At 48.5% G+C, this 112500-nt stretch carries 131 protein-coding genes and 2 riboswitches (2 of these 133 only partly in view); of the genes, 51 read left to right on the top strand and 80 right to left on the bottom strand.

The window, feature by feature from the left end; genetic code table 11:
- Together METTU_RS04965 and METTU_RS04960 are read right to left on the bottom strand one after the other, a co-directional pair.
- Positions 1-212, bottom strand: partial view of a class I SAM-dependent methyltransferase gene (locus METTU_RS04965; protein ID WP_006890220.1) — the start only. Its footprint begins 529 nt before the window's first position; the window shows 212 of its 741 coding nt (coding positions 1-212); it begins with the start codon at positions 210-212; its stop codon lies off the left edge, out of view.
- The gene (locus tag METTU_RS04960) at positions 212-511 is read right to left on the bottom strand and encodes a DUF1244 domain-containing protein (RefSeq protein WP_006890219.1); all 300 of its coding nucleotides are present in this window, start codon (positions 509-511) and stop codon (positions 212-214) included. The genes METTU_RS04965 and METTU_RS04960 overlap by 1 nt, the downstream gene beginning before the upstream one ends.
- Before the next feature lie 117 nt (positions 512-628).
- On the opposite strand from METTU_RS04960, the gene METTU_RS04955 reads away from it, so the two are divergent.
- Genes METTU_RS04955 through METTU_RS04935 form a run of 5 tightly spaced genes read left to right on the top strand, consistent with a single transcriptional unit; the run spans position 629 to position 3135 of the window.
- Positions 629-964 carry a hypothetical protein gene (locus tag METTU_RS04955; RefSeq protein WP_006890218.1) on the top strand — a complete coding sequence of 112 codons (336 nt, stop codon included), beginning with the start codon at positions 629-631 and terminating at the stop codon, positions 962-964.
- Positions 965-985: 21 nt separating this feature from the next.
- On the top strand, positions 986-1522 hold the full coding sequence (locus tag METTU_RS04950) for a septation protein A (RefSeq protein ID WP_006890217.1): 537 nt from the start codon (positions 986-988) through the stop codon (positions 1520-1522).
- A gap of 3 nt (positions 1523-1525) precedes the next feature.
- Complete coding sequence (locus METTU_RS04945) at positions 1526-1828, top strand: YciI family protein (RefSeq protein WP_006890216.1); 303 nt, start codon at positions 1526-1528, stop codon at positions 1826-1828.
- The gene (locus tag METTU_RS04940) at positions 1825-2103 is read left to right on the top strand and encodes a BolA family protein (protein WP_006890215.1); all 279 of its coding nucleotides are present in this window, start codon (positions 1825-1827) and stop codon (positions 2101-2103) included. The genes METTU_RS04945 and METTU_RS04940 overlap by 4 nt, the downstream gene beginning before the upstream one ends.
- Positions 2104-3135 carry a peptidylprolyl isomerase gene (locus METTU_RS04935; protein WP_006890214.1) on the top strand — a complete coding sequence of 344 codons (1032 nt, stop codon included), beginning with the start codon at positions 2104-2106 and terminating at the stop codon, positions 3133-3135.
- A gap of 42 nt (positions 3136-3177) precedes the next feature.
- Here METTU_RS04935 and recJ read toward each other — a convergent pair whose 3' ends face one another.
- The 6 genes from recJ to METTU_RS04905 all read right to left on the bottom strand — a co-directional run bounded on the left by recJ (position 3178) and on the right by METTU_RS04905 (position 9844).
- Positions 3178-4923, bottom strand: coding sequence for a single-stranded-DNA-specific exonuclease RecJ (gene recJ, locus METTU_RS04930; protein ID WP_006890213.1), 1746 nt, complete (start codon positions 4921-4923; stop codon positions 3178-3180).
- 196 nt (positions 4924-5119) lie between these two features.
- Positions 5120-6199: a threonine synthase gene (thrC, locus tag METTU_RS04925; RefSeq protein WP_006890212.1), complete on the bottom strand. Its 1080-nt coding sequence runs from the start codon at positions 6197-6199 to the stop codon at positions 5120-5122.
- Between the two features lie 6 nt (positions 6200-6205).
- Positions 6206-7516, bottom strand: coding sequence for a homoserine dehydrogenase (locus tag METTU_RS04920; RefSeq protein WP_006890211.1), 1311 nt, complete (start codon positions 7514-7516; stop codon positions 6206-6208).
- Between the two features lie 23 nt (positions 7517-7539).
- A complete protein-coding gene (gene alaC / locus METTU_RS04915) occupies positions 7540-8724 on the bottom strand; it encodes an alanine transaminase (protein ID WP_006890210.1) in 1185 nt (394 codons plus the stop codon).
- Between the two features lie 158 nt (positions 8725-8882).
- Positions 8883-9653 (bottom strand): 3-deoxy-manno-octulosonate cytidylyltransferase, encoded by a 771-nt coding sequence (kdsB, locus tag METTU_RS04910; protein WP_006890209.1) that lies wholly within the window; start codon positions 9651-9653, stop codon positions 8883-8885.
- A complete protein-coding gene (locus tag METTU_RS04905) occupies positions 9650-9844 on the bottom strand; it encodes a Trm112 family protein (RefSeq protein ID WP_006890208.1) in 195 nt (64 codons plus the stop codon). The genes kdsB and METTU_RS04905 overlap by 4 nt, the downstream gene beginning before the upstream one ends.
- A 210-nt stretch (positions 9845-10054) precedes the next feature.
- Between METTU_RS04905 and METTU_RS04900 the strand changes: the two genes are divergently transcribed.
- The 4 genes from METTU_RS04900 (at position 10055) to tfpB (ending at position 13993) form a co-directional block, all read left to right on the top strand.
- Complete coding sequence (locus METTU_RS04900; RefSeq protein ID WP_006890207.1) at positions 10055-10558, top strand: CDP-archaeol synthase; 504 nt, start codon at positions 10055-10057, stop codon at positions 10556-10558.
- Between the two features lie 118 nt (positions 10559-10676).
- Positions 10677-11531 (top strand): endonuclease/exonuclease/phosphatase family protein, encoded by an 855-nt coding sequence (locus METTU_RS04895; protein WP_006890206.1) that lies wholly within the window; start codon positions 10677-10679, stop codon positions 11529-11531.
- The gene (locus tag METTU_RS04890; RefSeq protein WP_006890205.1) at positions 11528-12118 is read left to right on the top strand and encodes a CDP-alcohol phosphatidyltransferase family protein; all 591 of its coding nucleotides are present in this window, start codon (positions 11528-11530) and stop codon (positions 12116-12118) included. Before METTU_RS04895 ends, METTU_RS04890 begins: the two co-directional genes overlap by 4 nt.
- Before the next feature lie 57 nt (positions 12119-12175).
- A complete protein-coding gene (gene tfpB / locus METTU_RS04885; RefSeq protein WP_006890204.1) occupies positions 12176-13993 on the top strand; it encodes a type IV pilus assembly ATPase TfpB in 1818 nt (605 codons plus the stop codon).
- Positions 13994-14160: 167 nt separating this feature from the next.
- Here the strand turns inward: tfpB and METTU_RS04880 are convergent, their stop codons facing one another.
- The 4 genes from METTU_RS04880 to METTU_RS04870 form a co-directional block, all read right to left on the bottom strand.
- Complete coding sequence (locus METTU_RS04880) at positions 14161-14520, bottom strand: DUF805 domain-containing protein (protein ID WP_006890203.1); 360 nt, start codon at positions 14518-14520, stop codon at positions 14161-14163.
- Between the two features lie 250 nt (positions 14521-14770).
- Positions 14771-15277 (bottom strand): REP-associated tyrosine transposase, encoded by a 507-nt coding sequence (locus METTU_RS04875; RefSeq protein WP_006890202.1) that lies wholly within the window; start codon positions 15275-15277, stop codon positions 14771-14773.
- A 19-nt stretch (positions 15278-15296) separates the two neighbouring features.
- Positions 15297-15515: a hypothetical protein gene (locus METTU_RS24315; protein ID WP_006890201.1), complete on the bottom strand. Its 219-nt coding sequence runs from the start codon at positions 15513-15515 to the stop codon at positions 15297-15299.
- Positions 15516-15692: 177 nt separating this feature from the next.
- On the bottom strand, positions 15693-15944 hold the full coding sequence (locus METTU_RS04870) for a hypothetical protein (protein ID WP_006890200.1): 252 nt from the start codon (positions 15942-15944) through the stop codon (positions 15693-15695).
- Between the two features lie 178 nt (positions 15945-16122).
- A riboswitch (cobalamin riboswitch) is annotated at positions 16123-16334 on the top strand.
- Positions 16335-16448: 114 nt separating this feature from the next.
- On the opposite strand from METTU_RS04870, the gene METTU_RS04865 reads away from it, so the two are divergent.
- The 3 genes from METTU_RS04865 (at position 16449) to METTU_RS04855 (ending at position 21300) form a co-directional block, all read left to right on the top strand.
- Entirely contained in the window at positions 16449-18515 is a 2067-nt protein-coding gene (locus METTU_RS04865) for a TonB-dependent receptor (protein WP_006890199.1), read from the top strand.
- 48 nt (positions 18516-18563) lie between these two features.
- Positions 18564-18775: riboswitch (cobalamin riboswitch) on the top strand.
- A 114-nt stretch (positions 18776-18889) separates the two neighbouring features.
- Complete coding sequence (locus METTU_RS04860; RefSeq protein WP_006890198.1) at positions 18890-20713, top strand: TonB-dependent receptor domain-containing protein; 1824 nt, start codon at positions 18890-18892, stop codon at positions 20711-20713.
- A gap of 17 nt (positions 20714-20730) precedes the next feature.
- Positions 20731-21300, top strand: a complete 570-nt coding sequence (locus METTU_RS04855; RefSeq protein ID WP_006890197.1) for a hypothetical protein — start codon at positions 20731-20733, stop codon at positions 21298-21300.
- A gap of 220 nt (positions 21301-21520) precedes the next feature.
- On the opposite strand, the gene METTU_RS04850 is transcribed toward METTU_RS04855, so the two are convergent.
- Positions 21521-22879, bottom strand: coding sequence for an IS1182 family transposase (locus METTU_RS04850; RefSeq protein WP_006889238.1), 1359 nt, complete (start codon positions 22877-22879; stop codon positions 21521-21523).
- A gap of 268 nt (positions 22880-23147) precedes the next feature.
- On the opposite strand from METTU_RS04850, the gene METTU_RS04845 reads away from it, so the two are divergent.
- A complete protein-coding gene (locus METTU_RS04845; protein ID WP_006890196.1) occupies positions 23148-23972 on the top strand; it encodes a hypothetical protein in 825 nt (274 codons plus the stop codon).
- A gap of 208 nt (positions 23973-24180) precedes the next feature.
- Here METTU_RS04845 and rsfS read toward each other — a convergent pair whose 3' ends face one another.
- The 9 genes from rsfS to METTU_RS04800 form a co-directional block, all read right to left on the bottom strand.
- Positions 24181-24534: a ribosome silencing factor gene (gene rsfS, locus METTU_RS04840; protein ID WP_006890195.1), complete on the bottom strand. Its 354-nt coding sequence runs from the start codon at positions 24532-24534 to the stop codon at positions 24181-24183.
- 26 nt (positions 24535-24560) lie between these two features.
- The gene (nadD, locus tag METTU_RS04835) at positions 24561-25193 is read right to left on the bottom strand and encodes a nicotinate-nucleotide adenylyltransferase (RefSeq protein ID WP_006890194.1); all 633 of its coding nucleotides are present in this window, start codon (positions 25191-25193) and stop codon (positions 24561-24563) included.
- Positions 25194-26432, bottom strand: coding sequence for a glutamate-5-semialdehyde dehydrogenase (locus tag METTU_RS04830; protein WP_050897768.1), 1239 nt, complete (start codon positions 26430-26432; stop codon positions 25194-25196).
- A gap of 270 nt (positions 26433-26702) precedes the next feature.
- A complete protein-coding gene (gene smbP, locus METTU_RS04825; protein ID WP_006890192.1) occupies positions 26703-27056 on the bottom strand; it encodes a small metal-binding protein SmbP in 354 nt (117 codons plus the stop codon).
- 687 nt (positions 27057-27743) lie between these two features.
- Complete coding sequence (locus tag METTU_RS04820) at positions 27744-28289, bottom strand: ABC-type transport auxiliary lipoprotein family protein (RefSeq protein ID WP_006890190.1); 546 nt, start codon at positions 28287-28289, stop codon at positions 27744-27746.
- Positions 28286-29200 (bottom strand): MlaD family protein, encoded by a 915-nt coding sequence (locus METTU_RS04815; protein WP_006890189.1) that lies wholly within the window; start codon positions 29198-29200, stop codon positions 28286-28288. Before METTU_RS04815 ends, METTU_RS04820 begins: the two co-directional genes overlap by 4 nt.
- The gene (locus tag METTU_RS04810; RefSeq protein ID WP_006890188.1) at positions 29193-29993 is read right to left on the bottom strand and encodes an ABC transporter ATP-binding protein; all 801 of its coding nucleotides are present in this window, start codon (positions 29991-29993) and stop codon (positions 29193-29195) included. Before METTU_RS04810 ends, METTU_RS04815 begins: the two co-directional genes overlap by 8 nt.
- Positions 29990-31129 (bottom strand): MlaE family ABC transporter permease, encoded by a 1140-nt coding sequence (locus tag METTU_RS04805; protein WP_006890187.1) that lies wholly within the window; start codon positions 31127-31129, stop codon positions 29990-29992. Before METTU_RS04805 ends, METTU_RS04810 begins: the two co-directional genes overlap by 4 nt.
- 40 nt (positions 31130-31169) lie before the next feature.
- Positions 31170-31964 carry a ferritin-like domain-containing protein gene (locus tag METTU_RS04800; RefSeq protein ID WP_006890186.1) on the bottom strand — a complete coding sequence of 265 codons (795 nt, stop codon included), beginning with the start codon at positions 31962-31964 and terminating at the stop codon, positions 31170-31172.
- 12 nt (positions 31965-31976) lie between these two features.
- On the opposite strand from METTU_RS04800, the gene METTU_RS04795 reads away from it, so the two are divergent.
- A complete protein-coding gene (locus METTU_RS04795; RefSeq protein WP_006890185.1) occupies positions 31977-32327 on the top strand; it encodes a VanZ family protein in 351 nt (116 codons plus the stop codon).
- 103 nt (positions 32328-32430) lie between these two features.
- Here METTU_RS04795 and METTU_RS04790 read toward each other — a convergent pair whose 3' ends face one another.
- The 7 genes from METTU_RS04790 to METTU_RS04760 form a co-directional block, all read right to left on the bottom strand.
- Positions 32431-33903, bottom strand: coding sequence for a sigma-54-dependent transcriptional regulator (locus METTU_RS04790; RefSeq protein ID WP_006890184.1), 1473 nt, complete (start codon positions 33901-33903; stop codon positions 32431-32433).
- Positions 33900-35351: a sensor histidine kinase gene (locus METTU_RS04785; RefSeq protein WP_006890183.1), complete on the bottom strand. Its 1452-nt coding sequence runs from the start codon at positions 35349-35351 to the stop codon at positions 33900-33902. The genes METTU_RS04790 and METTU_RS04785 overlap by 4 nt, the downstream gene beginning before the upstream one ends.
- Positions 35352-36173: 822 nt before the next feature.
- Positions 36174-36398 (bottom strand): FeoC-like transcriptional regulator, encoded by a 225-nt coding sequence (locus METTU_RS04780; protein WP_006890181.1) that lies wholly within the window; start codon positions 36396-36398, stop codon positions 36174-36176.
- On the bottom strand, positions 36385-38730 hold the full coding sequence (feoB, locus tag METTU_RS04775; RefSeq protein ID WP_006890180.1) for a Fe(2+) transporter permease subunit FeoB: 2346 nt from the start codon (positions 38728-38730) through the stop codon (positions 36385-36387). The genes METTU_RS04780 and feoB overlap by 14 nt, the downstream gene beginning before the upstream one ends.
- Positions 38730-38963, bottom strand: coding sequence for a FeoA family protein (locus tag METTU_RS04770; protein WP_006890179.1), 234 nt, complete (start codon positions 38961-38963; stop codon positions 38730-38732). The genes feoB and METTU_RS04770 overlap by 1 nt, the downstream gene beginning before the upstream one ends.
- Before the next feature lie 393 nt (positions 38964-39356).
- On the bottom strand, positions 39357-39671 hold the full coding sequence (locus METTU_RS04765) for an H-NS histone family protein (protein WP_006890178.1): 315 nt from the start codon (positions 39669-39671) through the stop codon (positions 39357-39359).
- A gap of 82 nt (positions 39672-39753) precedes the next feature.
- Positions 39754-40575 (bottom strand): DUF2914 domain-containing protein, encoded by an 822-nt coding sequence (locus METTU_RS04760; protein WP_006890177.1) that lies wholly within the window; start codon positions 40573-40575, stop codon positions 39754-39756.
- 98 nt (positions 40576-40673) lie between these two features.
- Here METTU_RS04760 and METTU_RS04755 point away from each other — a divergent pair, with 98 nt between their 5' ends.
- The 10 genes from METTU_RS04755 to vapC all read left to right on the top strand — a co-directional run bounded on the left by METTU_RS04755 (position 40674) and on the right by vapC (position 50640).
- Positions 40674-43502 carry a 2-oxoglutarate dehydrogenase E1 component gene (locus tag METTU_RS04755; protein ID WP_006890176.1) on the top strand — a complete coding sequence of 943 codons (2829 nt, stop codon included), beginning with the start codon at positions 40674-40676 and terminating at the stop codon, positions 43500-43502.
- Position 43503: 1 nt separating this feature from the next.
- Positions 43504-44772: a 2-oxoglutarate dehydrogenase complex dihydrolipoyllysine-residue succinyltransferase gene (odhB, locus tag METTU_RS04750; protein WP_006890175.1), complete on the top strand. Its 1269-nt coding sequence runs from the start codon at positions 43504-43506 to the stop codon at positions 44770-44772.
- Between the two features lie 4 nt (positions 44773-44776).
- On the top strand, positions 44777-46204 hold the full coding sequence (lpdA, locus tag METTU_RS04745; protein WP_006890174.1) for a dihydrolipoyl dehydrogenase: 1428 nt from the start codon (positions 44777-44779) through the stop codon (positions 46202-46204).
- Between the two features lie 211 nt (positions 46205-46415).
- Positions 46416-47360 carry a 30S ribosomal protein S6--L-glutamate ligase gene (gene rimK / locus METTU_RS04740; protein ID WP_006890173.1) on the top strand — a complete coding sequence of 315 codons (945 nt, stop codon included), beginning with the start codon at positions 46416-46418 and terminating at the stop codon, positions 47358-47360.
- A 61-nt stretch (positions 47361-47421) separates the two neighbouring features.
- On the top strand, positions 47422-47592 hold the full coding sequence (locus tag METTU_RS04735) for a rubredoxin (protein ID WP_006890172.1): 171 nt from the start codon (positions 47422-47424) through the stop codon (positions 47590-47592).
- Positions 47593-47621: 29 nt separating this feature from the next.
- Positions 47622-48335 carry a hypothetical protein gene (locus METTU_RS04730; protein WP_006890171.1) on the top strand — a complete coding sequence of 238 codons (714 nt, stop codon included), beginning with the start codon at positions 47622-47624 and terminating at the stop codon, positions 48333-48335.
- A gap of 53 nt (positions 48336-48388) precedes the next feature.
- Complete coding sequence (locus METTU_RS04725; protein WP_006890170.1) at positions 48389-49564, top strand: NnrS family protein; 1176 nt, start codon at positions 48389-48391, stop codon at positions 49562-49564.
- The gene (locus tag METTU_RS04720; protein ID WP_006890169.1) at positions 49564-49992 is read left to right on the top strand and encodes a DUF2721 domain-containing protein; all 429 of its coding nucleotides are present in this window, start codon (positions 49564-49566) and stop codon (positions 49990-49992) included. The genes METTU_RS04725 and METTU_RS04720 overlap by 1 nt, the downstream gene beginning before the upstream one ends.
- A gap of 46 nt (positions 49993-50038) precedes the next feature.
- A complete protein-coding gene (locus METTU_RS04715) occupies positions 50039-50236 on the top strand; it encodes a type II toxin-antitoxin system VapB family antitoxin (protein ID WP_006890168.1) in 198 nt (65 codons plus the stop codon).
- A complete protein-coding gene (gene vapC / locus METTU_RS04710) occupies positions 50233-50640 on the top strand; it encodes a type II toxin-antitoxin system VapC family toxin (protein ID WP_006890167.1) in 408 nt (135 codons plus the stop codon). The genes METTU_RS04715 and vapC overlap by 4 nt, the downstream gene beginning before the upstream one ends.
- A gap of 26 nt (positions 50641-50666) precedes the next feature.
- On the opposite strand, the gene METTU_RS04705 is transcribed toward vapC, so the two are convergent.
- The 10 genes from METTU_RS04705 to prmB form a co-directional block, all read right to left on the bottom strand.
- Entirely contained in the window at positions 50667-51077 is a 411-nt protein-coding gene (locus METTU_RS04705; protein ID WP_040579621.1) for a hypothetical protein, read from the bottom strand.
- A gap of 47 nt (positions 51078-51124) precedes the next feature.
- The gene (locus METTU_RS04700) at positions 51125-52180 is read right to left on the bottom strand and encodes an IS701 family transposase (RefSeq protein WP_006889803.1); all 1056 of its coding nucleotides are present in this window, start codon (positions 52178-52180) and stop codon (positions 51125-51127) included.
- A 39-nt stretch (positions 52181-52219) separates the two neighbouring features.
- Positions 52220-52531 (bottom strand): hypothetical protein, encoded by a 312-nt coding sequence (locus METTU_RS04695; protein ID WP_006890166.1) that lies wholly within the window; start codon positions 52529-52531, stop codon positions 52220-52222.
- 330 nt (positions 52532-52861) lie between these two features.
- On the bottom strand, positions 52862-53317 hold the full coding sequence (locus METTU_RS04690) for a hypothetical protein (RefSeq protein WP_006890165.1): 456 nt from the start codon (positions 53315-53317) through the stop codon (positions 52862-52864).
- A gap of 145 nt (positions 53318-53462) precedes the next feature.
- Positions 53463-54464 carry a tetraacyldisaccharide 4'-kinase gene (gene lpxK, locus METTU_RS04685; RefSeq protein ID WP_006890164.1) on the bottom strand — a complete coding sequence of 334 codons (1002 nt, stop codon included), beginning with the start codon at positions 54462-54464 and terminating at the stop codon, positions 53463-53465.
- A gap of 2 nt (positions 54465-54466) precedes the next feature.
- The gene (locus METTU_RS04680; protein WP_006890163.1) at positions 54467-54898 is read right to left on the bottom strand and encodes an ExbD/TolR family protein; all 432 of its coding nucleotides are present in this window, start codon (positions 54896-54898) and stop codon (positions 54467-54469) included.
- Positions 54898-55512, bottom strand: coding sequence for a MotA/TolQ/ExbB proton channel family protein (locus METTU_RS04675; protein WP_006890162.1), 615 nt, complete (start codon positions 55510-55512; stop codon positions 54898-54900). The genes METTU_RS04680 and METTU_RS04675 overlap by 1 nt, the downstream gene beginning before the upstream one ends.
- A gap of 121 nt (positions 55513-55633) precedes the next feature.
- Complete coding sequence (locus METTU_RS04670) at positions 55634-56794, bottom strand: MFS transporter (protein WP_050897718.1); 1161 nt, start codon at positions 56792-56794, stop codon at positions 55634-55636.
- Between the two features lie 468 nt (positions 56795-57262).
- Positions 57263-58351 (bottom strand): chorismate synthase, encoded by a 1089-nt coding sequence (gene aroC / locus METTU_RS04665; RefSeq protein ID WP_006890160.1) that lies wholly within the window; start codon positions 58349-58351, stop codon positions 57263-57265.
- A 2-nt stretch (positions 58352-58353) separates the two neighbouring features.
- Positions 58354-59286 (bottom strand): 50S ribosomal protein L3 N(5)-glutamine methyltransferase, encoded by a 933-nt coding sequence (gene prmB, locus METTU_RS04660; protein ID WP_006890159.1) that lies wholly within the window; start codon positions 59284-59286, stop codon positions 58354-58356.
- A 96-nt stretch (positions 59287-59382) separates the two neighbouring features.
- Between prmB and METTU_RS04655 the strand changes: the two genes are divergently transcribed.
- Positions 59383-60264, top strand: coding sequence for an HDOD domain-containing protein (locus METTU_RS04655; protein ID WP_006890158.1), 882 nt, complete (start codon positions 59383-59385; stop codon positions 60262-60264).
- A 53-nt stretch (positions 60265-60317) separates the two neighbouring features.
- Entirely contained in the window at positions 60318-62015 is a 1698-nt protein-coding gene (gene fliK / locus METTU_RS04650) for a flagellar hook-length control protein FliK (protein ID WP_254257822.1), read from the top strand.
- A 417-nt stretch (positions 62016-62432) separates the two neighbouring features.
- Here fliK and METTU_RS21605 read toward each other — a convergent pair whose 3' ends face one another.
- Positions 62433-64439 carry a PQQ-dependent sugar dehydrogenase gene (locus tag METTU_RS21605; protein ID WP_006890156.1) on the bottom strand — a complete coding sequence of 669 codons (2007 nt, stop codon included), beginning with the start codon at positions 64437-64439 and terminating at the stop codon, positions 62433-62435.
- A 313-nt stretch (positions 64440-64752) separates the two neighbouring features.
- Between METTU_RS21605 and METTU_RS04640 the strand changes: the two genes are divergently transcribed.
- Entirely contained in the window at positions 64753-65214 is a 462-nt protein-coding gene (locus tag METTU_RS04640) for a Rap1a/Tai family immunity protein (protein WP_254257820.1), read from the top strand.
- 220 nt (positions 65215-65434) lie between these two features.
- Here METTU_RS04640 and METTU_RS04635 read toward each other — a convergent pair whose 3' ends face one another.
- The 7 genes from METTU_RS04635 to METTU_RS21600 all read right to left on the bottom strand — a co-directional run bounded on the left by METTU_RS04635 (position 65435) and on the right by METTU_RS21600 (position 71914).
- On the bottom strand, positions 65435-65821 hold the full coding sequence (locus METTU_RS04635; RefSeq protein ID WP_006890154.1) for a type II toxin-antitoxin system VapC family toxin: 387 nt from the start codon (positions 65819-65821) through the stop codon (positions 65435-65437).
- Positions 65818-66075 carry a type II toxin-antitoxin system Phd/YefM family antitoxin gene (locus METTU_RS04630; RefSeq protein WP_254257819.1) on the bottom strand — a complete coding sequence of 86 codons (258 nt, stop codon included), beginning with the start codon at positions 66073-66075 and terminating at the stop codon, positions 65818-65820. The genes METTU_RS04635 and METTU_RS04630 overlap by 4 nt, the downstream gene beginning before the upstream one ends.
- A gap of 83 nt (positions 66076-66158) precedes the next feature.
- Positions 66159-67754, bottom strand: coding sequence for a peptide chain release factor 3 (locus tag METTU_RS04625; protein ID WP_006890152.1), 1596 nt, complete (start codon positions 67752-67754; stop codon positions 66159-66161).
- A gap of 343 nt (positions 67755-68097) precedes the next feature.
- Entirely contained in the window at positions 68098-69072 is a 975-nt protein-coding gene (locus METTU_RS04620) for a contractile injection system protein, VgrG/Pvc8 family (protein ID WP_006890151.1), read from the bottom strand.
- Position 69073: 1 nt separating this feature from the next.
- Positions 69074-69280 (bottom strand): tail protein X, encoded by a 207-nt coding sequence (locus tag METTU_RS04615; protein ID WP_006890150.1) that lies wholly within the window; start codon positions 69278-69280, stop codon positions 69074-69076.
- Positions 69277-69669, bottom strand: a complete 393-nt coding sequence (locus METTU_RS04610) for a phage tail protein (RefSeq protein WP_006890149.1) — start codon at positions 69667-69669, stop codon at positions 69277-69279. The genes METTU_RS04615 and METTU_RS04610 overlap by 4 nt, the downstream gene beginning before the upstream one ends.
- On the bottom strand, positions 69662-71914 hold the full coding sequence (locus METTU_RS21600; protein ID WP_006890148.1) for a phage tail tape measure protein: 2253 nt from the start codon (positions 71912-71914) through the stop codon (positions 69662-69664). Before METTU_RS21600 ends, METTU_RS04610 begins: the two co-directional genes overlap by 8 nt.
- Positions 71915-71966: 52 nt before the next feature.
- Between METTU_RS21600 and METTU_RS04600 the strand changes: the two genes are divergently transcribed.
- Complete coding sequence (locus METTU_RS04600; protein WP_006890147.1) at positions 71967-72245, top strand: hypothetical protein; 279 nt, start codon at positions 71967-71969, stop codon at positions 72243-72245.
- 181 nt (positions 72246-72426) lie between these two features.
- Here the strand turns inward: METTU_RS04600 and METTU_RS04595 are convergent, their stop codons facing one another.
- The 31 genes from METTU_RS04595 to METTU_RS23040 all read right to left on the bottom strand — a co-directional run bounded on the left by METTU_RS04595 (position 72427) and on the right by METTU_RS23040 (position 94542).
- Positions 72427-72726, bottom strand: coding sequence for a phage tail assembly protein (locus METTU_RS04595; protein WP_006890146.1), 300 nt, complete (start codon positions 72724-72726; stop codon positions 72427-72429).
- The gene (locus METTU_RS23565; protein ID WP_006890145.1) at positions 72727-72873 is read right to left on the bottom strand and encodes a hypothetical protein; all 147 of its coding nucleotides are present in this window, start codon (positions 72871-72873) and stop codon (positions 72727-72729) included.
- Between the two features lie 199 nt (positions 72874-73072).
- Complete coding sequence (locus METTU_RS04585) at positions 73073-73576, bottom strand: phage major tail tube protein (protein ID WP_006890144.1); 504 nt, start codon at positions 73574-73576, stop codon at positions 73073-73075.
- A complete protein-coding gene (locus METTU_RS04580; protein WP_006890143.1) occupies positions 73576-75075 on the bottom strand; it encodes a phage tail sheath subtilisin-like domain-containing protein in 1500 nt (499 codons plus the stop codon). Before METTU_RS04580 ends, METTU_RS04585 begins: the two co-directional genes overlap by 1 nt.
- A gap of 128 nt (positions 75076-75203) precedes the next feature.
- Positions 75204-75590 (bottom strand): hypothetical protein, encoded by a 387-nt coding sequence (locus METTU_RS04575; protein ID WP_006890142.1) that lies wholly within the window; start codon positions 75588-75590, stop codon positions 75204-75206.
- The gene (locus METTU_RS21595) at positions 75587-76441 is read right to left on the bottom strand and encodes a hypothetical protein (protein WP_006890141.1); all 855 of its coding nucleotides are present in this window, start codon (positions 76439-76441) and stop codon (positions 75587-75589) included. The genes METTU_RS04575 and METTU_RS21595 overlap by 4 nt, the downstream gene beginning before the upstream one ends.
- Positions 76441-77004, bottom strand: coding sequence for a phage tail protein I (locus METTU_RS21590; RefSeq protein WP_006890140.1), 564 nt, complete (start codon positions 77002-77004; stop codon positions 76441-76443). Before METTU_RS21590 ends, METTU_RS21595 begins: the two co-directional genes overlap by 1 nt.
- Complete coding sequence (locus tag METTU_RS04560) at positions 76997-77953, bottom strand: baseplate assembly protein (RefSeq protein ID WP_006890139.1); 957 nt, start codon at positions 77951-77953, stop codon at positions 76997-76999. Before METTU_RS04560 ends, METTU_RS21590 begins: the two co-directional genes overlap by 8 nt.
- A complete protein-coding gene (locus METTU_RS04555; protein ID WP_006890138.1) occupies positions 77950-78288 on the bottom strand; it encodes a GPW/gp25 family protein in 339 nt (112 codons plus the stop codon). Before METTU_RS04555 ends, METTU_RS04560 begins: the two co-directional genes overlap by 4 nt.
- Complete coding sequence (locus METTU_RS04550; RefSeq protein WP_006890137.1) at positions 78285-78848, bottom strand: phage baseplate assembly protein V; 564 nt, start codon at positions 78846-78848, stop codon at positions 78285-78287. The genes METTU_RS04555 and METTU_RS04550 overlap by 4 nt, the downstream gene beginning before the upstream one ends.
- Positions 78845-79390 (bottom strand): hypothetical protein, encoded by a 546-nt coding sequence (locus tag METTU_RS04545; protein WP_006890136.1) that lies wholly within the window; start codon positions 79388-79390, stop codon positions 78845-78847. Before METTU_RS04545 ends, METTU_RS04550 begins: the two co-directional genes overlap by 4 nt.
- Complete coding sequence (locus METTU_RS04540) at positions 79387-79950, bottom strand: hypothetical protein (RefSeq protein ID WP_006890135.1); 564 nt, start codon at positions 79948-79950, stop codon at positions 79387-79389. Before METTU_RS04540 ends, METTU_RS04545 begins: the two co-directional genes overlap by 4 nt.
- Positions 79951-79954: 4 nt before the next feature.
- Positions 79955-80341 carry a head-tail joining protein gene (locus tag METTU_RS04535; protein ID WP_169624852.1) on the bottom strand — a complete coding sequence of 129 codons (387 nt, stop codon included), beginning with the start codon at positions 80339-80341 and terminating at the stop codon, positions 79955-79957.
- Positions 80310-80513, bottom strand: coding sequence for a TraR/DksA C4-type zinc finger protein (locus METTU_RS04530; protein ID WP_006890133.1), 204 nt, complete (start codon positions 80511-80513; stop codon positions 80310-80312). Before METTU_RS04530 ends, METTU_RS04535 begins: the two co-directional genes overlap by 32 nt.
- Positions 80510-80851, bottom strand: coding sequence for a phage holin family protein (locus tag METTU_RS04525; RefSeq protein WP_254257818.1), 342 nt, complete (start codon positions 80849-80851; stop codon positions 80510-80512). The genes METTU_RS04530 and METTU_RS04525 overlap by 4 nt, the downstream gene beginning before the upstream one ends.
- A 16-nt stretch (positions 80852-80867) precedes the next feature.
- Entirely contained in the window at positions 80868-81362 is a 495-nt protein-coding gene (locus METTU_RS04520; RefSeq protein ID WP_006890131.1) for a hypothetical protein, read from the bottom strand.
- Complete coding sequence (locus METTU_RS04515) at positions 81362-81541, bottom strand: hypothetical protein (RefSeq protein ID WP_040579616.1); 180 nt, start codon at positions 81539-81541, stop codon at positions 81362-81364. Before METTU_RS04515 ends, METTU_RS04520 begins: the two co-directional genes overlap by 1 nt.
- Positions 81542-81543: 2 nt before the next feature.
- Complete coding sequence (locus METTU_RS21585) at positions 81544-82215, bottom strand: DUF2190 family protein (protein WP_006890129.1); 672 nt, start codon at positions 82213-82215, stop codon at positions 81544-81546.
- Between the two features lie 69 nt (positions 82216-82284).
- Positions 82285-84219, bottom strand: a complete 1935-nt coding sequence (locus METTU_RS04505) for a prohead protease/major capsid protein fusion protein (RefSeq protein ID WP_006890128.1) — start codon at positions 84217-84219, stop codon at positions 82285-82287.
- Positions 84188-85588: a phage portal protein gene (locus METTU_RS04500; protein ID WP_006890127.1), complete on the bottom strand. Its 1401-nt coding sequence runs from the start codon at positions 85586-85588 to the stop codon at positions 84188-84190. Before METTU_RS04500 ends, METTU_RS04505 begins: the two co-directional genes overlap by 32 nt.
- Positions 85585-85794, bottom strand: a complete 210-nt coding sequence (locus METTU_RS04495; protein WP_006890126.1) for a phage head-tail joining protein — start codon at positions 85792-85794, stop codon at positions 85585-85587. The genes METTU_RS04500 and METTU_RS04495 overlap by 4 nt, the downstream gene beginning before the upstream one ends.
- Before the next feature lie 702 nt (positions 85795-86496).
- On the bottom strand, positions 86497-86742 hold the full coding sequence (locus METTU_RS04485) for a Mor transcription activator family protein (RefSeq protein WP_006890123.1): 246 nt from the start codon (positions 86740-86742) through the stop codon (positions 86497-86499).
- A complete protein-coding gene (locus tag METTU_RS04480; protein WP_006890122.1) occupies positions 86739-88673 on the bottom strand; it encodes a phage terminase large subunit family protein in 1935 nt (644 codons plus the stop codon). The genes METTU_RS04485 and METTU_RS04480 overlap by 4 nt, the downstream gene beginning before the upstream one ends.
- A 3-nt stretch (positions 88674-88676) precedes the next feature.
- Positions 88677-89537 (bottom strand): adenine nucleotide alpha hydrolase family protein, encoded by an 861-nt coding sequence (locus tag METTU_RS21580; protein ID WP_006890121.1) that lies wholly within the window; start codon positions 89535-89537, stop codon positions 88677-88679.
- Positions 89534-90076, bottom strand: coding sequence for a hypothetical protein (locus METTU_RS21575; RefSeq protein ID WP_006890120.1), 543 nt, complete (start codon positions 90074-90076; stop codon positions 89534-89536). Before METTU_RS21575 ends, METTU_RS21580 begins: the two co-directional genes overlap by 4 nt.
- Positions 90073-90330, bottom strand: a complete 258-nt coding sequence (locus METTU_RS04465) for a hypothetical protein (protein WP_006890119.1) — start codon at positions 90328-90330, stop codon at positions 90073-90075. The genes METTU_RS21575 and METTU_RS04465 overlap by 4 nt, the downstream gene beginning before the upstream one ends.
- A 272-nt stretch (positions 90331-90602) precedes the next feature.
- Positions 90603-93014 (bottom strand): DUF5906 domain-containing protein, encoded by a 2412-nt coding sequence (locus METTU_RS04460; protein ID WP_006890117.1) that lies wholly within the window; start codon positions 93012-93014, stop codon positions 90603-90605.
- A gap of 173 nt (positions 93015-93187) precedes the next feature.
- Positions 93188-93556 carry a hypothetical protein gene (locus METTU_RS04455; RefSeq protein ID WP_006890115.1) on the bottom strand — a complete coding sequence of 123 codons (369 nt, stop codon included), beginning with the start codon at positions 93554-93556 and terminating at the stop codon, positions 93188-93190.
- Complete coding sequence (locus METTU_RS23560) at positions 93556-93717, bottom strand: hypothetical protein (RefSeq protein WP_169624849.1); 162 nt, start codon at positions 93715-93717, stop codon at positions 93556-93558. Before METTU_RS23560 ends, METTU_RS04455 begins: the two co-directional genes overlap by 1 nt.
- On the bottom strand, positions 93710-94108 hold the full coding sequence (locus tag METTU_RS04450; RefSeq protein ID WP_006890114.1) for a response regulator transcription factor: 399 nt from the start codon (positions 94106-94108) through the stop codon (positions 93710-93712). Before METTU_RS04450 ends, METTU_RS23560 begins: the two co-directional genes overlap by 8 nt.
- A gap of 188 nt (positions 94109-94296) precedes the next feature.
- The gene (locus METTU_RS23040; RefSeq protein WP_150107734.1) at positions 94297-94542 is read right to left on the bottom strand and encodes a hypothetical protein; all 246 of its coding nucleotides are present in this window, start codon (positions 94540-94542) and stop codon (positions 94297-94299) included.
- Between the two features lie 155 nt (positions 94543-94697).
- On the opposite strand from METTU_RS23040, the gene METTU_RS04440 reads away from it, so the two are divergent.
- The 19 genes from METTU_RS04440 to METTU_RS21570 all read left to right on the top strand — a co-directional run bounded on the left by METTU_RS04440 (position 94698) and on the right by METTU_RS21570 (position 104798).
- Complete coding sequence (locus tag METTU_RS04440; protein ID WP_006890113.1) at positions 94698-95366, top strand: helix-turn-helix domain-containing protein; 669 nt, start codon at positions 94698-94700, stop codon at positions 95364-95366.
- Positions 95367-95467: 101 nt separating this feature from the next.
- The gene (locus tag METTU_RS04435) at positions 95468-96172 is read left to right on the top strand and encodes a zinc ribbon domain-containing protein (protein ID WP_006890112.1); all 705 of its coding nucleotides are present in this window, start codon (positions 95468-95470) and stop codon (positions 96170-96172) included.
- Positions 96169-96804: a BRCT domain-containing protein gene (locus METTU_RS04430; RefSeq protein WP_006890111.1), complete on the top strand. Its 636-nt coding sequence runs from the start codon at positions 96169-96171 to the stop codon at positions 96802-96804. The genes METTU_RS04435 and METTU_RS04430 overlap by 4 nt, the downstream gene beginning before the upstream one ends.
- Positions 96805-96830: 26 nt before the next feature.
- Positions 96831-97133 carry a hypothetical protein gene (locus METTU_RS04425; RefSeq protein WP_006890110.1) on the top strand — a complete coding sequence of 101 codons (303 nt, stop codon included), beginning with the start codon at positions 96831-96833 and terminating at the stop codon, positions 97131-97133.
- Positions 97134-97321: 188 nt separating this feature from the next.
- Positions 97322-98242 carry an LAPAL motif-containing putative phage structural protein gene (locus tag METTU_RS04420; protein ID WP_006890109.1) on the top strand — a complete coding sequence of 307 codons (921 nt, stop codon included), beginning with the start codon at positions 97322-97324 and terminating at the stop codon, positions 98240-98242.
- A gap of 191 nt (positions 98243-98433) precedes the next feature.
- The gene (locus METTU_RS04415) at positions 98434-98670 is read left to right on the top strand and encodes a hypothetical protein (RefSeq protein ID WP_006890108.1); all 237 of its coding nucleotides are present in this window, start codon (positions 98434-98436) and stop codon (positions 98668-98670) included.
- Positions 98671-99258: 588 nt separating this feature from the next.
- Positions 99259-100197, top strand: a complete 939-nt coding sequence (rdgC, locus tag METTU_RS04410) for a recombination-associated protein RdgC (protein ID WP_006890106.1) — start codon at positions 99259-99261, stop codon at positions 100195-100197.
- Positions 100198-100199: 2 nt separating this feature from the next.
- Positions 100200-100340 carry a hypothetical protein gene (locus tag METTU_RS23555; protein ID WP_006890105.1) on the top strand — a complete coding sequence of 47 codons (141 nt, stop codon included), beginning with the start codon at positions 100200-100202 and terminating at the stop codon, positions 100338-100340.
- Positions 100341-100354: 14 nt separating this feature from the next.
- Entirely contained in the window at positions 100355-100663 is a 309-nt protein-coding gene (locus METTU_RS04405) for a hypothetical protein (RefSeq protein WP_006890104.1), read from the top strand.
- A 10-nt stretch (positions 100664-100673) separates the two neighbouring features.
- Positions 100674-101018: a hypothetical protein gene (locus METTU_RS04400; RefSeq protein ID WP_006890103.1), complete on the top strand. Its 345-nt coding sequence runs from the start codon at positions 100674-100676 to the stop codon at positions 101016-101018.
- Between the two features lie 4 nt (positions 101019-101022).
- A complete protein-coding gene (locus METTU_RS23035) occupies positions 101023-101274 on the top strand; it encodes a hypothetical protein (protein WP_006890102.1) in 252 nt (83 codons plus the stop codon).
- Complete coding sequence (locus METTU_RS04395) at positions 101275-101568, top strand: hypothetical protein (RefSeq protein WP_006890101.1); 294 nt, start codon at positions 101275-101277, stop codon at positions 101566-101568.
- A 3-nt stretch (positions 101569-101571) separates the two neighbouring features.
- Positions 101572-101790 (top strand): hypothetical protein, encoded by a 219-nt coding sequence (locus METTU_RS04390; protein WP_006890100.1) that lies wholly within the window; start codon positions 101572-101574, stop codon positions 101788-101790.
- Between the two features lie 13 nt (positions 101791-101803).
- The gene (locus METTU_RS04385; protein ID WP_040579609.1) at positions 101804-102211 is read left to right on the top strand and encodes a hypothetical protein; all 408 of its coding nucleotides are present in this window, start codon (positions 101804-101806) and stop codon (positions 102209-102211) included.
- On the top strand, positions 102208-102750 hold the full coding sequence (locus METTU_RS04380) for a glycoside hydrolase family 108 protein (RefSeq protein WP_006890099.1): 543 nt from the start codon (positions 102208-102210) through the stop codon (positions 102748-102750). The genes METTU_RS04385 and METTU_RS04380 overlap by 4 nt, the downstream gene beginning before the upstream one ends.
- 204 nt (positions 102751-102954) lie before the next feature.
- On the top strand, positions 102955-103212 hold the full coding sequence (locus METTU_RS22210) for a hypothetical protein (protein WP_217182784.1): 258 nt from the start codon (positions 102955-102957) through the stop codon (positions 103210-103212).
- A 232-nt stretch (positions 103213-103444) separates the two neighbouring features.
- A complete protein-coding gene (locus METTU_RS23550; RefSeq protein WP_006890097.1) occupies positions 103445-103609 on the top strand; it encodes a hypothetical protein in 165 nt (54 codons plus the stop codon).
- 171 nt (positions 103610-103780) lie between these two features.
- Positions 103781-104068 carry a hypothetical protein gene (locus tag METTU_RS23030; RefSeq protein WP_150107733.1) on the top strand — a complete coding sequence of 96 codons (288 nt, stop codon included), beginning with the start codon at positions 103781-103783 and terminating at the stop codon, positions 104066-104068.
- Positions 104061-104798, top strand: a complete 738-nt coding sequence (locus METTU_RS21570) for an ORF6N domain-containing protein (protein WP_006890096.1) — start codon at positions 104061-104063, stop codon at positions 104796-104798. The genes METTU_RS23030 and METTU_RS21570 overlap by 8 nt, the downstream gene beginning before the upstream one ends.
- Before the next feature lie 118 nt (positions 104799-104916).
- On the opposite strand, the gene METTU_RS04370 is transcribed toward METTU_RS21570, so the two are convergent.
- The gene (locus tag METTU_RS04370; RefSeq protein WP_006890095.1) at positions 104917-106131 is read right to left on the bottom strand and encodes a tyrosine-type recombinase/integrase; all 1215 of its coding nucleotides are present in this window, start codon (positions 106129-106131) and stop codon (positions 104917-104919) included.
- Between the two features lie 1242 nt (positions 106132-107373).
- Here METTU_RS04370 and METTU_RS04365 point away from each other — a divergent pair.
- On the top strand, positions 107374-107655 hold the full coding sequence (locus METTU_RS04365; RefSeq protein WP_006890094.1) for a PilZ domain-containing protein: 282 nt from the start codon (positions 107374-107376) through the stop codon (positions 107653-107655).
- Here METTU_RS04365 and METTU_RS04360 read toward each other — a convergent pair.
- Entirely contained in the window at positions 107644-108594 is a 951-nt protein-coding gene (locus METTU_RS04360; protein WP_006890093.1) for a malate dehydrogenase, read from the bottom strand. The two genes, METTU_RS04365 and METTU_RS04360, sit on opposite strands and share 12 nt — an antisense overlap.
- Positions 108595-109095: 501 nt before the next feature.
- On the opposite strand from METTU_RS04360, the gene METTU_RS04355 reads away from it, so the two are divergent.
- From METTU_RS04355 to METTU_RS04345, 3 genes are all read left to right on the top strand, one after another.
- Positions 109096-109932: a winged helix-turn-helix transcriptional regulator gene (locus METTU_RS04355; RefSeq protein WP_006890092.1), complete on the top strand. Its 837-nt coding sequence runs from the start codon at positions 109096-109098 to the stop codon at positions 109930-109932.
- A gap of 91 nt (positions 109933-110023) precedes the next feature.
- Positions 110024-110956 carry a histone deacetylase family protein gene (locus tag METTU_RS04350; RefSeq protein WP_006890091.1) on the top strand — a complete coding sequence of 311 codons (933 nt, stop codon included), beginning with the start codon at positions 110024-110026 and terminating at the stop codon, positions 110954-110956.
- Positions 110957-111163: 207 nt separating this feature from the next.
- On the top strand, positions 111164-112500 hold the 5' portion of the coding sequence (locus tag METTU_RS04345; protein WP_006890090.1) for an HD domain-containing phosphohydrolase. It continues 307 nt past the right edge of the window; only the first 1337 of its 1644 coding nucleotides appear in the window; the start codon lies at positions 111164-111166; its stop codon lies off the right edge, out of view.

Below are 112500 nucleotides of genomic sequence, written 5' to 3'. Positions count from 1 at the left end.
GACGCGGTTAATAGCGATAAGGTGGTAATGCCGGTGCCGCCGCCCAGTTCTACAACAGTCAGGTTATCGCTTGCCTGCGCGGAATACTCTGCGGCTGCAACACCTACCAAGCGGCTCATTTGGGTTGCTAAGGGACAGATTAAGTTGAGCAGTTCATAATCCTGCCCGATCACGCCGGAAAATAGGGCGTCGTATTGTGATTTGTCGGTCATTATAATTTAGCTTGTTGTTTGCGGTCGAAAGCGGCCAATTGTTCGTCCGTCGCTTCGGTTTGGAATTTATCTTTCCACTCTTTATAAGGCATGCCGTAGACCACTTCCCTGGCCTGCTCATAATCCATCGCTATGCCCTGCTCTGCTGCCTCCGCCATATACCATTTAGCCAGGCAGTTTCTGCAAAAATCCGCCAATATCATTAACTCGATGTTTTGAACCTCGGTGTGCTTTTGTAAATGACTGACTAAGCGTCTGAATGCAGCCGCTTCTAATTCTGTTTGTGTGCTTTTATCCACTGATTTACTCCAAAAATAATCGATATTCTAGCAGAAACGACTATTCAAGCATGTACATTCCTCAGTAAAGATTTTACAATGAACTGTGTTAAATTTGTGTAGCAACTCGCTTTAAATATGAGAGTTCATAATTCATCATTAACTTTTTCGCCCATCGGCCATAACCAGAAAGTTGGCAGGACCGATAGTGCGAAAAATAAAGACGAAAATGAACTATCCGCCGCCACAAAAGACACTCAAAACAAAAAATTTAATCAGCCTTCTTCACCTGAAGAGATTAAAAAAACACTGGATAATGTTAGCTTAGCCATTGATTTATCAGGCCAAGATAACATCATTAAACCAACCGACTCACGAACCTTAAGAGCGCTTTCTGCCTATAATCAGGCATTCAATGCACCGCTGCGAGACCAACGTGCTCAATTGATAACAGGAATAGATGCTTACGCCTGATCACCCCTACCTTCAGTTACTATGAAACAGCTTTTCGAATTTTTCCCTATCCTTTTATTTTTTATTGCGTTTAAAATTTACGATATTTATGTCGCCACCGCCGTTGTTATTGTGGCAACCATTATCCAGGTAGCTTATGCCTGGTTTAAACACCGCAAGGTTGAAACCATGCAATGGATTACGCTGGGGTTGATTCTGGTGATGGGTGGCGCAACGCTTTATTTGCAGGATGAGCAATTTATCAAATGGAAACTCTCCATCATAGAATGGCTATTTGGCACTGCCTTTTTGGGTAGCCAGTTTGTCGGTAAAAAAACCTTCATTGAAAAAATGCTGTCGGGCAATTTAACCTTGCCCGCATTGATCTGGAAACGATTAAATACCTTATGGGGCTGCTTTTTTATCAGTGTAGGCTTTATCAATCTTTATGTGATGTACAATTACAATACCGATGATTGGGTTACCTTTAAAACATTTGGCGTACCGGCTTTAATGGTTGTTTTTATTTTGCTGCAAATGGTTTTTTTATATAAACACATCCCCGATACAGAGGAATAAGCAGTGCTATACGCCATTATCAGTGAAGATGTAGCGGATAGTCTTGAGAAAAGGTTATCCGTACGCCCGGCGCACCTTAAGCGACTGCAAGAGCTCCAGGATGCCGGACGTCTGATATTAGCAGGCCCTCATCCCTCAATTGACAGTGACAATCCCGGTGCAGCGGGTTTTACAGGCAGCTTGGTGGTTGCTGAATTTGACAGTCTGACAGATGCCCAACAATGGGCGGACGTTGATCCTTACATCGATGCCGGGGTTTATGCCAAGGTTACCGTTAAACCATTTAAAAAGGTCTTTCCACAATGACATCCGAACTCATTAAACAACTGTTAAATGATGCTTTTAAACCGGAGCTTCTAGAAATTATTGATAACAGTACGGCTCATGCCGGACATGCCGGCGCGCGTAGCGGCGGCGGACACTATCATGTTTCTATTGTCGCTGAAATTTTTGAAGGCAGATCTTTAGTTCAACGACATCAGCTTATTTATAATGCGTTGGGCGACATGATGAAACAACAAATTCATGCCTTAGGCATTAATGCTCTCTCACCCTCTGAAGAAACCAAAGGAAGATTATAAATGAAAAAAAAATTCATCCCTCTACTTGTTGTCGGCACAGCATTGATTGCCGGTTGTAATCAAGAAAAAGCCACTAATGTCGGCAGCGCTCCAGCTGCAACCGCCACACCTGCGGTTGATAAAGCCGATGCTGTTGCTGTTGTTAATGGCCAGTATATCGCCAAATCAACGCTTGAGACCTTGGAAAAAGAAATCGCCGAACGTAGCCACGGACAAACATTTCCTAAAGAAAAACTGGTTGAAGAACTCATTCAACGTGAGTTGCTGGTTCAGGATGCTACGCAAAAACAACTGGACAAGTCACCTGAACTTGTAGCGCAGCTTGAAGCCGCTAAAAAAGCATTACTGACCCAAGCCGATCTGCAAAACTTCATTAAAGCCAATCCGGTAACTGATGCAGAAATCAAAGCCGAATACGACAGCAAAGTTGCCGCTGAAAAGGGCACCGAATATAAAGCGCGTCATATCCTGGTTAAAACCGAAACCGAAGCTAAAAAACTGATTACCGAATTGGATAAGGGGGCGGATTTTGCCAAATTAGCCAACAAGAATTCATTAGACGCTAAAGAATCGCAAAATGGCGGTGATTTAGGCTGGTTTTCTGCCGCACAAATGGTTGCACCTTTCTCTGAAGCAGTGGCCGCACTGGAAAAAGGCAAATACACCAAAGAACCCGTTAAGACCCAGTTTGGCTTTCATGTGATTTTGAAAGAAGATTCCCGCCCGGTAACACCTCCACCCTTGGAAGCGGTTAAAGAGCAATTGACGCCTTTCCTGCAACGCAAAAAAGTTCAAGAGATGATCGAAACATTGCGCAAACAGGCAAAAGTGGAAATATTGGTGCCACTGACTGACGAAACACCAAAAGCGGAAACGGCTCCGGCAGAACCTGCAACGCCAACTGCTGAGGAAGCACCAGCAGCGGCTGAACCTGCCAAGGCTATTGAAAAAGCTCCGGCAGCAGCCGAAGAGAAACCGGCTACTCCTGCGGCAGAACCTGCACCCGCAGCCCCGGCAGAAACAAAAAAATAAGCGTTACGTTATACAAAAAAGGGCGGTTTATCCGCCCTTTTTTTATGTAATTTTTTCCAGATACTGCACTATAAACTGCACGCTGCGATTGCCCCTGAACTCATTGATGTCCAGTTTATAAGCCGCCTTAATGTGCCGCAAACCCAGCCAGCTCTCCGGCTTATCCACATAAAAAGCAATCGCATCGATCAACAAATCGCCGAACGGTTTTCTCAGCACTAATTTAAGATGGCGCTGTCCGACTATGCGCGATTGAATAACATCGAAAACCCCATCAAAAACAGGTTCGGGAAATTCCTGCCCCCAAGTGCCTGCGTTTTGGAGCAAATCGGCAAACTCAATAGTCATCTCCTGTTCGGTCAACTCGCCATCGGAATAGATTTTCTGCTCCAAGTCGATAGTCACCAGACGCTTTCTGACCAAAGCATCAAAAGCCAACGCAAAAGGCGGATAATCGTGCATTTTTAAACTCATGCCTGCGGCCATCGCATGTCCGCCGAACTTACTCAGCAATTTAGGGTGTGCCGCGGCAATATCGCTCAATACATCACGAATGTGAACGCCGGGAATTGAGCGCGCCGAACCTTTTATCTCATCTTTCCCGGCAGGCGCAAAAGCGATAACGGGACGATGCAATTGATCTTTAATCCGCGATGCCAAAATGCCGATAACACCTTGATGCCAGCTTGAGTCGAACAAGCAGACGCCCGCAGGCAAATGGTGCTCATCAAGCTTTTTCATTTCACCTAACAAAGCCATCGCTTCGTTCTTCATTTGACCTTCAACTTCCCGGCGGTCATTGTTCAGCTCGTCGAGTTGCAAGGCCATTTCTTTTGCCAGAAGCGGATCTTCGGTTAGCAGACACTGAATCCCTAATGACATATCATCCATGCGTCCGGCTGCATTAAGCCTTGGCCCCAGCGCAAAGCCCAAATCGGAGGCAAAAATCGATTCAGGCTTTCTGCCCGACACCTCGATAAGCGCATTTATCCCCGGATGCGAGCGCCTCGTGCGTATTCTCAATAAGCCCTGATGCACCAAAACCCGGTTGATCTGATCGAGCGCCACCACGTCGGCGACCGTACCCAGTGCGACATAATCAAGCAACTGCGCGAGATTGGGTTCCTGAAGCTGATTCTTCTCGAACCAGTTCTTTTCTCTTAACCGGCTCCTTAAAGCCATTAATACATAAAAAATAACGCCGACACCGGCCAATGCGCCGCTGGGGAATTTATCATCGACCAGATTGGGATTTACAATGGCATCGGCAATAGGTAATTCATGAGCAGGTAAATGATGATCGGTAATCAGGACTTTTATGCCCAGGTCTTTGGCCACCCTAACCCCCTCCATGCTCGATATGCCGTTATCAACGGTAATAATGACATCAGGGTTTTGCAGCTTAACCAAATCGACAATTTCAGGTGTCAAACCGTAACCGTATTCAAAGCGGTTGGGCACGACAAATGTTACCTCCCCTGCCCCCAGTAACTTCAAGCCCTTGATAGCCACCGCACAGCTGGTTGCGCCATCGGCATCGAAATCGGCCACAATGCAAATCCGTTGTTGCTCATTGATGGCAGTGATCAAATGACCGACCATCTCTTCCATGCCCGATAACAGCCATGGCGACGGAAGTTTCGCCAGCGTCCGGTCCAATTCGGCTGTAGACGTTAAGCCCCTGGCTAAAAAGATACGTTCCAATACGGGATGCATTTCTCCCAGATTGGCGCGTTTTTTAGCGACCGGACGGGGAACGATGGTTTTTTTTACGCCTTGATAATACATGGGTTTCCAATAAAAAAGCCGACTGTTGTCGGCTTTAAATTATTTGATTGTTCGCTGGTTCCCAAGCTCCGGCTTGGGAATTCGGTTTTGGAAGCTCCAGCTTCCCGTCTCGCGAAGCTGGAGCTTCGCTTACTGGGTTCCCAAGCCGGAGCTTGGGAGGAACCAGCGACACATAAAACTTCGCGGTGAAAATTTATTATAAACAATCCAAAATAGCCCGCTTAACCGCATCCAAACTAGCTTCAATCGTCACAGGATGCTCAGCGGCACATTGCGAGATAGCGGTATCGGGATCTTTCAAGCCGTTACCGGTCAAGGTACAGACAATCTTGCTGCCTTCGGGGATTTTACCGGAACCGATGTCATGCAAGGCACCGGCTAATGAAGTTGCCGATGCCGGTTCACAAAAAATGCCTTCATACTGGGACAGCATTTTTTGCGCGGCTAGAATCTGTTCGTCGGTGAATTTGTCGAACCAGCCGCCGGATTCTTTTTGCGCGGCCCAGGCAAAATCCCAGGATTGCGGATGACCGATGCGTATCGCGGTGGCAATGGTTTCCGGCTCATCGATCATGTGACCGGCGACGAACGGTGCAGCTCCTGCCGCCTGATAACCGCACATAACCGGCCGAGTACTGCACACACGATCGGTAGCGTATTCGGTATAACCTTTCCAGTAGGCGGTGATATTTCCGGCATTGCCAACCGGCAGACAGTGATAGTCAGGCGCGAAACCGAGGTCGTCGACGATTTCAAAGGCGGCGGTTTTTTGTCCGTCAATCCTGAACGGGTTGATCGAGTTAACGATAGTGACCGGCGCATGTTCGGCGACTTCTTTAACCAATGCCATGCCTTTATCGAAGTTGCCGTTAATCTGGATGATTTCAGCGCCGTACATCAGGGTTTGCGCCAGCTTGCCTTGGGCAATCTTGCCGTCGGGAATCAACACGAAGGCTTTGATACCGGCGCGCGCCGCATACGCTGCTGCCGCGGCCGAGGTGTTACCGGTCGAGGCGCAGATGATGGCTTGACTGCCTTCTTCCACGGCCTTGGTGACCGCCATGGTCATGCCGCGATCCTTAAATGAACCGGTCGGGTTCAGGCCTTCAAACTTGACGTAAATATCAACCGACTTACCGATCAAGCGGGGGATATTTTGCAGTTGGATCAGCGGCGTATTGCCTTCGTTCAAGCTGATGATGCGGGTGCTTGCGCTGACCGGCAGACGGTCTCTGTAGCGTTCAATCAAGCCGGTGTAGTGTTTTTGCGTAGACATGTTTTTTTATCCCAAAGTTTCCAGACGGATGCGGTTGACTTTACCGGTAACGGTTTTTAACGCTTCAATTTCAGCGATAGCCGCGTTCATTTCTTTTTCAAGCGTGATCTGAGTCAGCATGATAATCGGTACCGACGTTTCATTGTTCAGCGGTACTTTTTGGCTGATAGCTTCAATGCTGATTTGATGATCGGCCAGAATCCGGGTCACTTCAGCCAAAACCCCCGGCTTGTCTTCTGCATTAAGCCGCAAATAATAAGAAGTCCTGAACATATCAGACGACAAAACCGGAATGTCGGCTAAGGCATCGGCTTGGAAGGCTAAATGCGGTACGCGGTTTTCAGGGTCGCTGGTTAAGGCTCTGACCACATCGATCACATCGGCAACAACAGAGGATGCAGTAGGCTCGGCTCCGGCTCCGGCGCCGTAATAAAGCGTAGGGCCGACGGCATCGCCTTTAATCAAAACGGCATTCATCACGCCGTCTACGTTGGCAATCAGACGACGCTCGGGAATCAGCGTCGGATGCACTCTTAACTCGATACCTTCGGGCGTTTTGCGGGCGATGCCCAAATGCTTGATGCGGTAACCCAGCTGCTCCGCGTACTCGACATCGGCGCGGGTGATTTTGGTAATGCCCTCGGTATAGACCTTGTCAAACTGCAACGGGATGCCAAAAGCAATGGAAGCCAGTATGGTTAATTTATGGCCGGCATCGATGCCTTCCACATCAAAGGTAGGATCGGCTTCTGCGTAGCCCAGAGCTTGAGCTTCGGCTAATACGTCGGCAAAATCGCGGCCCTTATCGCGCATTTCGGTCAGAATGAAATTACCGGTGCCGTTGATGATGCCCGCCAGCCACTCGATTTGGTTGCCGCTTAAGCCTTCGCGTATGGCTTTGATAATAGGAATGCCACCGGCGACAGCGGCTTCGAAGGCGACGATGACGCCTTTTTCGCTGGCTTTGGCGAAAATTTCGTTGCCGTGCAACGCAATCAGCGACTTATTGGCGGTAACGACATGCTTGCCGTTTTCGATGGCTTTCAACACCATGTCTTTGACCGGTCCGGCCCCGCCGATTAATTCCAGAATGATTTCAATTTCGGGATCATTGATGATTTCATAGGGATCGGTCGTTAAGGCGATGCCTTGCGTGTCGCAAATACGCGGCTTGTTTAAATCTTTGGCTGAGGCGCGGGTGATAATAATTTCACGACCTGCCCTGCGGGCGATTTCCGCCGCATTCCGCTTCAACACATTGACGGTACCGCCACCGACAGTACCTAATCCTAATACACCTACTTTTACCGGTTTCAAATCAAACTCCAGCTAAAAAATTATTATATGACCTTGTCTTTCTTCATCATATTGCGTATGCCGCGAACCGCCTGACGGGTACGGTGTTCATTCTCAATCAGGCCGAACCTGACATGATCATCGCCATGCTGGCCGAAACCAATGCCCGGCGAAACCGCAACTTTGGCCTCCGCCAGCAGTTTTTTGGAAAACTCAAGCGACCCCATGTGTTGATACGCTTCGGGAATACGCGCCCAAACGAACATCGTGGCTTTGGGTTTTTCAACCGGCCATCCTGCTGCCGCTAAGCCGTCGCACAGCACGTCGCGTCTTTTGCGGTACATCTCGGCAATTTCGGCAACGCATTCCTGCGGGCCTTCAAGCGCTGCAATCGCGGCAATCTGGATCGGCGTAAAGGTGCCGTAATCCAGATAAGATTTAATGCGTGCCAACGCGGAAACCAGCTCCTTGTTGCCGCACATGAAACCAACACGCCAGCCCGGCATGTTGTAGCTTTTCGACAGCGAGAAAAACTCGACTGCGATGTCTTTTGCGCCTTCGACTTGAAGAATCGACGGCGCCTTGTAGCCGTCGAAAACGATGTCCGCATAAGCAATATCCTGTACCACCCAGATGTTATGCTCTTTAGCGACGGCGATAATTTTCTCGAAAAAATCCAACTCCACGCACTGAGTAGTCGGATTGCCCGGAAAATTAAGGATCAGCATTTTCGGCTTGGGCCATGAATCGATAATGGCTTTGTGCAATTCTTCGAAGAAATCGCCGCCAGGAATCATCGGCACATGCCTAAGATCGGCACCGGCAATCACCACGCCGTAAGGATGGATCGGATAAGCGGGGTTCGGCACCAGCACCACATCCCCAGGCCCTAAAGTCGCCAACGCCAAATGCGCCAAACCTTCTTTTGAACCTATGGTAACAATCGCCTCGGTATCCGGGTCCAAATCGACATCAAAGCGGTTTTTATACCAGGTGCAGATGGCTTTTCTTAACCGGGGTATGCCTTTGGAAACCGAATAACGATGCGTGTCGGGACGTTGGGCAGATTCGATCAATTTAGTCACGATATGGTCGGGTGTGGCCTGATCGGGATTACCCATACCGAAATCGATAATATCTTCGCCCGCCGCTCGAGCTTTGGCTTTCAGATCAGTAACAATATTAAAAACGTAGGGAGGTAAACGACTTATTCTTTGAAATTGTTCCATTGACTGCTCTTGAAAAAACCGGTGTTTAAGTTAAAGTTAAAAAATGTTGCCCAAGGTACTGTTATTAATAAGCTATGTCAAACCGAAACAGCCTTGGAGGCCGGAATAAGGCTATCCAAGCGAAACGCCATGCCAAATAAAAACAGTATCCGGACAGGCTAATGATTCAAGCGTAATACTTGCTCCACACGTAGCAAATCTTCTTGGGTGTCGACACCGGCAGCCGGTGTTTGATCTACGATTTCCACCCGAATAGCTTCGCCGTGCCACAGTATTCTCAGCTGCTCCAGGGATTCGACCGACTCCAGCGTCGATGCATCCCATAGACAATACCGATTTAAAAAATCGACCGTGTAAGCGTACATGCCGATATGCCTGAGATGAGGCAGTTTCCCCGAGGGCAACCCACCGGACCGGGTAAACGCATCCCTTTCCCAAGGAATCGGCGCGCGACTAAAATAAAGCGCGTAACCGGCATGGTTCAAAACCACTTTGACGGCGTTGGGATTAAAAATTTCTTCGGGATCGGTGATTTTGGCCGCCAGTGTGGCGATACCCGCCTGCTTTTGACCGGCTAAAGCCGCAGCGACATCACGGATATAGGCAGGCGGAATAAGGGGTTCATCGCCTTGCAGATTCACGATGATTTCATCACCGGCCCAGCCGCAAAGCCTTGCGACCTCGGCAATTCTTTCCGTGCCGCTTTGATGGTCGGCGCGGGTCATGACCGCTTTAATGCCCAAATCAGTGACGGCCTGAAAAATCCGCTCATCATCGGTGGCGACAATGATTTCATCGGCATCGGCTTCCTGCGCGCGTTCGCAGACATGCGCAATCATCGGCTTGCCTGCAATCTTCAGCAGCGGTTTCCCCGGCAATCTTGTCGACCCGTATCTTGCCGGGATGACGACTTTAAAACGCACACTCATTTTTTTAATGCGTCGATTTCGTCGCTGGTTAATTCGCGGGCTTCATCTTCCAACATGACCGGAATATCGTCACGGATAGGGAAAGCAATACGGTCGGCTTTGCAGATAAGTTCCTGCTTGGACTTGTCATAAATCAACGGGCTCTTGCATAAAGGACAGGCCAGAATATCAAGCAGTTTTTTATCTATCATGGTTTTCTCGTAGTTGAAGTAAGTGGCAAAACTCGCCTTTCAGGCATTTTACAGCATTTTACAGCATTTTTAAGCCGCCTGTTTTATGCGCGAACCAGTCCGTCATCAAGCGCGGCAATCGGCGGAGAAATTACCCGTAACCTGAATCGACAGTGTTTGTTAATCTATGGTCAAATAAGATCAGCTTTTCCAGGCAACCGAGGATTCAGCATGACTGCGCTATCGCTGTGTTTATATTGCATGATCCAGGCTATTGCATTGCTCGTTGCGGCGAACGGTGCGCCGGTGCTGATCAACAAAGCACTGGGCAAGCGCTGGGCATGGCCGGTGGATAATAAGTTAAAACTGCGCGACGGCCGGCGCTTGTTTGGCAACACTAAAACCTGGCGCGGCTTATGCTCGGCTGTTTGTTTTGCAACCCTGGTAGCCTTTTTAAGCGGAATAGAACCGTTGACGGGTGTATTATTCGGCGCTTTGACAATGGCCGGCGATTTGCTGGCAAGCTTTATCAAACGCCGAATGGGCTGCAGTGAAAGCAGTCGAGCGCGCGGTCTTGACACGGTGCCCGAGTCATTGTTACCGATCTTACTGTTAAAAGAGCCGCTAGCACTGAGCCTGATCGACATCATATTGATTGTGGCGCTTTTTTTCCTGATTGAGGAATTGATCTCGCCGGTTCTTTACCGGTTACATATCCGCAAGCGGCCTTATTAATTGAATCAGAGCTTTTATTCACCACGAAGACACGAAGTTTTATTTCTTCGTGTCCTTCGTGTCTTCGTGGTGATAAGATTTTAAAGTTTTTAACTGAAACAACATCATCAAAGCGTGCATGAATAAACAAGGATTACGGGTATTAACTTACAACATCCATAAAGGTTTTAATGTCGGCAATCGGCGGTTTGTGCTGCACCAGATTCGGGATGCCTTGATAGCCGCCGATGCCGATTTGATGTTTTTGCAGGAAATGCAGGGTGAGCACCTGCGCCATGAGAAAAAAATCGCCGATTGGCCGGTTTTGTCCCAGCTTGAGTTTCTCGCTGAAAACATCTGGCCTTACCATGCCTACGGCAAGAATGCGATTTACAATGCCGGTCATCACGGCAATGCTATCCTCAGCAAACATCCGTTCGAGCGCTGGGAAAACATTAACGTATCGCCTTTTCCCTGGGCCAGTCGCAGCCTGTTGCATGGCGTTATCCGACTGCCAAGGATGGCGGCCGAGACTGCTCCCGGCAGTCCTCGGCATTCCCTCCCTCCCTGGAAGTCAGAAGTGTCGCAAGCGGTAGGGAACCGATGCGACCGATTGTCGGGAAGCAGTCAGGATGTGCATATTGTGTGCATTCATTTCGGCTTGACGGGCAAAGAGCGCCGCCTTCAGATTAGCAAGCTATGTGCGCGTATCGACAGTCATGTGCCGCATGATGCGCCGCTAATCATAGCCGGTGACTTTAACGACTGGCTGGGACAGGCCGATCGGCTTTTCCATGATCATCTGGGGTTGCAGGAGGTTTTTCGCGAAACCCATGGCCGCTATGCGCGCAGCTTTCCGGCCTGGATGCCTTTTTTACCGATGGACCGCATTTATTATCGCGGCTTAACCCCGGTATCCTGCGAACGCTTAAGCCACGCGCCTTGGCATGTGCTTTCAGACCATGCGCCATTAACCGCCTCATTTACCTTATGAACAACACAACCTCCAAACTGACCTTACCCAATCTGCTGACGGGATTTCGCTTTGTAGCAGCGCCGGTATTGCTGTGGTTAGCATGGCATGGGCACGGCATTGCCTTTATGGAACTGTTAGCGATTACCTTTCTTACCGACTTGCTCGACGGCATGGCGGCCCGGTTGACCGGACAAGTTACCCAGTTTGGCGCTACTCTTGACAGCTGGGCGGATGTCATCACCTATCTGACCATCGCCTTGTGTTGCTGGTGGCTGTGGCCTGATGTCGTGAGTAGAGAATTGCTTTATGTCGGCCTGATTGTCGCGAGTTGCCTGTTGCCTGCCCTTGCCGGCATGCTCAAATTCGGCTGTTTTACCAGCTATCACACCTGGGCAGTCAAAATCGCCGCGGTCGCTATGGGCTTGACCTTGTATGTGCTGTTTCTGGGCGGCCCGGCATGGCCGTTTCGAGCGGCTGCCGTGGTGTGCATACTTGCAGCCGTTGAAGAGATCGCAATCACCCTGCTGTTGCCTGAACCTGAATCCAATCTGCGTTCGGTTTGGGATGTGTTAAAGCGTTCTGTACGGCATGATCGCCAACCATAGCCGCCCCAAATTCCTACAGACGAGTACAATTACCCGCCAATCATCATTTGTCATTTAATGTCTACACAATTGCTAAACCAACGCCCGCCACTCGCTGACCCAAAAGAGCAGCAAGAGGCTAAATTAACGCTTGAGCAGGTATTGCTTTGGTTGCAAGAAGACGGGGTGATTTCGGACGCGGACCTTGAAAAGTGCCGGGTATACGGAAAATCTTCTACCAGCCAAGTCAAACACCCGCTCAATATTCTTATCGAATGCGATGTAACAGACCAAACTCAGCTTGGAAAACCTTTAACGCTTGAGAATTTAACCCAGTGGTTGGCAAAAAAAGTCGACCTGCCCTATTACTACATCGACCCGTTAAAAATCGACATCCCTTCGGTGACTTTAATTTACAGTCACGCTTATGCTGCAAATTACAACATCCTGCCGATCAAAGTGAGTAAAGATGAAGCCGTCATTGCGACCGCGGAACCTTATATTCGGGCTTGGGAGGCGGACCTTAAAAAAATCCAACCGGGCCAAATAACTCGTGTGTTGGCTAATCCGGATGAGATTAAACGTTATTTGGGCGAGTTTTACGCGTTTGCAAAATCATTAAAAGGGGCGACCGATAATTCAGCCAATCAGCCAACCAGCACCCTTTATAATTTTGAACAATTGGTTGAACTGGGGCAAATCAGTAATCTCGATGCGGAAAATCAGCACATTGTTAATTTGGTCAACTGGTTAATGCAATACGCGTTCGATCAGCGTGCCAGCGATATTCATATCGAACCTCGCCGTAATCAAGGCAATGTGCGCTTTAGAATCGACGGCATTTTGCATGATGTGTATCAGTTACCCGCAGCCGTTATGAATCCGGTGATGAGCCGGTTAAAAATTCTGGGTAGGATGAACATTGCTGAAAAAAGATTGCCGCAAGACGGCCGCATTAAAACGCATCTATCCGGAAAAAAAGAAATTGAATTACGACTTTCCACGATGCCCAGCGCTTTCGGCGAAAAAATGGTCATGCGCGTGTTCGACCCCGAAGTACTGACACGCGATTATAAACAACTGGGTTTTAACAACCACGAAAAGGTAACCTGGAATAGATTGATTCAACATTCGCACGGCATCATCCTGGTCACAGGACCTACAGGCTCAGGAAAAACCACCACGCTGTACTCAACCCTGAAACATCTGGCTACCCCCGAAGTCAACCTGTGTACCGTGGAAGACCCGATTGAACAGATCGAACCCAGCTTTAACCAGTTGCAAGTTAAAGCCAATATCGGGCTGACTTTTGCCAGCGGCATTCGCGCTTTAATGCGCCAGGACCCCGATATTATTATGGTCGGCGAAATCCGCGACCTGGAAACAGCGGAAATGGCGATTCAGGCCTCGCTTACCGGGCATTTGGTGTTTTCCACCTTGCATACCAATAATGCGCCCTCGGCAGTGGTTCGTTTGCTGGATATTGGCGTGCCCGCTTACTTGATTCAACTGACTTTATTAGGCGTGATGGCGCAACGCCTGGTACGGGTTTTATGCAGAAACTGTAAAAAACAGGTCGGCATAGACGATGAACAGTGGTCCCGATTAATTACGCCCTATAAAGCGGCAACCCCTTCTTATATATACGAAGCAGTAGGCTGTAAAGAATGCAGATACACAGGATATTCGGGCAGAATCGGCATTTATGAAATATTCAGTAACTCACCGGTGCTGAAAAAATTAATGGTCAGCGGTTGCGACAGTGCCGTGCTGCAAAAACAAGCCATGCTTGAAGGCATGAGACCCTTACGCCTCAGTGCGGCTGAAAAAGTAGCTTCGGGGATAACCAGTGTTGATGAAATGTTAAGAGTTACGCCAGAGAACATCGAGGATTGATGTTCTAGTCAACTTACCCGTCAAACCCCTTTTCGCATTCGCAAAAGTGTCTGCGGGACACCAAAAGATCGTTACTCCGGCATGGGTGGCAAGGCCCAGCGTAGCGCGCCAGAAAAATACGGAGAAGGCCTGCCCTATTCGACCGCCACGCCTTGCGCATTGCCGCCCTACTTTGGGCTAGAACCATATTGATTGTCGCCGGACGTGCTGTCCTGAACCATAAAGATAAAAAGCACGATCCCGCCGATAACCGGGATCAGCGGAATCAACAACCACCAACCGCTACGGTCAGTGTCATGAAGCCTCCGAACCGTTACCGCTATGCCGGGAATCAGGACGGCCACTGAGTAAAGACCACTTAACAGGCCGACGCCGGTTTCAACATTAAAAGAGCCGCCAAAAAAGTCAATGGTTGCAAGAAAGGCGCTGATAAGAATATTGAACAACATAAAGAACCAATACTCTTGTCGGCTGGCTCTCCCGTTGAACTCCGCGTACTTTTTTAAAACTTCCAGATACCAATTCATGATCTATTCCTTCCAGTTTGCCCCGTTGAGTTTGTTAGCTGACTGCCGGGGTGATGCAGTCAGCTAAGATATTGATGTTGTCTCAGCTATGACCAGACGTAGGCCGGAATAAGACCATCCAAGCGCGTAGCGCGAGGTGGCGTTTCCGGCGGGTTTGGCAGGTGTTTGCCGGAAACACCAGTTCTCACTACCGCTCGAACCGGCTTATTCCGGCCTACTCTAACCATCCTACCGCATTTTTCCTGGATTACTACTCGTGTTCATCGGGAGGCGCAACATCGCCCCAACCGCTTGAATACCAACCAAGCGCGATGAAACGTGCAAAAGAGCTATGCGGCCATTCGCCGGGTATGGAAACCAAACCATGCTTGACCGGATTATAATGGATGTAATCCAAATGTTTATGGAAGTCGTTTTCATCGCGGATGCAATGATCATAAAAGCGCGGTTGCCAAACCGTTTTTGCGCCGTTTTTTCGGGTTTTCTCGGGAACATGCCGCGAAAAATCCGCCTTCACCATTTGCCAACGGGTGGAAAAATCGACGTCACCCTCCGGCAAGCGCCATAAGCAATGCAGATGATCCGGTAAAACCACCGCCGCCAACAAATCAAAAGGGCGTTTCGCCTTTACCTCACGAAAAGACCGGCGGAGTTGATCCACCCGTATGCTATCGGCAAAGATCGGTTTGCGGCGATAACTTACCAAGGTAAAGAAATACATCCCGCCGGGAATATATAAGCGTCGATAATCCCTCATAGGCAGGCCCTCAAAACATTTAGGCGTAGGCCGGAATAAGACCATCCAAGCGCGTAGCGCGAGGTGGCGTTTCCGGCGAGTTTGGCAGGTGTTTGCCGGAAACACCAGTTCTCGCTACCGCTCGAACCGGCTTATTCCGGCCTATGGGGTTGTCAGCAAAGATCGGTTTGCGGTGATAACCTACCAAGGTAAAGAAATACATCCCGCCGGGAATATATAAGCGTCGATAATCGCTCATAGGCAGACCCTAAAAATATTAGACGTAGGCCGGAATAAGGCCGTCCAAGCGCGTAGCGCGAGGTGGCGTTTCCGGCGAGTTTGGATGGTGCTTGCCGGAAACACCAGTTCTCGCTACCGCTCGAACCGGCTTATTCCGGCCTACGGGACTAGGCTACGGCCCTACCGTAATTCCCATTTAAAATGGGCAATCTTCATTTTCATATTCGGCAAGCAATAGCTCTCCCTGTGTTTTTTCTGGGTATTTTATATCACCGTTTTTTCTTGACCAGCCAATGCTATATCGGGACGTATAACCATGCTCAGAATACTGAATGCTAAATACGCCGAGTAGAATCCATCCTAATGTAAGATGTCGATTTATCTTGTCATAACTTTCAAATTCAAGAACCGACACTATATCTGTAAACATCACTTCTCGTTCTTTCATGATTTAAATCTCGTTTTCCTAACGTTAAATAGACAGTATATTCAAAGCCTTGAATGGCACATAACCGACTTATTCTTTATTCTTTGCCACGACCTAAGTATAAACACTTAAACCTAGATAAAAAACTAATTACACAAAACCTATCCCAGCAAATTTGCTTTATCCCCCCCACCCCTTATAATCATTTCTGCTTTCAGGTTCCAAAGGGTTTTTCAAACCCAATGGTTAAACGGGAAGTCGGTAAGGTTCACGCCAAATCCGACGCTGCCCCCGCAACGGTATATAAGTAAAAGTTTCATCGAGATGCCACTGTGTTCACGCATGGGAAGGTGATGATTCAGGTTAACGCCACTTATAAGCCCGGAGACCGGCCCGAAAGTTTAATTCGGTACAGCGGAGGGCTGTCTGCGAAAGTGACAGTACAGCTCCGCGTCATCTCTCGTTTTCTTTTGTCCTCTGTTGTGTAAAACAACTTTCCATGCGCGGGCGGCGCGGAGGACACACATGCAAAAACTCATCTTCAGCTCATTAATCATTGCCGGATTTATCCAGACTCAACCCTCGCAAGCCTCATCCACCGATGAAGCAAAAACCGTTACGCTGGACGCGATGGAGGTCAAAGGCCGGGCAACCGATTTGTTGGGCATAGCCGCATCGGCATCGCAAGGCGTAGTCGGACAACGTGAGTTCGCTTACCGACCCTTGGCGCGAGCCGGCGAGTTGGTTGAAGTAGTACCCGGTGCGCTGGCAACGCAGCACAGCGGTTCGGGCAAGGCCAATCAGTTTTATTTGCGCGGCTTTAATCTGGATCACGGCACCGACTTTTCGGTAATGGTCGACGGCGTACCGATGAACATGCCCAGCCATGCTCACGGGCAAGGTTATCTGGACTTGAACAGCGTCATTCCCGAACTGGTTGACCATATTGAATACGGCAAAGGGCCTTATTATGCCGATGCCGGGGATTTTTCTTCCGCCGGTTATTCGCGGATGCACACGATGCGCAGTTTACCCAAAGGTCTATTCAAATTTACCGGCGGCGAGTTTGGCTATTACCGTGCGCTATTGGCGGATTCCAAAAAAATCGGCGCCGGCGATTTGCTGGCTGCGGGCGAATTCAATGCTTATAACGGCGTATGGAAACAGCCGGAAGATTTGGGCAAATACAACGGCATGTTGCGCTACACGCTGGACAACAAGGATTGGGGCTTGTCGGTCAACGCCAAAGCCTACCACTCCAGCTGGAACGCAACTAACCAGATTCCGGAGCGGGCTATCGATAGCGGTATGCTTGACCTGTACGGCAGCATGGACCCTTCCGATGGCGGCGACAGCAGCCGTTACAGCTTGTCGAGCAACGTTTGGAGCAGGGGCGACAGCTACAAAAACGACTTTAATGCCTATCTTGCTTATTACGACCTGAATCTTTATTCCAACCCTACCGGTTTTCTTGACAACCCCAAGCAAGGCGATCAAGTGCATCAAACCGAGCGCCGCGTGGTCACCGGCGGCAACGGCGAACAAACCTGGTTTGCCAAATGGTTCGGGATGGACGTCGACAACAGTGTAGGCATGCAAATCCGCCATGACGAGGTCATCGGAGCGGCGTTAAACCGCACTGAGCAACGCCGGATTTTCCAGACGGTGCGCCAGGATGACATTAGCGAAACCAGCGTAGCGGTTTACCTGAAAAATCAAGTTCAGTGGTTGGAAAAGTTCCGCACTATTTCCGGATTACGTGCCGACTTTTTGGATATGAATGTTAACAGCAGGACACTCGCAGCCAATTCAGGCCAACGAAACGCATCTCTGCTGAGCCCCAAACTCAGCCTGATTTTCGGCCCTTGGGTTGATAACGAAGTGTTTATCAATTTGGGCTACGGTCATCACTCCAATGACGCACGCGGCGCTACCTTGCGGGTTAACCCGGTCAGCGGCGATCCAGCCGATTCCGTATCGCCGTTGGTACGGTCGCGCGGCGGTGAAATCGGCGTGCGTAACCAGTTTATTCCGGGGCTGAATTCCACGGTGGCGCTGTGGTGGATGCAGGTCAATTCCGAACTGATTTTCGTCGGCGATGCGAGCAGCACCGAGCCCAGCGGACGTAGCGAACGTCACGGCGTGGAATGGAGCAACTATTACCAAGTCAACGATACCCTGACCCTGGATGCGGACCTGTCTTTTTCAAAAGCGCGTTATGTCGGCGTGCCGCGCGAGGTTAACCATATTACCAATTCGGTAGGCCGGGTCATCAGCGCCGGAGCGGTGGTACAACTTCCCTTTCATACCTTTACATCGTTACGCCTGCGCCACTTTGGCGACATTCCGCTTAATGACACAGGCAGCCTGACCGCAGGCGATACGACGCTGGTTAACTGGGGATTTGGCTATCAGCATAAGGACTTGAAATTTGAACTCGATCTGTTCAACTTGCTGGGTTCAAAGAGCAACGACACGGCTTATGCCTATACGTCGCGTTTGCCGGGAGAAGCCGCCGAAGGAGTGGATGGCATACTCAAGCATCCGGTGGAACCGCGTATGTTAAGGCTGACGGCTTCGGTAAGGTTTTAATCTTGTTTACGGCAGCCGTAAATTTGCTTTATCGATTTAACTCCCTATAATTGCGCCTTGCTTTCAGGTTCCGGAGGGTTTTTCAAACCCAATGGTTAAACGGGAAGTCGGTAAGGTTAATACCAAATCCGACGCTGCCCCCGCAACGGTATATAAGTAAAAGTTTCATCGAGATGCCACTGTGCTTACGCATGGGAAGGTGATGATTCAGGTTAACGCCACTTATAAGCCCGGAGACCGGCCCGAAAGTGTAATTCGGTACAGCGGAGGGCTGTCAGCGAAAATGACAGTCTAGCTCCGCGTCATCTCTCGTTTTCCATTGTCCTCTGTTGTGTACTCACAACCATTATGCGCGGGCGGCGCAGAGGACAACCATGCAAAAACTCATCTTCGGCTCATTATTAATCACGGGCTTTAATACCCAGCTATATGCGCAGGAAACTCCGCAAAATCTTCCCGATCTGGTTGTCACCGCAACCCGGACAGAAACGGCTAAAAACCAGCTGGCGGCTGCGGCCACCGTCTATACCCGAAAGGATATTGAACGCCTTCAGGCTAAAACCTTACCGGAACTGTTAAGCGGCACGACCGGCATCGACATGGCGCAAAGCGGCGGCTACGGCAAGGACACCAATATTTACATGCGCGGAACCAATTCCGATCATGTACTGGTGTTGATTGACGGCATTAAAGTCGGTTCTGTCACCTCCGGCACCACACCCTTTCAACTAATTCCGCTCGATCAGGTCGAGCGGGTGGAAATTATTCGCGGCCCTCAATCGAGCCTTTACGGTTCGGAAGCAATCGGCGGGGTTATCCAGATTTTTACCCGCAAAGGCGGGCGCGAGGACAAGCCCAGCGTCACCCTGGATGCAGGCGGCGGCTCCTATGACACTTACCGCGCTTCCGGTTCTGTCAGCGGTCAATGGAAAAACAGCTGGTATACCTTGGGTTCATCGCAGTTTGGTTCTCAAGGTTTTAATGCCCGGTCGCCTGTCAGAGGTTTAAACCAACCCGACAAGGACGGTTACCTGAATACGGCGCTGAATGCCCGCATAGGCCACCGTTTTGATAACAATGCCGAAGTTGAGACGTTTTTTATGCGGGCTGAGGGAAAAAACGAATACGATGGTACTGCCCAAAATAAAACCGAATTTGTAGAGCAGACTGTCGGCACGACAGCCGGCATGAACATTGTTGAAAACTGGCGCTCAATACTGCGCTTGGGGCAAAGCCGCGACGACGGCGACAACTTTGCGCCTAATGGGACATTCTCCAGCAGCTTTAACAGCACCCGCTGGAATGCCAGCTGGCTGAATGAAGTTGCCTTGTCTGACGATCACCAGTTGGTTATCGGCTCAGATTACCGCCTGGATCAGGTCGACGGCTCAACCGCCTACAACGAAAGTTCCCGTTATGATGCCGGTATTTTTACCGAGTTGCACAGTCGCATTCTGGACAATCACTTTATCAACGCATCGGTACGCGGGGATAAAAACGCAGCCTTTGGCGAACAGCTGACCGGCAATTTCGGTTGGCGTTATAACGGGGGCTACGGCATCAGCCCGTTTGCCAGTTTCGGTAATGCGTTCAAAGCGCCGACCTTTAACCAGCTTTATTTTCCCGGATTCGGCAATCCCGCTCTGAGAGCCGAACAATCAACATCTTTCGAAACGGGATTGGCCGGTGACCATGATTGGCTGCAATGGGAAGTTCGCGCTTACCATACCAACATCGACAACTTGATCGTGACGGTAACCAATCCAGTAACCTTTCTATCCAGCGCGGAAAACGTCGGCAAAGCACAAATTGACGGCATTGAAGCCGAAATCGGAACTCAGTTGATGGGCTGGAACAGCAAGTTGAACATGAACCTGCTGAGTCCTAAAAACCGGGAGACTAATGCGCGACTGCCGCGCCGTGCGGAAAAAACCTTGTCTTACGATTTATCGCGCTCATTCGGACAGTTTGATCTGGGCGCTAATGTGCTGGCTCAAGCCGACCGTTTTGATGATGCACTGAACAAAACCAAGGTTGCCGGTTACGTAACCGTTGATTTACGTACCGCCTACCATTTAAATAAAAACTGGATGTTGAGCGCAAAGCTGAACAACCTGCTGGATAAACAGTATCAAACCATCAATACCTACAATACCGCAAACCGGAATTTCTTTCTTTCAATCCACTACAACAACTAACCATTTGGAGAAACACCATGAACATAAAACAATGGCTGCAAGTCGAGTATTTACCGATTCCGTTAATCGCGCTGATGACGCTGACGCGCTTTCACCACTTTGGCGACGTCCTGCATCTGCCCGATGCGTCGTTGGCGGTTTTTTTCTTTGCCGGTTTTTACCGCAAAAAGGCTTTGTTTCCCTTCTTGCTGGTTCTGGCTGGATTGATTGACACTATCGCCATATCAAACGGCACCAGCAGCTGGTGCGTGTCGCCCGCCTATGTTTTCCTGATCCCTACTTATGCGGTTATGTGGTTTGCAGGACGCTACTGCTCGGTATTTAAATCATTGAAACCGACTGAACTTTTAATGCAGTTTGGTGTGATAGCGCTGGCGACATCGGCGGCATTTGTCATTTCAAACGGCAGTTTCTATGTGCTTTCAGGCCGTTATCCGGATTTATCCTGGGGTCAGTATTTTTCACGGGTAGCCATGTATTACCCGCCTTATGTCAGTTCCGCCCTGATTTATATGATTTTGGGATATGGAGTTATGAAGCTGGTCAAGTCATTGCCAGCTTTGGCGGCTAGTCATAAAGAAGTTTAAAGAAGTCGCCTCGGGTTAACGGCTGTTGCGTCCCAGAGGGTATTGTCGTTAACCCAACATCAGCCTAAAAAGTTTGCGGAGTCTAGGACCTAGGAGGCTGTCGGATTAATAGAGCGAGCCTCCCCACTTAATCACGATTAAAATTTAAAAAAGTGGTTTATTGGGATTTTTAATGCCCATAGTTCTGTTTTATGGGCAGCTCAATGCTCTTTTTCCTCTCTCACCCTCTTAATACATGCATTCTTTTTAAATTCCAGCCTATACAGACTAAATTCCATTCACTTTGGACGGATTCCAGGCCTCGAAGCTGGAATTGCCTGAATCCCTGGACGTGTTTAATGATGCCAAACACGGTTTCGACAGTAGATTTTCGCTTGCCGTAGAGTGCTTTGCCCGCTTTGGTTGTTAAGCGATGGGTCATGGCCTCAACCGGCGGTAAGGTGCTTTCGCCTATTTCCGGCTGATGCTGAAACCGGGCGTCAAGGGCTTGGTTATGGCTTTGCCGCTTTTGGGCGATGTACGGTTTTATCTTTGCATCAGCACACGCCTTTACATTGGCTTGGCTGAAGTAGCCGGTGTCGGCCAACAGGTTGTCAACACTCCCCAAGCATTCCGGGAGCTGTTCCAGTTTGGCTAAGGCCGGTTCGATTTCTTGTTTGTCGTTGGTGTGTTGGGTGATGTGATGAGCAACGATCAGGTGGGTGGCAATATCAACACTGGCTTGGGCGTTATAGGCTTGTTCAAAACCATTAGGGGTCGGCATGATGCGGGACTCTTCATCGGTCAGGCTGACTTGATCTTTACCTTGAGGCGCATCGGTAGGCGCTTGGGGGGCTTTGCCGCCCATTTTCTTGCCGGTTTCACTCAGGTGTTGTTCACGCTTAGCCTGCTTTTCGTCATACTCGGCCTTTTCTTGCGCGTAACGCGCCTTGGCACGGGCCTGGATTTCCTGTTTGGCTTTGGCAATCACTGCTAAACGGTCTTGGCGGCGTTTGAGTTCCTTGGGTACATCCATGTCTTCTGGAAGCGGGGAATTGTCGGCGGCTTCAGCCAGTTTCATCAAGGTTTCAACTTCCTGTTTGAACTGGGCTTCCAGTTGATTGGCGTAATCCCAGCTCAAGGCTTTATGCTTGCTGGCATTGGCTTTAATCTTGGTGCCGTCCAGGCTCACCGTACCCAGCTTAAGCAGCCCCAAGGTTTGTGCAAGTACCAATATCTCGACAAATAGGCTTTCGATCTCTTTGCCAAAGCGCTTGCGAAAGCTGTTGATGGTGTCGTGATCTGGGTTTTCGTTGGCGCAGATGTATTTAAAGGCCATCGAGTCATGAGTGGCTTTCTCCAGTTTGCGACTGGAAAATACGCCGGTCGCGTAACCGTAGAACAGCAACGCCAACAGCATCGCCGGATGATAGGGGCGCTTTCCTTTGCCCGCATAGACGGCTGATAGCGTCCGTAAATCCAGTTGATCGACAATCTCGACAACAAAACGGGCCATATGATCTTCAGGCAAATAATCCTGAACACACGGGGGCAGAATGTAGGGGGTATCGCGATCAATCAGGATGAATTGGGTAGCCATTTTTGTTTTTTGATTTGGTGTTTCGATAGGGTTATTTTAACACTTTTTGCACTGCTAAATCCGACAGTCTCCTAGGTTATTACCATTGTTTGTTGTGAGTATTCATGATTCAATTACCCGTGCTTTTTTGTTGTACTACCTGAATTTATTTTGGACATACTAAAATTTACGCAATTTAATTTTTTAAATTATCAGGCAAACAAATGACGCAATGTCTTGCATCTATTAAGATGTCTAATATTAGTTAGGCCCATAGGAATTAAGTATCGTGGCAAAAGGAAAACCTAAAAAAGAGTTTCAAGAGTATATTTCTGAGCCAACCAATGCTCATGTGGGGCATGAAGATTATTTATCATCTCCCGGTACGGCCTTTTTGAAATATACAGTTGAAGCAAAAAGCGCTGTTGATCTATGTGCCAGAAAATTTCCCACAAAAGGAAATGGCGATTATCAAAAAGATGCGCATGATAGTTTACAGCACATTGTTTCTGCTTTACTTCCAGCAATAATGGGGCATTTTGAAACATATCAGCGTTACCTATTTGCGGGAATGTTTGATGCTTCTGCTTATTTAGAAAAATTCGATATAGACGCATTTTTTAAAAAGATTTCAAAAACGACTGAAATTGTTATTGATCCAGTGAGGTTATCAGCTCATCGTGGTTTAGGTGCTGAGTCTGTCGGGCTTGTAATGGCTGATTGTTTAACCGGATGGCATAACCCAGATCGAGTTAATCAGTATTTTGATGCCTACGGATTGAAACGTCAGTTATTTTCCTCTGATGACTGTGCTCGCTTAAAGGTGTTATGGCAATTGCGTCATTCCATAGTTCATACTGGTGGGACGCTTACTCTTCCGGATTCACAAAAGGTATCTGAACTAACGCCACATGGAGATAAAAAGGTCGTGTTTGAAAATAACTTCATTTATGAAGTTTCAAGAAAGCTCCATCCGCTGGTTAAGCATTCTACTGAGGGTGTGGGGACACCATTCAAGGCGCGTTTGATACTGGGCGCCCCAGCAGAAATTATGAAAAAGGTAACGGACTTGTTCTCCGTTACATCATCGGTATCGGCGTGGTTAAGGACTTAACAAACGCAATTAAAGCTGTAAGGCGGATTCGCCCTTAAACGCTGTAAGCCTGATTATTTTTGCAACACTGTAGTAAGGCAGGAAAGCTGTAAGGCGGATGATTTGTAGGGTGGATTCGCCGCTAGGCAATCCACCGCAACTGCGAACGACTGTCATCGGCGTTGTGCGTCGATCGGCGGTTTGCTGGCGCGAAACCGCCCTACAGCTATTAACCCGCTTGCTGCTCGCCTTCTTTAGAACCCTCAACCGACCATAATTTCTCAAGCTGATAAAACCCACGCGCCTGGGCGTTCATCGCATGGACAATCACGTCCCCCACGTCCAGCAACACCCAGTCTGAACCCAGATCGCCTTCCATGCCTAAAGGTTTAACGCCGTTTTCTTTTAGCTTTTCCGATACGTACTCACATAACGATTTCAGGTGACGATCCGAAGTACCGGTTACTACGACCATATAGTCGGTAAAACTTGTTTTGCCCCGAACATCGAGTGTCGTTATGTTTTGTCCTTTGCGTTCATCCAAAACTTCCTGGACAATTTTCAATATATCTTCTGCTTGCATTCAAATTCCTAGTGTAAATAATGAGATCAATGTGTCTCGTAAAGCTTGTGTTGCTTGATGTATTCTATGACAGCATCGGGCAATAAAAAACCCGGATTCTGTTTTCTTGCAATTATGTCCCTGATCGCCGTCGCCGAAATATCCAGCTGGGTGACTTGCTGGAAGCATAATTTTCCTGCGGTAGCCTGAGCCAACTCATTTACTCCGGCCAGTCGGGCTTTAAAAAAATCGTCGAGCGTCTGTGTTTCAAAGCCCGGCCTAGTCATCACTACAATATGCGCAAAGTCGAATAACCGCTGCCATTGATGCCAGCCGGTTAAATGTGTAAACGCGTCACTTCCGATAAACAACAATAAGGGTTCGCTTGGAAACTCCTGTCTTAAAGACTCCAGCGTGTCGACCATATACGACGGCACTTGATACAAATCGTACCTGTCCAATTCCCTGGTATCGATCTTTAACCCCGGCTGGTTTTTTATCGCCAGCTCCAGCATCTGCAAGCGCATTTCGGCGGTTACGGCGGGCTGTTCGCGATGAGGCGGATTAGCGCAGGGAATTAACCGGACTTCACCCAGCCCGAAGATGTCCTTAACTTCGAGCGCCGAACGTAAATGTCCGTAATGAACCGGGTCGAAGGTGCCTCCGAAGATGCCGATCATTTATTGCCTGATATGGCCGTCACCCAGAACGATGTATTTCAACGATGTCAGACCCTTTAAACCCACGGGGCCGCGCGCATGCAGCTTGTCGGTGCTGATGCCGATTTCAGCGCCCAGACCGTATTCAAAGCCGTCGGCAAAGCGGGTCGAGGCATTCACCATCACCGAGCTGGAATCCACTTCCCGCAGAAAACGGCGAGCCAAAGTGTAATCCTCGGTCACAATCGCTTCGGTATGCCCGGAACTGTGCCGATTGATATGCTCCATCGCTTGATCGATGCCGTCGACAATCCTGATCGATAAAATCGGCGCCAGATATTCGGTGTCCCAGTCTTCCTCTGTCGCTCTGATACAGCTCGGAATCAGGGAGCAGGTTTTAAGACAGCCGCGTAATTCAACGCCTTTTTCTCTGTATTTTTCAGCCAGCAGCGGCAATACTTTGGCGGCAATGCTTTCGGCAACCAGCAAGGTTTCCATCGCATTGCAAACACCGTAGCGATGGGTTTTGGCGTTGACGGCAATCCTGATCGCCTTGTCTATGTCGGCTGTATCGTCAATATAAACATGGCAGATGCCGTCCAGATGCTTGATGACTGGAATTGTTGCGTCCTTGGAAATACGCTCGATCAAGCTTTTGCCGCCGCGCGGAACGATCACATCGACGTATTGATCCATCGTAATTAATTCGCCAACCGCTGCACGATCCGCCGTTGCCACGATTTGTACGGCTTCCACCGGCAAACCGGCCGCTTCCAGACCTTGAGAAATACAGGCTGCAATCGCCTGATTGGAATGGATGGCTTCCGAGCCGCCCCTTAAAATACAGGCATTGCCGGATTTAAGGCACAGAGCTGCCGCATCGACCGTCACATTGGGGCGGGATTCGTAAATAATGCCGATCACGCCCAACGGTACGCGCATTTGGCCTACCTGTATGCCGCTGGGCCGATAGCTTAAATCGCTGATTTCGCCGACAGGATCAGGTAACGCAGCAACCTGCTTTAAACCTTCAACCATCGTTTGAATACCGACTGGCTTTAATTCCAGCCTGTCCAGCAAAGCCGCATCCAGGCCGTTTTTCTTGCCGGCATCTAAATCCTTACGATTTTCCGCTATTAACAGTTCATGACTGTTCTCAATCGCTTCGGCGATTTTCAGCAAAGCCAGATTTTTTTTGCCCGACTCGGTACGGCTTATTTCCCGTCCCGCTTTCCTGGCCTGCTGACCCAGCGTTTTCATGTATTCTTTAATATCCACTCTATTCTCATTAACTGGATGAATGTTATGCGCAATTATATAGTTTAATGCGGCTTTTTGACAGTCTTTAAGTGTAACAACTATCGGATATTAAACAGTTTTATGAGCTAGCTTGACCGTAACAGGAGCGTTTAGCTTAAGTTGCTGCGAATTAACCGGCGGTATTTTCAGCATTTCGACTATTCAAGAGATAGCAGAATTCAAAGCAAAAAAAAGGGCGGAATACTCCGCCCTTTTCATAATATATTGAAACTATTTGCTGCTGGTGGCGGCTTTTATATGCTCTACTGCTGCCTCAGCATGTGTCGTGGCCACATCGGCGTGCCCCAAATTACCATGATCAATGGTGTCTTGCAGTTCCTTGGCGGCAGCATCCAGATGGCCTTTTGGTATGCTCTTGGCTGTTATGGCGGCGGCTAACGTATGTTCCATTGCCAATTTTGCGTGTTCGACCAAAGTTTCAGACTTACCGGCTTTACCCGCATCTACCGCCGCACTGGCGTGTTCCAGAGCTGCCTTAGTATGATCTTCAGCGAAAACCGCAGTACTTAGAAATGTTCCTAGCAATAACAATAAACCTGCAAATGCAAATATTGATTTTTTCATGATTTTGTCCTCATTAAAGTGTAGGTGATAATCTTTCTAAAAAAGAAACCAACCGACAAAAGCATGGAAGCCCAAACCTCTTGTCAATTGCATGCCAAACCCGTCCAACCAAAAAATTTAGTTGTATGTTTAAAGCAATTACAGGATAGAGGTGACTGGTTTTTTATACAATTAGTAGAATTACCTAATGTTACACAATACCTAAGGCTTTGATAGTGTAAGGTGTTCAGCTCAAAAACGGGTTCATCGGATAGGTAACAAGGTTTATTGATCGAAGAAATTGGATTTTTGATCCTGCAAACATGCACTTGTTTAATTCAAAGAAAATTTCAGCAACTATCAACAAAATAGAAACAATCTATTAATTTACAGCCCTATTGTGAGCATACAGTTACATACGTATAATCTTTAGTCATCGGAGAATAATCCCCATGACTGATTTATAAAGATATTCTCAGGAATATTGATCTTTATTTTTTACGCGATCGTTTTCTTGCTATTTTTTAGCATTGTGCCACGAGATCAAAGCTTAACAGCTTATCTCCAATAGTTTCATATACCTCCTCGTAGTGTGAAAGTTCAGAACTATCCAGTATCTGTACACCTTTCCTCCCTTTGCCTTTGGCACTGGGAGGTTTTTTTTGCCTACAGGCAAGCACACCCTGCTTCCATGCAGTTATAAAGCGCCTATTCCTGATGATCCGGTAATCCTGCAACCCAATCCCGAATATTCTCAACAGCTTCATGGACTAAATCAATAAAGCCACTGATTGCGCCAGCCGCATCCGGCGTTTGAGTGGGCCGTTGCAGATAAAATTCCTGCGTACCGATCTTCTGTTTATTGTTATCAGCATAAGCTTCCACCGAAAAACGCAACACCACACGAGCTCGGTCAGGCGCATCAAATTGCTGTTCAAAATCCTGAAACCGAATTATCAATGCGTAATCCTTAGTCTTGCCGCTTAAATTCAGCAACTGCTCAAACATCTCGGGCGGCGAGGCAATCCAGCGATCCAAACCGTAGAACCTGACTTGCGAGGGAGAGGAAAACAACAATCGATAGCGAATACGATTATCCCAAAGCCAGGTCGGCGCATTGATGCTAACCGATGCTTTACTCTGCTGAGTCGCTGTTGACACAGATACGCCAAAATCATGCAGCACTGGCTGCCTGACAGTAACGCTGCAACCTGCGCTTAAAAAAACCAGCCAGCCGATTAATAAACATCTCATTGCTGTTCCTTATAGCCTGGCTCACCCGGCCCTGCATCTCGTTGAGTTGGCCCCAGCAGTAATTCCTGCGGATTATTTTCCAGCATCGTGGCAACTCTTTTTACCTGTTGAGTTGTCGATTGTAATTCAGTCAGCAGCTTGTTCACTTTCGGTAACGTCGTCTGCGCCAAAGCATCGCCGGTATTTTTTCCGCTATCGACAAGGTTCCCCGCTTTTGCGCTGAGGTTTTTCACTTCCCTGGTTAAGCCCTGTAACTCGTTAGCCAACGCATCGATATTGCTCATGGTTTTGCGAGCGTCAGTGGTCAACTCAGGAACACCGGCAAGCGCCTTATCCACACTTTTTTGCAACTCGGAAAGCTTGTCGGTTAATGTTTTGAGATTACTTAAAATACCGCCGATATTCTTTTCATTTTCATCATTTAATAACGAACTAAGCCGTTGCATTAAATGGTCGGCTTTATGCAAAAGCTCTTCTCCTGAATCCATCAACTTGTCAGTCAACGACGGCACCAAAGGAATACGGGTCATGGGGTTATCGCCCGGCGGCAATTCCTCGGAAATAGTACCGGAATCTTCCAGCTGAATCTGGGTTAATCCGGTGACGCCCTTTAAGCGCAAGGTTGCGTAAACTCCCTTACTCAGCACGATTTTCTTGTCGACTTCAATCGGAACAAGGATGGTGCCGGAATCCAAAGGGTCGAATTGAACATTGAGCACCTTCCCTACCGCAATGCCCCGGTAAAAGACCGTAGATTCAGGATTAAGACCGGAAACTGAGGCTCGAGTTGAAATAGCATAGAGATTGCGTTCCTGATTCATGGTGCCAATCCAGAAAATAATCGCCGTCGATGCCGTCACCAAAGCAATCAGAAACAGCCCGGTAATCAGTGCATGATTTTCTCTACCCATGAGCAGTTTCCTTATATTTAAATACCCGTTCAGCGCGCCTATTGTGAAAAAATTCTTCTACAAAAGGATGCTTGCAGTCTAAAACAGAAGCCAGCGGTCCAAAAGCAACTAGCTTATTATCAGCCAGCACTGCAACCTTGGTACACAAATCTCTCAATATATCCAAATCATGGGTCACCATGACTACGGTAAAATGAAGATCCTTATGCATCTCGGATAACAGTTTGACAAGATCTTCGCTGGAAATTGGATCAAGGCCCGAGGTCGGCTCATCGAGCAACAACAGCGCCGGTTCCAGAACCATAGTGCGGGCAAGCGCTACCCGCTTGATCATACCGCCCGACAAAGCAGCCGGCTTTAACCAGGCATCACTACCAGCTAAGCCCACCATTTCTAGCTTCATGAACACAATGCGTGCAATCAATTCTTCATCTTGGAAACCCAACTCCCGCAGTGGAAAGGCAATGTTATCAAAAACATTTAAAACGCTAAATAACGCGCCTTTCTGAAACAGCACGCCGCAATTGTTACGCAGCCGCTGGTCGTGATCAGAATTAACATTTTTCAAAGACTGTCCCATCACAAAAATCTCGCCTTGGCTGGGCGTTTGCAAACCGATAATTTCGCGCAGTAAAGTCGTCTTGCCGCAACCGGATGCGCCAACCAGCCCCAAAATCTCGCCATGTTCCAGGCAAAGATTAATATCCTGATGAACAACTTTATCGGTACCCTTTTTAGGATCACCAAAGCTTGTCCAGACGTGCTCCAGTCGTATTGCGTAGGGATCGTTCATGGCATCCCCACATTCATAAACAGAATGGCGAATACCGCATCGACCATAATCACCACGGTAATGGCTGCCACCACGGAGTTAGTGGTTTCATTGCCCAGGCTTTCGGTATTGGGCTTGATCCTAAAACCAAAGTGACAGGCAATCAGCGCAATCATCAAGCCGAAAACCGCGCTTTTCCCCAAACCGATAAAAACGTTAGTCAACGGCACCACGTCAGGCAGTTTAAGAAAAAATTGCTGATAACTGATGTCCAGCGTATTTTGCGCCGAAACCATCCCGCCTATCAGCGCCAGCGCGCTGGTCCATACGCCTATCAGCGGCAGGACGATGGTCAATGCCATCACCTTGGGCAGCGTCAGGCGCAAGGAATGGGATATGCCCATTGCCGACAATGCATCGAGTTCCTCAGTCACTCGCATGATGCCGATTTGCGCGGTCATTGCCGAACCGGAGCGCCCCGCAACCAGAATAGCTGCCAGCAAGGGTCCTAACTCTCGAATAACGCTCAAACCCAGAATATCGATGATATAAATCTCCGCCCCGAAAATCTTCAATTGCAAGGCCGACAAATAACTGAGCACGATGCCGATCAAAAAGCCCACCAGCGCCGTAATACCTAAAGCCCGAACGCCCGATTCATAAATCGTAATGGAAATTTCCGACCAGGGAATGTCGCCCGGATGCAGCAACAGATAGCCTATATCCAAAAACAGCTGTCCCAATAAGGTCACCAGTTGCAGCAGTTGTCCCCAAAAATTGGCAAACAATTGATAGCCGTATTTAATAATCAGGCTTGAACTGGATCCGACCGGTTCAGGTTCGGGGATTTTCTGGGCTTGCCAGCGGTCAAATAATCGCTGATGTTCAGGCTTCAACTGCAACGCAACCGGCAGTTTTTTTCCCCAGGCTTTCCAGAGAATCAAGGAGCTGGCGCTGTCGAGCACCTCAATCGAGCTCAAATCCCACTGAATGTTTTTATTAGCTGCGTGCGAGCTGATTTTCCGGTTCAGTTCGGTTGCTGTTACCAGGCTGCGAAGATTCCAGCTGCCTGTCAGTTTGACACAACTCTGCCCGTCGCTCTGTTCAACGACTTCCACTGTAGGCGGTGTATCCTGAATGGTTGAGGTATCAGTCATAGGGATAATTGTATTGCTTTCACCTTGAAGGCTGACGCCATTAGCATTCCAGCCAATCTATCTCGGCATCCGAAAAACCGGCCACTTTGCGCAATTCCCTGTTAAACGGTCCTTTCGGTTTGCCGCCAACATAGTATCGATCGATTAACTCCCGGTATTTGGCTTCGGCTTCAAAACTGCGTTGCTGACACACAAACTTGAACCAGTAAGACCCCAGTTCTACATGCCCTACTTCATCAGTCAAAATACGCGTTAAAATTGCCACGCTTGCATCATCACCCAGTATCTTGAACTTTTCAATCAGAGCAGGCGTTACATCCAATCCCCGCGCTTCCATACAGCGAGGAACCATCGCCAATCTGCCCGGCAAATCATCGGCTGTATCTTTGGCATGGTCCCATAAGCCGCTGTGCGCGGGTAAATCGCCGTAATCAACCTGCATAGCCAGTAAATGCGTCCTGATTAATGCGAAATGCTGCGCTTCTTCATCGGCAACACGTAGCCAATCCTGATAGAATTGCTCGGGCATACCGCGAAAACGATACAAAATATCCCAAGCCAGATAAATAGCGACAAACTCAACATGGGCAATAGCATGAAAAAAAGCCGCAATACCGTCAGGCGTGGTCAGTTTTCGCCGGGGCATCTGGCGGGGCGCCAATAACTCCGGCTTCTCGGGAAACGTTACCCGCTCTATCGGCAATACAGGCCGGTCCGAGGTAAACGTTAATTCCCCGGCAATGCAAGTTTGCCAAGCCTGATGGGTCAGCGCCAACTTTTCATCGACATTGACTTGACCAAAAAATGCCTCGGCAAATTCAAATAAATTTTTCATTATTGTAAAACCATGACCAAGATTTTAGATTTCACGTCGCTGTTCCTCTATTGCCTATTTATTTTCTGGCTTTCCGACCATCCTACCCTGCCGGTTCCGGATTTGTTTCCGGTGCAAGATAAAGTTCTCCACGCCGGAGCCTATTTTATAATGGGCGTGTTGGCATGGCGCAGTTTTAAACACCTGCTCAATCGGCCTATTATACTTGCTTTGCTCAGCATTACCTTTTGCAGCCTGTACGGCCTATCCGATGAATGGCATCAGTCTTTTGTCGAAGGTCGCTGTTCTGACATTGTCGATTGGCTTGCCGATACCGGCGGTGCGAGTCTAGCGGTATTTTTGCTGTATAAGCTGCGTTGGTAGCAACCACGTCACTTTACCCGCATGTCAATCCTATAAAAACATATCGCCACGAAGACACGAAGAACATGAAGGTAAAAACTTCGTGTTCTTCGGGGTGAGTTTATCAATCGGCTATTTTCAGGTTATATTTCCGCACCCGATAGCGTAGCGTTTCGCGGGTAGCTCCCAGCGCCCTGGCTGCTGCTGTCAGGTTATTATCCGCCCGCTCCAGAGCGGTCTTGATAATAAAGCAATCCATGTCATCCAGCGCCATGCTGCCATCCAAGGGCAACCAAATACCTTGTTCGGTTTGTAGTGCCTCGACGGAAGGCTGTCCCGGCAATTGCAGCCATTGTCCGGGGAATGTCGACCCATCGGAGAATAATACGCAGCGTTCAATGACATTACGCAATTCCCTGACGTTGCCCGGCCAATAATGCGCTTTCAGCTTGCTCCATACCGCGTCGGGAATGTCTTTAACCTGGCGTCCGGCTTTGGCGTTGTATTCGGCAACAAATAACGGCACCAGTTCGTCCAGGTCCTCTACCGCCTCGCGCAGCGGCGGCAAGATCAGCTTGAACACGCTTAAACGGTGGTATAAATCGGCGCGAAAGCTGCCGTCCTGGGCCATTTTTTCCAGATCGCGGTTGCTGGCGGCAACGATCTGCACATCGACCTGAATTTCCTTTTCCCCGCCCAAGCGCCTAACTTTATGATCTTCAATCACTTTGAGCAACTTGGCCTGCAAATCCAGCGGCATTTCGCCGATTTCGTCCATAAACAAGGTGCCGCCATCGGCCTGTTCGAGCAGGCCGCGATGTCGTCCTGCCGCGCCGGTAAAGGCGCCGGGTTCATGACCGAATAATTCCGATTCCAGCAATTCCCGGGGTAACGCCGCGCAGTTCACTTCAATCATCGGCTGCTGGGCGCGGGAGCCGCCGTAGTGTAATATGCGTGCAGCCAAGCCTTTGCCGGTGCCGCTCTCGCCGCCGATAATCAGGGCGCTGAACGGTACTTGCGTCAATTTTGCCAATAACTGCCGTATGCCCTGCGCTTGCTGACTATGGCCGACATAAGCATCCGGCGAATAACGCCGGTGCCGGTGCTTGGTTTGATCGGCAACCCGTCGCTGAATGGAGGCGCTACGTGCGGCGCTGGCGACCAACAGATCAAGACGCTCCAAATCGCAGGGTTTTTCCAGGAAATCATAAGCGCCCAGCCGTAATGCCCTGACCGAATCCGGCACATTGCCGTAGCCGGTTAAAAACAGCCATTCGGCATAGGCTCCCGGCATTGTTCTAGGCAACTGTTCCCGGCGCTCTACATTCCTCCCTGAGGTCATGCCTCCTCTATCCTTGGAGTCGTCGGTATAGCTAATATCCTTCCTGACCTTTTCCATGAAATCCAGTGCATTACCGTCGGGCAAATTCATATCCGACAGAATCAGTAACGGCTCTATTTTTTTCTTTAGCAATAACTCCCTGGCCTCACTCAGATTGGTAGCCAGCGCCACTTCCCAACCGGACTGTCGATAATGACGTGATAACTCGGAACCTAACAATTTTTCATCTTCAATGATGAGCAGGGTTTCTATCATAATTTATCTCTAACAATGCAGTCATAGGGCAGCAGTATGGACACGCATGCGCCATGAGTCGGTTGATTGGTGAGGCTGATTGTACCACCGACGTCTTTTACAAAGCGTTGCACCATAGCCAATCCCAAGCCGGTGCCGCGTTGACGGCTGGTGCGAAATGGGCGGATACCATGCTCCAGCATATCCTGGGAAAATCCGATACCGTCATCCTGCACGTCGATGCGCAACCCCTGTTTGTCAGTTCGAGCCCTGATACGGATAGTTCCGGGATTGCCTTCAAGCGCATCGGCCGCATTCAGTATCAGGTTCAACAAAGCTTGCCGTACCCCGCTTTCAGGCAGATGCACCGGCAACGCACAGGGAGCTTCTATTTCCAGATGTATCGATTCGGCAATCTGGTAGCGTGTTAACGCCACCAAGTCCCGAATTAACGTCCGCACATCAAAAGCCGTAGCCACTTCCGGCGAATGACGGCTTTGATCGAGCATATCGTTAAGCAATCTCGCCATCCGTTTCAGTTCGGCATTAATCAAATCCAGTCGCTCCAGCTGGTCTATATCATCAATTTCGCGACGTAAATTATTAAATGCCATTTGGATTCCGGCCAATGGATTACGTATCTCATGCGCTAATTCCGCTGCCACTTCGCCGATTGCCGCCAACCGGTCGGCTCTAGCCAGGCTGTATTGCTGCTCCAGTAAGGCTTGCGTGGCTAACCTGACTTCATGCTGCAATGATTGGGCGTGTAAACGATTGGCATCTTCCAGTTCCGCCAGGTGCTTAACCATCTCGTTGTAACTGTTAAACACCGGCAACAGCAGCGGATCAAGATGATCCGTGGTGATCGGAGTGAAGTTTTCTTCGGTCAAGCGCTGTAACAGTTCCCTCAAATCATTAAGCGGGTGCAGGATTCTGAGGCGTAAAAATAATACCGCCACAACCAATATCGCCGTGAATATTGCCAAGGCCATATACAATTCGGTTTGGGTATCCCGACTAATGTCCTCAAGCAATTCCTCTCGTTGCAGCGCCTCGTTATCCAGCGTTTCGCTCATTAATTTAAGCGCCGTTAACAGACGATTGTACTTTTCTTCTTTTTTCAACAAGGGCAAATCAATCAGCATGCTTTTGACCGTTTCCAGGCTTGTTCGGGTCGCTGCTGACAAATAGCGGTTATCCATCATTAACGCATCCATCTCACCCAGCGTTTTGGTCAGCGCCTCGGGACGCGAACCCGATACCGTTTCGGTCAGATATTCAATCAGCGATTGCTGTAAGCCCACCGATACATTCTGGATTCGATGCGAATAATTCACATAAGAAAAAACCGTTTCAAAGTGATGCACATTTCGCCAGATCATGCCGCCGAGTATGGCGAGAGCGGACAACAACAAACCTAGAAAGGCCAAGCCACGCAGCTGGGCAGGACGGTAAAAAATCGGCTTCATTTAAAATTCATATAGGTAACTTAAAAAGTGCAGGAAACTTTACTGTTTCCAAAATTCTTCCGGGCGGCGCCTTTATATCCTAATGCTATCATCTTCCCGGACGATCAGCTAAGCCCATATTATCTGAAATAAAGCGTTGTTAACACGATCCTATCTTGGCCGCATTCGATTCCAAAAAAAATGCGTTATCTTTCATATTACCGCCGGTGTTAGTTCTTGTTATATATCTTTACGACCAACTCATAAAACCATAACGGACGAAACAATACGACGTAAATTAACAATATCGGGGTGATGGGAATGGGACTGATCTCAAGAACCGAGAGGATCGCAAGGGCAAGAATACAGAGAATACGCATGAGTTATTTCCGTGTTCGATGATTTTAAAGTGAATTAGGGTGACTGGACCATTATAGATTAATTGGCTGTTAACGAATTTAAATAAGCAATAAACCTTTTTCTTGCGAACGTTCCGGAATGGATTATGGCTATTAAGGCACCATCCTGATATTGGCTAACTGAAGAGGTTATACGCACAGCATGGCAGTTTCTCTGATTTTATCGATGGGTGCCGCTCTTGCTAAAGAGACGCGTGATGTCATCAGGCGCTGACACGGTTATCGCCCGCTTGGCGTCGATCATCGTTAGACTTTTAATTAGGATGGAATGGCCGCTTTCTTCCCCTGCGCGAGAATATTGTTGTACCGTTCGTGGCTTGGCAATCATGCCTTTCGCGCTTGAGGTGAAGACGCAAAAAAGACGAGATCACGCGTAACTAATATTTTTAAATAAGCGGCCTTATTAAAACAGTAGGCGAGACATTTACTCATCAACCCATTCATAAATCTCTGTCAAGGTAGTGTCGCACTGGCAACAGCTGGTACCGCAAGAAGCAGTCAAAGGCAGCTTACGCACCTTACCTTTGCTGATCCATTTATCCAGCATACCCCGCAAGGCATCGGCATCCATATCGAAATGAATAATTAAATCCGCCAAGGCAATGCGGTGTTGTTCCTTTAAATAAGCTCTCAAATCAGACAGGATCACTTAAAGACTCTCCGCTTGGTTTTACGCCTGCCGCATCAGTATTTTTGCCGAGCAGCCACAGCCCGAACAATACCGCTAAAAACGCAAAGATTAATGCTGTTATCCAAACCAAAGAATAGTCGGGATGTCGGCTATAGGTCATCGATTGATAAAAAATCGTTGCGGTCATGTAGGCAATGCCGGTTGTCCAGAACACCACAAACAGTGTCCAGTTAAAATTGGTTTCCCGGTAGATTGCGGCGGTTGCCGCGACGCAAGGCGCATACAGCAAAATAAATAACAAATAGGCGAAAGCGCCGGCTTTGCCGTCAAAACTTTGCTGCATGGCGGCAAAGGTACCGGCATTGACTTCCTGCTCGCTGGCTGCTGCGGCCACATCATCGACTGTGCCGATATTCAAACCCAATGGATCTAACAGGTTATCCGCAACGTCCTGCAGATTTTTAGGTACGGTTAAACAGGCGTCAATCAAAGCCTGCTCAAGATTAAACGGCGCTTTTTCGACGCTTGCGTCTGCTGTTGCCATCTGGCTGTATAAAGCATCCAGCGTTCCGACCACCGCTTCTTTGGCTAAAACGCCGGTAAAAATACCTACCGTTGCAGGCCAGTTGTCTTTTTCTATGCCCATCGGTTTAAACGCCGGTGTCAGGCCGCGGCCGATCTCGCTTAATACCGATTTATTGCTGTTTTCCTGTCCGAAGGTGCCATCCGTACCCAGTGCATTAAGAAAGTTCAGCACTAATACCATCGGCACGATGACTTTACCGGCATTGAACAAGAACGATTTGAGCCGGTCCCAGGTTCTGATAAAGACACCCCGCACTGTGGGCATGTGGTAGGCAGGCAGTTCCATAATAAAGGGGGCCGATTCGCCTTTAAACAGGGTGTGGCGCATGATCAAGCCGGTCAATACCGCGATTGCAATACCCAACAAATACAGGCCGAACACCAGATTCTGGCCGCCGACCGGGAAAAATGCGGCGGCAAATAAGGCGTAAACCGGCAATCTGGCGCCGCAGGACATGAACGGATTCATCAGGTTGGTCAATATCCGGTCGCGCTGGCTTTCCAGCGTCCGCGTCGCCATAATCGCCGGGACGTTACAGCCGAAACCGACGATCATCGGCACGAAGGATTTGCCGGGCAAGCCGATCATGCGCATGAACCTATCCATCACGAACGCCGCCCTGGACATGTAGCCGGAGTCTTCCAGCGCCGACAGGAACATGAACAGAAAGCCGACAATGGGGATAAAGGTAGCGACAACCTGAATGCCGCCGCCTACGCCATTGGTGATTAATACAATCAGCCATTGCGGCCAATTCAGGCCGGTAAGTGTCTGCCTCAGGCCGTCGATCAATAAAGCGCCCACGGATTGATCGAAAAAATCGACGAAGGCGCTGCCGATATTGATGGTAAACATGAACATCGCATACATGACTAACAGGAAAACCGGGATGCCCAAAAAACGATTCAAGACGATGTTGTCGATTTTATCGGTAATGTGCCGACCCACTTCGGTGAGTTTGCAGACTGCGCCATGGGTTAATTCATTAACGAAGCCGTAGCGGGCGTCTGCCGCAAGAATGTCTATTTCATCATCCGTTTCCGCTTCTACCCGGCGCTGTAATTGGCTGACTGTCGGTAACAAGCGAGTTCCGGCAAACTGTTGGGCCAGCGTATCGTCTTCCAACAAGCGGACGGCCAGCCAGCGCAGGTCGCACCGATTCTGTTGCGCGCTCTCAAGCAATAACGGTGAAATGTCATTGATAGCTTGCTCCAGCGCAGGTGTATAAGTGATTTTCACCGAAGGTATCGGCTTGACGATAGCGGCGCTATTGATTGCCGACTTTAATGTGCCGATGCCGCCCTTGATGGAGGCGGTAATCGGTATAACCGGGCAGCCTAAAAACTGTTCAAGAAAATCAACATCAATTTTAATGCCGCGTTGCTTGACGGCATCCATCATATTGAGCACTAAAATCATCGGCACCCGCATCTCGATCAGTTGCGCGGTCAAATACAAATTTCGTTCCAAATTGGAGGCGTCGACAATGTTAATGATTAAATCGGCCTGCTTGGAGGCGACATAATCACGGGCGACTTTTTCATCCAAGGAAACCTGGTCGTCCGCGGCTTCTAAAGAATAGGTGCCGGGCAGATCGACTAATTCGATCAGTTTATGATCGAAGCTGTATGCACCGGTTTTTTTCTCGACCGTAACCCCAGGCCAATTACCGACATGCTGCCTTGCGCCGGTGAGCGCATTAAATAATGTCGTCTTGCCACAATTTGGATTACCAACAACGCCAACCGTAAAATCAGTTTTCATTAGAGTTTCTCTATCAACAATATGGCTGCTTCATCCTTGCGCAGGGTTAATGAAAATCCACGCAATTTAATTTCAACCGGATCTCCCATTGGTGCAAAACGGGTAACGCTAAACTCGGTTCCAGGCGTCAAGCCCATGGCCAGCAAGCGTTTTCGATAAGCCTTGCCCGACTGTTCAAAGCCGACTATCTTTCCCGAATCGCCCACAGCCAGGTTTTTTAAGCTTATTGTCATAAATTAACCATTGAAATAAAGTGCATTAAAAATCAACCGCTCCAGAAGTTATCAACAATCATTCTCATTAAAGAAACTATATCACAATAATCCGTGTAATTTCCGTATTTTTAAGCGGGTGTTTTTATGGGTGGGGGAAAAGGGGCGCGTAAACAATTGCCCTTGCTTTGATCTTAAAGACAGAAGGATGATGCATTCATGGAAATCGAAGTCTTTTTATAAATGCAACGTGTAACACGGCGACTTAACAAAGTTTAACGCGGGGCGGGCAAAAGCCCGAAGATGGAGACATGTGTTAAAAATCCAGCGCACCAAAATTGAAAAGCACTGGAATCGTGGAAACGATGAAAGTTCAGCGTTTCCACATACGTATCATTGAATATACACTAATCTTTATACTTCAAATTCAGAACGATTACACCCGGCGTTCAGCAATTCCTGCATCCATTTTGGTGCCACTCCGCGACCTGTCCATGTTTTATTATGATCATCAGGATGACGATATTTAATAGCAACCTTGGCGCCCTTGCGAACAGGCTTCTTCTCAGGCTCATGAATCTCCACAATGACATCAATAGAAGCTGCCAATTCTTTAATTTGCGCTATAACTTCTTTGCGCTTATTAGCCTGTTTATTTTTTAATGCTTTTTCTGCATTTTCAATAACAGCCTGCAATTCACGTTCGGAAAGATTTTGATATTCAGTCATTTTGAGTCCTTAAAATAAGAAAAGTTATATTAACTATATCATCAATCTAATTATAAATATATTAGAGATATGGCGTACAAAGTTATTCAACCTTAAAATTCTTTTCATTTAATAACTGGCCGTGCTCATCAACCAGTCTTACAGACCAGTTACCTTTTGTAGAATCGGTGAATAACTTGCGACTGGATGTGCGCCATGAATCACCCGATATAATCAGCTCTTGCTTGGAAACAAGCACACCATTTTTCACCCACTCATGATAAACCCTTCTACCATTCATTGATTTTAACTCAGTAAAATAATAGATCCATGTCGGATTTTTTCCGCTAACATTCACGGTCCGCGTTATTTCACCTGCGGGTTCTTTATTATTAAGATCGTAAGTTAACACTGCCCTTGACACATTATGATTAACCTTCGAATGCCCGGGATCTTTAATGACTTTTTCATTGGGTGGTTTTTTTACAGTTTTCTTAACCGTAATGTCGGAAGCCGGTTTACTTTTCTTATTGGATTCTTTTGTCGGCTTAATTAGGGAGTTAGTTTTTGCGGCTACCTGTTTGGAACTATCCGATTTTTTTACCTCGACCTCCTTAATCTCAACCTGCGGCACTACCTTTTCTTCTACAGTATTAACTACCACCGTCGCATTATCTGCATCGTTTTTTTGCGTATCTTTATTAATAACATAAAACAACGTTGCTAAAATTAAAACCAGTACACCAGCGGCAAGCAATATCCTTTTAAAATCCCATTCGGTTGTCATTTTAGGCTGAAAATTCTCCGTCGCTTTTCCACGTGCCGGATAGCTAACTTTAATTACAATATTTCTTTTGTCTGTCATAAAATCATATCGACCATACTTATAGGTGAAAACAATGGGTTGTTTTTCTTGGCTCGGCATCGCATATTTTAGTCAGCGAATGCGTTAAACCTTGGTAATATACTACTTAAGAGTTCAGACAAAGACAAAATCCTTACAGAATAAATTGGACATTCATAATGAGTAAGCTGCTTAAACTTTTTCAAGATTCTTCCTCCCTCTATGGCAGCAACGCCGGCTTTGTTGAGAACTTGTATGAACGATTCCTGGAAGACCCCGACTCGGTTGAACCCAGCTGGCAAAAGAAATTCAGCGAAATTCACAACGGCGCTGATTATGAGACGCCTCATAGCCCTGTCGTAGAACGCTTTGCGCAGCTTGCGCTTAAATCCCAAGGCCGATTGGCGAAATTACAAGGCTTTACCGAAGAAAGCGTCAAAAAACAATCGGCTGTTGCCCGCCTTATTAATCATTACCGGGTTCGCGGCCATCAGATTGCCGCCAACAACCCGCTGGGCAGAACCTTGCCGCCGCCTCCCGATATGGACCCCTCTTATTACGGTCTCTCCGAGCCTGATATGGACACCTTATTCGACACGGGCGCGCTTTACGGTATTGACCGGCTGCCTTTACGCGACATCATTGCCAATCTGCAAGAGATTTACTGCGGCAGCATCGGCTCTGAATACATGCACATCGTCGACACCCAAATCAGGCGCTGGATAATAAACCGTCTGGAAAGCGCTAAAGCCAACTTGGAGCTGGAGCCTGAAAAAAAACTCTGGACGCTTAAGCTATTGACCGCCGCTGAAGGCATAGAAAGCCATTTGCATAACCGATTTGTCGGTCAAAAGCGTTTTTCTCTGGAAGGCGGCGAATCGCTGATTCCGATTCTGGATGAATTAACGCAAGGGTTTGGCGAAAAAGGCGTTAATGAGATTGTGATCGGTATGGCCCACCGAGGCCGCTTGAATGTACTGGTCAACATCCTGGGCAAAAGCCCTGCGAGCCTGTTTAACGAATTTGCCGGCACTTCGCCGCTTTCTCCGGGTGTCAGTACCGGCGACGTAAAATATCACATGGGCTTTTCATCGGACATCAGTACGCCCGGCGGCCGCCCGGTTCATATAACGCTGGCATTCAACCCATCGCATTTGGAGATCATCAACCCGGTGGTCGAAGGCTCGGTCAAGGCCCGTCAGGACAGGGCGGGAATAAACGGCAGCAATACGGTAATTCCCATTTTAATCCACGGCGATGCGGCCTTTTCCGGGCAAGGCATCATCATGGAAACCCTGAACATGTCGCAAACCCGCGCTTTTTCCACCGGCGGAACCGTGCATATCGTCATCAACAATCAAATCGGCTTTACTACCAGCAACCCGCTGGATGCGCGCTCCACGCTTTATTGCACCGATGTAGCCAGCATGATCCAGGCGCCGGTTTTTCACGTCAACGGCGATGATCCCGACGCCGTTATCTTTGTAACCCAATTGGCAATGGACTACCGGATGACCTTTAATAAAGATGTGGTCATCGATCTTATTTGCTATCGCCGCCTTGGGCATAATGAAGCCGATGAGCCTTCAACCACCCAGCCCTTGATGTATAAAAAAATCCGCAAGCTCAAGACGACGCGGAAGCTTTACGCCGAAAAACTCATCAAAACCGGGCTCATCACCCATGAACAAGCCACCGAGTTGGAGCAAAATTACCAAAAACTGCTCGAAGCCGGTGAAGTGGTGTCCCGGCCCGTCCTGACCGACGGCCCCTACCCTTACACCAACCAATGGAATAAATTCCTGGGCAGCGACTGGAAATCAGCTTGTAATACAGCCGTTTCCATGGATCGCCTGCGCTTTTGTAACGACAGGATGCAGCGCTTGCCGACCGGTTTTGAAATGCACCCCAGAGTCGCCAAAGTCATGGACAACCGCCGTAAAATGGCGGCGGGAGCCATGCCGCTGGACTGGGGTTTTGCCGAAAACATGGCCTATGCGACGCTGTTAACGGAAAAATACCACGTTCGTCTGACCGGGCAGGATGTCGGTCGCGGCACTTTTGTGCATCGGCATGCTGTTTTGCATAATCAACTGCATAATAAAACCTACACGCCGCTTAAACACCTGGACAAAGATCAAGGCAATGCGCAGATTTTCGACTCGCTGCTTTCCGAAGCGGGCGTGTTGGGTTTCGAATACGGCTACAGCACCACGATGCCGAATACCCTGGTTATTTGGGAAGCGCAGTTCGGCGATTTTGCCAATGGCGCGCAAGTGGTTATCGACCAGTTTATCAGTTCCGGCGAAACCAAATGGGGCCGCATGTGCAATCTGGTGATGCTGCTTCCGCACGGCTTTGAAGGCCAGGGACCGGAACATTCCTCGGCTAGGCTGGAACGCTATCTGCAACTGTGTGCCGAACATAACATGCAGGTTTGCAGCCCGACTACGCCCGCGCAAATATTTCATTTGCTGCGTCGCCAGATGCTGCGACCGTATCGGAAACCCTTAATAATTATGAGCCCCAAGAGTTTGCTGCGTCACAAGCTTGCGGTCTCCACACTGGAAGATTTGACGAACGGTCAATTCCTGCCGGTCATCGGCGAGCAGGACGACATCAATCCCAAAAAGGTAACTCGCCTGGTCATGTGCGCAGGCAAAGTCTATTACGACCTGCTGGAAACACGGCGCCAGGACGACCTTAAGCATGTCGCCATTGCCCGCATAGAACAGCTCTACCCTTTTCCCGATGAGTTATTCAAAGCGGAAGTCGGCAAATACCCGCAGCTTAAAGAGTTCATCTGGTGTCAGGAAGAGCCCCAAAATCAAGGCGCCTGGTATCAATCCCGGCATCACTTTACCGATAATCTCGGCGCCAAAATCAGCATGACTTATGCCGGTCGAGAGGCATCGGCGGCGCCCGCTGTCGGCAATTTCCGCGTCCATATAGAACAACAAAAAGCGGTCGTTCAATCGGCCCTTTACGGCAAACTTTCAGGAAAATAACATGAGCATTGAAGTCCTAGTTCCCAACCTACCCGAATCCGTCTCCGATGCAACGTTGATCACCTGGCATAAGCAACCCGGCGATACCGTTATCAAGAACGAAAACCTCGTTGATCTTGAAACGGACAAGGTGGTGCTTGAAGTTCCTGCGCCGGAATCCGGCATCCTTGGCAAAATACTCAAGGAAGACGGCTCCATTGTGGTCGGCGGCGAAGTACTGGCTTTGCTGGAACCGCAAGCCGTGGAAGAAGGCCAAAAAACAGCGGCGACCGCTCCCGAACCTGAGGACGAGGATGAATCGGACATCCCGCTAAGCCCGTCGGTACGCCGGTTGATTGCTGAAAATGCGCTGGACCCTTCCATTATCAAAGGTTCAGGAAAAGACGGCCGTCTTACTAAAACCGATGTTTTGGATTACCTCCATAAAAAAACCCTGCAGGAAGCTCAACTGATAGTTCCGACCGCCAAGGCCGAAATTCCCCTCAGCCCCCCTTTGACAAAGGAGGAGACAGCTACCGCCATCAGTCACCCTGCGCCTAAAGAGGAAACAGGCCGGGTGATTTCAAATCTGCGTCCGGAGCAGCGTGTCCCTATGACCCGGCTAAGGGCCAAAGTTGCCGAACGCCTGTTACAGGCGCAGCAAAATGCGGCGATGCTGACCACATTTAATGAAGTTAACATGCAAAACGTGATTGATCTTCGCAACCAGTACAAAGAACGCTTTGAAAAAAAGCACCATGTCAAACTGGGCTTTATGTCTTTCTTTGTCAAGGCGTCTATCGAGGCTTTAAAGCGCTTCCCGGCCATCAATGCTTCCATCGACGATAACGATATTATCTATCACGGCTACTATGACATAGGCATTGCGGTCAGCACCGAGCGCGGCTTGATCGTGCCGGTATTGCGCGATGCGGACCAACTCGATTTTGCCGGCATCGAACAAAGCATCGTCGATTTCGGCGCAAAAACCCGGTCCGGCACCTTGACTTACGACGATTTGAAAGGCGGTACCTTCACCATTACCAACGGCGGCATTTTCGGTTCGATGCTGTCCACGCCGATACTCAATCCACCGCAGTGCGCCATCTTGGGCATGCATGCCATCAAAGAGCGCCCCGTGGTTGAAAACGGACAGATTGTTATCAGGCCGATCATGTATCTGGCTTTATCGTACGATCATCGATTGGTTGACGGGCGCGAGGCCGTGCAATTTCTAGTCACCATCAAAGAATGCCTGGAAGCGCCCGCCCACCTATTGCTTAACATATAAGACCATGTCAAAAAAACAAGTAAAGTCGTTTGATGTCATCGTCATCGGCGCAGGACCGGCAGGCTATTCCAGCGCCATCCGATGCGCCCAGCTCGGCTTAAAAACCGCCTGTATCGATAACTGGCATGATGAAGAAGGCCAAAGCAGTCTGGGCGGCACATACCTGAACGCCGGTTGCGTTGCGTCTATCGCCCTGCTGGAATCGGCGAAAATTTATCAATCGATCAACCACAACCTGAAAGAACACGGTATTCAGGCAGAGGCCGTTTCGGTGGATATTGCGCTGATGATGCAGCGCAAAAACAATATTATTGACGCACTCAGCCGACAAATCGCCGACTCGTTCGCCCATTACAAAATCGACTGCATTCAGGCGGAGGCCAAGCTGCTCAATGAGCGGCGGGTGGAAATCACGCCGACCGATCATTCCGCTGTATCGATAATCGAAGCCAAGCATATTGTCCTGGCCACCGGCTCCTCCCCGGTCGATTTATCCTGCGCACCGATTGATAATGAATTTATTATTGACACCGCCATGGCTTTGAATCTCGACGCGGTACCCAAGAGATTGGCCATTATCGGTGCAGGCATCATAGGCCTCGAATTAGCAGGCATCTGGAACAGACTCGGCGCCGAAACCATTCTGCTGGAAGCGCAGGAATCATTTTTAGGCTTGGCCGACCAGCAAATTGCGCGGGAGGCCTATCGTATATACACCGAACAAGGACTGGAACTGCGTCTGGGCGCACGGGTTATTTCAGCCAAAAAAGGCAGTAAAAAAGTCACCGTAGAATACCAGGATAGTGAGGGCACCCATGCCCTGCGCGTCGATAAACTGATTGTTGCATCCGGTCGAAAACCCAATACCGAAAACCTGGCCGCTGCGGAAGCCAATTTACTGCTCGACGAAAACGGCTATGTTCACGTCGATGAAAACTGCCGCACCACCCTGCCCGGCGTTTACGCGATAGGCGACCTGACCTTGCTCGGCCCGATGATTGCCCATAAAGGCATAGAAGAAGGATTATTCGTTGCCGAACAAATCGCCGGTCTCCACAACCCCGTCAACTACGACCTCCTGCCCAGCGTTGTTTTTACCGACCCCGAGATTGCCTGGGTGGGCCAAACCGAACAAGCCTTAAGGGCGATGGGCGAACCCATCAAAATCGGCACCTTTCCGTTAAAAGCCACCGCTCGCGCCCAAGCCATGGGCCAGACTGAGGGTATGGTTAAAATCATCGCACACGCAGAAACCGATGCCCTGCTCGGCATTCATATCATTGGCACGCAAGCCTCCGAAATGATTGCAGAAGCCGTGCTGGCCATGGAGTTCTCCGCCAGCAGCGAAGACCTGGCCAGAACCATACACGCCCACCCTACCCTCGCCAAAGCTCTGCATGGCGCGGCGCTTACGCTTAAAAACAAAAAGTAACAATTCGACCTATTGCCCAAACATGATTTTTAACTCTGTTTAGTCGCACAAACTTGGGCTGGATATACAGCAGTTAAGTGATGGGGCTGCGCTACTTCAATAGTGAAACCGTACACGTTCCTTCTAGTGTCCCATTTCTAAAGCATCCTGCCTTATTTCGTGTCAAAATATGCCTTTACCTTAAATGTATAAATCGAGAACTTAAGTCTTTATGAAAATAGCTATTTTGTCCCGTAACCCCAAACTGTATTCGACCTCTCGATTGGTCAAAGCCGCAGAAGCCAGGGGTCATAAGGTACGGGTTTTGGATGTGTTGCGTTGCTATATGAATATTACCTCGCATAATCCTTCTATCCATTATCGAGGTGAAGACTTAACGGGATTCGATGCCGTTATTCCCCGGATTGGCGCTTCAGTCACTTTCTACGGAACTGCGGTATTAAGGCAGTTTGAAATGATGAATGTTTTTCCTTTGAATGAGTCGGTGGCCATCTCGCGGTCACGCGATAAATTAAGATCGACCCAGTTACTGGCCAGAAAAGGTATCGGCCTGCCGGTAACCGGCTTTGCCAATAATCCCGATGATATTGAGGACTTGATTGCTCAAGTCGGCGGCGCTCCGCTGGTGATTAAACTGCTGGAAGGCACGCAAGGCATTGGTGTGGTCCTGGCGGAAACCCATAACGCCGCAGAGAGCGTTATTCAGGCTTTCATGGGACTCAAAGCCAACATCATGGTGCAGGAGTTTATCAAGGAAGCCGGCGGCAGTGACATTCGCTGCTTTGTGGTGGACGGCAAAGTCGTTGCCGCGATGAAACGCCAAGCAACGGCCGGTGAATTTCGGTCAAATTTACATCGCGGCGGTTCTGCAACTTTAGTGCGATTAACGCCAGAAGAACGTTCTACCGCAGTGCGAGCTGCAAAAATCATGGGGCTGAACGTGTGCGGCGTCGATATGCTGCGTTCCAATCACGGCCCGGTCATTATGGAGGTTAACTCATCGCCCGGATTGGAAGGTATCGAAGCTGCCAGCGGCAAGGATATTGCAGATTTAATCATCCAGTTTATTGAAAAACGCTTTGAGACACTGGAAATCTGTAAAGACAGATCCCCTACCAGCACCAACACCAGAACCCGTACTCGCGGTAAAGGTTAACCGTGCAACCGGTTTTCAAGACGCGTAGACTACCCTTTCAATTATCTTAAGTAGGCAGAGCATGTCAGATTTTAAAAAGTATCATTGTTTGGAATGCGAGCACATCTATGATGAAGCCAAAGGCGACCCTGATAGCGGTATTGCGCCGGGAACCCGCTGGGCGGACATTCCCGATAGCTGGGATTGCCCGATATGCGGCGCTCCAAAAAGCTTTTTTAAGTTGGTGGAATAATCGAGTGCTTTGGGATTAGGGCATTAAAAATGAAACTTAACTTTCTTCCGGCAATGACTCCCGGCAATTGCTCCATGCAATCGCCGACAATTCCCCTATTCGACAAATCCGCAAAACCACTCATTTTGGCGCTGCTGCTTTTTTGTCCCTTATCCGCATTCGCTGCCAACACTTGGAGCTATCACCAGGAAAGCGACCGGTTAAGTAATCGAACCTTTAGCTTTGCCCAATCACCTTTGCCGCCTCGCGGTCTTTACGACAACCTCAGACTGGACATTATCTGCAAGGACAATACCTTGCAAGTGGCTGTTGAGGCCGACAGCTTGATCGCCTCGCAAGGCAGCGCCTTTGGTTTTGAATACCAAATCGACAAGAATCCCCCCGTTACGCTTCAAATGAAGACCTTTAAGGACACCAAGCGCAGAGGCTATACCGAAGAATCCGCCAAACGCATCGTCGATGACCTATTAACCGGGCAGTCCATTTTTATCCGCATCAACACCATGATACGCACGGTCTTGTCCGCCGCAATGCCGTTAGAAAATGCCGCCGAACCCATTAAACACGTCGTTACCGATTGCGGCCTTAACTTATCCGATAACGCTGCAGGTGAATCCGCCTACAGCCTAACCGAATTTGAACAAGCATTTGGCAAACTGCCTTCAGAGCAGCAACAGCAAGTATTGAGTAAAATAAAAAAAATCATCATGGAAACACAAAAGGCTCTTTTGATAGAGAAATGAGTATAATTACAAACATTCTCGAACGCTGAGCTGAACTGGCCGGAAACAACGCAATGAAATCACAACCTATTTTTGATTACCCTCTATTTGCACTTGGATTTAGAGCTTTTTTTGCGTTGGCAGGCCTCGCGGCGTTGATCCTGATTGTGTTTTGGAATGCCATATTCAACGGCACGTTAACGTCGGAACATTATTATCCCAATAACTACTGGCATGCGCACGAAATGCTGCTGGGCTATGCCGTAGCCGTCATTGCAGGTTTTTTATTAACAGCGGTTAAAAACTGGACCGGCAAACCGACCTCAACCGGCGACCAATTGGCAAGCCTGTGCCTGTTATGGCTTTATGGACGTATCCTGCCGTTTTATGCAGGCCTGTTGCCTGACGCCTTGATTGCACTGGTGGATTTTGCATTTTTGCCCGCCCTGGCTTATCAAGTCAGCAAACCGATCATTGAGGCCAAACAGTATAGAAATCTCTTTTTTATAGGGCTGATAATGTTATTGGCCTTGGGTAACGGATTGATCCATGCTGAAATGCTGGGCCTGCAAGAAAACACTGCAACAATAGGAATTCAGCTGGTCGTTGCGACTATCATTATTTTGATTTTGATTATAGCCGGGCGGGTATTTCCTTTTTTTACCGAGCGCGGCATACCGGGAACGTTGATCATCAGAAATCCATTACTGGATAACGCATCGGTAGCTTCAGCCGTTATCGTATTTGCCCTGCAAATATTCGGTATTTCAGGAACCTTGCTGGCCTTGGCGGCGATTGTTGCCGTTGCCGTTAACGTCGCCAGACTATCCGACTGGTATGTGCAACGCGTCATGTACGTACCCTTGTTATGGGTGCTTTATGCCGGTTACGGCTGGATCATTCTGGGTTTTATGTTGACGGTATTATCGGCCTATTCCGTAGTGCTGCCGTCATTGGCGCTGCATGCTTTTACGCTGGGAGGTATCGGCGTATTAACACTGGGCATGATGGCGCGGGTATCGCTAGGCCATACCGGTCGGGCGATGAAGGCTTCCAATACGATGGCTATCGCGTTTGTGCTGATTAATGTTGCCGCATTGTTTCGGGTTTTGTTGCCGATAGCGATGCCGCACTGGTACGAAAATTTAATCTACGTATCGACACTGTCCTGGCTGGCGGCATTCTCCTTGTTCGTCTTTGTCTACGCCCCCATATTAAGCAGTGCCAGAATTGACGGCCAGGATGGTTAATGCTTGCCAAACTAGACGGCATTGTTGAACTGATAACCAGCTCACTGGTTTTGTTTTCCAGTATCGGTATTTTTGTACTGACCTTGAATGCCCGTTATACCCATGCCATCGGGCGGGTAAGAGACATTTACACTGAGCTGAAAACCAGCAACGAAGCGGAAAAACTGGAAATAGAACTCAACACCATGGTGTACCGGTGCCATGTGCTCAAGTGGAGTTTCGGCCTGCTGCTGTGCAGTGCGATCAGCAGCGGCGTGTTTATGCTCGGCTCAATAGCTTTGCGGTTTACTAATCAAATCAACGCTGAAGTTTTGATCTTGTTTGTCGTGTTCAGCGTGTTATTTATTTTCAGCTCAATGGTTTGTTTGTTTATCGACGTGCTGACTTCTTTACGGGCGACCATGATTCATATTGAGAGAGTGAAATAACAGAACAAACAAATCTTGTGTTAAAAATCTTATAGAGGCTAAATTTATGACAACTAATCTTGCTATTGATGATGATTTAATTAATGAGGCGTTAACACTAGGACACTTTAAAACCAAGGAAGATACGGTTGTTACGGCGTTAAGAGAATTTATTAATCACCGTAAGCAAGCGGAAGTTATCGATCTGTTCGGCAAATTCGACCCTGACCCTGATTACGATTACAAGCAAGGGCGACATTCTTGAAAGTATTGGTCGATACCTGCATCTGGTCACACGCGCTCCGTTCTAAAAAACCGGAGTTTGAATCGCAGGTAAAGAGTCTGGAAACACTCATAGCCGACCAGCGCGTGTTGATTATTGGTGCTATTCGACAAGAGATTTTATCCGGCTACAGCGATTTGAATAAATTCGAACTGCTAAAAACCAAACTGAGTTATTTTGAAAACACGCCCATTCTGGATGAAGATTATATTATTGCGGCCAAGTTCTATAATGAATGCCGCCAAAAAGGCGTTCAGGGATCGCACATTGATTTATTGATTTGTGCTGTTGCGGTGCGGTTAAACATCCCAATATTTACTAGCGACAAGGACTTTGGTTTTTATCAACAACACCTACCCATCAAGCTTTACCCTGCAACAACATAATGCGGCACTTTTTTGCATAGGCCGCATTATGCGAGGTCTTTGTTTTCTAAGTAATTGATATAGTTTTCAATAAAAAAGCGCGCTACGCTACGGGCTTCTTGCAACTCTTCTTCGGTCGCATCTCTTAATGGCCCCTTGTTTTTTCCAGTGTGTCGCCCTTGCCTTATTTCAGGGTGGTTGCAGAGTTTTCCTAAAGCACTCCATTTATTTCCCCATTCTGTTTTGCTGATAGTATTTCTGGAGCCTTCTTCACCACCAAGTGTCGCTATAGCGTCTCGAATATCATATAGATGAACAAATTCTTTGCTGATGTCACGTACCGCCTCATCGTAGTGCATAATCATTTTGACAAGTAGACTATCCGAAGAATGCTTGCTAACCAATCCTATGAAATTATTTTGCTCTTCAATTCGTTCTTTTTTTGAATCACCAACCACATTTCCAGATTTATCGTATTGGATAAGGTCAATGTTACTAACTGATGTTACGCAGCCTGCAGAATCTGAAGTTCTGCATAGGCTTGACGGGTTGCTTTAATAAAGAGCTTAGCTCGCAACGCAAAATGGTTCGTTTTGTGTTTTAACTTCAGGCATTCCAGCTTGAATACCGCGTAAATCGCCATAAACACATGATTGTTTTGCGTGGTAACCCTGCGGGTCGGCGACTTTGCCAATGCGGCATTGGATTTCAAGGATTTATGAAACACTTCAACTTTCCATCGTTTTTGATAGATTGTCGCGATCATGTCGCCGTTGCACGTCAAATCGCTGCAGACCAGATTCAACAACCCCGTGCTGCCGTCTTTGTTTGTAAAGACTTGCCGAACTAAAAGGACCTCATCTGCATACCCTTTTAGCCAGCCGCGCACGACCTGTTTATCCGATAATTCCAGGGTATCGATCCGTACAAAGCGACCTTGCTTCTTATCGGCTGCGCTTAAAGCGACCAGACGGTTGTCTTTGAGCGCAGCGATAAAATGCTTTTTCTTTTTCACAATAAACTCGAAGTTTTCCACGGAAGCGAACCAGCTATCCATCAACACATAACGAAATTTCAAGGCGTTATTCACGCAGGTGGCTATCATGCACCGCATCAATTCGTTTTTGGTGACTTCACTGGCCCGCTTCACCTGTCGCGTTTTCACATCGCAAAATTGCAGCGGCTTTCGCACCAGCTCAAACGCAACCGGAATCGATACCTCACCGCTGTAATACAGGGCATTCAGCAAGTTGATTCCCCGTACCGAACGCCCGCTGCAATGATCGAAATGCCAGCACATCACCTCATTTTCGTCCGTCCAGGCCTTCTCCTGGATCGTGTCGTCGAAAATCAACACGCCATCTTCCCGCTCTATCTGGCGAACTGTCGATTTTACCTGGCGCCATAAGTCTCGAGACGTGTATTCGCGTTCTGACAGAAAACGCGTCACTCGGTCATGGCTCACATCTCCATCCACCATCGACGATAATCCCGTGGCTGTCGCCGCTCCAAACGTGCTTATCAAATAATCTGTGTATAACTCTAATTCTGCTTTTTTCATTCGCACAGAATAACCAAATTTAGGGATGACTGCGTAACATCAGTTACTAATTTTTGTTCTACAAAATAATCCTTCTATTGCTACTGTGATGTTATTGCCTTGCAAAATGCTGGGGTTGTTCAATGTGTAGGGTTGATGGTTAAGAATTTGTACAGCAAGAAACTTAAGATTAAGTTCTTTATGCAGCTGGTCGCATATGCTGTGATCGGGAGCGTATCTATCAGGGGGAATGCGTGATTCTGCGCACCCTTTGTCTATGCGTATCGTTTCATTTCTGCAACGGAATTCCACAGGTTCTTCAAAGTAGTTGATTGGGCTAAACGTCCATTCGATTAAGAATTCCTCAGTCATATTTTTTTATATCCTTAAGATGATTTTTTAGGCTTTTGACGACTGTTGTGAGTTTTTTGCGTTGGTTCTTTTTTACTTAAGAACGATTAGCAACACCGCCAGGAGAGGGGTAAGTAGTCCCGTAGGCTGGATTGAATACAATGAACCCCAGCAATCGACTCATAAATCTGGTTTTCGCATCGCCTAAAGCGCCTTCTTTTGGTGCTCTCTGCACACCGCTACGCTGCTCCTGTATTGCTCTACCTGCTGCATAACCCACAGGGATGTGGAGGATGGAGCAATATATCTGTCCATGCAATCGTACCCATCGAACGACTCTGTTACGGGCAATCAATGATCACCACGATTGATATTGTGTTGATGCTCAATACCTTCGGTTAAATTATAACCTTCGTAATTGAATAGATCATTGGTAAAAAACAAACGCATATCTATAATCCAAGCAATTTTTCTTTGCTGATTGTTTTCTATAATAATGCTTGAAAGTTTCTGATTGTTATCAATAATCTGAACCACAATTGTTTTTGGGTTCATAGGGTCTTCTTTTAGCGCACCTGACACAATACGCTGAGCAGATTCCATTGTCAGCACTTGATGCGTAATGAGTTGCTCAGCGTTTTTATCATCTTTAAGTGACTGCGCATTAAAATAACCAATATCATAGACGACCTTAAATAACAGACCAATGATAATCACGACACCATAAACAGAAAGGCCAATTTTTAATCGCCTTCTAATACGAGGATTTGATAGTTTTTTTATAATAACGGAAATTTTCATACTCATTTTTATTGCGGTTCCATGGCTTTATTTGTCATGGTGGACTCAACTTTGAAAAGCTTGCTCTCAATGACCGGTTTTGGCCGAAAACCGATAGTCAGTTTCAACTAAAAACCAGTACACTCTTGGAAGGGTTTAGAAATAACAGCTACTACCTTGTTTTAGATTTTTCTTGCAATAAGACTAATAATCGCTCAGAAAAGCCCTCTTCAGGAACAGCTTTTACCGGGATGTACCAATGCTGCTCTCCTGCAAAACTCATGCATTTGACCGCGTCCTTCTCGGTCATCAATACCGGTTCGGGGCCTGGGAACGAGATATCGCCAACCAGGAATTTATAATGATCCGGAAAGCTGCGCGTTTTACAGCTCAAACCGGCTGATTCCAGCAGTTTAAAAAATCGGTCGGGATTGCCTATACCCGCCAAGGCGTGACAGCCGGTTGCATTGAATTCCCGCAACGGTTTGTGTTGTCCGGTGACCAAATTGATAGCGGTATTGCCGGTGATTTGCATCGAAAACTCATTGTCTTCCGATTTTTCCCCGTTCACGACGATAAAATCGACGCTCTGCAAACGTTCTATCGGTTCGCGCAGCGGCCCTGCCGGCAGGCAATAGCCGTTGCCAAAGCGCCTTTCCCCGTCGATCACGGCGATCTCAATGCCCCGGTTCAGCGCGTAATGTTGCAGGCCGTCGTCGGATAAAATGACATTGCAGTCTGATTTTTCAAGCAGCAGTCTGGCGGCATCTACCCGTATCGGACTTACGGCCATTGGGCAACCGGTTTGCTTGGCTATCAACAGGGCCTCATCGCCAACATTTTCCGCAGTGCTGCCTGCATCTACCCACTGCGGCCAGGCTTCGGCTTGTCCGCCGTAACCTCTGCTGATAATGCCGGGCTTAAAACCCTCACTTTCAAGCAACTCGGCCAACCAGATAATCAACGGCGTTTTGCCGGTGCCGCCCACGGTAATATTGCCTATCACGATAACCGGAACCGGCAGGGTGTGCTTTTTTAACACGCCGATACGGTACAAAAATTTCCTGAATTTAACGAAATCGCTGAATAAAAAACCCAATGGCATCAAGAACACGCCGATAAACGGGTCTTTATACCAAATGTCCACCAGCCATCGGGATAAGGTTTTTTTCATGGTTATTCGGTCGGATGCAGCGTTGCAAAAGTAATATGACTGAATCCCACTTGACCGGCAATATCCAACGCAGTCATGACCGCTTTGTTGGGCGTTTTGTCATCGGCGTTGATGATAAAAGGGACATCCTTTGAATTTTCCGCGAGTTTACTCAATTCCTGTTTCAAGCCTGCCCGGCTTTGGTCGATTAGTTGATGAGACAAGCCGTCCTCGCCGACCAGGGAGTAAATACCGTCTGCATCAATCATCAGGGAGACTGTTTTAGGATGCTCCTCGGCCGCCGATCCTTCCGCTTCGGGAAGCTTGATATTGACTTCCGTATGTTGATTAAAGGATGTGGAAACCATGAAAAAAAGCAACAACACAAAAAGCACGTCGATCATTGAGATCAACGTAATATCGACATTTTCCCTTTTTTTACGCTGAAACTTCATCAGGACTCTTTCCGGTCTTCATGCAAAATATCAACCAGTTTTAACGCTTCCTCTTCCATGGTGACTACATATTCGTCAACCAATCTTTCAAAATAGCGATGAAAAACCAAACTGGGGATAGCCACCGTCAAACCCGACGCCGTAGTAATCAGCGCGACCGAAATACCGCCGGCCAAAACGGCGGGATTGCCTGAGCCATGCTGCAAAAGCGAGGCAAAAATATCAATCATGCCGAATACGGTACCCAATAAACCCAGTAACGGGCTGACCGCGGCAATCGTACCCAGTGTGTTGAGAAAGCGTTCCAGGTCATGCACGACCCTGCGACCGGCTTCTTCAATGCATTCCTTCATGAATTTTCTGCCGTGATGACTATTAGCAAGACCTGCGGCCAAAATACAGCCGAGCGGCGAGCTGCTTCTCAAGTGCCGCAAGGTAACATCATCCAGCTTTTTTTCGCGGGATAACCGCCATACCTGCGCGACAAGCTCAGGCGGCAAAATCTTCTTTCTTCGTAAGGACCAAAAACGTTCCGCGATAATGCCCATGGCACCAATGGAACTCAGTATGATCGGCAACATCATCCAGCCGCCGCTTTTTATGATTTCAAACACATTATTTCCCAAGAAAATTGCAGGTGGGTTAGACGCAACCCGATACTTTGCTGTTTGCACATCATTGTCCGCTTTTAAACAGGGGGAAGAAGCTGACTTTATGACGTGCGTTGGATATATTTTAACTCAAGACAGCGCTATTTTGAGAACTTTCCCGCCCCACCCAGATATAGGCAATGACAAAAGCAATACTACAAAATACTGCCGCCATTGAATAGACGAACTCCGCGCCCAACGACTCCCAATAATAACCGCTATAGTAACTGCCCAGCATGCCTCCCAAGCCGAAAGTCAAGCTGGTGTATAGCGCTTGACCTTTGCCCTGATGCCGGTCGCCAAAATACAGATGCACCAAATGAATAGCGGCAACATGAGCGCCCGCAAAGGTTGCCGCGTGTAATACTTGAGCAAAAAGCAGCAGCCAGAAATAGTCGACACACCAGGCGATCATCAGCCAACGAACAACCGACAGCAGAATACTGGACAATAAAATCGTTCTTAGGGAAAAACGCTTCAACACACGGCGCATGTAGATGAATAAAACGATCTCGGCAAATACGGCCAGCGCCCACAAAAATCCGGTCAGGCTTGCCGTGTATTGATAATGCTTAAGATAGATCGAGTAAAAAACGTAGTAAGGCGCGTGCGCAAGCTGTAACAGCATATAAACGACCAGAAAGGCCCACAGCTCCGGCCTTTTCATAATTTGCATCATGCCGACGGCGGCGACATGATGAGAGGCTTGTATGGTCGGCGTCATTAGACTGACCACCCAGATTAGCGTCATCAATAGGGTAATCGCCGTAGGGATAATCTGCGCGGACTGATAATCCAGCAACCGCCCTACGCCTAGCACCGCAACAATAAAACCGATAGATCCCCATAGTCTTATTTGGCTGTAACGATGTGCTTCATTTTTTAAATGATACAAGGTTACCGCTTCAAATTGCGGCAAAGCGGCATTCCAAAAAAAACTAAAGCCAATCGTTATCCAGGCAACCCAGAAATAACCATGAACATATAAAAAACCGGCAAATAATAAAGCGGTTAAAAATGCGGCTATACGAATAATGCGTAAATTCTTTCCGGTACGGTCGGCAATCCAGCCCCATAAAATTGGAGCAATAATTCGTGTGCCGCTTAGCATTGCGGAAAGCTCGCCGATTTCAACGGGATTAAAGCCGCTTTCTTTTAAATAGAGGCCCCAATAAGGGATAAAAACCCCTACTGTTGCAAAATAAAAGAAGTAAAAGCCCGACAGCCGCCAGTATGGGATAGACATTGAATTATTCATTTTCGCTAGTTCCCACGCGTTGCGCTCGTCTTTATATACAAGTTCCCACGTAACTCGTCATACCGGCCGGGAAGCGAGTATCCAGTGCCCTGAATGACGAGCTTAAATACGTCCATGTAATCTGGATTTCGGCAATCCCTGCCGGAATGACGGTCTTCCCATAGACTTGTGTATAACGGCGAACGCGTTGCGTGAAAATGCCTTGGTGGACGCGTTGGGTCCCATGTTTTTGCCATCTGCGTTTCGGATATTTGCGTTATTCGCGGCGCCGCATGTCACTGCCATTAAGCTAAGGAAAAAATCTCCCTCTCCTGTTGGAGAGGGTCGGGGTGAGGAGAGTAAAAACAAGTAAATGCTTTATTTGATCCCCTCATCCTAACCTTCTCCCGGTGGGAGAATGGACTGGTCTCTTAACTTAATGGCAGTAACGCAGGGCGTGGGAGTGAAATAATATACTTATCTTAAAACAGGCAATCCCGATTGCACGTTGATGTTTTGCGCCCGATGACGCAACAAATGATCCATGATCACTATCGCCATCATCGCTTCGGCAATCGGCGTTGCGCGTATGCCTACGCAGGGATCGTGACGGCCTTCGGTGACCACATCAATAGCCTCGCCTTGCAGGTTGATGCTTCTACCCGGCAGGCGCAAGCTGGAAGTTGGTTTTAAAGCGATACTGGCAGTGATATTTTGGCCGCTGGAAATGCCGCCCAAAATACCGCCGGCATGATTGCTTAAAAAACCGCCCGGAGTGATTTCATCGCGAAACTGGGTACCTTTGCTGTTGACGCAATCAAAACCGTCGCCGATTTCCACGCCTTTTACCGCATTAATGCTCATCAAGGCATGAGCCAAGTCGGCATCAAGACGATCAAAAACAGGCTCACCCAACCCCGGCGGAACATTCGTTGCCACGACTTCAATTCTTGCGCCGATGGACTCGCCTTCCTTGCGCAACGCATCCATATAAGCTTCCATTTCAGCCACTTTATCCACATCCGGGCAGAAAAAAGGATTGCTGTCGATAATCGTCCAATCGACTTTCTCGATTTTTATCGGTCCCAGTTGCGATAAATAACCGCGTATTTCTATGCCCGCCTGTTCCTTGAGGTATTTTTTGGCGATACCGCCCGCCGCAACACGCATGGCTGTTTCACGGGCCGATGAACGCCCTCCGCCGCGATAATCCCTGATGCCGTATTTGTGCTGATAGGTATAGTCTGCATGACCCGGCCTGAAGGTATCGGCGATCTTGGAATAATCCTTGGAGCGTTGATCGGTATTTTCAATTAACAGCCCAATCGACGTACCGGTGGTTTTGCCTTCAAACACGCCGGACAGGATTTTGACTTCATCGGCTTCACGCCGCTGGGTGGTGTGCCGTGAGGTGCCGGGCTTTCTGCGATCCAGGTCTTCTTGCAAGTCGGCTTCGGTCAAGGCCATTCCCGGAGGACAGCCATCAACGATGCAACCTATAGCCGGGCCGTGACTTTCGCCATACGAGGTGACGGTAAATAATTTTCCTATTGAATTTCCAGACATATCTAATCTAAAGCCGCTAAAAATAATTCGTTATATTGACTGACCTGTTCGGCCGTCAGCAAAAATACGCCATCGCCGCCGCGCTCAAAACTCAGCCAGTAAAAAGGCACATCGGGGAAAGCGTTCTGCAACGTTTCGGCGCTGCTGCCCACTTCCACAACCAGAATCCCCTGATCTGCCAGATATTGGTCGGCATCGACCAGAATGCGCAAAACAATGTCCAGCCCAGTGTGTCCGCCTTTAAAGCCCATATCAGGCTCGGCGCGAAATTCTGCGGGTAATTGTTCCCATTCTTCAAGACACACGTAAGGGGGATTGCTGACGATGATGTCGTAGCGCGTATCGGGCAGTTCTTTAAACAAATCCGACTGGTAAAGCGTTACCGCGTCGGCCAGCTGATGCTTGGCGACATTCAGCTCCGCTACGGCCAGCGCATCCGCCGATAGATCCACTGCATCAACGTAAGCGTCGGCAAAGGCATAAGCGCAGGCTATGGCGATGCAGGCGCTGCCGGTACACAAATCCAGAATGCGGACGACCTGCTCTTCATCCACCCAAGGCGCAAAACGCTGTTCGATTAATTCGGCAATAGGCGATCTCGGTACCAGCACCCGCTCGTCAACATAAAATGACAAGCCCGCAAAAATAGCTTCGTGGGTCAAATAAGCGGCCGGTATGCGTTCGTTGATGCGTCTGTCGATCATATCGATCACAGCCTGACGTTCAGTCAGCGTTAAAACGCTTTCCAGATACGCATCGGCCAGATTATAGGGCTGATGAATGGTATGTAAAACCAGGGCCGCCGCTTCATCCAGCGCAGTTGTAGTCCCATGACCGAAACTCACTTTGGCCTCGGTAAAACGACTGGCGGCCCAGCGAATGTAGTCGCGAATGGTTGATAAAGTTGTTAAAACTTCAGATGGCGTTGTTTTCATTGCTGTACAAAGTAAGATAGCTGTAATACGGTTCGACGAATAGACGGATTTTAAACTAAACTTTGCGAGCTTGTTTGAATATTAAGTAGACACAACATGGGCCAAACCAACACCAACCTTAACAATGTCACCGCAAGTTTGGCTAAAAACAAACTTTTGACGGACTGTTATCGGCATATGCAATCCGATGACCTGATGCTGCCGACTATCCCGGATGTTGCTTTTAAAATTCGCCGCGCCATTAATGACGATAAATCCAGCACCTCCTCAATAGCCCGCATAGTCCAAATTGATCCGTCAATCACCGCCAGACTGATACAAATCGCCAACAGCCCTTTATATAGGGGGCGAAAAAAAATTGAAAGTTGCCCCGAAGCGCTAACCCGATTGGGATTGAAAACGGCCCAGGACATTATCACTGCGTTTGCGATGAAATCGGTATTTAACGCCAAGTCCCACGTTATCCGTCAAAAAATGGCCGAGTTATGGGCGCACAGCAGTTACATTGCCTCCATCAGCGCCGTTTTCGCCCATAAAATTCCCGGATTCGACCCGGACCGAGCCATGCTGGCCGGACTGATTCATGATATTGGCATCGTACCCATTTTGACTTATGCCGATAACCATCCCGATATTCTTGCTAATCCAAAAGACCTTGTAGAAACGGTCAAGGAATTGCGAGCAGATATTGGCGTGCAAATCATTCGTCACTGGGATTTTCCTGAGGATTTTGAAGAGGTGGTGATTAATGCCGAAAATTGGTTTCGCAATAACAATAACCAGGCCAATTACGCAGACATTGTGATGATTTCGCAGTTGCACAGTTTTATCGGGAAAGTTGATATAAAAAAAATACCCAAAATAGATGCCCTGCCCGCTTATAAAAAGCTGGCAGGGCATTTGGATGCAAACGACAGCATCAATATACTGGATACTGCCAAAGATGAAATCGAGCACATTCGGCAAATGCTGGCTTAATGGACATTAACTCGCTAATAAACACCCAGTCCCTGTCAGCTCCTGGCAGACTGTTGGAAAACACCTTAAACCTGAAAGTCGGGCAACAGCTTGACGTAAAAGTGATCAACGCCGAGATACAAGCGGCAAAAAATGCGATTACCTTATCATTGGGCGGCAAGGACGTCAGCGTACAAAGCAACCAGCCGATTACGTTAAGCCCAGGGCAGGATTTGAAAATTCAGGTGACCCAAATAGCGCCTTCCATCGAATTTAAGGTTCTCGATCCGTTACCCGAACTAAAAAACCAAGCCATTGAATTGCGCTTAAAGTTAATACCGACTGCCAGGGATGGTGGGAGTGCCGCAAGTGGTAGGGAACCGATGCGGCCGACTGCAAAAGATGTCGCAACCGGTCGACTGACAATCACCGAAAAACAGGATAACGCCGCCTCCCCATCGTCCGTAAAGCAGCTTTTGGACGCAAAGATAATCAGCCTCATCGGCAATAAAATTCAGCTACAGGTTTCTAACCCATCGACAGCGAATACCGGCAATAAACAAGTTGCTGTTATCACTATCGATCGAACTCAACTGACCAATGCGCCTTCGGATTTAAAAATCGGGCAAAACCTGAACCTGGAAATCGTCAAAACAGGAACCACGCCGGAATTTAAGATTATTCCTGCCGCCCCCCATATTCCCGAGGCCAAGGTAGCCGAATTTATAAAGCAGTTTCTACCGCGACATGAAGCTTCGCCCCTCTTTTTAAATCAGTTAATAAAAGATTTGCCGCAACTGATGAAGAACGAAAGCGTTCCCCAGGTCTTAAAGGATATTGCCGCAAAAATAGTCCAAAACCTGCCGCCAAAAGAGCAGTTGATTACTAGCCAGGGCCTTAAGCTGGCAATTATTAATTCAGGGCTGTTTCTTGAGGCTAAACTACCGGCTCAAGCCGAGTTAATTAAAGAACTACCGCAGCTGATAAAAAATGAAAGCGTGCCCCAATCATTACAGCGCATAGCCGCTGAAATATTACAGAATCTGACGCAAAAACAGCCATTGCCTAACGGACCGGATACTAATTCGAAGCCTATTCATGGAGCTGAATTAGTACCTTCAAAATTAAATCCGACAGATGACGCCATGGATGCAGGGAGTAACACACCCAAAGCAGGCGCTTTAGGCGATACCGGTTTGATTGCCGAGGATTTTAAAGCCAATTTGCTTAAATTTATTCAAGCCTTAAAGCAGGAAATCACTCATCAAGACGAACAGTCATTAAATCAAGTTGATCTTGACCTGCTCAAGAATCTGCAACATAAAACCGAAAACACCGTTGCCAAGTTAGTACTGGATCAATTAATGTCCTTGCCCAAGGAAGACAACCCAAAGCAACTGTGGATTATCGACATTCCTTTTATTGACCGGCAACAGGCGGAATCGGTCAGGATTGAAGTGCAGCAGGACAAGGAAAACAAACAACAATCCGGCAGCGGCGACTGGTCGGTTAATATCACCATTACGCCGCCGGGGCTGGGTACTATTCATTGCATAGTTTCCTACCGGAACGATGTTATCAATACCTTTTTCAAAAGCCAAAACACGCAAACGACAGAACTTATCAAACACAACCTTGATTACCTGAAAAACCAGCTTGAAGAATCAGGATTAAAAACGGGGCACATGGACGCCCACGACGGCGCTCAAAAAACGCAAGCGGCGCATCCACAGCAACTGGCAGGGAAAAAATTGTTTGATGATAAGGCGTAGGCGTGTTGAGTTAAACGACCCTTAGTTGTCGTTCAAAGGCGCATTAAAATAGCGATAGATTCTTCATCATGATCCGCTCATACGTAAAAATTGAATTTATAACGTAGCAACCAAGATCAAATAACTCCAGTTTTTGTATCAACTGCATATTATGTGCTTATTAAAAAATAACAGGCAATAAAAAAGGGCCTTAGATTTTATTATATCCCCTTGATTCATACGCAGAAAATGATTGTTACCGAACACACGACCTACTGATTACGAATATTAAATTCTCCATTAAAAGCAAATTAAATTAATACCTTGCAATGATAGCTACCACCAAAAACAGCCTCAAAAAGCCTAGAGCAAGCTATTAACCATCATGCGTAGTTATACGGATATAGCTAAAGCAGCAAACGCTGCAGAGCCGCTGATCTAATGCGTTTCCTCTAGAAATCTCATTATGGCAATCCGATCGCTTTGTGACGGTACACCCGCAAAATCCATGGTAGTGCCGGAAGCGAAGGCGGCGGGACTCGAAATGAACTGGTCGAGCCTTTCACGCGACCATTTGCCGCCCTTAGCTTTCAAGGATACCGAATAGTCTGTGTAGCCTGGCAGAGATGCCACTGGTCGATTGATAATCCCAACGAGGTTAGGACCGATTCTATTCCCGCTGACAAGTTGCGATTGGTGACAGCCACTGCACCACTCATTGAACAGGGACTCTCCCGTCTTGATTGCCTGAGGCTGTAATAACACGAGCCCGCAACTGTCGGACCAGATCACCAGCTTACCGTCGCTTGCTTCTACGAAATCACGCACCGAGCAGCCCAGCGGGATAGGTTCTGTATAAATTACGCGGTCGGATCGGATGCGGATCCGAAACAGTGTCGCCTCCCTCAGCGAACTTACAAGGAGGTCGTGTCTCCAGGCAGGGAACAAGCCTTCCTGTACTTCGATGACAGCTGACGTGCCGATCGAAGGAACCCATGAAAACATCGGCAACCTATACCCGGTGTGCTCTCCTTCTACCGTTGCTCTTGGCCAATGGTATGAACCATAGTCGGTGCCGTATGTCGCATTAGGCCAGCCATAATTACTGCCTTCCAAGAGGGCGTTCAACTCATCCCCGCCTTTAGGACCATGCTCGGTCGACCAGATGCGTCCGTCCGAGCCAACGAACAGTCCCTGCTGATTGCGATGTCCCGATGTGAAGATCTTGGACGCCCCGTCCTTGATGTCTATTTTCAGGGTTTTCCCGTAAGAATTTGTCAGGTCCTGAGATACGGCCCAAGGAGATGCCACCCCGTCGAAACCGAAATCCCCCACCGTCAGAAGGAGATGCTCGTCGTCCAAGAGGGCCATACGTCCGCCGCCCATGTAACCGACAACGGGTATCCCGTGTCGCCGATTCGGACCCTTAGCCGACAGGCAAGGAGTCGATTCGAAGAGCGTCTTCCAATGCTCTGTCCCACTACCTTCGGTCAATGCCTGTTGATATCCCTCCAGCAGCGACACGCGCTCGACCCAACAGGAGTCTTTCGCGTACCAGAACAGGTGGGAGGCGAAGATGCGGATTCGCTGGCCGAGTTCTTGGACCAGCAGGTCGCTAACCCGAAACCACTCGGGATGCAGCCGTTCTATTTCCGCGTTGCCCTCCACCGGCGTCGTGTCGACCGGCGGGGATGATACCCCCGTTTGTCCGTCCGCGCGTGCAAAAGCATCCCCGTTGATCGGCACATGATACGGCAACAACCTGACGCGCGGCTGTGCGCTGTCACCGGCCAATTCAACATAATACAATTGACCATCACCGGTCGATACTATAACGTCTGCACCGATCCGCGCGAGGCCGCCTCCTTTGATGCGTGGCTTCGGAATTAGCTCTCGGTCGATCCGTTCCTCAAGAATATAGTATTCGGTCTTTATCGACCGAGTCTGCGATGTGGCTGCCAGTTTGATCGGAATCAACGAACCCAGTCGCTCACTTATTGATACAGCACCGGCGCACAATAGCACAACCATGATTGTGACCAATGCCGACGGCTGGAACGGCCGAGGAATGAAATACGGGGCCGGGGCTAGGAAAATGGTGGACGCAAATGCAACGCCTACCGCGAACCGCGAGGCATCGATGCGCAGGAGAAACAGTCCGAGCAGGACCAAGCCACATAGCGCGAGGGATACGATCCAGAAATCCAGCGGCCCCGCATGGTCATTCACTGTGGCTCGGAGTTTCGCAAGGACGGCTCCGGTTATATAGATAGCTGCCAAAACGGCGACATGTAAGATTATGCGCCGTGCCCCGGGGTGAAATAACTGATCCAACTGCCACAATTGAATGTCTTTCTGCAAAACAATGGCGAGGCATATGCCGACAAGAATGAGGATGTGCCAAGCAAACAGAAAGATAACAGACGGCCTTTGATGTCTCAACATGGCCGAGCTACGACATTTATTACAGGCTGGTTCCGATCCATTGGTAAGTCATTTGTAGAAATCGGCGTGCAAAAGTTACCACTTTCAGCATCAATTTTTACCAGCCCTATAAAATAAACCTTAAAAAACAATCTTCTAATAATTTTCATGGTCAATTATGGCTCTGTTTACTGGTAAATATTGGACGCTGATTGACATACTTTTACATATCATTGCATAAGTTACCGAAAAGTATAGATATTTAATTGAATCCTAATCTAATATTAAAAAAATATGAAATTGGGGGATAACTTGGGAAGTAAGTTCTGAATCTATGGCTAAAGACCGCTTATGGCCGAATCCTGTCATTATCAGCTGCACGTGTAATCCAGCTTATATCGATATAAACTGTCCTGATGTAACAAAAAATCCATGGAGTGTAAAAATGAAAGCGTCAAAGTTAATCCTAATCGCTACAATGCTGATGCCAATCTCAGTTAACGCTGGTTTCAATGCTTTTATAAATGGCCAGAAGCTTCACGACAAGTCAACCGCCTATAAAAACGGTGATATAGACAATGCGGAGCTCTATGATGCCGGGGCTTATGTTTATTATGTAATGGGGGTTGTTGACGCAACTATTGGGTCGGGTTTATTTTGTCCACAAAATATCACTTCAGATCAAGCTGCAAATGTTGTGTCTAAATACCTAAATGAGCATCCAGAATTATGGAGTTCAAGTGCCGAATCACTTGTTAAAGCTGCACTCATGAAAGAATGGCCTTGCCCGAAGTAATCGTAGATGTAAAAAAGACAAGATTGACGTGAGTACTTAGCTCATCACTAATCATATTTAGGTATATCTAAAGAGGGGAATGACACAAATTGGCCGAACTGCGTCATTCGCGAACTAACAAGTCCCGCCCCGTGAATTGATCATTTTTTGAACTGCAACAACGGTTCCAACGCGGTAAGAATTTAATCCGCAAAGTGTATTATTCCCTTCCATCCAAGAATTAAACTTGTCGCACCGGCCCTGGGTACTTCGCCACTAAAGCATCCGCTGTTAGCAAGATGATCCCTTCAACAGTCGCCTGCGCAACAAGGATACGGTCGAACGGGTCTTTATGAATGGGTGGTAAACTGTCGATAGAAACGGTGTGCTCACTGGTAATTGCCAACTCCTGATAACCGTTGTCCAACAGGCCACGACGTAGCACTCTTGCATCCACCTGAAAATCGGAACGCCCAAGGCCGCGTTTGATGACAATCTCCCAAAGGCTGGCCGCACTAAAAAGCAGTTCGTTCTGCGGATCTTCCAGTAATGAACGCGCCGCTACAGGCAACCGGTCAGGCGAACCGGCCGCCCATAGCAACAAGTGGGTATCCAGTAACAGCTTCATTCTTCACCACTGAAAAGCAGCTCGATTTCCTTGCTGCCCATGCGATCGAAATCATCAGGGGCGGTGATCTGCCCCGCCATGAAACCCAGTCTTCTGACTTGGCCGGCTGATGGCGCGTCCAAACGAGTCACTTTGACCAGCGGCTTTCCGGCTTTAGCGATGATAAAGGAATCACCCTTTACCGCTTGCTCTATCAACCGCGACAATTGGGTTTTGGCTTCGTGAATATTGACCGTCTGCATGATAAACCTCATTGAATTAAGTTAAGTTAGTTTAGTTTAACATATGAGCTGCAAAAACCAGACGGTGATAACACCTTTGTATATCACCTACTTTGCTACAATTCCCGCGTCGCACTGAATTTAATATCCGGCCAGCGCTCTTCGGTCAGTTGCAGGTTAACCCGACTGTTGGCGACATAAACCAGGTAACCGCCGCCATCTTCGGCCAGGTTATCAAAGGCTTTGTTCTTGAACTCTTCCAGCTTGGCCGGTTTGTCTGAGCTTACCCAACGCACGGCTGAGATGGGGACGGCGTCATAAACGCATTCGACGTTGTATTCGCTTTTAAGCCTGAATGCGGTCACATCAAACTGCAAGACACCGACCGCGCCCAGAATCAGGTCGTTATTTTTTAACGGTTTGAACAACTGGGTCGCGCCTTCTTCGGTCAACTGCACCAGTCCTTTTTGCAGGGCTTTGGCTCTTAACGGATCTTTTAACACCACGCGGCGGAATAGTTCCGGCGCGAAATAAGGAATGCCGCCGTATTTAAGCGTTTCTCCCTGGGTAAAGGTATCTCCGACCTGAATGGTGCCGTGGTTATGCAGACCGATGATGTCGCCGGGGTACGCTTCTTCGACGCTTTTCCGGCTGTCGGCCTGGAAGGTAATGGCGTTGGCAACCTGGATATTTTTACCGATACGCACATGATGAACTTTCATGCCCTTGTCGAATTTACCGGAACATACTCTTAAAAAGGCAATCCGGTCTCTGTGAGACGGGTCCATGTTGGCCTGGACTTTAAACACAAAGCCGCTAAACGCCGGTTCATCCGGTAACACCGTGCGCTGCTCTGCCTCTCGGGGTCTGGGTGACGGCGCATATTCAGCGAACGCATCCAGCAATTCGATAATCCCGAAATTGTTGATCGCCGAGCCGAAAAATACCGGCGTTAGCTTGCCCGCCAGATACTCTTCAAGATCGAATTCATGGCTTGCGCCTTTGACCAAATCGATTTCATCCCTGAGTTCTTCGGCTTGGTCGTCCAGCAGTTCGTCCAGCTTCGGGTTATCCAGGCCTTTGATGATTTCAGCCTGGGCAATCTTGCCGCCATGTTGGGCGCTGAACAGGTGAATTTCATCCTTATACAGATGATAAACCCCCTTAAAGCGTTTGCCCATGCCGATAGGCCAGGTCATCGGCGCACATTTGATGTTCAGGACATTCTCGACCTCGTCCATCAATTCGATAGGTTCGCGCCCTTCCCTGTCCAGTTTGTTGATAAAGGTCAGAATCGGCGTGGTGCGCAAGCGGCACACTTCCATCAGGTTGATGGTGCGGTCTTCAACACCTTTGGCAACGTCGATTACCATGAGTGCCGAATCGACCGCGGTCAAGGTGCGGTAGGTATCCTCGGAAAAATCCTCATGGCCTGGGGTATCGAGCAGGTTAATAATGCAGTCTTTATGCTCGAACTGCATCACCGAGGTGGTTACCGAAATGCCCCGCTCCTTTTCCATTTCCATCCAGTCGGAAGTCGCGTGACGCGCCGCTTTTCGGCCTTTTACCGAGCCTGCCAGCTGAATTGCGCCTCCGAACAGCAATAGTTTTTCGGTGATGGTGGTTTTACCCGCATCAGGATGGGAGATGATAGCAAAAGTCCTGCGTCGCCTTGTTTCCCTGACTTGCAGAGAATTTAATAATTCATTCATTCGGTTTATGTACTCGAATATGTACTTAATTGTAAACTTACCTGCATCGCAGGAATAACCAATTTATAATTATACGCATTTTAGAGAATGACTGACCTACAAGATTATTGATGTATCGGTCGATGTCATGAAGCCGATGGCCATGCGCGCTTGCTTTTAAAATAAGCGGGGTGGACGGTTAGCTCCACCTACTACAACATGTAGTAATTACCGCCAAGCGCCTCCCGCCCATAAGATCAGGCAAAATAGCCATCTGGAGATGCCGTTAGATGCTCTAACCACAACATGTAGACACAGGTGGAGCTAACCGTCCACCCCGTTAAAATAATTATTTTTCACCCATTCACTTTATCTCCCCATTAATCTGAGTAGTAAACCCCGCCTTACTAAACGAATGTTCAACCCGCGTTGCCGTCCAGCTCGGTCCAGTGATACCCGATCTAAATCCCGTCAATATCAATGGCGACTCAGCGAACAGATCAGCATTACCAACCGATAAACTAAGGTCTACGGTAGCCGTTCCTTGATCCAGCGCTGATTTTTTTGCCTGCGCCGCCTCAATCGCTTGCTGCTGATTATCGTAGGTGTGCCGTAAGGTATAAGCGGGTTTTTCGGTGCTAGTGCTGACTGCAATATTCTGGCCAGTCGCCTTATCGTGATAAGTAGCCGTTACGGAGGCGTATTTACCACGGTCGGTAATGCTGCAATGGTAGCCAGGCAACACCTGTGTTTTATCAATATAAATCGGCAACAAGCTGGCACCGCCGACGCTTTTCGATTCGCCAGCCTTGGCCAGGATCAAATGGTCATTGGTGACTTTGGCGACGCCGCCGTATTGTTTCGCCAACCGGGTCAGTAAATGCAAATCTGATTCTTGCGTTTGATCCACATGTCCCAGCTGAATAACAGCCAGATCGGCGGAGGCTTTGCCTACAAGTCCGTTATCACCGGCCAGCGTTTTTACCAGATCACCCAGAGTGATGTTATCGAAGTGCCGGGTTTTCTGCGATTTAAGTTCGCCCTGCATATCGGCAGCTTTGCCACTGATACTCAGCGTTTCAGGGAATCCCGTTAAAGAGATCTCATCGACCGTATAAACACCAACCTTGCTGATCCCGGCTTCTTCATAGCCCAGGTAAATGTCTAGTTTTGCGCCTTTTCTCGGTAAGGCAATCAACCCATCACGGTCGTCTAAATCAATAGTGCAGGTATCGGATTTAAAACCGGCCTCATCAGTGGTTTTGATGCTGATTAAGCGCTGGTTGATACGTGCGGTGATGTCTGCACCGTCGGCTAATACTTTAAAGATAGGCTTCATTTCAATCCCACAATCTAACCGTTTTCACCGTTTCTGCTACAGGCATTTCCGGCAGTTCAATCACCAAGCCTGACGGCAACACAGGTCCATAGTCGGCCAAGCATCGGTTAGCCTCGTAGACCCGCTCAACGGCGCCAGACTGACTGCCGTAATATCGGTGGCAAATCGCATCGATCATATCACCGGTTTTGGTACGGTATTGGGTCATGCGTCCTCACCGTATTGGGTCATTTTCAGGGTAAAGGACATTTTACGGGCCACGCCATTAGATAAAAAAGTGTCCTTATTCTCTTCAATTGACTGAATGCACCATTTTTTCCAGACATAACCGTTGCCATCAACCAATATCAAAGGCTGGCCCTTTCCCGCTTCTGAGCGCATATCGTCGATCTGGTGCAGGCCGCCAGCATAATCGGGGTAGATGTCGCCCGATAGCGTGATTGAATCTTCGCCGGGGCCTGTGTATTGTTGCGCAGGTAATTTCCCATAGCGCTCTACTGCCTGCCATCGATAAGCGGTTGACCGGCTAAATGCCTGATACGCAGCAGTGTTTATGGAGAAATTAAACGCCCCCAGGCGCATCATAATGTTAGTCATGTAAAGCGCCCCTGGCGTCTGCAGCCTGCTGCTTCTTCAAATGCTTTGCTACCCGTTCGGCTAGAGCATTTGAATCCTCGCCTGGCTGTTGAACTATGGTGATAGGCGCATGGGTAGTTTGTGTTACTGCCCCTTGTCCTGCTGAACCCGCCGCAGGCGGCATCGTAGGCAATGGCGTCGCCATGGCAGGAGCGGCGACCGTTGCGGCCATTGCCGCACCTAATACGGGACCTTTAGCTGCCGACGAGACAGCCCCTCCAATCGAGCTACCTATTCCCTTCACCCACTCGACTGATTGACCAATCCATGCGAACTTTTCAGCAAGCCAGCTCATCACCGGCTCCCAAACTGCACGTACGGATGATGCGGCAGTAAAAAAAGCGGCTCCAATGGCGCTTCCTACTGTGGTTACTACACCGCCGATAGCCGTAAATACACCGCCGAACCACGCCGTGATTGGTTTCCAATTATCATAAATAAGATAGGCAGCAGCGCCCAATAGAGCCACGCCGGCAACCACCAAACCAATAGGATTTGCGGACAATGCCGCGTTCCACAACCACTGGGCTGTGGTAACCGTACCCGTCCATACCGCCATCGCCTTTTGCTGTATAGTCGCACCAAGCATAACAGCCTTTTGCCATACCAGTGCGGCATTGGATCTCAATGTAGATAAGCGAAAAAAATCCATGACACCCCTAGCAATAATCCAACCATCCGAAAGAATAGTGGCGGCATATCCAGTTGCCAACGCCACGACTTTTAGACCGACCAATCCGACGGCTGCACCTACAATAACAGCGGTTACAGCAGGGAACTTTTCAGATAGCCCAGTTACTACATTAATCCCATCACCCATGGCACCGAAGACGGTGTTTAGTGTAGGCAAAAGCACAGTACCTAGATTAACCCCCAGACGCGTGGCTTTATTGCCCAGCAGTGTCAGGTTATTAGCTGTTGTTTGCGACCGTATGTCATATTCTTTTTGCATTGACCCGGCGTAACTACTGGCATCGGCGACTGAATTAAATGCCTGATCCAGCGCTTTTATGTTGACCAGTAGCGGCATAATTGCGCCTTTGGCCTCTTCACCGAATAAATCACCTACCAATGCACCACGATTTTCAGCAGGAGCCTTCGCCAATTCCGCAAACACTTTTTTAATGGTGCCTTCAGCATCCTTTTGCATGGAAGTAGTCACCTCTTCCGAGGTCATGCCCAGCTGCTTAAAGACTTCAACCTGATCTTTGGTAGCGGATCCACCCTTAGTCAGCGCATTAGTCAGGTTTTTTAATGCAGTCGCGGCAATCTCAGGCGCAGCGCCAGAATTCAACAGCGACGCACTTAAGGCGGCAATTTGTATCTCAGTAAGCCCGGCGGCTTTTGCAACAGCACCTTGCCGGGTAACAACCTCGGAAATATTCTTCGCCGAGGCGTTCATATTAGAATCCAAATAGTTAACGGCATCCGCTAGTGATTCTGCCTGTTTCTGGTTAATTGCCATGCCAGCCCGCCAGCTCGCCATAGTCTGCCCAGCTTCCTCGCCGGTCATATCAAAAGCTACGCCCATCTTAACGGCGGCGGTTGTAAAGCCCAACAATTCTTCTTTGGCTACGCCAGATTGCCCGGCAGCGGAAACGATAGCGCCAATGCCGCTGGCGGCCATCGGCATGGTGGCCGACATATCAAGTATGGACTTGCCCAAGCCCTTAAATTCTGCGTCAGACACATCAACGACTTTACGCACATCAGCCATAACCGATTCAAATTCAATCGCGTCTTTAATGGGCGCTGCGGCTGCGTAGGACATGCCCACCGTGCCGATCATTTGGCCGCCCAACTCACTGCGGCGGTCACGGTTGGCTCGTAATCTATTGGTGCGTTCGAGCTGTCGGGACACCGACTGCTCTGACTGTAGCAGTCTACGGTTTTCATTGACGATGTCGCCGATATTAAGCCCGTATCTCTCGGCTCTTTGCGAGGCAGTGCGGAGCGATGCCTCGGTACGCGCAATCTGCCCCCATAAGTTGGTATTGCTGGCCCCGAATTGATGCTGAGTCGCTATGAGGTTATCCAGCCTGGTCCGATACCGGATGACGTCATCGGCAGCGTTGCGCCCCATGTGTACGTTTTGCAGACTCCGCCCCAACCCGGTCGCTCTCGCATCCAGTGATTGGAATGCGCGCCCCACGGTACTGGATAGCGATGCGCCGATAACGATGCCTAATGCTATATTATTTGCCATGACAAAACTTAACCTGATTGACTATACTTAACACATTCCAGAAGGAGGATTTATGCCTAAATCTATTTTTGACCGCATCGTCGATTGGCCTTATCACCCGCAAACGATTCTTGGCATCGCTTTTGTTGGCTGCTTTATCGCTACGATGCAAGGCGATGGGCTGATATGGGCGGCGCTGGTTGTTGCAGCTGTTACCGCGCCCTTTGCCGCCCTGTTGTTGTTCTTGCCGTATCTCGCCACAATCATGCTATTAGCTGTCGTGCTTTCGCTTCCTTCACTGATTCGAGCCATTCAAGCAGCTCTTCACACGTCAGCTCCAGCAACTCACTGAGCTGCCAGCCGGTATTGGATGCTAAGACGATGCAGCCGATTTTGATGTCTTCTTGCCGTATCTCGCCACAATCATGCTATTAGCTGTCGTGCTTTCGCTTCCTTCACTGATTCGAGCCATTCAAGCAGCTCTTCACACGTCAGCTCCAGCAACTCACTGAGCTGCCAGCCGGTATTGGATGCTAAGACGATGCAGCCGATTTTGATGTCTTCTTGCGAGGGGACAAAAAACTTGCATACGTCTTCTGAAGCTCCCCATAATCCGCCATATCCATACTATCTATATCGTCAGGCGATACTTCGCATAGATTAGAAAACATACTCACCTCTACCTCAGCAGGGCCTCCCTTGATTTTATCTGCAGCACGTAAATCCCTGACTTTTGGACGGCGCATGACCAGCTTGGTTATGCCATTATCTAGCGGAAACAGCAGATCGATAGATGTGACGATCGGTAATGGTTGTGTAGATGCTGAACTCATTTATTTAACCTCAGTTTTAGGCTTTTCAGCCGATTTCAATTTAATATGCCCGGACAACAGCAGGTATTTTGCCTGTCTGCTGTTTAGTAGGATGACATCACCCACGGCATGCCCTTCAAAGGCTTTTTTTACAATGTATTCGTTCATTTCGATCATCCTTATTGTTTGATTTAATTTGCGCCGCAAATGCTTCAAGCTCATTATCCGGTATCCCTGCACATGCATTAACACACAGCTGGGCGCGTCTATAATCGATTTCAGTTAAATGCGAGTTACCGCCGCCCTTTATAGCATCAGGCCATGGTTCGGGTTTATGCGAAATAGGATCAAGATTGCATCTGGTCATTTACATCCCCAGGTTCTTGCGGGTAACTGCCAGCTGATCCACGCCATTAACGATGCGGATCATGTTCGGCACATCGATCTCATGAACGACTTCGCCGTTAATCGTGTGCTTGTAATAGCGCAGCGCGACCGTCGCCTTAAGGTTGGCTTTGTCGCCCGGCTTCCAGCTGCCGGGATCCATTTCTTTTAGCATGCCGGTCATTTGGATGATGACCGGTTTTTCGACGCCATCCTCGCCGCTGAGTGAGCCGCGAAAGGTCAGCGGCTTGGTGTTGCCGGGCGCAAGGCCGAAAATCTTCAATACATCGGCATCGTATTTGGTCAAAGAGAATGAAGCCTCCAATTTATCCATGCCCATTTCAACTTCCACCGGCGCATCCATGCCGCCGTTGCGGAACTCTTCGGTCTTCATGGTCAGCTTGGGCGGGTTCAATTCCTCGACGTTACCGGCATAGCCGCGACCGTCAACAAACAGGTTTAAATTCTTTAAAATATCATTCAACATTAGAATAATTCCTTAATGTAATCGTTGACCAAATGGCTGCGGAACGTAATGTGCTCAGCCGGATAAGGCGGGGTAAAGTCGAAGTCGAAATAGACCCTGCCCTGACTGATCTGATCAGGCGTGTTCAGGTCTTGATCGGCCCAGCAGTGGCCGCCCAGAACGGCCCCGACAGCTACCAGGTGCCGCAGGTAGCTATTCACACCTTCTACAACATCTTCAAGGTAGGTTTTGGTGATGTTGCGGTCTACGGCCCACATGTGCGCAGCCAGCAGCGACTCATGAATCATGTCCGCCGTCCTGACCACCGATAAAAATGCCCACTTTTGATCTACCGAGCAGGTGCGGTTGCCCCACAGGCGATAGCCGTCCTTTTGAATGATGGTGGCGACTTCGTTTTCGTTCAGATAATTAGCGCGTGCATTGACATCGCCCAGCGCAAAGTCGATTTGTCGGCTTGTTCCGGTAATGCCGTAAATATCCCGGTTGGATGGACTCCACCAGAAGCCGCGCTCGTTGTCTGACTTGGCGATTATGCCAGCCACCCGTGCCGATGCAGGACGGTTGACTTCGGAATTACTGACGGTATCCCAGACCTTAACCTGCGGATCGATGACATAAACGCGCTTGCTGCCGAAGTTCTCACGAAAACTGATGGCGGCGGCATCGTCGGTATTTGGCCCGTCAGCCAAAATAACCGCCTTCAACCGATCGGCAATGCCCAGCAGCTCTGACACTACCGCGACTTCGTGCGAAAACCCTGGCGCAATCAGAATGCGCGGCTTTACTTTAACAATCGACTCGGCGTTTAAAAATACCTGTACACCCGCATTGATGCCGCCAATGATATTGGACTGGGTGGCGGCAAAATCGATGCCTTCGGCCACCCTGATAACCACAACCATAGCGCCGCACTGGTCGAAAATATCATCCATGGCATCAGGCAGCGTACCCAACTTATCGCCTACCGTATCCAGACCTGCGGCGCCATTACGACTCCCCGTTACCAACACCGGGATATTGAGCGGAAAGGCTTCATTAGCGCCGCCCGACAGGGCTTGCGCTTTTACCGAGGCTCCCACGGCAACAGCGCCGGTTGATACGCCAGTATTGGCAGCCGCAACCAATAAAGCCGCGGCGGTGCTGGCGGCAATCGCCGCTATCACTTGCGCAGCGGTTGATGTAATGGTTCCGGTAACACCGGTAGCCAGATTAACGGTAATCGCCGTGCCGCTGACCGCAACACTCAGCGCTTGGCTGTTGGCTTTGGGGTCTTTCAAATGCACAGTGATGTCGTTGCCTGGCTTACCCGGTGTTACGGCGGTATAAGTGATAGCATTATTACTGGCGACTACGCCGGTCAACAGACTTGCGGTCGCTGCCGGGGCGCTGTTCGGTGCGGTGCCGATCAACCCGATAACGGATGATTTGACAGTGCTGATGGGGCGTGCTCCATCGTCTATTTCAACGATTTCGACGCCGTGTAAAAATTGTTCGGGCATGGTTAACTCCAGGTGATTAAATCAATGTCAGTTTTTGAGCGTATTTATCTTAAGCATCAAACATGTTCAGGCTGCGGCAATAATGCGGCTGTTATCGTCGCTGTGGTTGTTGATATATCGAACATAAACTACTCCGTGATTTCCAAGGCGATAGAAAAAACCGCATCGACTTCTTCAGGCGTTTTATTTAATGCGGCAGCAGCCGACATAATAAACGGACTTATGCGCTTAAAATTAGCTGCGCTTGCCCACATGTCTCTGGTATCCTGATCTGCAGACGATATCAGCGTCTCAACCGCCGAGCGTAAATTTAGTTGAGTCAATGCGCGTTTGAATTGCCAACTCGCACATTGCGTTAAAGCTCTAAGATCGTCAATTGTCGGTGCAGACGGAGCTCGCAACGCGTCTGCCTCAGCTTCTGTAATTTCAATAAGGTCATTAGGAATGAACGCATCTTGAGAGCCATCAGACTCATAAGCAAAAACAGTTCCTGCAATATTTTTATAAAGTTTCATCTTAATTCATTCCATTCTGCAAGAGTTGTTACGCCTGATACCATCGCCGCACTGTAGGTCTCGCCGTGCAAGACAATTAAGCCAACGCTGGTACTAAAATTAACAGCTGATTCCGACGCGCTCGAATACGTTATAACAGCACCCGCAGTAGTCGTTAACGTGACGACTAACCAAGAGCTTGTTGCGCTCGATGAAGCTCTTATGTGGACACCAATAGGTCCACCGGTCGAGTTTGTGTAAGTAGTTGACGGGGCGCGACTTGCCAGCATATTTTGATTGGTTTGGTTATATCCCAGCGGGAGCATGGTGGAGTAGACATTTGTGCCATCACACCACAACGTGATGGACGTTCCTGGTAAAACCACAACGCCAGTCCCAGCGGGCGTTTTAATAGTTAGCGCAAATGCCCCGGTCGTATCGTTCTTTACAACCCATGATCTGGTTGGTGATACCGGCACGATAACAGCGACATTCCCGGTCAAAATACCAGTAAATTGCAAAATACCGTGGCCAGCCTCAACCGCTGTAAGCGTTACATTAGAGCCACCGGCAACTGATTTGCTCAATACGCCGCCAACAGTTTTCTGCACGAATTCGTCAGTAGCGATCTTCGTCGAGACATCACCAAGAGCCTGAGTTGGTGCAGTTGGGTTTCCGGTCAGCGGCGGTGATGCAAGAGGCGCTTTGGTAGCCACAAGCACATCTACCTGCTGCTTTAAGTATGCGGTGCGATTAGCCAGGTTTCTGGCACCCTCATTAGCCTTTCCGTCAGGACCACCCAATGCAATATCGGTAGTTTCCTTTTGATAAACACCTGCATCATAGATGGGCGTTTCTGGTAAATTAGCCATTACAATACCCCGCCGTTATATTTCTTAGACCCATCATAAGCCCACGTCCCGTCATAAAATAAATTCATAAAAATTAGGTTACGCAATACCGAGCGTTTATTTTTATAGCGCTCAATACTGTCTCGGATTCTCTGAACCATGGCGTCATCTGGGAATGCGCCAATATTCAAAATAACATCAAACATCGGCCATGCACTGTCGGCGCCATAAGTCCAGCTGCCGTCATAGGTGTGCGCGCCGTTATAGTAATTAACAGCACCTTCCTTGATGGCAATGTTGTCATAACCCAGCGCCGACAATGCCGCGCGGATTGCATGAGGCGTGCCCTTATGACTATGCACGTCATAACTGGCAGCACACGTATTGCGTTTTTGCGCTTCGGTCCAGTTTTCATCCCATTCATCGACCGATAGCGCCCAAGCCAGCCAGGGAAGAAATGCCACGGGACAGGTTTGCGGATTCCACAGCTTAACAATATCCACCGGAACAGCGCCGAGCCTCGATATGGCGTCATCAAGCGCATGCTCATGCACATTGGCATTGGGCGGCAGCAAACTAGACATTGACGCCCCCATTGGTCAGGGTCACGCCGGTGCAATAGCCGACTTGATAATTGCCGATAACAATGTCGGCAACAGGGCTCGCCAGAATGACGTTTTGCACGCCCGGTTGTTTGAGTGCCGCATAAATACCGGCCAGCGTAATGTCCTCGCCAATTTTATGCGCGGCGGCGATATATATATCAAGCGCCCCAGCAGCAGCCTGCAATGCAGTCGCGCTGCTGGGGCCGTCGTAAAAATACAGGGTAGCGTCTGCGGTGTAGCCAATAACCTCTACAGAGCGCACAGTCAGCCTGTCAGTCAAGGGGCGCACTTTGTCTGCCCTTAACGCCGTATCAACCAAGGACAACAGCGGCGCATCGGCAGCGCCATTGCCTATCCTTGATAACACGGTAATCGCTACCATGCCCGGCTCAGGTGTGAGTAAATTGGCACCGTAATCGATCACCACAGCACCGCTTTCATTCAAATGAAACTCTACAGAATCAACAGCAATATCTGCGACATCACCGCTGGCGCTTAAGCCATGGAAGATATAACTGCCTTCACTGCCGGCAGTAGTCAACCCCTCAAAAGCGAGCTGGATACGACGCTTGAATGGCTCATCCTGCTCAAAAACAGCAGCAACCGGTGGAATGGCGGTCGGATCGGCCGGTGTTATCAATAATCGCTCGACGTTGTAATTAGCGCCAATCTGATCTAAATCAGTGCGTCTAGCCGTAGCCAGCATCACACCGCGCGCCGCATCGTTAACGCGCTGGCGCAAAACAAGCTCGCGGTAGGCGGCAACTTCTAAAACCTTATAGGCTGGGTCTGACTCAAGCAGCGCGGTAAAGGTGTTGTCACGCGACTGCAAATCGGCCAGCATTTCCGCAAATATCGTCTCGAAACTCAACGCCTCGACAATGTTGGGTGCGGGTATCTGCGATAAATCAATCTGCGTAAAACTCATAGCAGTATGCCATCCAATTTAATCTGTTTGCCGTCCGGGCGATATTTGCCGAAAATTGCCAATGCAAAATGCCCGGTACTGTCAGCGGACTCAATAACTACACGCTCCAACACAATGCGCGGCTCCCATTTATCCAGCGCCTCGGCGGTTGCTGCGACCATATCAATAATCGTGGCGCCGTTCATCGGCGCGGCGATCAATTCGAACAGGCGCGAGCCGTAATCGCGGCGCATAACCCGTGTGCCGATAGGCGTAGTCAGAATATCGCGGATGGACTGTTTCAGGTGGTCAATGCCTGCCAACGCCTTTCCGGTAGAATTATCTATACCGATCATACTGGCATACCAGATTGTCCTGAGCCTGGTTGCACCAAGCTGGTTTTATGATTTTTCAAACTGATGCCGTCGGCGATAACATCAACACTGGCAGTCAGTTTGCCGGTCAGGGTAATATCGCCGGTAATTGCAATGCCGCCGTCGGCTATCAGCTCGGCGGTAGCGCCCGCAGGCAAAACCGCTTTTAAATGATGAGCCTGACGGTCGTATTCGATCACCGCGCCGTCTTTATAGGTTGTGTTGCGTTTGTCGGGCGAAGTGACTGGATAAGGGTGTGCCGCCTGGAATATGCCAGCTAAGACAACGCCTTGATTCAACTCTCCGCAAGGAGAGAAAATCATAACCTGCTCGCCTATATCGAGCGGGTCGCAACTCCTATCCTCGCCTGCGCTAAGACCAAACCACGGCAGCCAGTCTGTTAAAATGCCAAGCTGTTTAGACGCGTCACCTATCCAAATCCGGGCCTTGGGCGGGCTAATGCCATAATCAACCTGATCCACCTTACCAATGCGGATCAGGTTGCTTAAGCGCCGGTCAAGCTCAGTCAAATCGAAACTCATGGCGTTTCCTTGATATATTTATCGACATAAGGTATGCCGATTTCAGGCGACAGGCCCAACCAGACTTCGGTTGGAGTTATGCCGGTTGGGGCCCAAACATCATTCCCCAGATAAAATGTTTGGCCCCATGTCACGAACCATGATTCGTAGCCGTTTTTTTCAGGATCAAACTTGCCCGGCCCCGCTGTAAAACCGCTAGGAAAACTCGCATCATGCGCAAGACCCCATTTATTATTTCTGGCGTTTGCCAAAAACTGCGCGGCAAAGTTGCTCGTCTGTATTTGCAAATTGGGGGTTGACCGCCCGAGGATACAATTTGCTGTGATTTGGCAGTCCAACGGAGTTCTGCCATCACCAATATCATCGCCAGGGATAAATGATTCCAACTCCAGAATAATAGCCGGCGTTTTTATGGGCCTAGGCCGACTATCAGGATCTTCGCCTTGCTCATACCACTCAACCGTGTTCACGTTAGCGCCGAAAAACGCGGCTATTTGGTCTTTGATAGCGGCGTGGAACGCTTCAAATGTGGTCGCAGTCATCGTGTCGCCCTTTCTAATTCATAGCTGACTAAGCGCTGCGTTCGCCTGGCCAGCTCTCGCTCAGCTTGCGGCATTAAGCGCCGCACAACTTCATTGAACGGACTATCAATCTTGATATTTTGCCGTTCGACAGGAAGTCTCGCGCGGGATGTACGCGCAAAAATTGCCGTTGCGCCTGATCTCATCTTGGCTTTAAAACCGCCTTCAAAATAATAATCACCTGCCATATAACCGCTATTAACCGCACCGCCATCGTTTAACGCCATGGCATCAATTGGGTTTATGCCCAGCCAAACCTTGCCGCTGATAACGTCGGCCAAGCTGGCTTGCGCCTTGCGTTGCTTAATTCTGCGAGCCAATACTTTTCTGGGGATGCCGGTCGCAGAAGGCAGTTCTCGCAGCAACCGGCTTTTAACCCATGCCGTAGTTTCATTGATTGCCCGTGACTGGACGCGCTTTATCGCAGCCGGAGACAAAACGGTCTGGACAAGACGCTCAATATCATCCTGCTCAACCGTTAGGCTCAAGAACCCCGTATCAACGCCGCCGGTTATTGCCATGTAACTATCTCCACCCGTTTGCAACAGCCGTGGTATTGCCGGGCTGATTTAAAATAACAACTAATACGCCATCGCCTTTGGGCAATACTTCCGAAACGTCATAGGCTTTACCAAAATACACCGCCGACCATCCTTTACCGAGGTCAGGCACATCACTTTCAAGCAGATTCACAACCACACTACTGATGTCTACCTTGGCAATGATGTTGTCGATCCATTCAATTCTGCCCACACCTTTTTTTCCGCCAGGCGCATCTAAAACGCACTTAGGCGTTATCGCTGAACCTGTTGGCGGCGTCAGCGTGATGTCATCACCTACGGCCTGCATAATGACATTGTCAATAGCACTAAACATCCGACTAAATCCGTCCACGACTGCCCCTTTTTTCATACTTATGACGGCACGGCACGCATGCGCCGTCTACCAATCGACCAAACCATTCCCCGCAAAAGTCGCAGTCGCCCGGCTTGCCGGCATCCAGCGTAAACGGGAGTCGGTTGGCTATGGCGATTTGGCGCTCTTTCTCGGCGTAGTCGTTGGCTTGATCGATGATGTCTGTCATAGCTTTTCAACATTAACAAACCGCTGAAATGCCTTATCAGCCGCGGTTTCAAATATAAAGATTGCCCGGCTGCCCATATGAGAAGCGATGCCGATTAAAGCGGCGGCCAATGGACCCGGTATATCGGCCCACTCGCACAAATAAAAGGTCATTACGCCAACAAAGGCGCTTATAAACATCTCACCAACCAACTCAATCAATGAAAACCGGCTGATCAATCCACTTTTTACTTTACGAAAATATCCGGCAAGACCACCGAATAGCGATATTCCGAACACCCAGGCATAGGTGATTAGCGAGTATGAAAGCGGATCTTTTTCAGGCATCATCTTTTCCATAGGTGACTATGCGTTTTCATTGCTGCGGTACTGATATTCCGCAGTTAGCTTCTACAAATTGGTAACAGGCCGCTGCATACGCGGCTATGGTGTCGGCCCGGTAGGCTTGATCGACAAGAAATCCTGTAAGCTCTGTTGAAAGTTCGGCGCTATCGGCTTCGCCTTTAGACTTTCCGGCACCTGCACTTGCTGGCACGGGGCAATCACTACCTTGCCGACGTCCGGGGTCGCGCAACCTGACAGCAGCAAAAGAGTCATGCAAAGTGTTGATACTGTTAATCGCTGTTTCATGGGACTTATCCAGTTGTTGGTTGGCAAAAATAGCGTTTTTTTCGGACTCGGCAATGCGGGACTGTGCGCTGGACAGAAGGGCTTGTGCCTCAGATTTTTGTACTTGAAGCGCAAGCTCTATGCGGTCTATTTTGGCACTATCTATCTTATGCACAGAAAAACCGCCGATCCCCAGCCCGGAAATAAAAGCCGCTACTATGAAAACCAGAATAGGCGGCATCAGTCTTTCACCGCTAAACCAAGCGCCCCAGCAACGGTGCTGGCTAAACCTGTAACAGCAACTGCTTTTTCAAGCTGACCCAGACAGATAAACACCAAAGCAAAGGCAGCGCCGGTTAAGGTCACTGCGCCAAGCCTTGTGGTGCGCTGAGTCCAGTCGATACCGATTTTGCTAAACATGATTAAGCCGCAATAACCGAGTGAATCAATACCCATGCCGCGCCGGTAGACACGAACTGGCCTAAATCATTCGCCGCATCAATCGTTGCGAAAGTTGCGCCGCCTGCAATTGTTTCAGCTCCGGCAGGATCAAGCGTTACCGCAAAAGCATCGGCAGAGGTTTTTTTAACTGTCAATTTAGAGCCAGGCGGGATGGCCGCTACGCTGGCAAGGCTGACAGTCTGTGCAGCTGTGTTCGGGGCCAGCACTGTTAAGTCGCCGCTGCCGAAGTCACCCGCATTCAAAGCTTCTGCGCCTATTGCTGCCAGCGTCAATGTCCGGGGGCCTTCTTCGATAAATTCTTCAAGATCAACATGCACGGTTGCAGTTGCCGCCAGTTCGGCTTTGTCCGCATAGCCGATAAAGTAGGCATTAAGCGCCGGGGCGTTGATGACTTCTTTTGCCGTTGGGTCCCACCAGAGTTTCTGGCCTTGAGTGACGGCATCGCTGGTATTTTTAGGCAGCGAAAAAACGCCTTCCTTTTTTACCGTACCGGTTGCGCCGATGGCGATATTAACCAAGGCAATACCGATTTGCGCATTGCCGATAACGACTGGATCGCCACTTTTAATGATGGCACCGGTGCCATTGACGTAATCAATGTTTTCACCGGAATGTTTAAAATTTATAGCCATGTTGTTGCCTACTATTCTGTTGGGTTGAGTTGAGCAGGCGACTTGCTACCGCACAGCCGCCCAGCTTAATTAAGCGCCGGCGTTTTTATATGCGCCGCGATAATCGATCGCTGCAACGCCGTAATCGAGGCGAACTTTCCATTGCAAACCGTCAACTTCAAAGCCTTGCTCGCTTTCCAAGAATGGCTCTTGTTCGCCGTTCAGGAACCCGACTTCAATGACCGGTGCTTCGCTTGGATCGGCAAAGGCGTACCATTCATTTCCAGAAATGCGCGGTGAGTCGATTACATCTCTAAACAATCCGCGCACCCTGTTAGGGCTTTGCAGCTTGTTTGCGGTATCAGGATCATATTGCGCCTCATTGACAACGCGGGCGCCGCCGCCTGCACCCATTCCGCCTAGCCATAATGCTGGGCGCAAATCAAGGAAGTCATTGCCGCTTACGTCCATTTGTTTCGCCATTGCGACCCGCGCGGCCTCAATGGCGGTAACAGAAACAACCGCCGCAGTGCCTGCAAGGTTATCGTGTGCGGCATCGAATAAGGCGATGCCGTCATACATGACCGGGTTACTCGCCAGCAAGGCATATACATCCGCTTCGATAGTCCTGCGCGCCGCACGTCCCAGCATTTGCGAGAGACCGATAAAAGCGGACAAGTCGTCATTGATGATGGTTTGGCGGCTGATATTGATCACATTGCCTTTGGTAGTGGCGGTGATGGTTGATTTTTCGCCGTCTGGAATTGATTTATTCTTGAACTCTGAGTTCTCACCCAGCGCATCAAGATTGCCAAACGAACCCATTCGATAGCGACTATGTGCGCGAAAATCTGTCACCGAACCGACATGACAAAAACGGCTCCAGGTGTCGGCAGCTGTTGCATAAGCCTGTTGCAAGGTTTTGTGCATGGCGTTTTCCAGTAATACCGGGAAGTCGCTGGTGCTGGTGGTGAATGCACGCTTGACCATTTCCAATTCGCCCATACCTCGTGACGATACGCCTGCACGATCAAGGCACAGCTTGGCAATTTCGGTCATGCGCATACCACGGAATTCGTTGCCGGCATCCATCTTATCGACACCGGCACGGCCACGGATGGCGTTAACCCCTGCTTCGATAAATTTGTCTTTTTCGTCGGTGGTTACGGATGCATCGCCGCGCGTTGCTTCTGAATCAACTTTTTCAGACCATCTTTTAAGCATTTGCTCTTTTGCAACCTCAAAGCTATCGCCGCGCTCAATGAAGCCGTTAACAACAGCATCATCAGCACGGGACATCTGGCCAAATTTACGGATGTCTACCTGACGCTGACGCTCTTGCTTTGCTGCATCGGCACGGATAGCGGATTCGTCAATTCTGGTTTCTGGTTTAACCGATACGGTCGGAGCGTTATCCGCCCGTGTTTCGGTCGTTTTTTCTTCGACTGTTCTAGGCATTGCCTTAACCTCTTTGTTAACAATTGTTACTGAATGGGTGTCGCCTTCGCTACGCACTTGTGCGCCTGCGTCAGCGGGAATTGTTACTAACGATATTTCCATCGGCTCCCAGTCGATTGCCAGATAAATAGGCAGGCCGTCTTGCAGGTCTGGCTGTCTTTCCAGCTTATTGATCGTGTAGCCGACGCTGATATTTCTTAAAATTCCGCCTTTTACATCGGCGATGATTGGCGCTACTTCGGCACGTTCACTGAACTTAACCAATGCACGACCTTCGCCGTCCTGAATCCATGCCTTTTCAACGACACCCAATACATCAGTCAGGCTCCAGTTGCTGTGATTAGCCAGCAGCGGAGCGCCGGAATTTAAGCGGTCAAGATTGACATGCGCAGGATTAAGGCTTAATTCTTCAATCCAGGTTGTTTCGTCCCAGTAATCAATCCGCCGGACTTGTGCGCCGGTTGACCAGGTTAGCTCTACCGTGCGGGCTTCTTCATTCAGCGTTGCCGGGACAAATGACGCCCTCGTATGTAGCTTAGGCAGCTGTCTTGTTTGTTTTGGCATCATTGGCCCCTATTGTTTGTATTTGGCCTAATCCGGCGGTTTTTCGTGGGTCGCTGTCAAGAATCAGACCCAACTGATCCAGATAATCGTTACTGAGTTTTATCTCATCCATCGTGGCATGAAAATCGTAGCCCAAGGACCTGATCGCCTCCGGCAATGGGCAGAGCCCCGCCCTGACCATGGCAATAATTGGCGGAATCTCGCGGGCAGGATCAACCATCATTCTTGCCGGCGGCGTCCATTCTTGCGATAAGTCGGGAATGCCGCAGTAATCGGAAAACCAGCGGGCGACACCGCCGCAGACGCGCGGAATAAACAATTGCCAGCGCCAGCCATCAATGCTGCGGCCAAATTCTTGCCAACCCATGCGAGCGGACGAAAAATTAACTTCGGATAAGTTTCCGGTTAATGACTCGAAAGTAATACCAAGCCCAGCAGCAACACCGCGCTGCACCTCAACCGTATAAGGGCCGTAATCGTCTGCCTTGGGCGGAGTGGTAAATTCGATGCGACGGTTTGGCTTCATGGTGTACATGGATCCGGGGGTTAATTCTGAAACGTCGCTGAATTCTTCTTCTGTCTCGGCAGGCTCGTCGGTATAGATGAATGCCGCAAACAGGTTGGCTAATTTTTGGCGATTTAAATAGGCGTCCTCGTAAATGTCCAACTCGCGCAAGCGGATCATCACCGGAGCCAGCCACGATACGCCGCGCTCTTGCCCTGGTCGGTCGCTACGGAATAAATGGATGACCTCATAAGCCGGGACGCGGGAATAACCGAAGCTGAAGGTGCCGTAAAAACGGCCTGTTGCGCCGGGATGGGCTTTATATAACAGATAGGCAACACGTCGACCGATAGCGTCGTATTCGATTCCGCGCTGGACATAGCCGCCGTTTTGCAAAGGCCCATCGGCAAACTCATAAAGATAGTCGGCTTCAAGCAACTGCAACTGAAACGGCACAGCCAATCCGTCAGAAGCAAGACGAGGACGCAGCCGGATAAAGCATTCGCCAGACTCAACCATCGCCCGCATCGCTAATTGCTGGATGCCGTAGAAGTCGGTCAGCCCGTAAGCGTCGCACTGGGTTGATTCAGCCCAAGCCTTCCATAAATCCTGAGCGCGTTTGGTGTTGCTTTTGGTTTTTGCTTTCCACTGCGCCAGGATGCCGTAGCCGACCACGTTGTTAGTGATGACGGACACGCCTTTATTGGCCCACGGGTTGTTGCGAACTAAATCGCGCGCCCGGTTGCGGATAATGGAGGGGTTGGAGATTGCCGAATTGGCGTCTGTCGCTGGCGTTAGCCAGTTGCTGGTGCGCGTAGTTTTGCTGGCGGCATCGTAGCGGCGTTTAAAAGGGACGACGTTGGTCATAGCCCCTTCCCTGTCGGAATATTGATAATGCGCGCTCTTGCGGCGGCAGGTGTTGCCACACCCAGCTCTGAACGCATAGTGTTGCGCAACCGTTCCATCTCTGCGAGAGAATGATAGGTGATTTTGCGCTCGCCGAATTGCACGGACAAAGCGCCCTGTGCGATTGCGGTTTCTAATGCGTCGAGTTGAGTTTGTGTGTATGCCATGGTGCTATCATGGCGGTTTTAATTCTCACAAAATAGGCAAAAAATGAGAATTTTGGAAAAGTCTATAGGTAGGATTACGGATTTTTTTGTAGGTTGGGTTAGCGTAGCGTAACCCAACATTTTGCACGATTATGCTGTGTTTCGGCTAATTCCTAACCCAACCTGCTGATTTATTAAGCCCTCGTATTCCATAGTTGACGGGCGTCATCAATAGATATTCCCTTGATTTGCCCATTGCAGCGAGTGCAGCGAATAGAGGCGGAGTGTATCGGCGTTTGCGAGGGGATACAGCCGATCTTATCACCAAATACATCGAATGTTTCTGTCGTCAAGCAGTGGGCGTAGCTATCACTATCTAGGGCAGGTTCTTGCAGTCCGCAAAATGGACATGGCAGCAATCTACCCGTATGACTCAACTCCTGTCCAGTTTCATTAATGCAATCATTTCCACTCATATCACCCACCCTTATTAATTTTGTAGGTAAGATTAATATTATGTATTTTCTTAAGCAAGCAAAAGCCAGTCTTAAATCCAATCCCAAAAAATCGTAATTTAAAAATATCAAGAACATATCTGTTTTTAACCCATATTATATGCACAAAATCAGTTCCAATAACTCCGCGCCTATACTCTTTTTCAATGCTACAAATCATTTCGCTTTACTCCATATCTAGTTATTGCTGTATTGTGTTGGGTTACGCCTAACCTAAAATCCTATAAATCGTCTTAGGCGACAGCCGGTAACGCCTAGCCAGCTGTTCAACCGTAGCGCCGGAATCATGCAGGTCTTTTATTTCCTGATTGCGTTTATCGTAATCATTGGCGGGCATGGTTAAGCGTTCGCCGCCGAAGTTTGTGATCAGTGCATAAACCACATCGCTGGCTTTTTGGTCATCACCCACCACGCTGGCAACCACGCGGCGCATTTCTTGTATTATTCCGGTCATAATAGTTGACTGTTCCGTTTAGGTTTTTTGGTTATGGTTGCCTTGGGCAATATCGGCAATAGCGGTTGCTGCGCGGCTTTTGCCGCCTCTGCTTGTAGCCGCCTATATTCATCACTCGACACCACGGCCAGTTTTGCCCCCAACTCATCCCATTTGGCAGCGGTATGCAGATGCAGACGCAATTCGTGATGATGGGCGGCGGCGTAGGCGTAAACCAGTGTGTCCAGTGATTCGTTACGTGCGCCGCGCTTGGTCTCGAAGCGGTTGGTGCGCGGGTTGAAAGTTTCCGAGACGATGCCGGTGAAGTATTCGCGCGGTAAATCTTCAGAAAAGTGCAGCAGCCGGGAAGCATTGTCTTTGTCGCCGTCGGTGGACATGCGCCCGAACAGGACGTTTTTGACCGCTACGGTGCCGACGTGCTGAATCATCACGCCGCGTTTGTTGTATTGGCCTTTCCAGTTGACGTCTTGCGCTTTGGGACGAGACAGCACCGGGGCGTTGTTGGGCACTGCGCCGAAGATGACCATCGGGCGGCGAATCATACGGCGGCGCACGAAGTCTTTTACCGCTTCGGTACGGTGTCCGCCTGCGTCGATGGCAGTGGCTTGGATCGGCAGGGCGTGGCCGTTGATGTGCTCGATGGGCCGGTTGAGCAGGTCGGTTAAGGCGATCCAAACGGCATCATCGGCGGGGTCGCCCATCAGTTCAATGTAATCCAGTACCCAGCAAGCCATGCCCTTGCCCCAGCCGACGATTTGCACGGCCAAGCGGTTGTCTTGGGTATCGACACCGGCGGTAACGGCGCAAACACCCAGCGGGGCGACGCGCAGGCGGTAGGGTTCGGCGCGGTCGGCGATAACGTTGAGCTTTACCGCGCGCATGGAGGGGTCTTCCCAGGCTTCGGCTAGGCGGCTGTTGACAAAGGTTTTTAATTTAGCCGGGTCGTTTTGAACACCTAACCACATTTCTACCAGCTTTTCCCAGCGCGGGCCTAGGCCGATTTGGTAATACAGGCAATTAACGGTATAGCCGCGTATTTTTGATTCCGGGTTTTTCGGTATCCAGCGCCCCGCTTTGATCATGTCTGTTTTTTGATGCTCTTCGATTTCACAGCCGCATTCCGGGCAGACGTAGCGGACACGGACACCGCCTTTGTCCCAGTGTAGACCGGACCACTCGAAGGTTATTTCTTCCAGGCAATGCGGGCATGGCATGTAATAATGGCGCTGGTCCGATAACTCATATCGTTCATCGATACGGCAGATGCCTTTTGTGCCGGGCGATGATATGTCCAGTCGCTTATAGGTCGAGGTAAAAGCCGAATAACGGTCTTCCAGCATGACCATGGGGTCATCGCCGGTTTTCAGCGAATTGGCAAATTCGGTTAATTCGTCGACAACAAGATATTTGACCGATGTTGACTTCAATCTGGCCGGCGCTCCGGCATGCTCGACATAGAGCTGGCCGCCCAAAAAGTCCTTAAACTCTTTGGTATTGGCGGCATTGCGGCTGTTGGTGGATACCATGACGTTTTTTACCGCCGGCGAGTCATCCAGCATGGGATTAAGCTTTTGGTTAATCCATTTTTGCATACTGACATCTGCCGGGAAGCAGGCCATGATGGGGCCGGGAGCTTCACCCATCCAGTAGCCGATAGCGTTGCGGCCAATCTCGCTTTTGCCGATCTGGATGGGGAATTTGATAACGACTTCGTGTATCGTCGAGCGGGCCGATAGGCAATCCATCGGCTCACGCAGGATCGGGTTTCTGTCAGTTCGCCACGGCCCTGGCTCAGGACTGGTTTTGCGCGACAGGACGATATTTTTATCCGACCATTCGGACACGGTCTGAGTTTTGCGCGGGGCGTAGGCGCGGGCGCGGGTGGTGTTGATAACCTCCCTAGCGTTGCTGTATTGTGATTGTGCCTGCATAGCTTAATAAACCTCACAACTTTCAGAGCAGCCGCCAGCCGAATCAAGCTCATAATTAAATAAGTCGAAATTGACCGCAGCAGGCTTCCATCTTTCAAAGGGCAATTTTGATTCTTCCAGCAATTGTTTCGTGCTGGTATTTTTTCTGAAAAAAAGCCGTCCAACTCCACTTGGATCTTGCCAAGGCCCAGCAAATCGATACTGATCTTCCATCCGCATTGGAAATTCAAATACTTCAGGCGTATCAACAGCTAGGGTTAGCAACTTCCGCTTACTTTTCTTCCAGCACCATGCACAATTCCCTTGGTGCTCCATGATATTTAGATTAAATGACTGACGTCCCCACCAGAGATTAATCATCTCTTTTGTTGCCTTTGTATATTCAATCAATGGGTAGATAAGATTTTCTTTTTCCATGTTCGAACTTACGCGATCCATTTCATCAATCCTGATTCCAATCGCGGTTTTATAGGTTCCATTTTTCCAACCCAATGACCGTAAATATGAACGCATGGGAGCAAGCTTCAGCTCAGACGTACATTTCGGGAATGCTTGATTCGGAATACCATGTTTTTTTATATACTCCTCAAATGGCTCACCATTGCGTGATGCTGTTTCAAATGTCACGCGTCGAAACTTGGTTCCATTTCCTTTCACTGGATCGACAAGAGCCTCTAGCCAGACCACTCCTAAATTCCATTCCTTGTCACAGCGATTTACAAACTCTAATGTTTCCTCAAGTTCCTGCCCTGTGTTTGCAAATGTAATAACAACGTTGTCGAAATCGTTTAATTTATTATCAAGCAGCCACTTAGTCATATATGCCGACGTTTTTCCACCACTAAATGAGATAGATAAGTTCATGTTTTCTCTACTTTGCTAAGGTGTAAAAAACTGCGCGACAAGTCGCCGAGCAGGGATTCAATGTGATCCATCAACATGGAGCGGATTTTCTGTTCGTCGGTTTCTGCGGCCAGTTGCGGCGCTAGGATGTCGGGCAGGGATTCGAGCCGGTTGCGGATGATGGTGTCGCCATCGGCTACGCAGGCTCTGGCTTCGTCGGCTACCAGCAATTGACCGCGACGCGTTTTCAGATCGATTTCAGTTAATTCGGCGTTAGCTTCTTCTCGTCTGGCTTTGGCTGATTGATAGCGACTGCCTGAGCCACTAACCGCAGAACTCTCTTTTCCTGCATCCTGTTCTTTACGCTCACGCTCCTGCTCATGCCGCTTGGTCACACCTTCTTTGGACGGGTCTTTGGTTTCGGCTATACGCTGGATTGAGGCTTCGACGTTTACTTTTCCGTCTTCCATAACTAAGCGGTCAGCGTTTTTCAGCTGGGTGACGTGGCTACGGTTGACGCCGATGTGGTCAGCGAAGGCGGTTTGGCTCATGAAGGTCATGCGGTCGCCCCTTGTTTAGTGCATTCCAACGGGATATGCCAGTGTCCGCATTCTTTGCAATATTGCGCCGCTTTCGGCTGCTCTGCTATTGTTTGTTCAGTAAACGGGGGTAATTCGAGCGTAGCGCCGCGTAGGCCGTTAATTAAGCCAGCGGCGTGGAGCTGCTTAGCCAGCGCGTGAAATTCAGGCACCAGCTCTTTCATTTGCCCGTTAAAGGCTTTTACGTTCTCTGGTCCACAAACTATCTTTTTCATTTTTTTAATAAAATAAAGGTTGTGCAGGGTGTGCAGGAGCGAGTGCAGGGCGCGAAAAAACGCGAGGCGTTATCATTCGTGGTCTGTGCAGGGTGTGCAGGGTGTGCAGGATACCCATATACGCGAGGGCGGTTTTATTTTTGGCAGTGGTGGCGGTTTGTTTCTCGCGCGTCACGTAAAGTGAAGTACTGCACACCCTGCACAGGCCACGCGCGGCGCGGCTTTGACTCTGCACAATACCCTGCACAACTGCCTGCACACCCTGCACAATATTAAGCGCGGCTATCTTCTTTGTACGCATCGACTGAATCCTTGAAATTATTGATGTTAAAACCAAGCCAACCGGCTTCTGAATTACCGGGCGACATTTCTTCGGCGTTGGCGGGAGTGATGATAGTTTTCGGGTTTTCAACCATAGACACTCCGTTTAGGTACCGCTTTCGTTCTTTTTTTACGCCAGGGCGCTTGGCTATGGCATCGATCGCTTTATTTTTTGGGGCGGCTCTGACGCCTTCCCGTCGGCACCAGTGGGTGTATAGGGTGTAGATGTCTTCCGACAGCGCCGGAATAGGCGGGACGCCGCTGATTTCCTTGGTGTTCCATTCGTCGTAAAAACGGATGATGCTGTCTTTGCTGAGGTCTTGCAGGTCTTGTTTGGCGGCGGTCATCAACGGTTTGGTATGCGGGTTGAAGTCGCCCAGCGGCAGGTTGACCAGGTAATAATGCAGGGCTTCCGCGCCGCCGTTGTCGATTTCCAGGGCTATTTCTTTGTAAAAGTCGGGGCCTAGTTTGGCGGGCGTCCAGATGACTTGGTGCCGCCGATCGTCTTGGTCGAGGACGACGGGCATTCGCTCGTTCGATAGGAAAACAAGGTTGACGTGGTTGGCCTCTTCGTAGGCGGCCATATTTTTCGGGTTGATGCGGATGCGGTCGCCGGTGATCAGGCCTTTGAGCTTGTTCTTGATATGGTATAGATCGGATCGCGCCACGACTTCATCGGCAAGCATGAACAGTTTTCCGCCGAAGCAGTCGTTAAATTTATCTTCGATAGCGGACTGGTCGATGATGCGGCCGTATTTGCCGTATATACCGAGAATGACGTCGAAAAATAGGTTTTTTCCGGTGCCTTGCGGACCGTGGATGACGATGGTGGTCTTCATCTTGGCGCCGGGATGTTGTAGTGGATAGGCCAGCCAGCGCAGTACCCAGTTGTAAACGGCGTCGCTGTTTTTCTCGTCGGCGCACATATACATGAGCAGGTCTAGCAGGCGATCGCAGTTACCATCAATCGGTGTGGTCGGGAAGCCGTCCCAGACGTTGCAGGTGATGTTCTTGTCTTTTTCGGTCGGGTCGAAGCCGACCTCATCGGGCCTGACGATCCGCCGCTGTTTGCTTTCTTGCCAGCGCTTGGGTATGTCGGAGTGGACGCAGGCTTGCTTGAAGTCGTTGAGCGCTATGCGCATGTGCTCTTGGGCATCGAATAGCATACCCCCCATAGCATAGACGAGGCTGAATCGACCCAGGGCGTGGTCGTAGCAGTCGATGGGTTTTAGTGCGGCTTTTGTAGCTTCCCCTCCCCCCTGTGGTTGCGCTTCCCGCGCTTTGGCGGTGACGGTGAATCCTGCTTGCTTGATGGCTTCCTCGATCTGAATCCTTACCGTGTGTAGGCCGTCGGTCAGGTGTAGGTCGTTGAAGTCGGTCAGTTTGCCTTGGTTGCGGCAATAGTGGTCGAACCGGGCTTCCGGATCGGCAAATTTTGGCGATACGACGCGGCCATTGACGGCCAGCGCGGCCAGTTCTGCGCATTCTTTGCCAGCGTTTTTCTTGCCGTGGGGTTCGTTGCAGTGTGGGCAGGTCGCGGATAGGTTGACTTGTACCGGTTTCTGGCAATGTTGGCAGCGGGCAAAGGCGTCATCATCGGCTAAGATTAGGATTTGCGCTTCGCGGTAGTATTTTTTTAGCGCCTGGGCGACTGCTTGAAGGTTACCAGCATCGAATGCGATCGCAACCGGGAAACCGGTGGCTTCGTATGCGGTAGCGCCGGTGGCATAGCCTTCGGCAACCAGTATCAGTGTGGTTGGGCTATCGATCAGGTGGAAGTGGGCTTTTTTTACTGCACCGGCTGGCCAGTATTGTTTGTCGCGGCCGTTGTGTTTTGCGATCAGGTCTTTTTGTTTGTCTTTGTCCAGGATGAATTGCAGGCCGTGGATGCGGCCTTGGGTGTCGAGCATAGGCACGGCCAATGCGCCTTTTTCGGTGAATCTTACGCCGTGAGGGATGATGCCTTTGCGGTGTAGGTAATCGCAATCGCCGTCTATTTCAAGGTTGCGCCAGGCGGCACTGGCTTTGGCAGCGGACTGTTCAGCTTTGCGTTTTTGCTCCGCGTCCACGCGCTTTTTGTCGTCGGCAATGCGCTGTTTGATGGCGGCTTTTTGCTCGGCGCTGAGGTCGGTTCGGGTGATCTCTATTTTTTGCGCATTGTTGTCCGCGCCCTGCCAGATGCCATACGAGCCGACAAAGACGATGTCGCCGCCGGTCAGGGTGATTTCATGCAGGATATACCAGCCGCGTTTCTCTCGGTCACCTTCAACCCGGCAGCGGATCATGCGCCCAGTTGTCAGTCGATCGACCTGAAGGCCAAACCCAACCAGCTGTAATTTTACATCATCATAATTCGAAGACATTGTTTAGTAACTCACAACGCCACTACCTACAAACAAATCGAGCCCCTTCGTACCCGCAAGGGGGGATGCTGGGAAGTACCTTTTACCCGGCATCAGACATTCAATCGCTAACTTAACAAGCAATAACATTAAATTTAAAAATGCTTTAATTAATAAAGGGGAGCGGGGATAGATCATGGGGCATCCTGCTCATCCAGTGAGTTCAAAACGCAACGCATCACTGCATAATTAGCGGCGGCAATATCTGGGCGATTCCGATTAACATCAGCCATCTGCTTGGCGGCACCTAACGACATTGCAGGCTCAGTAACAATCAGCCGCTTGTCGGCCGTGTAATACTCGACCCTATAATCACCTAAACCCACATCCATACCCGTCATAATTTCTATATTCCTTAAATGCATCGGCTTCCATTCCGGATCAGCCTCCTGCATGTACTCTGTGTAATAAACCAATTGGGACAACGGCCGTCCTTGCAATGCCGCGCAGCGACATAAAATACCCTTGTAAAGAATCACATGAGCATTGTGCAAACCAACCATCACCAATCCCCAAACTGAGCATCGAACTTACGATTAATCATGAGTGCAACCCATGCCCATAAACCATCAACAACCGTCATCACTGCATTAGCAACAACAAATGTAAACAAAACCAGCAACCCGACCAAAAGCCAAAACAGCCCACGGGCAATCTTAAGCATCGCCAACCCTGCTGCGCAGTCGAGACACATGCGCATGCGCCCTACCCCGGCCGTTACGCACCCGCACCGCACTGTCATCATCAACCAGCGTCGCGTTAAAAATAAGAACCATCACAATCGACTTAATCGACACACTGATCATGCCCTTGGCGATCATCACCGCCACCGCATAACACCGGTTATTAATGACCGCCGTACTGACGCCAATAGATTCAGAATGCAACTCCAACTTCTCATAGATATTGCCGACATGCGCATTAACCGTGCGAATACTGACCGCCAGTAAACGCGCGATAACCTTATCCGCATGACCCTCAGCCATCAGCATTGCCACATCAGCTTCCCGCGCCGTCAGCCTACCCTGATTAACCATTTTCGCCTTAATAGTCATAAATACCCTTTACTGCTATGCTTAAAAATTTAACCAACCACATCAGATCCGCCATGACCTACCTTCACAAAACCCAAGCAGGAACATTCTTTATCAAACAAAAAGGCAACCGATGGCATGTGATCTATCAAGACGACAGCCTTGGTAGATCACATGCCGCAACATGCCCTTGACGACTTAGTAGGCGGTCATACATTTTCACCATCAAATGACATTGATACATCAACACTTGGACTACCGGATGAACTAGGCGAATGGACAATACTCAGTGACTGAATCAACGTCTCAGCCAAATCCTTTGCTCCATCCAATGACAAAGCCAGCCTCATAATGCTGCCGTCTAACAAATTAAAGCCGACACCAATTTGCTGGTTGTCCGCGTCCGCGCTCGTCGTATTACGCCAATCTGCCGGTTGATAACTATCTGGAATCATAGGTAAACCTACCTAGGTAATCAGCCCTATTACTAGACAGGGCTGAGGGGGTTAAAATTATTTTTGCTCTTTAAACAACATGCCTAACCTATAGGGCGGCAACTCAAACAAATCAGACCTCACACCAAAAGACCCCACTACTCCGAGCCAATCTCATGATTAAAAAACGACTCCACCTTAGCGATGTTCTTGATCGTCGGATTTGGCATATGCCCAGCGGCAAACTTGGAAAGCCAATGAAAGCTAACCCCGGCCTTGCTAGAAAGGCCCCTATAATCCCCGTGCTTTGCCACCTGCTCTTGGAGGCTTTCGACATGCTTCATAATTTTCATACACAACAATTTAGCAATTTATTGCTAGTTAAACAAGCAAAGAATTGCTTAATTAAAAATAAACCATTGCTAGGCCGTGGATTTATCATTGAACACATGATTAATACTAAGAAAATAGTTGCAGGGAACGTCAAAACTTTACTAGACCATAGAGCCAGGGAAACCGGCCGCAAAATGAGCCAAGCTGAGTTCGGAAAACTGGTTGGATTATCACAACGCACCGTCAGCTATTTATTTGATGAAGAAAATGTGGAAAGTATCCGCTCAGATACCATCGATAAACTAGCCGAGCACTTTGGCTTGCAAGCATTTCACTTGATGATCCCTAACCAACCAATTGAAGAATTGCTCAGCAATCGCATCGAAAAACTGGTAGAAAATTATTTACACAGCGACAACAGCGGCAAACACGCGACAATGGTTGTCTCTGAGACACGCGCTCACTATCAAGGTGAGGAATACATAAATAAAGTCGTTAACGGATCTACATAACTATTACGATAAATAAACCGTAGCTGCTTTGCTTTTGTCGCATCAGCTACGGCGTAAGCAATTGCCTATATACAAACCATAAAAAAAGGGAGCATAAAGATATGAGTAGTCTGGTTGAATGCAAATCCTGCAAACACCAAGTTGATAGAAGTGCAAAAACCTGTCCGAATTGCGGCGCGGCAAATCCAGGAGTTAAGGCATGGACAGGCTGTTTAGTCGTTTTCATATTAATTGCGGCAGTAGGTTCCCTTGTCGGAATCATTAAAGATAACAATACCGTAACCACCGATGGAAGCCCCACCCAACCAAAATCCGAGACGGCTAAGCCGATTAAGAAAGAAAATCTCGGCATGGGCTTTACCACTACCGAATTTATAAGTGCTTATAAAAATGCCGCTAAGGAAATGAACCTAACCATCAATCCAAATAACCTAACGGTTAATGATAGCGATAACGGCGAAGAACAAATAACGAATGCAGCACTATCCAATAACCTCGCACTGATAATTACGGCAAATAAGATTTCCGGCGATGTAACTGACATCATATTTATAGGAACGGGAGACGGAACTCTGAAGTCGGGAGCTAACGTGCTCGAAGGCATACTTTCCGCTGTGATTGCAACGAATCCCAAGCTATCAAAGGCCGATAGAGGGAGTGTAATAAACTCACTCGGCTTTGGTTCTAAAAGAGGACAGCTTGGTGGAACCGCCATTCGTAACGGCATTAAATACACACTGACCCAGACTGAAACCATGGGGACATGGCTAACAATCAGCAGCACCAAAGACGAGCAAATAGAATGAACCGTTACCATAACAACCAACTACCGCCCGGCTTCCACGCCGCAAGCAACGAGATCAAGGCTATCAATACCCTGTATGGCCTCATTATGGGCATTACCGCAGACCAGGTTATCAATGACAACGAAATTCACTTCCTCAATCTATGGCTAAAAGACAACGAGGCCTATACTCGATCATTCCCGCTCAACGTTGTTAAACAACGTATTGACGACATCTTGGCCGACAACATCATCACCCAGGAAGAGCGGGAAGACTTCTACCAAACCTTATCTAAACTTATAGGTGGAACTTTTCAAGAGACCGGTGCAGCGGGCGGCTTTAGCACCAGCTTCGGCAACCAAGAGCCTGACGAACTCATTGTTAATGGCTCAACATTTTGCTTAACCGGCGCATTTATCACCGGAACCCGTGATAAATGCGAACAAATCATCACCGAGCTGGGCGGCATACCGGCCAAATCCGTCACTAAAAAGCTTGATTATCTAGTCATCGGCGCACTCGCCAGCCGCGACTGGATAGCCACCAGCCACGGCAGAAAAATAGAAAAAGCCTTACTTTACCAAGAGCAAGGCAGCCCCGTGACAATACTATGTGAGGAATCCTGGGCAAAATTTATCAACATCACCAACTAACACTTCAATCAAAAATAGGATCAATTATGACAATAAAGAAAAAAAGCCCATTACAATCTAACGCCAACATTATTGGTGCGATTGCCTCTTGCTTGTATTTAATTTCCGGATATAGCCAAGCGGATGCTTTGCAAGATACCTATTACAAAGCCATTAGCGACTCCCTTGAACGATACGAAATAGTCAAGCGCAGTGGAACACCAATGGATATTTGCGTACAGGCTACCGTAATTACGTCAAGCTATCTTAACGCAAAAGATGAGCCTAACTTTATACAATGGAAAAAGATTAAAAAAGACGATTGCAGCCGAGCCGGCGTACCTGAGTAATTAAAATAAACTTTAATAAAAACAATAAAAAACCGCAGTGACCTGCACTGTAAATTCATAGATCGGGAACAATTTTTCAATGCTCGACACTTTGAGGCCTGTGAGTGTAGGCCATAAGCAGCTTTCCCGACTTCCATGATTACGAACTGGTTTAGCGTAACGTGCATTACGATAAATAAGGCGTTAAAATGATTGACATGAAGCCAGCTAAATTCCAAGTAATCTATGACGGACCTGCTCTCGATAACCACGAGATGGATGTGCATGACCTTGCACCCGCTCTAATGGCTATCGGAAGCCTTATGGAAGAGGTTGGAAACTCGCTATATGGCGATAAATTTAAAATAGGCGTCAGCGTAAAGGGATCATTTAAAACAGGTTGCTTTGGCGTCGAAATGGTTGCTACCGCTAAAAGCCTAATCTTAGACGCTATTGACATATTTAATCATGGCAATACAACGGCTGTTTTAAATGCAGCCGGTATTATTGGCCTTGCTAACTATACTGGCGGCACATTAATAGGTTTTTTGCGTTGGGTTCGGAATAGGAAAATCACTAAAACAGAAGTTGCTGACAATGGAATCGTTAGAGTTTATATTGATGATGATCATTATGATATTGAAAAGACCGCCCTTGCCCTTCTGCAAAACCATAAAATAAGACAAGCATTCGAAAACATCATAACCAAGCCCCTGCTGCGTGATGGTATTGAGTCATTCGCAATCGTTGATCCTGATGCACCCGGAAAACCGCTCTTAATGATAGATAAGAGGGAGTCAATTTATTTTGTCGCCCCCGATCCTGGCGATGAAAAAATAAACGACCAAACGACGATCGTCAGCTTGCAAATCATCAATGCGTCATTTGCAGATGGAAATAAATGGCGCTTTACCGACGGTATTCAAACATTTTATGCTGAAATACTGGATGAAGACTTTTTAGCTCGCGTTAATGCAAGCGAAGAAGTTTTTGCCAAAAACGACATCTTAAAAGCCAAGGTTCAGCTCCTACAATGGCTCACCATGAAAGGAATGAAGTCAGAGTATTCGATACTTGAAGTGATAGAACACCGCTCAGCAAACCGTCAGATCGATCTATTTAATCCATAGTCAACAACACCATTACAAAACCCGCCCTGAGCGGGTTTTTTATTGCCTAAAATTTTAGTTAAGCAATAAATTGCTTGACATGAAACCATATTAGCAATAAATTGCTAACCACTGAGACAAAATAGCCACGTAGGTCGAGTTAACGACAACGTAACCCGACATTAAAAACAATAAAAAACAGGAGCGTAACCATGGCCAAAAAAACACTTGATTGGCTGGCACTGCAAATCATCGCCGTATTTGAAGAGCGCGGACTTAATGCGGCCTACATCGAAGATACCCAAAAGACTCTAACAGGCCGAGACCGCTTGTCCGTGCTGCTCTGGTGCAACAACCTGGACAGCGACAACAAAGCCGCGCTGGCAAACCGGCTGCACGTCAACGAAACCGACTTAGCGACAACATTAAGAACCCTGCAAAAAATATAAGGGTTCGAAAACCGATTTACCAAGCAGCCTACCTTCAGCCCGGCTTACATAGCGGGCATTTTTTAGGACTGCAACAGAATGGCGGGAGTCCACCGGCTCCCAAAAAAGACCGGTGCAGTTATACAGCCATAACCTTGCCCGTTTCGGCGGGCTTTTTTTAAAACCGGTGTGTTTACCGGGTGCAACCAGAATCCTCTCTCTGGGCAGTAAAGAGAGGACACAGAAAAGAGCGCGAGCGTTAAAAACTGTAACGGGTACGCAACCGGATTGATTGTGGGGATAGCCGAGCACTTGATGCATAAAAGACTCGGGGAAGGAAGCATGGCACATAAGCACGGTATGGGTTGCAAAGTGCGCGTGGCCCGCTCTTTTTTCTGTGCAGCGGCGTTGAAAGTAGAAACGCGCAAGACGACATGAATAGGCTAGTCGATAACAACCTGGCTGATGACCCAATCATCATATCCTGAGTAACGTCAGGACTGCACATAACATCAAACGAGTAGCCCGACTCGTCTCAAGCTGGGCAAAAACGCGGAAACGCCAACAACAGAGCCGCAAGGATGCGGCCTTAACCCAGGACATTAATTTATGTGGTTTAAAAATCTAATCATCTTCCGGCTGGACGAACGCTTTATGCTTACTCCAGAAGACCTGCAAGAAAAACTTATCCCAATGGCGTTCAGGCCTTGCGGAAATCAAGAAGCATCGACCTTTGGCTGGACACCCCCACTGGGCAAATCATCAGAACAACTGGTACATAGCTCGAACGGATTTATGATGCTGTGTGGCAAAAATGAAGAACGAGTGCTGCCTACGGCCGTCGTCAATGATATGACGAATGAAAAAATTCTTGAAACTGAAGAACAACAGGGCCGTAAGTTATCCAAAAAAGAAAGAAACGCCATCAAAGACGAACTAATCTTTGAGTTGTTACCCAGGGCGTTCACCTTCCAAACCAAAACCTTCGCCTATATCGATCCCCAGAACGGCTGGCTGATTGTTGATTCAGCGTCTACCAGTAAAGCCGAAGGCTTGCTCAGCAGTTTGCGTAAATGCCTGGGCTCGTTACCGGCTACGCCAATCAATCGCATAACCGTCGACAGCCCCGTCAGCGTTATGACTGGTTGGCTGGCTAATGATCAAGGCCCGCATGAAGATGCTGAAATCACCATTGATGACGAATGCGAGCTACGCGCACCCGAAGAGGAAGGCGGCATTATCCGTTGCAAACGCCACGACTTGAGCCTGCCGGAAATAAAAAACCACCTGGATACCGGCAAACAAGTTTTTAAGGTAGCCCTGACCTGGTCTGATCGACTCTCTTTCATTATCGATGACAATCTGGCTATCAAACGCCTGAAGTTTTTAGACTTGATTCAGAGCCAAGCGGCTGATACTGAAACAGAATCCGAAGCCGACCGGTTCGATGTCGATTTTTCGATCATGTCGCTGGAACTGGCCAACTTCCTGCCTCGCCTGGTTGAGCTGTTCGGCGGCGAAGTCAAAACCCATACGCCGGACAATTAACCATGGATAAGCAGAGTTTAAACGCATGGTGGGACTACAGCGCCGCTGTAATGGCCAGAGACGCCGCGCAATTCGACCTTGACCAAAAATATGATGAGTATTTTGCACAACGCATTTTATACCTTTGCCATACCGGCAAATAACGAGGGTTATGACCATGCAAACACCTTTAGAACAATACCAATCAAACCTAATCCGGATTAGCGCCTACCGCGCAAAACAAACCGACGAGCAGCGGCGACGCGCGGATCTTGCCGAACAGGTTAACGTGTACTGCAAAAAACTGGGACTTAATATGCCGCAGTCCATAACAGCTATCCGCATTGCCCTTGAACAGCTGCGGCATGGGTGTAGCGATGATCTGGCGTATGAATTCGGGACCAATACCGCCAGGATAATCGCCTTAGTCAGCGCCAACCAAAAACTAAGCAGCATCATTCGGCGCAAAGTCCGCGTACTGCACTAAGGGGTCTGTCATGTGCATAAAAATATCCGACTATACCGTAGCTGAAACCATCAAATTTATCCTGGCCAGCCATACCCGGAAGCTTAAGCAATTCATTACCGATGTACAAAATGCCGATCATGCCGACTATAAAAAATACAACCTCTGCCGACCGCGATTATCTGCCGCATACCGAGAGGCCGATGCACAGCTGCATGGCATACGACTATTGGTGTTAGATCATAAAAAGGTTATCGCCGACATTAAAACCGCTCGCGAAGCGCTGCATGACGAATGGCAGTTGCATGATTTCCAGATCGTTGCACTGCAACGGCCAGGCACTAAGCCGCCGTTTTACATCCAAGAAGCGGCATAAAGCTATGGTCACCACAAAAGTAGATCATATCCGATCACGCGGACGCCAGCGCCAACTCAGCGCGTTGCAAAATACGGTTGATCAATGGAATACCAAACACCCGACAGGCACAGTGGTGAGGATTACCAATGGCGTAGGCGTTGCAACTCAAGCACCGACATCGGCGCCTGCCATGCTTCTGGCAAAGAGTACGCCGGTCGTATGGCTTAAGGGCATCCATAACTATGTAGCATTATCCAGAGTAGTGGTGATTTAGATGCCTACAAAAAGAAAAGGTGGGATTTGGTATCAACGCGGCTTTGACAGCGCTGATAGGGATAATCTAGTAAGAGGTGAAGAGACGCCAAAGCAAAAAGCTGCATCGGCAGGTTATAAATACGGATTTCCTATGCACAGATTCCCCCTAAAAGAGAATGAATTTATACGCGGATACTGGGATTCAATTGAAGTACAACAAAATAAAAATGCATTGAAAATGGAAGTGCAGAATGCGACCCGAAGTACCGTATCAACAGGCGAGATATTATCTGGAAAAGAAAATATGAGGTAGGCATTGCAAAAACTTTACGCAAAAATCAAAAAGAACAGCAAATACTTCCATCAAAACGCATGGTGTATTAACGAGCCTGAGCGATGGGGCTGGCCGTTTGCCGTAACCATAGAACCGGCTTGCATAGACTACACAGTGCAAGGCGGACCGGGTGGGCAATACCGCCTCAGCGATGTCAATTTATTCGTCGTCGAAGACGACAAAGAACTCCGCATTTCATAAAGGAAAAATTAACATGACCACACATAATTTTAACGATTATCCATTACCGGAGTGGGCCGAGAAGCTCAGTGATGGAGCCTACATGGAAATCGGCGCACAACTAGCAACCAGAGACGGACGTCGATGCGGGAACGCCTACGTGGACGAGATAGCATCGCATAAAACGCTTGGAGAAGTGGCGACCGTGATCACCGATATGGGCAACAGGATAACTATGACTGAAAGCGAAATGGAATCGGCGTTTTACCCGCCGACTTATGTGATGAAAATTATTGAAGCGCGGCGTTGGCGTAACGCTGAACTACTGACCGCCGCACGGCTAGCCCTTCCATTGATGGAAAGTTTTTTTAGGGATCATGAGGGCAAAGGAACAATTAAGCGGCTTAAACAAGCTATCAACAATCTGGAAGAAAAAATATGACTATCAAAGAAATAATCGCCGCCATAATCGCGAAAGAAGGCGGCTATGTAAACCACCCCAACGACAAAGGTGGCCCGACACAATACGGCATCACCGCCAAGAGTTACGCCGAGTATTTCAAGCTGCATGCAGACAGCGTCACCGTTGACAATATCAAATCCGTAACCCAACAGCTTGCCGAGAAAATCTATTACACCTTGTATTACGTCCGGCCCGGCATCGACCTACTGCCGGAACTGATTCAACCGATCATGCTCGACATGTCAGTTAATCATGGCCGTAGTGGATCAATAAAAATCCTGCAAACGGCGCTAGGCAAAGCGGGAATAAATGTAGGCGTACCCGATGGCATTATCGGCCAAAAAACCTTAACCGCAGCGACCGAAGCGGTCAGGCAACTTGGCAAACATTTTATTAATGACCTGGTCAATTGCCGGATCAGCGTTTATGAAGAAATTATCAAGACCGACCCAAGGCAAGCGGTTTTTAAAACCGGATGGTTTGCCAGAGCCGAATCATTTAGACCTCAGGCAGCGTGATGAACCTAAATTCGACAACCGCCAAAATCTCAACAAAACAACCGCTGAAAAAATATTTTCATTGCCGGTCTTGCGGCCATGACCGACCAATAGAACAGCTGGGTAAGATAACTCCTGGCAACAACTCAAAGCGCTGCCAATTTTGCTGCGATAAAGCTGATGCAGCGAGATTATTGATTGCCCAGCCATCAAAGGTTTGAAGATATGAAACCATCACCTAATATACTAACCGCTGATGAACCATTTGAACTAACAAGATCCAGAACAGCAATTAAAACATCAGGATACTGGACAACAAACGATTTGAGGCTGCGCTTCAAAGTATCGAAAATGACGCTATGGCGCTGGATGAGCCGCGAAGAAAACCCATTACCACAGCCAAAATTTAAAGGAAAGGGAAGTCAAAACAGGTGGGCAATAGAAGTTATTACCGCGTGGGAAGATAATCAAGAAACGGTATGACCACAAAACGTCTAGCAACGCATGAATTAACCAGCCCGCCAGCTGGACTTTAAACAACAAACCGACTCGCGGCGGCGGGTCTGGTTGAATGACGGGTTAGAGCCCGTTGCATGCACATGTATGTCGTGGTGCCGAGATTTTAGAGAAACACAGGGCGGAAAATACCCGATTAGCGATCACGCCCCAGGATGCGACAAATACAAACACTAACTGTTAGGCTTGGAGATAAAATATGACTAACTGGATAAAAGTGGCTATGTACAACGCATGGCTGCTAGAAATGAACAACAAAGGATACGGAAGCTGTGACCAGATTGACAGGCGTGTTAGCAAGGGCGAATTAACACCCGGAAAAGAATATGCTGCAATCAGCAAAGCGCAAGAAGCAAGTGCCTAACGCGTCGAGCTAACAGGGCGCGGCCCTGAAAGCTGAACAAACACAACCGCACTGATTCCGCGCTCCTGTTGAGCGACGGGTTATAACGCAATAGCTAACAGGGCGCGGCCCTGAATTTTAACAAACACAACCGTATTATGCCCGCGCTCCTGTTGAGCGACGGGTTAGGCTTTGAGAACACACAATGTTGACAACCGCAATCAAACAAGACTATCCTTTTCCCGTCGCCCCACATTGGGCGGCCGGGATTGGCATCCTGAAATGTCGCGGCACAGCCGCAACCTTGCGGTTTTTTTGTGCCCAGCGCACAGCTACGTCTATGGCGGGCTGGGCGGAGCGCCCGCAAGGGCGGCCGGTTGCGACACCGGTATGCCAACTTCGTTCAGTCCGTCTCCCTATGATTGGCATCGTTTGGAGATGGGTTTTAAACCTGTTTTCAGGAGTCGCAATCATGAATAATAACAAACGCAATCCGTCCGTCGTCCACGTCGATAATATCGACATCCCGGTTACCGAGTATCAAAACCAGCGCGTCATCACCACTGAGTTGATGGCACAGGCCTACGGCACCGAACTAAACAACATCCAAGCCAACTTTATCCGCAATAAAGGCCGTTTTGAAGAAGGCACACATTACTTCAAGCTCGAAGGCAAGCGACTGACTGACTTAAAGTCAGTCAGTCCGCAAATCAACAAACGCACCCGCAACCTGATCCTATGGACAGAACGCGGCGCAGCACGTCACGCCAAAATGCTCGATACCGACCAAGCCTGGGATGTCTTCGACAAACTGGAGTCCGACTACTTTGAACCGCCACAACAGCCAAAACCCGCGCGACGTGCAGCCTTGCCAACGCCGACCGACGAATTCACACCCGAAGTGCTGGCCGCGATTGATGCTCGTGCAATGGCGATGAGCCTGCGGCAATACGAACACAACAAAAACCAACTTCGCGAAGCCATCAAGCGCTGGGGCTATGGCCTGAAAGGGCAGCAGTTAGTTGACCTGGTAAAAAACATCGACCAGAAAGACAGCCGCCTATTCCTGATCCACCGCGACGAACTTTGGAAACTGACCAGCAGCGTTGCATCCATGACAATTATGCACCGACTGGCTTTGGATAACGTCCACGAACTGGAAGCCAGAACCGGCACGGAATGGTACGGACGACCGGATAACAGCCATTAAACTTACAGCAATACCCCCGCTGCTTCGGTGGCGGGGCCTAACGCGATATAGACACCTTTTAGGGGGCTATATCGCGCTAATGACTGAAATGCACCGATTTAGGTGTATAACACCAGAATCAAGAATCAGCTTGAACTATACTATTTAGTCGCTCTACCCACTTAATAAGGCAGTCCGCCTGCTCAACTAAATAGAGGTGCTGGTCATAAACCTCCCATTCACCAGGCAGCTTATGGCCCAGCATGATTTCGGCTATATGCGGCTGGGTCAGGGTTGAAAAATTTGTTCTAGCTGTTTTCCTCAGCGCCTTAATCGACCAGTGCGCCATTTCATAGCCGTTATTCTTCCTTAGCCATTGCATGACATTGTAAGGCAAGGAAAGCGGCGCACCAACACCCATGACCGCATCGCTGCCTTCGTTAGTGAACAAGTATTCACTGGAGCCGGATAGGGCGATGCACTCTTCAAACAGATTTTTAGTGTATGGGGTAATTGGCCTGGTCAGGGGCTTGCCTGATAATTTTCCGGTTTTGTGATCTTCAGGTGGAGTCTCCCAAGTCATTTTGCAAAAATCCAAATACTGCTTTTTAGCTACTCTAAGCTCGGTATTACGACATCCATAGATAAGACATAGCCGCACAAACAAACGATTCTTTGCCGACATCCTCGACCCATCCAGCGCCATAAGCAACATGCGGATTTCTTCAGCATCAAGCGATCGCGTACTTTTCTTTTTGGTAATACTCAGATCAGCTTTTGCACTAATCTGGTAAATCTCATTACTTGCAACAAGCTTGCGGCGGACAGCCCACGACAGCATTTGCTTGGCATTTATCAGTAATCGAGCCGCTATGGCCGGGAACCTTTTCTTAACCCCTTCAAGCAGCGTCACCCAGTTATCGGTTGATATTCTGTCCGGAGGGATGCCTCCAAACTCAGGAAAAACATATATCTCGAACGATCGCTTTATCTGACGATGAATCTTTTTATTGTGTATGCAGTATGCCTCATACCATTTCTCAAAAACATCTTCCAAGCTTAACACTTCAATATTCTTGAGCTTATCAGTCTTTTTGATGATGCGTGGATCATGACCTTTTTCAAGCTCAGCCTTGAGCTTTAGGGCTTCCTCCCTAGCCTGTTTTAACGTAATCAACGGATAAGTCCCGAGATCTAACCTAGACTGCCTGCCGTCATGCCGAAAGCGCAACTGGAATACGATCTTGCCTTTTTTTGAAACTCGGGCGCTTAAGCCGTCACGGTCTGTTTTTTCCTCAACGACATCCCTGCCCTTGCCGCTATTCGCCTTTAGCCATGCGTCAGTAATCGCCATTTTATCAGCCTTGAGTACATAATTTCTAAACAACAAAAAACACGCAGTTTATGTACTCAATTATGTACATAAAAAGCGCGTCTCAACTTGATATTATATGTTATAGCTTGATATTAGGAAGAAATCAAATAATGCCGGGATTCCGCATTTTTAATGCATTTTAGAGAAATTTTGTTATAACATGTTACCCGTTGATATTTACGCTATCATCCGGATGGGAAATAATGGCAAAGGTTCTACGACGCTTGGTTTCGGAGCTTATTTCAGTAATCGACATGTTTTATGCAAAAAATAGGTACGCACACGGTACACAACAAAAAGAGTGCCCATTTGTTAATGGGGGACGAATGAATGATTGAAGGCTTCCCTTGTGATGATGTAAAAAATCCTGTTGGTGAATGGTATTACCGGTACCTTTTTCAAAATACCAGGATAGCTTCAGCTGATTGATTTTACCTAATTCGCATAAAATAAGTAAGTCTCAGTCTCTTTACAATACAGGATGAGTCTGGCTCAAGCGAAAAAACGGATTCAGTTTGAAGAATTCACCCTGAACGGCGGTTTTGTCGATCGTTTCAAACGGGTGCCGACGGCATCTTTTGGATGCCCTGTTCAACGATCCGGATTTTCACGCCGTCGACCGGCAGTTTTTCGGCAACCTTAAATACAACACAGCGCTGACAGATAAAGCATCGCTTCAGCTAAAAGGCTTTTCCCAAGGTTACGTGTACTCTGCCGACGAAGCTAATGAGAATGGCAGCCGGGTTATCAATTGCCATCGACGGCCCGGGTGCCGGATATTCTTCTCTCAGCGAGATTAGATACTTTTTCTATAGACAAGCTCAAGATCGATCAATCATTTGTCAGCGATTTATCTCAAGGGCGACGGGAAAATAAAGCCATTATTCAGGCAATTATCCCGCTGAGACGGACATTGAGCATTCAAGACCCACTTCAACAACTCGATGCTTAGCCCAATATCGGCGATAAATTGAATAATAGCTTCACCTGATAAGTAATAGCGCTTATTGATTAAATAAGCGGCATTCCCTATCCTACAAACACGTGTACAGCACCAAAACAATACCATTGTCTTGTAAATAAAAAGAGTCTAATATCCGCAGAAATTTTGGGTTGGGTTTCTTCCGGGCACGATTACATTGACAAGTAGGGCTAATTTATCGCTTCCTTGCATTATGAGTCCGACACCCTACCCAACATAATCATCAAGTGGAACGAGATATGAATAACAACAAAGAAAATCGATTAGCCGGGCGCTATCCTACCTTTTGCACCGTTGAACTTGATTCAGGTACGGGCGTAACACGCAACCTGAGCACTACTGGAGTTTGCTTTACGACGGATAATGCGCTTGAGCCTAATTTAATGCTGCGATGCTTCATTCTCATGCAAAAAATGGGCAGGAATATAATCCGTGTTCGCTGTGAAGGCAGGGTGGTGCGCGCAGATAAATCAGGCGACGGTTGGGAGGTCGCCATTAACTTTACGACATTAGAATGGTGATTGATCGATGTGGCTGTCGTCCACCAAATCGGGTATCAATGAAATAATAGCGCTTTTGATAGCTGTCGCCGCAGTTCGCAGGGTTTGCTGTTCGCTGTCGTTCAGCTCAGGGTGCAAATGGCGGATAATGCCGCTACGCCCTACCACCACCGGAATGCTAAAGCAGTTATCCCGAATGCCCATCCAGTCGTCAAACCAGGTGGCAAGAGGCATGGTGCGGTATTCGTCGAAAACGACAGCTTCAATAACCATGCATGTTGCTGTGGCGATGGCGTGATTGGTATAACCTTTGAGGCGGTAAACCTCAAAACCGGCTTCGGTAACCTGGGCGAATAACTGTCGATGAATGGGTGTGTCGCCGAGGGGTTCGCCCCCCGCTTCCGCGCTACTCAGTATAGGTAATTGGTTGGAGCCGTGCTCGCCCAGAATATAGGCGCGAAGATCGTCAGGATGAATATGCTCTTCCTGCGATAGCAAGGCACGAAATCGGGCGGAATCCACCAGCGTTCCGACGCCCATCACTCGATTGGCCGCAAAACCGGATAATTTGCAGGCCGCATAAGTCATTACATCGACCGGATTGGTCACGATGACGAATACGGCATTGGGATTATTGGCGGCCAATACGGGAATCAGCTCCCTGAACAATGATGTGTTTTTTTCGCCCAACTGGAGACGGGAGGTCAAAACCTCCTCATCAGCCGCAACCGATGCCGTAACGACGACAATATCGGCATCCTTTACCTGCTCGTTAGTACACCCTTCGATGCGCATGGGACGTGAGCAAAAAGCCAATGTGTGCTGCAAATCCAAAGCATCTCCTCTGGCTTTTTCATAGGTACGACCGGCAATCACCAGATGGTCGCAAACCTGTTTTATTACCAAGGCATAAGCAAGAGTGGAACCGACACGACCTGTTCCGATGATGGCAATTTTCATAAGCAGCTGACCGTAAATTCTTTAATAAGGCATTAAGGTATGTTGATTGTAAAGAGTTTTGATGACTTTACTTCAAACAAAACCAGTAATAATATTTTTGTCCGGTTTCAATTATCCACCCTAACAAAGCAACAACACAAACAAAATACGTGGTAATACTTATCAAGTAGTAAAAATTATTAGCCTGTAATAACACGATTTTTAAACGAATTATCAGGAATCAATACTACTGACTTAAACTGTAATTAATTATCAGATAACTTTCTATCTAAATTAATTAATTCTTCGGTACGTAGTATTACTAATACCGAGTACCTTGGAATAATCAACCTTGTATATCACGTAAATTCTGTGATAATGCTTATCGTAACATGCTAATTTATTGTAACTTTTAATTTTTAAGACTTGTATTTTATTTTATCGTTTGTAAATAAATTATTTTTATTTTCCGTCCATTCAGACCCTGTGTCTGTTCACTTTAACGGATTTACGAGGACTCATATGAATACAGATTTTCGGATTGGACTGATTAGTGATGACCCCTATCATTCGGGCTTATTAAAAGGGTATTGCCAGGCACATCGCTATAAGATTTTTGAAACAGCCGCCGACACGGAATCAATTAATACAATGATTCAGATGCAGCCGAATATAATTATTCTTGCTATTGGTTTGGCCCAAGATCGAGCCCAAAAAAATAACTTCGACTTGATTCGTCAAATGAGTATTAACCATAAAATTCCGGTATGTTATTTACGTGACGTTAATAACGCGGCCAATTCAGGAGAGGACCCGGCTTGCTGGGTTGACACAACTTTAGCTGCCCCTCTTGATATCAATCAACTGAAAGATTATCTGCACAACAAATTCAAGCACCATCATCTTTTTATCCAGGAAAAAAGAAATCATGAGAGGCGGACTGCTAATGATCGCAGGCTGTTAATGCTTGATCAGCAAAACAAGGTCCCCGGCAATAATCATCCCGCTAATAACAACATGCCGAATAATGATGACACCGACTGCTTTACGGTCGAACCTTTTCAGATTGACCAACGCTCCAAATCTGTCTTTTTTAACGGGAAGTTATTGAATTTAACACGTAAAGAATTCGAACTTTTCGAATTGCTGGCGAAGGATATTGACCGCGTATTTATGACCGACGAAATTATCAACCATCTCTGGCCTGATAATAACCGGGCAACCAAATCGGATCTTTATCAGTACATGCACCTATTAAGAAAAAAAATTGAAAACGACCCGAATAACCCGCAATGGATTTTGACTGTAAAAGGCTTTGGATACAAACTGAATATGGCTGAACCTGTTAAAATGAATTAGCCAGGCATTTAGAGTTGGCTCATCTTAAATAGCGGCAACACCCCACGATAATGCCTATTTTTTTACTGGAAGACTCTACAGCGAGGCTTTTTTGAGGACACTTTATTACAGTCACCCTGATTTCCTTTTTCATGAAACAGGCATTGGACACCCTGAATGCCCTGACCGGCTCAGAAGTATAGAAAAGGCATTATCAGCACCGGAGTTCTCAGGTTTAATCCGGCAATCTCCGCCACTCGGTACGGAGCGGCAAATCCGGCTGATTCATCCCCAGTTCCATATTGACGCCATTCTTGAAGCCATCCCCGAACAAGGCGAACACTATCTGGATCATGATACGGTGCTGTCGCCCGGATCAAAACAAGCTGCTTTTCGCGCGGTTGGCGCTGTTTGCGATGCCGTTGATAAAGTCTTGACCGGCAAAGCGGACAATGCATTTTGCGCCGTACGCCCACCGGGCCATCACGCAGAACCCCAACTGGCAATGGGATTTTGCCTGTTTAACAATATAGCGATTGCGGCTAATTATGCGCGTCAACAGTATCAACTGGAACGTATCGCCATTGTTGACTTTGATGTCCATCACGGTAACGGCACGCAGGCGGCTTTTTACAATCAGCCCAATGTGCTCTATGCGTCCAGTCATGAAATGCCGCATTATCCCGGCACCGGACATCCCGCAGAAACGGGTGTCGGCAACATTATCAATGTGCCGCTGGCTGCGGGCGACTCCGGCATTGAGTTCAGACAAAAATACGCCCACATTATTTTGCCCGCACTGAAAATCTTCAAACCTGAGCTATTGCTGGTTTCAGCCGGTTTCGATGCCCATAAAGATGATCCGTTAGCGTCCATCATGCTGGTTGAAGATGATTTTAAATGGGTTACTCAAGAACTAATGAGCGTTGCCGACCACTGCTGCAAAGGCCGGGTTATTTCGGCGTTGGAAGGCGGCTATAATCTCAAGGCGTTAGCGGCCAGTGTTGCCATTCATATTAAGACACTAATGACTGATATTGAATAATCGACTGGATAAGTCTATGTCATTACTCCTGCAAGCTTCGTAAAAACCCTTACCCTTTTGACGCAACGTCAAAGACCGGTCATGGTTAATCCATTCACTTTAAAAAGCCTTCCAACTTAAATTGAAAAACGACAATCTATTTTTGCGTCGTTAACACACATGATCTATAGTTGAATGAACACTCCCTAAAACCGCAGTACTTAGTACATGACTACGCAAAAGATCATCACCCCGTTTGAAAAAATTGCCACTACAGGTAACGGACTTTCCGCCGATTTACAAAAAATCATTGGTCAAGTTGAAAAGTTAACTGACATCGGTATTGCACTTTCATCCGAAAAAGATACGGCGCAGTTATTGGAAAAAATCCTGCTGGGAGCAAAATCCATTACCAACTCCGATGGAGGAACACTATACCGGGTTGATGGTAACACCATTAAAATAGAAATCATCCGTTCCGATAGTCTGGGTATTTCTCTGGGAGGCGAAGGAAATACCATAAATATCCCGAATATTCCGTTATACGGAGAAAATGGGGAGCCCAACCTTAAGAATGTCGTCTGCTATTCGTATCACAACAATAAAACCATCAACATTGATGATGCCTACGATGCGGTCCATTTCGATTTTGCGGGAACCAAGGCATTCGACAAAAAAAATAATTACCGCTCAAAATCTTTTCTTTCCATTCCCTTGACCAATCACCAAGGTGAGATCATCGGCATCCTGCAACTGATTAATGCTACTGATCCTGAAACCCAAGAAATCATCACGTTCGATTCAGTGTCACAACGTTTTGCCGAAGCCTTGGCTTCACAAGCGGCAACCGTCTTAACAAAACAACAGCTCATTACCGACCTGGAAAACATGTTTGAGTCGCTGGTCAAATTAATAGCGACTGCGGTCGATGAAAAATCGCCTTATACCGGCGGACATTGTCGCCGCGTCCCGGAATTGACCTTAATGCTGACAGAGGCGGCGCATGATACCGACCATGGTTATTTGCAGGATTTCAGACTGACCGAGGCGGATCGTTACGAACTCACTATCGCGAGCTGGTTACATGACTGCGGCAAAATCATCACGCCCGAGTATGTCATTGACAAGGCGACAAAGCTGGAAACCATTTTCGACCGCATTCATTTACTGGAAACACGCTTTGAAGTGCTAAAACGCGATCGTGAAATTGCGTTTCTCAAACAGCAGCTTGCTGAATTGCAAGACAACATGACCTCATCATCGGCACTGGAACACACTTACCAAGCCGATATTGCCCGCTTGGATGATGATTTAGCGTTTATCCGTCTTTGTAATACCGGCGGCGAAGCGATGTCGGGTGAAGACATTAGCCGCCTTCAGTCGTTACAAAAGCTGACCTGGTCGCTAAACAATGTCGATGTCCCCTTGTTAACTGATGAAGAGGTCTACAATTTGAGCATATTCCGAGGTACGTTAACCTCGGAAGAACGAAACGTCATCAACAACCATATCAACGTTACCATTTCCATGCTGGAAGCCATTAAATTCCCCAAACACTTACAAAA

It is taken from the genome of Methylobacter tundripaludum SV96 (genome assembly GCF_000190755.2).
GTDB lineage: Bacteria > Pseudomonadota > Gammaproteobacteria > Methylococcales > Methylomonadaceae > Methylobacter_A > Methylobacter_A tundripaludum.
Note: the sequence above shows the minus strand (reverse complement) of the source record. Positions and strands in the feature narration are given on the sequence as shown.

Coding starts and splice junctions, on each gene's coding strand:
- METTU_RS04955 (WP_006890218.1), top strand. CDS start 629: ATGAGAGTTCATAATTCATCATTAACTTTTTCGCCCATCGGCCATAAC.
- METTU_RS04950 (WP_006890217.1), top strand. CDS start 986: ATGAAACAGCTTTTCGAATTTTTCCCTATCCTTTTATTTTTTATTGCG.
- METTU_RS04940 (WP_006890215.1), top strand. CDS start 1,825: ATGACATCCGAACTCATTAAACAACTGTTAAATGATGCTTTTAAACCG.
- METTU_RS04935 (WP_006890214.1), top strand. CDS start 2,104: ATGAAAAAAAAATTCATCCCTCTACTTGTTGTCGGCACAGCATTGATT.
- recJ (WP_006890213.1), bottom strand. CDS start 4,923: ATGTATTATCAAGGCGTAAAAAAAACCATCGTTCCCCGTCCGGTCGCT.
- thrC (WP_006890212.1), bottom strand. CDS start 6,199: ATGTCTACGCAAAAACACTACACCGGCTTGATTGAACGCTACAGAGAC.
- alaC (WP_006890210.1), bottom strand. CDS start 8,724: ATGGAACAATTTCAAAGAATAAGTCGTTTACCTCCCTACGTTTTTAAT.
- kdsB (WP_006890209.1), bottom strand. CDS start 9,653: ATGAGTGTGCGTTTTAAAGTCGTCATCCCGGCAAGATACGGGTCGACA.
- METTU_RS04905 (WP_006890208.1), bottom strand. CDS start 9,844: ATGATAGATAAAAAACTGCTTGATATTCTGGCCTGTCCTTTATGCAAG.
- METTU_RS04900 (WP_006890207.1), top strand. CDS start 10,055: ATGACTGCGCTATCGCTGTGTTTATATTGCATGATCCAGGCTATTGCA.
- METTU_RS04895 (WP_006890206.1), top strand. CDS start 10,677: ATGAATAAACAAGGATTACGGGTATTAACTTACAACATCCATAAAGGT.
- METTU_RS04890 (WP_006890205.1), top strand. CDS start 11,528: ATGAACAACACAACCTCCAAACTGACCTTACCCAATCTGCTGACGGGA.
- tfpB (WP_006890204.1), top strand. CDS start 12,176: ATGTCTACACAATTGCTAAACCAACGCCCGCCACTCGCTGACCCAAAA.
- METTU_RS04880 (WP_006890203.1), bottom strand. CDS start 14,520: ATGAATTGGTATCTGGAAGTTTTAAAAAAGTACGCGGAGTTCAACGGG.
- METTU_RS04875 (WP_006890202.1), bottom strand. CDS start 15,277: ATGAGGGATTATCGACGCTTATATATTCCCGGCGGGATGTATTTCTTT.
- METTU_RS24315 (WP_006890201.1), bottom strand. CDS start 15,515: ATGAGCGATTATCGACGCTTATATATTCCCGGCGGGATGTATTTCTTT.
- METTU_RS04870 (WP_006890200.1), bottom strand. CDS start 15,944: ATGAAAGAACGAGAAGTGATGTTTACAGATATAGTGTCGGTTCTTGAA.
- METTU_RS04865 (WP_006890199.1), top strand. CDS start 16,449: ATGCAAAAACTCATCTTCAGCTCATTAATCATTGCCGGATTTATCCAG.
- METTU_RS04860 (WP_006890198.1), top strand. CDS start 18,890: ATGCAAAAACTCATCTTCGGCTCATTATTAATCACGGGCTTTAATACC.
- METTU_RS04855 (WP_006890197.1), top strand. CDS start 20,731: ATGAACATAAAACAATGGCTGCAAGTCGAGTATTTACCGATTCCGTTA.
- METTU_RS04850 (WP_006889238.1), bottom strand. CDS start 22,879: ATGGCTACCCAATTCATCCTGATTGATCGCGATACCCCCTACATTCTG.
- rsfS (WP_006890195.1), bottom strand. CDS start 24,534: ATGCAAGCAGAAGATATATTGAAAATTGTCCAGGAAGTTTTGGATGAA.
- nadD (WP_006890194.1), bottom strand. CDS start 25,193: ATGATCGGCATCTTCGGAGGCACCTTCGACCCGGTTCATTACGGACAT.
- METTU_RS04830 (WP_050897768.1), bottom strand. CDS start 26,432: ATGAAAACGCTGGGTCAGCAGGCCAGGAAAGCGGGACGGGAAATAAGC.
- smbP (WP_006890192.1), bottom strand. CDS start 27,056: ATGAAAAAATCAATATTTGCATTTGCAGGTTTATTGTTATTGCTAGGA.
- METTU_RS04820 (WP_006890190.1), bottom strand. CDS start 28,289: ATGAGATGTTTATTAATCGGCTGGCTGGTTTTTTTAAGCGCAGGTTGC.
- METTU_RS04815 (WP_006890189.1), bottom strand. CDS start 29,200: ATGGGTAGAGAAAATCATGCACTGATTACCGGGCTGTTTCTGATTGCT.
- METTU_RS04810 (WP_006890188.1), bottom strand. CDS start 29,993: ATGAACGATCCCTACGCAATACGACTGGAGCACGTCTGGACAAGCTTT.
- METTU_RS04805 (WP_006890187.1), bottom strand. CDS start 31,129: ATGACTGATACCTCAACCATTCAGGATACACCGCCTACAGTGGAAGTC.
- METTU_RS04800 (WP_006890186.1), bottom strand. CDS start 31,964: ATGAAAAATTTATTTGAATTTGCCGAGGCATTTTTTGGTCAAGTCAAT.
- METTU_RS04795 (WP_006890185.1), top strand. CDS start 31,977: ATGACCAAGATTTTAGATTTCACGTCGCTGTTCCTCTATTGCCTATTT.
- METTU_RS04790 (WP_006890184.1), bottom strand. CDS start 33,903: ATGATAGAAACCCTGCTCATCATTGAAGATGAAAAATTGTTAGGTTCC.
- METTU_RS04785 (WP_006890183.1), bottom strand. CDS start 35,351: ATGAAGCCGATTTTTTACCGTCCTGCCCAGCTGCGTGGCTTGGCCTTT.
- feoB (WP_006890180.1), bottom strand. CDS start 38,730: ATGAAAACTGATTTTACGGTTGGCGTTGTTGGTAATCCAAATTGTGGC.
- METTU_RS04770 (WP_006890179.1), bottom strand. CDS start 38,963: ATGACAATAAGCTTAAAAAACCTGGCTGTGGGCGATTCGGGAAAGATA.
- METTU_RS04765 (WP_006890178.1), bottom strand. CDS start 39,671: ATGACTGAATATCAAAATCTTTCCGAACGTGAATTGCAGGCTGTTATT.
- METTU_RS04760 (WP_006890177.1), bottom strand. CDS start 40,575: ATGCCGAGCCAAGAAAAACAACCCATTGTTTTCACCTATAAGTATGGT.
- METTU_RS04755 (WP_006890176.1), top strand. CDS start 40,674: ATGAGTAAGCTGCTTAAACTTTTTCAAGATTCTTCCTCCCTCTATGGC.
- odhB (WP_006890175.1), top strand. CDS start 43,504: ATGAGCATTGAAGTCCTAGTTCCCAACCTACCCGAATCCGTCTCCGAT.
- lpdA (WP_006890174.1), top strand. CDS start 44,777: ATGTCAAAAAAACAAGTAAAGTCGTTTGATGTCATCGTCATCGGCGCA.
- rimK (WP_006890173.1), top strand. CDS start 46,416: ATGAAAATAGCTATTTTGTCCCGTAACCCCAAACTGTATTCGACCTCT.
- METTU_RS04735 (WP_006890172.1), top strand. CDS start 47,422: ATGTCAGATTTTAAAAAGTATCATTGTTTGGAATGCGAGCACATCTAT.
- METTU_RS04730 (WP_006890171.1), top strand. CDS start 47,622: ATGAAACTTAACTTTCTTCCGGCAATGACTCCCGGCAATTGCTCCATG.
- METTU_RS04725 (WP_006890170.1), top strand. CDS start 48,389: ATGAAATCACAACCTATTTTTGATTACCCTCTATTTGCACTTGGATTT.
- METTU_RS04720 (WP_006890169.1), top strand. CDS start 49,564: ATGCTTGCCAAACTAGACGGCATTGTTGAACTGATAACCAGCTCACTG.
- METTU_RS04715 (WP_006890168.1), top strand. CDS start 50,039: ATGACAACTAATCTTGCTATTGATGATGATTTAATTAATGAGGCGTTA.
- METTU_RS04700 (WP_006889803.1), bottom strand. CDS start 52,180: ATGAAAAAAGCAGAATTAGAGTTATACACAGATTATTTGATAAGCACG.
- METTU_RS04695 (WP_006890166.1), bottom strand. CDS start 52,531: ATGACTGAGGAATTCTTAATCGAATGGACGTTTAGCCCAATCAACTAC.
- METTU_RS04690 (WP_006890165.1), bottom strand. CDS start 53,317: ATGAGTATGAAAATTTCCGTTATTATAAAAAAACTATCAAATCCTCGT.
- lpxK (WP_006890164.1), bottom strand. CDS start 54,464: ATGAAAAAAACCTTATCCCGATGGCTGGTGGACATTTGGTATAAAGAC.
- METTU_RS04680 (WP_006890163.1), bottom strand. CDS start 54,898: ATGAAGTTTCAGCGTAAAAAAAGGGAAAATGTCGATATTACGTTGATC.
- METTU_RS04670 (WP_050897718.1), bottom strand. CDS start 56,794: ATGTCTATCCCATACTGGCGGCTGTCGGGCTTTTACTTCTTTTATTTT.
- aroC (WP_006890160.1), bottom strand. CDS start 58,351: ATGTCTGGAAATTCAATAGGAAAATTATTTACCGTCACCTCGTATGGC.
- prmB (WP_006890159.1), bottom strand. CDS start 59,286: ATGAAAACAACGCCATCTGAAGTTTTAACAACTTTATCAACCATTCGC.
- METTU_RS04655 (WP_006890158.1), top strand. CDS start 59,383: ATGGGCCAAACCAACACCAACCTTAACAATGTCACCGCAAGTTTGGCT.
- METTU_RS21605 (WP_006890156.1), bottom strand. CDS start 64,439: ATGTTGAGACATCAAAGGCCGTCTGTTATCTTTCTGTTTGCTTGGCAC.
- METTU_RS04640 (WP_254257820.1), top strand. CDS start 64,753: ATGGCTAAAGACCGCTTATGGCCGAATCCTGTCATTATCAGCTGCACG.
- METTU_RS04635 (WP_006890154.1), bottom strand. CDS start 65,821: ATGAAGCTGTTACTGGATACCCACTTGTTGCTATGGGCGGCCGGTTCG.
- METTU_RS04630 (WP_254257819.1), bottom strand. CDS start 66,075: ATGAGGTTTATCATGCAGACGGTCAATATTCACGAAGCCAAAACCCAA.
- METTU_RS04625 (WP_006890152.1), bottom strand. CDS start 67,754: ATGAATGAATTATTAAATTCTCTGCAAGTCAGGGAAACAAGGCGACGC.
- METTU_RS04620 (WP_006890151.1), bottom strand. CDS start 69,072: ATGAAGCCTATCTTTAAAGTATTAGCCGACGGTGCAGACATCACCGCA.
- METTU_RS04615 (WP_006890150.1), bottom strand. CDS start 69,280: ATGACCCAATACCGTACCAAAACCGGTGATATGATCGATGCGATTTGC.
- METTU_RS04610 (WP_006890149.1), bottom strand. CDS start 69,669: ATGACTAACATTATGATGCGCCTGGGGGCGTTTAATTTCTCCATAAAC.
- METTU_RS21600 (WP_006890148.1), bottom strand. CDS start 71,914: ATGGCAAATAATATAGCATTAGGCATCGTTATCGGCGCATCGCTATCC.
- METTU_RS04600 (WP_006890147.1), top strand. CDS start 71,967: ATGCCTAAATCTATTTTTGACCGCATCGTCGATTGGCCTTATCACCCG.
- METTU_RS04595 (WP_006890146.1), bottom strand. CDS start 72,726: ATGAGTTCAGCATCTACACAACCATTACCGATCGTCACATCTATCGAT.
- METTU_RS23565 (WP_006890145.1), bottom strand. CDS start 72,873: ATGAACGAATACATTGTAAAAAAAGCCTTTGAAGGGCATGCCGTGGGT.
- METTU_RS04585 (WP_006890144.1), bottom strand. CDS start 73,576: ATGTTGAATGATATTTTAAAGAATTTAAACCTGTTTGTTGACGGTCGC.
- METTU_RS04580 (WP_006890143.1), bottom strand. CDS start 75,075: ATGCCCGAACAATTTTTACACGGCGTCGAAATCGTTGAAATAGACGAT.
- METTU_RS04575 (WP_006890142.1), bottom strand. CDS start 75,590: ATGAAACTTTATAAAAATATTGCAGGAACTGTTTTTGCTTATGAGTCT.
- METTU_RS21595 (WP_006890141.1), bottom strand. CDS start 76,441: ATGGCTAATTTACCAGAAACGCCCATCTATGATGCAGGTGTTTATCAA.
- METTU_RS21590 (WP_006890140.1), bottom strand. CDS start 77,004: ATGTCTAGTTTGCTGCCGCCCAATGCCAATGTGCATGAGCATGCGCTT.
- METTU_RS04560 (WP_006890139.1), bottom strand. CDS start 77,953: ATGAGTTTTACGCAGATTGATTTATCGCAGATACCCGCACCCAACATT.
- METTU_RS04555 (WP_006890138.1), bottom strand. CDS start 78,288: ATGATCGGTATAGATAATTCTACCGGAAAGGCGTTGGCAGGCATTGAC.
- METTU_RS04550 (WP_006890137.1), bottom strand. CDS start 78,848: ATGAGTTTCGATTTGACTGAGCTTGACCGGCGCTTAAGCAACCTGATC.
- METTU_RS04545 (WP_006890136.1), bottom strand. CDS start 79,390: ATGACTGCGACCACATTTGAAGCGTTCCACGCCGCTATCAAAGACCAA.
- METTU_RS04540 (WP_006890135.1), bottom strand. CDS start 79,950: ATGGCAATAACCGGCGGCGTTGATACGGGGTTCTTGAGCCTAACGGTT.
- METTU_RS04535 (WP_169624852.1), bottom strand. CDS start 80,341: ATGAAAAAAGGGGCAGTCGTGGACGGATTTAGTCGGATGTTTAGTGCT.
- METTU_RS04530 (WP_006890133.1), bottom strand. CDS start 80,513: ATGACAGACATCATCGATCAAGCCAACGACTACGCCGAGAAAGAGCGC.
- METTU_RS04525 (WP_254257818.1), bottom strand. CDS start 80,851: ATGGAAAAGATGATGCCTGAAAAAGATCCGCTTTCATACTCGCTAATC.
- METTU_RS04520 (WP_006890131.1), bottom strand. CDS start 81,362: ATGCCGCCTATTCTGGTTTTCATAGTAGCGGCTTTTATTTCCGGGCTG.
- METTU_RS04515 (WP_040579616.1), bottom strand. CDS start 81,541: ATGTTTAGCAAAATCGGTATCGACTGGACTCAGCGCACCACAAGGCTT.
- METTU_RS21585 (WP_006890129.1), bottom strand. CDS start 82,215: ATGGCTATAAATTTTAAACATTCCGGTGAAAACATTGATTACGTCAAT.
- METTU_RS04505 (WP_006890128.1), bottom strand. CDS start 84,219: ATGATGCCAAAACAAACAAGACAGCTGCCTAAGCTACATACGAGGGCG.
- METTU_RS04500 (WP_006890127.1), bottom strand. CDS start 85,588: ATGACCAACGTCGTCCCTTTTAAACGCCGCTACGATGCCGCCAGCAAA.
- METTU_RS04495 (WP_006890126.1), bottom strand. CDS start 85,794: ATGGCATACACACAAACTCAACTCGACGCATTAGAAACCGCAATCGCA.
- METTU_RS04485 (WP_006890123.1), bottom strand. CDS start 86,742: ATGACCGGAATAATACAAGAAATGCGCCGCGTGGTTGCCAGCGTGGTG.
- METTU_RS04480 (WP_006890122.1), bottom strand. CDS start 88,673: ATGCAGGCACAATCACAATACAGCAACGCTAGGGAGGTTATCAACACC.
- METTU_RS21580 (WP_006890121.1), bottom strand. CDS start 89,537: ATGAACTTATCTATCTCATTTAGTGGTGGAAAAACGTCGGCATATATG.
- METTU_RS21575 (WP_006890120.1), bottom strand. CDS start 90,076: ATGACCTTCATGAGCCAAACCGCCTTCGCTGACCACATCGGCGTCAAC.
- METTU_RS04465 (WP_006890119.1), bottom strand. CDS start 90,330: ATGAAAAAGATAGTTTGTGGACCAGAGAACGTAAAAGCCTTTAACGGG.
- METTU_RS04460 (WP_006890117.1), bottom strand. CDS start 93,014: ATGTCTTCGAATTATGATGATGTAAAATTACAGCTGGTTGGGTTTGGC.
- METTU_RS04455 (WP_006890115.1), bottom strand. CDS start 93,556: ATGGTTGGTTTGCACAATGCTCATGTGATTCTTTACAAGGGTATTTTA.
- METTU_RS23560 (WP_169624849.1), bottom strand. CDS start 93,717: ATGCTTAAGATTGCCCGTGGGCTGTTTTGGCTTTTGGTCGGGTTGCTG.
- METTU_RS04450 (WP_006890114.1), bottom strand. CDS start 94,108: ATGACTATTAAGGCGAAAATGGTTAATCAGGGTAGGCTGACGGCGCGG.
- METTU_RS23040 (WP_150107734.1), bottom strand. CDS start 94,542: ATGATTCCAGATAGTTATCAACCGGCAGATTGGCGTAATACGACGAGC.
- METTU_RS04440 (WP_006890113.1), top strand. CDS start 94,698: ATGATTAAAAAACGACTCCACCTTAGCGATGTTCTTGATCGTCGGATT.
- METTU_RS04435 (WP_006890112.1), top strand. CDS start 95,468: ATGAGTAGTCTGGTTGAATGCAAATCCTGCAAACACCAAGTTGATAGA.
- METTU_RS04430 (WP_006890111.1), top strand. CDS start 96,169: ATGAACCGTTACCATAACAACCAACTACCGCCCGGCTTCCACGCCGCA.
- METTU_RS04425 (WP_006890110.1), top strand. CDS start 96,831: ATGACAATAAAGAAAAAAAGCCCATTACAATCTAACGCCAACATTATT.
- METTU_RS04420 (WP_006890109.1), top strand. CDS start 97,322: ATGATTGACATGAAGCCAGCTAAATTCCAAGTAATCTATGACGGACCT.
- METTU_RS04415 (WP_006890108.1), top strand. CDS start 98,434: ATGGCCAAAAAAACACTTGATTGGCTGGCACTGCAAATCATCGCCGTA.
- rdgC (WP_006890106.1), top strand. CDS start 99,259: ATGTGGTTTAAAAATCTAATCATCTTCCGGCTGGACGAACGCTTTATG.
- METTU_RS23555 (WP_006890105.1), top strand. CDS start 100,200: ATGGATAAGCAGAGTTTAAACGCATGGTGGGACTACAGCGCCGCTGTA.
- METTU_RS04405 (WP_006890104.1), top strand. CDS start 100,355: ATGCAAACACCTTTAGAACAATACCAATCAAACCTAATCCGGATTAGC.
- METTU_RS04400 (WP_006890103.1), top strand. CDS start 100,674: ATGTGCATAAAAATATCCGACTATACCGTAGCTGAAACCATCAAATTT.
- METTU_RS23035 (WP_006890102.1), top strand. CDS start 101,023: ATGGTCACCACAAAAGTAGATCATATCCGATCACGCGGACGCCAGCGC.
- METTU_RS04395 (WP_006890101.1), top strand. CDS start 101,275: ATGCCTACAAAAAGAAAAGGTGGGATTTGGTATCAACGCGGCTTTGAC.
- METTU_RS04385 (WP_040579609.1), top strand. CDS start 101,804: ATGACCACACATAATTTTAACGATTATCCATTACCGGAGTGGGCCGAG.
- METTU_RS04380 (WP_006890099.1), top strand. CDS start 102,208: ATGACTATCAAAGAAATAATCGCCGCCATAATCGCGAAAGAAGGCGGC.
- METTU_RS22210 (WP_217182784.1), top strand. CDS start 102,955: ATGAAACCATCACCTAATATACTAACCGCTGATGAACCATTTGAACTA.
- METTU_RS23550 (WP_006890097.1), top strand. CDS start 103,445: ATGACTAACTGGATAAAAGTGGCTATGTACAACGCATGGCTGCTAGAA.
- METTU_RS21570 (WP_006890096.1), top strand. CDS start 104,061: ATGAATAATAACAAACGCAATCCGTCCGTCGTCCACGTCGATAATATC.
- METTU_RS04370 (WP_006890095.1), bottom strand. CDS start 106,131: ATGGCGATTACTGACGCATGGCTAAAGGCGAATAGCGGCAAGGGCAGG.
- METTU_RS04365 (WP_006890094.1), top strand. CDS start 107,374: ATGAATAACAACAAAGAAAATCGATTAGCCGGGCGCTATCCTACCTTT.
- METTU_RS04360 (WP_006890093.1), bottom strand. CDS start 108,594: ATGAAAATTGCCATCATCGGAACAGGTCGTGTCGGTTCCACTCTTGCT.
- METTU_RS04355 (WP_006890092.1), top strand. CDS start 109,096: ATGAATACAGATTTTCGGATTGGACTGATTAGTGATGACCCCTATCAT.